Raw genomic sequence first — 84,391 nt, forward strand, 5'->3', positions numbered from 1 at the left:
GGGGGCGTCGGGGCTGCCGGTGCGCGGGCCGCCGGGTGCGTCGGGGCTGCCGGTGCGGGGGCGGCCGGGGGCGTCGGGGGTGTGGGCGCCGGGGCTGCCGGGGGTGCCCGTCCAGCCGGGGCCGCCGCCGGTGCGCGGGGAGCCGCCGCCGACCCCACCGGGAGATCCACCGCCGGGCGGCATGCCGCCACCCATCATCGGCGCACCACCCTGCGGCGGAACACCGGCCGCGGAGCCATCCCCACCCCGAGGGGACGGGAAGGTGCTCGGCTCACCGGTCCGCGGAGCGGCGGGCGCGGTCCCACTGGCGGAGGTGGTCCCGTCAGCCCGCGACGGCGCGGCACTGCTGGGGGTATCGCCCCCATGCGAGCCGAGACCATCGGACCGCGCGGCCGGCGAGGAATGCGTTGGAGCACCACCGGAATCGCCGGCTCGAGTGGGAGAGCCCCCACTGTGCGGGGCTGAGCTGTCGCCGGCGCGGGAGGGCGAGTTGTCGCCAGCATGCGAGGGCGAACTGTCTGCCGCTCGCGACGGCGAGTTGTCGCTCGCGTGTGAAGGCGAGTTGTCTGCGGCGCGGGAGGGGGAGTTGTCGCCGGCGCGCGTGGGGCTGGAGTCCCCGGTGTGCGAGGGCGAGTTGTCTGCGGCGCGGGAGGGCGAGCTGTCGCTCGCGTGCGAGGGTGAGTTGTCTGCGGCGCGGGAGGGCGAGCTGTCGCTCGCGTGCGAGGGCGAGTTGTCTGCCGCGCGGGAGGGCGAGCTGTCGCTCGCGTGTGAAGGTGAGTTGTCCGCGGCGCGCGAAGGTGAGCTATCGCCCGCGTGTGAAGGCGAACTGTCTGCTGCTCGCGAGGGCGAGTTGTCGCCGGCACGTGTGGGGCTGGAATCCCCGGCGTGCGAAGGCGAATTGTCCGCAGCACGGGAGGGCGAGTTGTCACCCGCGTGCGAAGGAGAGTTGTCTGCCGCGCGGGAGGGTGAGTTGTCTCCAGCGTGCGAAGGTGAACCGTCCGCAGTCGAAGAGGAGCTTTCGCCCGCGTGTGAAGGCGAGTTGTCCCCGCCACCCGAAGGCGACCCATCGCCACCACCCGCTGGCGAGCTGTCCCCCTCGCCAGCGTGCGAAGACGAACTGTCGCCACCCGAGCCATCGCGGCCGGAACCCCGGCGCGAGCCCGAGTCCGGCGACGAGTCGGCGGTCGCCGGATCCGCACTCGGCGAATCCCCGTCCGCGGAATGCGAGCCGTCCCCGCCGGAAGAGTCACCGGAAGAACCGTCCCCGGAAGAACCCTCGCCGGAATGCGAACCCTCCCCGGCAGAACCTTCCCCACCGGACGAGCCCTCCCCATGGGCACGGGCGTGAACCCCGCCCCCCTCACCCTTGGGGATCTTGTGGACGAACCCACCCTCCTTGATCTTCAACCCGTCGAGACCGCTGACCTTGCCCAGCACCTTGCCGAACACCTTGGCGATCTTCTCGAAGATGTCGACCAGCTTCGACAGCAGCGGCGACACCTTGCGGATCGTGTCGGTCAGCTTCTTGAGGAGCTCGCCGATCTTCTTGCCCCACTTGGCGATCGCCGCCGAGGCCTGGGCCACCACCACCGGGGTGCCGAAGCCGAGGGAGAAGACCTCCTCCATCACCCACGCGATCAGCTTGCCGACCAGGTCGGCGATCAGCTGCCGCACCGTCTCGCGGACGAACGACACCACCTGGCCCATGATCATGGTGACCGTGCTGATCGCGCCGGCCACCGTCGCCGCGCCCGACAACGCCTCGCTGTGCTCCGTCGCGAACTTCCGGTAGGCGTCGGCACCCGAACCCTGCCAGCCGGACGTGCCGTTCTTGACCGCGTTGTCGAAGTCGGTCTTGCGCTCGCCCAGCGCCTTCGAGACGTTGCCCCAGGTGTCGGCGTACGACTGGATCACCGGCGGGTTGCCCGCCACCGAGTCCAGCATGTCCTTCAGCGGCTGCACGTGCTCCATCAGGAACGACGCCACCGACGACATCAGGTACCCGAACGGGTCGACCGCCGCCCCGGCGATCTCGCCCGCCAGCGACAGCATGCCCAGGCCGCCGGAAACCCAGTCGCCGTCCTTGATGCCGTTGAACGCGTCCATCGACGACTCGGCGATGCCGATGCCGCCCGCCCAGCCGTAGTCGCCGTTGCCCGCGGTGAACGCGCCGGGCCCGTCCGGGTCCTGCTTCGACTCCGCGACGAGCGGGTTCCCCTCCGGCATCACGCACCGCCCGCGGACTTGTCGAGGTCGTCGGCGACACCGGTTTCGTACGTGTGGTACGCCGCGGCGGCTTCGCGGACCTTGCCCGACACCGCCGTCATCGCCTGCACGGCGTCCTTCAACGCGTCGATCCCGTACTGCTCCACCGGGTCGAGCAGCATCCGGAACGGCTGGCAGAGAATGCCGTACGCGTCGGTCGGCATGCTGACCTGGTTCGCCGCGTCGACGGCCTGCTGCAGCCCGTCACCGATGGCGTCGAGCTGCTTCGCGTGCGCCGTGAGGTCGGTGCTGAGTTCCACGTCCGTCATCGGTTTCCCCCTCAGGAAAGAATCGGCCCGCCGAAGTCGTCGTCATCGTCGTTGTCCACCGGACGCCGTCGCCGCGGCGGCTGCGGTGGCGCAGGTGGTGCGGGCGGCGCGGGTGGCGGGGTGCGCTGGTCGTCGCTGTCCTCCGGCAGGAACCGGCGGACGCGGTCGGGCTCCGGGAACGCGGGTTCGGGCTCCGGCGGCGGCTGCGGGAAGGTGCTCTGCGCCTCGCGGACGATCTCCACCGCCGCCTGGTCGCCGGTGCCGGTGGTCTCGGTCATGGCCTGCTGCAGCAGTTCCGGGATCCGCGCCTGCGCGCGCTGCACCAGCTGCATCACCTGCGCCGACACCTCGGCCATCCGCTTCCCCGAAGCGGCCTCGGCGATGACGAGGTTCTTCAGCAGCCCACGCGAATCGACGGTCACCTGGACCGTGCCGTCCTTCGACCGCTCGGTGACCGACTGGTCCTGCATGCGATCGGCCAGCGCCTGGTACCGGGCGGCGTTCTCCTCGAGCCGCTTGGTCCAGTTGTCGATCATCGCGTCGCTGGCGTCGATGCTGTCCGGCATCCCGGCCCCTTCTCTCTGCTCCACCCCACAGACGGATCCGGGAAGCCGTCGGTTCCCTGAATACGCCAAAGGCCACCATAGGGGACCTGGCGGTTCCCGATGGTGGCCTTCGCCGAGATGTGTCAGAGGTTGCCGCGGCGCTCCTGCTCCCGCTCGATCGCCTCGAACAGCGCCTTGAAGTTGCCCTTGCCGAAGCCGAGCGAGCCGTGGCGCTCGATCAGCTCGTAGAACACGGTCGGGCGGTCGCCGATCGGCTTGGTGAAGATCTGCAGCAGGTAGCCGTCCTCGTCGCGGTCGACCAGGATGCTGTGCTCCTTCAGCGTCTCGATCGACACGCGGACCTCGCCGATCCGGGCGCGCAGCTCCGGGTCCTCGTAGTACGAGGCCGGGGTGTCGAGGAACTCGACGCCGGCGGCACGCATCGCGGTGACCGTCGCGATGATGTCGTTGGTGGCCAGCGCGATGTGCTGGCAGCCCGCGCCGCCGTAGAACTCGAGGTACTCGTCGATCTGCGACTTCTTCTTCGCGACCGCGGGCTCGTTCAGCGGGAACTTGACCCGGTGGTTGCCGTTCGAGACGACCTTGCTCATCAGCGCCGAGTACTCGGTCGCGATGTCGTCGCCGACGAACTCCGCCATGTTCACGAAGCCCATGACGCGGTGGTACCAGTCGACCCAGTAGTCCATCTTGCCGAGCTCGACGTTGCCGACGCAGTGGTCGACGGCCTGGAACAGCCGCTTCGGCGCGCCCTCGGGCCGCTTGATGCCGCTCTCGCGCGGCTCGTAGCCGGGCAGGTAGACACCGGTGTAGCGCGACCGGTCGACCAGGGAGTGGCGGGTCTCGCCGTAGGTCGCGATCGCGGCGACGCGCACGGTGCCGTGGTCGTCGGAGACGTCGTGCGGCTCCTCGAGGATGGTCGCGCCCTGCGCGCGGGCGTGCTCGACGCACTTGTCGACGTCGGTGGTCTCGAGCGCCAGGTCGATGACGCCGTCGCCGTGCTTGCGGTGGTGGTCGAGCAGCGGCGAGTCCGGCTTCACGCCACCGGTGATGACGAACCGGGCCGAGCCGGACTTGAGGACGTAGGACTTGCGCTCGAAGTCGCCGGTCTCCGGTCCGGAGTACGCGACGAGCTGCATCCCGAACGCGATCTGGTAGTACCAGGCGGTCTGGGTGGCGTTGCCGGCGATGAACACGACCGCGTCCATGGCCTTGACCGGGAACGGGTCCGTCGAAGCGTCGTGGTCGACGAGGCCGACGAGCTGACGCAGCTGGTCGTAGCTGACGTCGTCGAGGGCGCCCTGGGGTTCGGCAGTCTGGGTCATACCTCGAAGGATCATCCCTGCGAGGCAAGATGCGCAATGGACTGAATTTTCACTGGACAAGATGACCGGTGTTGGCCGGACATCGGCTGTCATCGTGGACAATCTGCGTATGCCGGAGAACCTCGACGCGCTGGACGCGCGGCTGCTGCTGTTGCTCACCGACTCCCCGCGCCTGGGGGTGCTCGAGTGCGCCCGCCGGCTCGGCGTCGCCCGCGGCACGGTCCAGGCGCGGCTGGACCGGCTGACCGAGCGCGGCATCCTCGGCGGCTTCCCGCCGGAGCTCGACCTGGCGGCGATGGGCTACGGCCTGACGGCGTTCGCGGTGCTCGAGATCGCCCAGGGCCGCCGCGCGGAGGTGGCGGAGGCGCTGTCGGCGATCGACGAGGTGTGCGAGGTCCACGCGACGACCGGCCAGGGCGACCTGTTCGTCCGCATGGTCGCGCGTGGCAACGACGACCTGCAGCGGGTGATCGACGAGGTGGTCGGGGTGCCGGACGTGCTGCGGACGTCGACGTCGATCGCGTTGTCGACGCCGGTGCCACCGCGGGTCCGCCCCCTGCTGGAGCGGACCGCGCGGGCCTGACCTGTGGACAACCGCCGCTTTCACGTGAAAGCGGCGCTCTCAGCCTTCGTCGAGGACGTGGGCCAGGTAGCGCTGGGCCGAGCGCTGGACGACCTCGAAGCCGTCGGTGCGCACGATCGCGTCCCACCAGGCCCCGTAGATCGCCTCGAAGCGGTACCCGGCCAGCAGCTCGGCCGCGCGCCGGACGATGTGCGGCCGCTCCGGGACCAGGTTCGGGTAGCTGTACATGAAGCCCACGTGCGTCCGGTCCGGGATGACCTGCACGATGTCGCCGGACAGCAGCGCGCCCTGGCCTTCTTCGCCGTCCGGCCAGTGCAGGACCGTGCCGCCGGTGAAGTGCACGCCGAGGTTGATCAGGCGCAGGTCTTCGGCGACGTCCAGGGTGGTGCCGGACCACAGCTTCACCGCCGGGTCGGGCCGGCCGATCCACTCCTGGTCGCCCTCGTGCAGGTAGATGGGGACGTCGAACGCGTGCGCCCACTCCACCATCGTCGTGTAGTAGTGCGGGTGGCTGATCGCGATGCCGGTGATGCCGCCGAGGTCGCGGACCTGCTGGACCAGGGCGTCGTCGAGGTAGGCGGCGCAGTCCCAGAGGAAGTTGCCGGACCGCGCCTGCACCAGCAACGCGCGTTCGCCGATCGCGAACCCGGGGTTCGAGCCGACGCCGATGATGCCCGGGCCCTGCGCTTCGATCCGCGGTGTGTAGGTGCCGCTCTCGCGGAGCGACGCGAGGTTCGTCCACTGCTGCCCGGACTGCGGGACGTACTGGCGTTCGTCTTCGCAGACCGGGCAGTCGTCGCGGGCCACGGCGTACTGCATGCCGCAGGCCTGGCAGATCGGTTCGGTGCTCACGACTGTGTCCTCCCAGAGTGTGGATCCTGGGAGGACACGCTAGCCGCGGCTACTTGGCGTCGGTGTAGGGAACCGCCTTGACGAGGGTCACCTTCTGGAGCTTGCCGTTGGGCAGCTCGTACTCGCGCGACTCGCCCTCCTTGGCGCCGAGCAGGGCCTTGCCCAGCGGCGACTCCGGGGAGTACACGTCGAGTTCGCCTTCGGCGCCCTCTTCGCGGGTGGCGAGCAGGAACTTCTCGTCCTCGTCGTCGCCCTCGTAGCGGACCGTGAGGACCTTGCCGGGGCCGGCGGTGCCGTCGTTCGCGGGCGCTTCGCCGACCTTGGCCGAGCGCAGCAGCTCCTGCAGGTGCCGGATGCGCGCCTCGGCCTGGCCCTGTTCTTCACGGGCGGCGTGGTAGCCCCCGTTCTCCTTGAGGTCGCCCTCTTCGCGGCTGTCGTTGATGCGCGCGGCGATGACCGGCCGATTCTCGATCATTTCGTCGAGCTCGTGCTTGAGCCGGTCGTAGGCATCCTGGGTGAGCCAGGTCACCTTGGTGTCGCTCACGGTCACCATCTCCTCGTCGGGCCTGCCAGGCTTGCGTGTTCAAGCCGGCCCACGCGGGCGTAGGTGCCCGCGTGGCTGAGATAAAGGAAAAACACGGCCCGTCGCGGGCCGTGCTGAAGGGTCAGACTATCACGGCGCGACAGGCCGACGCCCGTTATTTCCGCACGCCGTGGGCGTTGGGCGCGCGGTTCACCCCGTTGGCCGCTATGGGGTTGACAGATAGTCTGGTATGTCGTACGAGCAGCCGTAGACGTCGGCCGTCACCGGTTCCCCGATGCTGCGGATCGTCGTGGTCATCCTGCTGTACTTCGCGCCGGCGGGGATCAGGAGCTCTTTGCGGCCGCTCTCGGCGCCGGTCTTGTCCCGGACGCGGACGACGCACACGCCCGGCCGGTCGTTGTCGTCCCGCGTGACGTTCAGGGTGATTTCCATCGCGTTGCCCGGTTTCTTGGCGAACGCGACGCGCTCGGCGTCGATCGGCGCGGACCCGAGGTTGACGTAGGCGACCCACGCGATCACGCCGCTGACCAGCAGGGCGATGGCCAGGAAGAGCCACCGGCGCCAGCGCCGGGGCGCCTTGGCCCGGGTGCTGCCGTACCGGCCCTCGGGCAGCACGGGTGCTGCCGTTTTCGCCGGTCCGCCTGCCAACGCGGGGCCTCCTGCTCGTTCTTGTCGTACCCCTGGGGACAATGGTGGGGCGGGTACGACACCGAGTATCCGCCCGCTGGGTGGGCGGCCCGCAGGTGGGTCGCGGAATACGGGTAGTGAAGGAGTCGTTCGCAGCATGGTGGACCAGCTGACGAAGCCGCGCTTGCGCATGATGGCCGTACACGCACATCCGGACGACGAGTCGAGCAAGGGCGCCGCCTCGATGGCGCGCTACGCCGCCGAGGGGCACGAGGTGCTCGTCGTCACGTGCACCGGGGGCGAAGCCGGCAGCATTCTCAACCCGGCCATGGACCGGCCCGAAGTCCTGGCGAACATGACCGAGATCCGCCGGGAGGAGATGGCCCGCGCGGCCAAGATCCTCGGCGTCAGCCAGCGCTGGCTCGGGTTCGTCGACTCCGGCCTGCCGGAGGGCGACCCGCTGCCGCCGGTGCCCGAGGGCTCGTTCGCGGTCGTCCCGCTCGAGGAGTCCACCGAGGCGCTGGTGCGCGTGATCCGGGAGTTCCGCCCGCACGTCATCACGACCTACGACGAGAACGGCGGCTACCCGCACCCCGACCACATCCGCACGCACGAGGTGTCGATGGCGGCGTGGGACGCGGCGGGCGACCCCGACCGCTTCCCCGAGGCGGGCGAGCCGTGGCAGCCGCTGAAGCTGTACTACATGCACGGCTTCTCGAAGGCCCGGATGGTGGCGTTCGACGCCGCGCTGAAGGAGGCCGGGCTCGAGTCGCCGTACACCGAGTGGCTGGCCAAGTGGGACCCGGATCGCGCCGATGTGATGGAGCGGGTGACGACCCGCGTCGAGTGCGGTGAATACTTCGAGGTGCGGGACGAGGCGCTGAAGGCGCACGCCACGCAGATCGACCCGAACAGCCGCTGGTTCTTCGTCCCGTTGGAGATCCAGCGCGAGACTTGGCCGACCGAGGAGTACGAGCTGGTCAAGTCGCAGGTCGACAGCACGTTGCCGGAGGACGACCTGTTCGCCGGCATCTAGGAGAAGGTGAACTATGAGTCTGACGCTGCCGGCCGGCGTGGCGCTTCCGGTGACCTCGGCGGCCCTGGTCCTGACGCAGCAGCCGGGCAACGGCGACAACGGCGGGCAGGGGGAGGACTTCGGCAAGTCGTCCCCGGTCGGCTTCCTGGTGCTGATCCTCTTCCTCATCGCGGTGGCCTTCCTGGTCCGGTCGATGACGAAGCACCTCAAGCGCGTCCCGGCCAGCTTCGACGAGCCGCCCGCGGAGGAGAAGCCGGCGGAACCGGCCCCGGCCGACCCGCCCGCCGACCCCGCCACCGAGAAGCCCGCGAAGGACTCTTCGCCGACGAAGGCAGACAGCTAGCTCCAGTCCCAAGCGCCCCAATGTGGCGTTCGGTGCGTCAGACGCACCGAACGCCACATTGGGTGCGTTGAACGCACCCAACGCCACATTGGGGCGCTGTGGGCTAGAGCCGCGGGTCCACCGGGTCCGACTCCAGCGCGAGCACCGCGAACACGCACTCGTGCACGCGCCACAGCGGCTCGCCGCGGGCCAGCCGCTCCAGTGCCTCCAGCCCCAGCGCGTACTCGCGCAGCGCGAGCATCCGCTTGCGGTTGAGCCCGCGCTTGCGCAGCCGGTCCAGGTTCGCCGGCAGCGTGTAGTCCGGGCCGTAGATGATCCGCAGGTACTCGCGCCCGCGGACCTTCACCCCGGGCTGCACCAGCCCGCGCGCACCCCGCGTCAGGTTCGCCGCCGGCTTGACGACCATGCCTTCGCCGCCGTCGGCCGTCAACGACTCCCACCACGAGACGCCCTCGGCGACCGACGCCGCGTCAAGCAGGTCCACCGTCCGCGTCCGGGTCCGCTGGAAGCGCGGCCCGGCCAGCCGGTCCAGCAGCGACAGGTGCCACGAGTGCGGCCGGTCGTGGTAGGCCGCACCGTCGGAGGCCAGCAGCTGGAACGGCGCCAGCCGGACGCCGTCCAGGCCCGACGTCGGCCAGCAGTAACGCCGGTACGCCGTCCGGTAGGCGTCCACTGTGGACTCCCGGAGCGCCGTTCGCTTCAGCAGGTCCGTGACGTCGATGCCGCGCGCGGCCGCCGTCGAGAGCGTCGAGACCGCCGCCGGCAGCACGGCCTGCGCGGCCGCGCCCACCGACGCGTACTGGTCCGCGATCAGCGAACCCGCCTTCGCGCTCCACGGCAGCAGCTCGGCGTCGAGCAGCAGCCAGCCCGAGTTCAGCTCCTCGAACAGCCCGGCCGCCGCCGTGCGCACCTCGGCGAGCAGCGCAGCGTTCTGCGCCGCCGAGAAGAACGGCCGCCCGGTGCGCGTGTACACCGCCCCGCCGCCGTGGATGCCGAAGCGCTGCGAAGCGACGTCGTCGTCTCGGCACACCAGCACGACCGCCCGCGAGCCCATGTGCTTCTCTTCGCACACCACGGACTCCACCCCGGCCGCCCGGTACTCGGCGAACGCCTCCTCCGGGTGTTCCAGGTAGTCGTCGCGCGACGACGTCGAGCACGGCGCCATCGTCGGCGGCAGGTAGGGCAGCCACCGCGGGTCGACCGCGAACCGGCTCATCACCTCCAGCGCCGCCGCCGACTGCTCCGCCGAGACGCCGACCCGGCCGTGGTGCGCGGTCTGCACGATCCGCTTCCCGGTGACGTCGGCCAGCTCCAGCACGGCCGGCTCACGCCCGCCGAGCGGCCGCGAGGAGTCCAGCGGCCGGGCCGGCTCGTACCAGACGCGCTGCGCCTTCACGGAGACGACTTCGCGCTCCGGGTAGCGCAACGCGGTCAGCTTGCCGCCGAACACGACGCCGGTGTCGAGGCACATCGTGTTGTTGACCCACTCCGGCTCGAGCGTCGGCGTGTGCCCGTAGAGCACCATCGCGGACCCGCGGTAGTCGCGCGCCCACGGCAGCCGCACCGGCAGCCCGTACTCGTCGGTCTCGCCGGTCGTGTCGCCGTAGAGCGCCATGCTCCGCACCCGCCCGGACGCGCGCCCGTGGTACCGCTCGGGCAGCCCGGCGTGCGCGACGACGAGGTCGCCGCCGTCGAGGACGTAGTGCGCGATCAGCCCGTCGCAGAATTCGTGCGCCTGCCGCCGGAACTCTTCGCTTTCCGCGGCGAGCTGCTCGAGCGACTCGGCCAGCCCGTGCGCGACGTTGACCTTCCGCCCGTGCAGCGCGCGCACCAGCTTCTGCTCGTGGTTGCCGCAGACGACCAGCGCGTTCCCGGTCGAGGCCATGCCCATGACGCGCCGCAGCACGCCCGGGGTGTCCGGGCCGCGGTCGACGAGGTCGCCGACGAACACCGCGGTCCGCCCGGCCGGGTGGACGCCGTCGGCGTACCCCAGCTCGGCCAGCAGCTCTTCGAGCTCGGCCGCGCAGCCGTGGACGTCGCCGATCACGTCGAAGGGCCCGGTCAGCTCGCGCTTGTCGTTGCGCAACGGCTCGGTGATGATCTCCGCCGCGGCGACCTCGGCCTCGCCGCGCAGCACGTGCACCCGCCGGAAACCCTCGCGCTCCAGCGACTTCAGCGAGCGCATCAGCTCACCGCGCTGGCGCCGGATCACGTGGTCGCCGAAGTCGCGGTCGGGCCGCGAGGCGTTCCGCGCGACGCACACGCCGAGCGGCAGGTCGAGCACGATCGCCGTCGGCAGCACGTCGTGCTCCTTCGCGAGCTTCACCAGGCTCGCCCGCGAAGCGCGCTGGACGTTCGTCGCGTCGATGACGGTCATCCGCCCGGCCGCGAGCCGCTTGCCCGCGACGTAGTGCAGCGCGTCGAAGGCGTCGCCGGACGCGGACTGGTCGTTCTCGTCGTCGGCGACGAGCCCGCGGAAGAAGTCGCTGGAGAGCACCTGCGTCGGCGCGAAGTGCGTGCGTGCGAACGTCGACTTGCCGGAGCCGGAAGCGCCGACGAGCACGACGAGCGACATGTCGGGAACGGTCAGCTTCACGCGGCCACCTCCTCGTTGCTCGTGAAGACCGCCAGTTGGGTCGGCGGTCCCGAAACCTGGTCCTCCGGTCCCACCGGGAGGAACCGCACGGCGTAGCCGTACCGGGCGGCGACGCCGTCGGACCACGCGCGGAATTCCGCCCGCGTCCATTCGAACCGGTGGTCGGCGTGCCGGAAATGCCCCATCGGCAGGAACTCGAACAGCCGGTTGTACTCCGCGTTCGGCGTCGTGACGAGCACCGTGCGCGGCGCCGCGACCCCGAACACCGCGTGCTCCAGGGCCGGCAGGCGCTCTTCGTCGATGTGTTCGACGACCTCCATCAGCACCGCGGCGTCGTAGCCGGCCAGCGCCGGGTCGGCGTAGGTCAGCGCGGACTGCCGCAGCGTGACGCGGGTGCCGTCCTTCATCCGCTTTTCGGCGATGTTCAGCGCGCTCGAGGAGACGTCGACGCCGACGATCTCGGTGAACGACCGGTCCTTCTCGAGCACGCGCAGCAGCGCGCCGCCCCCGCAGCCGAGGTCGAGCACGCGCCGGGCGCCCGCGGCCCGCAACGCGGCGAGCACACTGCCGTGGCGCTGCGAGGCGAGGCTCTCCGGCTTGTCCGGCACCTCGGTGACGAGTGCCTCGGCCTCGGCCGGGACGTCGTCCGCCTCGGCCAGCCGCGAGAGCGCATACGCGACGACCGGGCGGCGCCGCTCGAGGTAGCGGTTCGTGATGAGCGTCCGCTCGGGGTGGTCGCCGAGCCAGCCTTCGCCGGCGCGCAGCAGCTTGTCGGCCTCGTCCTGGCCGACCCAGTAGTGCTTGTCGCCGTCGAGGGCGGGCAGCAGGACGTAGAGGTGACGGAGTGCGTCGGCCACCCGGTGCGTGCCGGTGAGCCGCAGGTCGACGTAGCGGCTGTCGCCCCACTGCGGGAACTCGGGGTCGAGCGGGATCGGCGTGGCGGTGATCTGCCAGCCGAGCGGCGCGAACAGCTTGTGCACGACCTCGGCGCCGCCGCGCGCGGACAGCGCCGGCACCTGGATCTCCAGGTCGAACGCCTCGTCGACGAGCTCCGGCCGCGCGGCACAGCGCCCGGCGAGCGCGGTGGTGAACGCGGCCCGCAGCGCGACCCCGAGGTACGAGCCGCCGGCGTAGGGCCGGTCGTTGACGTACTGGGTCAGCGACGTCCCGCCACCCCGCACGAGCGCGACGGGGTCGATCTCGACGAACAACGCGACGGTGCACCGCTCCGGCTCCGCTTCGGGGTAGAAGACGTGCGCGGTGCCGGCGGAAAGCGCGACCGACTGGGCCTTCTCCGGGTGTTTGTGCAGGAGGAAGCCCAGTTCGGTGGCGGGGTTGCGGGTCGTCGTGATCGTCAGCAGCACCGGCTCAGTGTGGCGGAGTGCCGGTGAGGCGCGCGCCCGGTTTTCCGGGGTGCGACCCTGGAGGCATGAACCGCCTCGCCAGCGCGACCAGCCCGTACCTGCTCCAGCACGCGGACAACCCGGTCGAATGGTGGCAGTGGGGTCCCGAGGCGCTGGCCGAGGCGCGGCTGCGGAACGTGCCGATCCTGCTTTCGGTCGGCTACGCCGCGTGCCACTGGTGCCACGTCATGGCGCACGAGTCCTTCGAGGACGCCGAAACCGCCGCCGTCATGAACGCGGGCTTCGTCAACATCAAGGTCGACCGCGAGGAGCGGCCGGACATCGACGCCGTGTACATGGCCGCCACCCAGGCGATGACCGGGCAAGGCGGCTGGCCGATGACGTGCTTCCTGACCCCGGACGGCGAGCCGTTCCACTGCGGCACCTACTACCCGCCGTCGCCGCGGCCCGGCATGCCGTCGTTCCGGCAGCTGCTCGCCGCCGTCACCGAGGCGTGGCGGGAGCGGCCGGCCGAGCTGCTCGACGGCGCGAAGCAGATCGTCGCGCACATCGCCGAGCAGACCGGCCCGCTCAAGGAGTCCGTTGTGGACGAAGCCGTGCTCGCGGGCGCGGTCGAGAAGCTGGCGCAGGAAGCGGATCCGGTCAACGGCGGGTTCGGCCGCGCGCCGAAGTTCCCGCCGTCGATGGTCCTGGAGTTCCTCCTGCGCCACCACGAGCGCACCGGGTCGGACGTCGCGCTGTCCCTTGTGGACAAGACGGCCGAGGCGATGGCCCGCGGTGGCCTCTACGACCAGCTCGCGGGTGGCTTCGCGCGGTACTCCGTCGACGCCGAGTGGATCGTGCCGCACTTCGAGAAGATGTTGTACGACAACGCGTTGCTGCTCAGGTTCTACGCGCACCTGTGGCGGCGCACCGGCTCGGCGACGGGCTTGCGGGTCGCGTCGGGCACCGCCGAGTTCCTTTTCGATGGGCTGCGAACGCCGGAAGGTGGGTTCGCCTCCTCGCTGGACGCGGACACCGACGGCGTCGAAGGCCTGACGTACGTCTGGACGCCGGCGCAGCTGCGCGAGGTGCTCGGCGACGACTCCGCGGCGGCGCTGTTCGGCGTCACGGAAGAGGGCACGTTCGAGGAGGGTGCGTCGACGTTGCGCCTGTTCGGCGACCTGCCGGAAGCGACGCGCGTCAAGCTCCTGGAGGCCCGCGCGAAGCGGCCGCAGCCGGGCCGGGACGACAAGATCATCGCGTCCTGGAACGGCTTGGCGATCACCGCCCTGGCCGAGGCGGGCGTCGCGCTGGACCGTCCACAGTGGATCGAGTGGGCGGTCGACGCGGCCGAGCTGCTGCTGCGGGTGCACGTCGTCGACGGACGGCTCCGGCGCAGCTCGCGTGACGGCGTCGTCGGCGACTCGGCGGGCGTCCTGGAGGACTACGCCTGCGTTGCCGACGGGTTCCTGGCCCTGCACCAGGCGACCGGTGACGCGAAGTGGCTCGCCGAGGCGACCCGGCTGCTGGACCTCGCGTTGACGCACTTCGCGTCCCCGGACGTCCCGGGCGCGTACTTCGACACCGCCGACGACGCCGAGACGCTGGTCCAGCGCCCGGCCGACCCGGGGGACAACGCGAGCCCGGCGGGGGCGTCGGCGCTGGCCGGCGCGTTGCTGACGGCGTCCGCGCTGGCGGGCCACGAGAGCGCGGCGCGCTATCGCGAGGCGGCCGAGCTGGCGGTTCGCCGGGTCGGGGTGCTCGCCGGGCGGGTGCCGCGGTTCGCCGGGCACTGGCTGTCGGTCGCCGAAGCCCTGCAGGCCGGTCCGGTGCAGGTGGCGGTGGTCGGCGGCGATCCTTCGCTCCGGCTGGCCACGGCGCGCGGGGTGCACGGCGGCGGCATCGTGCTGGCGGGCGAGCCGGACGCGCCGGGTGTCCCGCTGCTGGCGGAGCGCCCGCTGGTCGACGGCGCGGCGGCGGCGTACGTCTGCCGCGGTTACGTCTGCGACCGCCCGGTCACGTCCGCGGAGGCGCTCGCCGCTCAGCTCTGAGCGGCACTTTTACGTGAAAGTGCCGCATTGCGCTCTGGGTGAACGGCATGCCCAAGGCGCTGCTTTCGGCGTAGCGTCAGTAGCGTTGTAATCATGTAATCGCGGAGGTGGCGAACATGGGACGAGGCTGGAAGGGCGGCCGCGGCTGGCAGCAGGCGGAGGTGCCGTCGGCCGACGATGCGGCGGCCTGGTTCGGCGGGCGCCTGCCCGACGGCTGGTTCACCGGCGCGCCGGAGGTCACGGTCGACCGCGAGGAGATCATCGTCGTCGGCGAGCTGCCGGCGCTGACCGAGGAGCACGCCGACGACGCGGCCCGCGCGGCCGCCGAAGAGGGCCGGATCAGCCGGTACCGCGAGGAGACGCGCGACGAGCGCATCGAGATCGCGCGCCAGGCCGAGCACCGCTACCAGCGCAAGGTGTCGTGGGGCGCGCGGCTGGGTGGCACCAAGGCGCTGTTCACGACGCATTCGGCCCCGGTGATGACCCGGCTGCGGCAGCCGGAGCGCCTGATCCTGGACACGCTGGTGGACGCGGGCGTGGCCCGCTCCCGGTCGGACGCGCTGGCCTGGGCGGTCCGCCTGGTGGGCGAGCATGCGGACAGCTGGCTCGGCGAGCTGCGGGAAGCGATGAGCAAGGTCGACGACTTGCGCTCGAAGGGCCCGGACCTGGCTTGACCCACGGGGTGCCGCCCCCTCGACGGCACCCCGCGAGCCCTCCCTGCCGCAGTTGTCGTGAGTGTTCAGGGCGGGTAGAACCGCCCGGGACACACAACCCGGCGCCGGCCGCCCCCCCCCCCGCGGGTTGTTTGTGTGGGTGGGGGGGGGCCCCCCCCCCCCCCCCACCCCCCCCCACGGCTCAGTCCGCGACCAGGATCGGCTTCCGGAAGCCCGCACCCAGCTCACGCTGCCGCCGCACGCACCAGGCGCCCGGCGCGATGCCGGTCGCCCCGTGTTCCGGGTGGATGAGGTACGCCGGCGCGGTGTTCTCGAACGCCGCGATCGCCAGGCGTTCCGGGTCGCCCACCCAGGTCGTCAGGCGGCACGTGCCGCGGTCCGCGACCAGCGTGTGCGGGTTGTTGCCCGCTTCGCCGCGGACGAGTTCACGTCCTTCCGCGGGCAGTTCCCAGAAATCGCGCCGCGTGTGCGACGGCGCGACCAGGGCGAGCGGCAGCACGAGCAGGTCACCCTGGGCCTGCAGGCCGTCGATCACCGGGACGGTGACCTGGCGGTCCAGGTGGTCGAGGACGTCGAGCCCGGTCCGGTCGAGCAGTTCGGCAAGGTACACAGGAATCACCTCGGGAGTCAGGTCCGGCGCAGCAGGCCGGCGTACTGGGCTCCGGTGAGCCCGTACGACCAGCCGGCCGCGTCCAGGGGATGGTCGAATTCGGCGGGCACGCGCAGCCCGTAGCGGCGGCGAGTGCCGTCACGCTCCACCGAGCCGTTCACGGCCAGCAGCAGCCGCGTGGGCGCGTGCCACTTCTGCGGTGGCAGGTTGTAGAGCTGGAGTTCGCAGCCGGGGTTGCCGGGATCGGGTGCCTGGCTCAGGAGTTTCAGCCCGGACTGGTCGATGTAGGCGGGCCAGCCGAGGTGCTCGACCGCGCACCGCCGCACCTCGACGTTGAACTCCTTGTTGATCCGTTCCGCGGTCGGGTCCTCGATCACCCAGGACGGCACCCGCGTGCCGTGCCACACGTGCACGGTCCAGCCGTCGGGGTAGACCACTGCGGGCCCGGTCGCGCAGTGCAGCCGGCGGCCGTCGCCGGCGGGCTCGGTGCGGAGGGCGAGGGGCCGTTCGGCGACGACGCAGTAGCCGTCGCGCGGCCACCACCAGCCGCACGAGCGCACGAGGGTCGCCCACAGCTCCGTTTCCGGCTCGCCCGTGTCCGGCTCCACCCAGTAGACGTCCTGCTGGCCGTACCAGTGCAGACCGAGGTGCTGCGGGATCGCGGCCCTGATCAGGCCGGCGATGGCGTCTTTGGCGGTCTGCCGCAGTCCGGGACGTTCGCGGCGACGGGCCCGCAGCGCGGTCACCCGGTTCGCCAACCGCCCTTCCACTGCTTGCCGACCGGCCAGGGAAAGCGCTTGCGGCGGCGGTAATTCGGCCACCGCGGCGTTCGGCGACGGCACCCAGACGAACTCGGGCGGTGGCTCGCCCAGCAGGGCGTACAAGCGGGTGATGGCGTCCTCGGCCGCCGCGCGATCAGCGGGATCGGTGCGGAAGGCGTGCTTCACCCATGCGGAATAGTCGGGAATCCGGCGGTCCGGCCGCCGCGAGGCGCTCAACGCGCGAGGGCGCGCACGCCCTTTCGAATCGACATGTCCCGATCATGACAGCACGTTCGCCGATCGCGCAAGCCTGGACCTGGCGCGGCCTTCGCGCCTAGAGTTCGTCTTGTCCACGGTCCGTGCCGTGGTTCCGCCGTCGCACCGCACTTTCCGTGAAGGAAGGCGTCCATGGACGGCAGGTTCACCCGGCGGCAGCTGATCAAGGGCACGCTGGCGGTTTCTCTGGTCCCCGGCATCCCGGTGGCGCCCGCGCGCCGGTATCGCCTCGACGTGCCCACGCTCCCGTGGCCGGCGGCGAACGACATCGTCGCGAACACCACGATCCCGGCGTTTCCCGAGCGCAGTTTCCCGATCACCGGCTACGGCGCGAAGAACGACGGCAAGACCGACAGCACCGCGGCGATCAGGAAGGCGATCGAAGCCTGCGCCGCGGCGGGCGGCGGGCACGTGATCGTGCCGTCCGGCGGCAGTTTCCTCACCGGCGCCATTCAGCTGAAGAGCAACGTCGACCTGCACCTGGAACCGGGCGCGGTGCTGAAGTTCAGCGGTGACGCGGCGAAGTTCCCGAACGTCCTCACGCGCTACGAAGGCATCGAATGCGTCAACCGTTCGCCGATGATCTACGCGTACGGGGAAAAGAACATCGGCCTCACCGGAAGCGGCACCCTCGACGCCGCGGCGACGTCGTCGTGGAACAAGGGCAGCGACCGCGCGTACCTGGAAACGCTGGTGGCCAAGGGAACCCCGCCGGAGAAGCGCGTCGTGCCCGGCTCCGGGCACACCATGCGGTCGGCGTTCGTCGAGCCGTACGCGTGCGAGAACGTGCTGATCCAAGGCATCACCCTGAAGAACTCCATGTTCTGGCAGCTGCACCCGACGCTGTGCCGCAACGTGACGGTCGACGGCGTCAGCACCGACCCCAGCACCGCGCACTCCAACACCGACGGCTGCGACCCGGAGTCGTGCGACCACGTCGTCATCGCGAACTGCGCGCTCGGCGCGCACGACGACAACATCGCGATCAAGGCCGGCCGCGACGCCGACGGTCGCCGCGTCAACGTCCCGTGCCAGAACCTGGTCGTCGTCGACTGCGTGATGAACGGCAACTGGGGCGCGATCACCTGCGGCAGCGAGCAGACCGGCGGGATCCGCAACGTCTACGCGTACCGGCTCACCGTGAAGGGTGACACGAAGTTCGCGCTGTACGTGAAGTCCAACACGCTGCGTGGCGGGTTCTCGGAGAACATCAACCTCGACAGCGTGACCGGCACCTTCGCGCGCAACTACGTGTTCGTGACGTCGACGTACAACAACCAGACGGGGACGACACCGCCCTCGTTCGGGCCGTTCACGATCAGCAACTGCGCGAGCACGAAGATCGCGGGCAAGACCTTCGACGTCAGCGGGCTTTCCGCCGCCCACGTGCACGGCTTCAGCGTGGCGAACTCCACGTTTGAGGGCGTGTCCGATCCGTCGAACACGCTGAAGTACGTGGACAACGCGAAGTTCACGAACGTGACGGTGAACGGCAAGCCGATCTGAGACCTGCGGAATCGGCGCGGCTGCGGCAGGCTTACTACCAACAAGTAGCAAGCCTGCCGTCAGTCCTTTCCGGAGGTAGCCGTGGACGTCCCCGAAGTGCCCTCGAAGGTGGATCCGGGCGCGGTGACCGCTGTGCTCGACGGCCGCTGGGCGGAGCTGCGGCGCGCGGTGCGCGCGCAGATGAGCGAGGCGGAGTTCCGGGACCCGGTGGCCCTCGACGTCGAAGCGCACCGCGCCCAGGTGCTCGACCAGCTGCGCGCGCTCGCCGAGACCGACCGCCCCGGCCTGGGCTTCGACCCCGCGTACGGCGGCGGGGGCGACGTCGGCGGCTCGGTGGTGTCGTTCGAGCTGCTGGGCTACGGCGACCTGTCGCTGATGGTGAAGGCCGGTGTCCAATGGGGACTGTTCGGGGGCGCCGTCCAGCTGCTCGGCACCGAGCGGCACCACGAGCGGCACCTCCGTGACATCATGAATCTGGACCTGCTGGGCTGCTTCGCGATGACCGAGCACGGCCACGGCTCCGACGTCCAGCACCTGCGGACCACGGCGACCTTCGTGGACGGTGGCTTCGTCGTGCACACCCCGGACACGATGGCCACCAAGGAGTACATCGGGAACGCGGCCCGCGACGGCCGGATGGCGGTCGTCTTCGCCCAGCTGGTCACGGGTTCCGAAGAGCGTGGCGTGCACGCGTTCCTCGTGCCGATCCGGGACGAGAACGGCAATCCGATGCCCGGGGTGTCCATCGAGGACTGCGGCCCGAAGGCCGGCCTGAACGGTGTCGACAATGGACGGTTGAGCTTCGACCACGTCGAGATCCCGCGTGAGGCCCTGCTGAACCGCTTCGGCGACGTCGACGCGGACGGCGCTTACTCGAGCCCGATCGAAAGCGACAGCCGCCGGTTCTTCACGATGCTGGGCACGCTGATCCGCGGCCGGGTGAGCGTCGGCGGCAGCGCGGGCAGCGCGACGAAACGCGCGCTGGCGCTGGCGATCCGCTACGGCGAGCACCGGCGCCAGTTCATGACACCCGGCGGCGACGAGGTCGTCATCCTCGACTACCTCGGCCACCAGCGGAAGCTGCTGCCGGCGCTGGCGAAGACGTACGCGCTGCACTTCGCGCAGGAAGAGCTGGTGTCGAAGCTGAACGACATCGACTCGTCGGCGCCCGAGGAGGAGCAGCGCGAGCTGGAGTCGCGCGCGGCCGGGCTGAAGGCGCTCAACACGTGGCACGCCACGGCGACGATCCAGGCGGCGCGCGAGGCGTGCGGCGGCTCGGGCTACCTGTCGGAGAACCTGCTGCCCGGGCTGAAGGCGGACACCGACGTCTTCACGACGTTCGAAGGCGACAACACGGTGTTGCTGCAACTGGTCGCGAAGGGCCTGCTGACCAGCTACAAGCACGACTTCGAGGACCTCTCACCGCTGGCCACGGCCCGGTTCTTCACCGACCAGGTGGTCAACGCGATCCTGGAGCGGACGTCCGTGCGCAAGGCGCTCGACGCGCTCACCGAGGGTTCGGACGCCGACGTCTTCTTCAGCCGGGAATGGCAGCTGAAGCTGTTCGAGGACCGCGAACAGCACGTGGTGGAGGGCGTGGTGAAGCGCCTGCGCAAGGCCGGCGACGACCCGTTCGGGGTGTTCAACGCGGCGCAGGACCACGTGCTGCGTGCCGGTCGGGTGCACGTCGAGCGGCTGGTCCTGGAGGCGTTCGCGGCGGCCGTCGAGCGGTGTGAAGACCCGGACGCGCGCACGCTGCTCGAGCGCGTCTGCGATCTGTACGCACTTTCGGCGATCGAAGAGGACCTGGCCTGGTTCCTGGGCCACGGCCGCCTGACGGCCTCACGCGCGAAGGCCGTCACCAACGCGGTGAACGGCCTGTGCGCGGAGCTGCGCCCGCACGCGCGGGCGCTGGTCGACGCGTTCGCGATCCCGGAGCAGTTCCTGGCGGCGCCGATGCTGCGGTCCTGAGTGTTTCGTTCCGGAGGGAGAACCCGGGGGCGGCCGGGGTCGGGGCCCGGCCGCCCGCTCCGGGCGGTCACGACTTGCGGTGCTTGGCCTCGTCGTCGGTGACCTCGAACTGCTCCTTGCGCACCTTGCCGGACACAGTCTCCTCGTCGGTGACCGTCTCGGTCCGCAGGCGCGCCCGCTCGACCGGCACGGTTTCCTTGCTCACCACGGGCTTCTCGGCGTGGAGGACGACGTCCTGCTCGGCCTCGCCGATTTCCGCCTTGCCGTCGGCCTCGGTGATCGGCTCCCGTTCGATGCGCACCTCTTCGTGCCGCACCGGGACGGTGACCTGCTGCTCCTCGGTGACGACGTACTTGCGCAGCCGGACGTGCCCGGTCTCGACCTGCTCGGTGCCGACCTTCAGCCGCTCCTCGGACCGCGTCATGCTCTTGCCGTCCGCTTCGGACCGCTCGCGGCCCTTTTCCCGGCCGGCCATCGCCTGGCCGGTGCCACCCATGGCCGGGTCGTGGCCCTGGCTCCGGTCACCCCGGCCGGTGCGATCGCCCATCTTTCCGTCGGCGGAGGTCCGCGGCATCGGCAGGCCGTAGTGCTGGTACAGCTGGGTGCTCTCCTCGGGGGAGAGGTGCCCGTCGGCGTCGATGCGCGGCGCGTCGGAGACGGCGTCCTTGTCGACCTTGACGTGCACGCCGTCCTTGTCGGTGTGGGCGCCGGAGAGCGGGACGAAGCTCTCCTTGGTGCCGAAGAGGCCGGTTTTGACGGTGATCCACTCCGGCTGGTGCGTGGCGTCGGCGAGGTAGACGTTGCCGACCTTTCCGAGCTTGTTCCCGGCCGGGTCGACGACGGCACTGTCGATGAGCTCCTGGGGCTGCATGGTCTTGGCCATCGCGGTGCTGCTCCTTTCACAGGTGTGAGCTTGTAGAGGCCACCGTCGACCGTGCTGTTGATCACGGCAACCGCCGTGGTGTTCTCGTGAGTGACCCCTGAACGTGGTGGTTTGAAGCCCGGCCCGCTGGCGAGGACGGGGGTGTAGCCGCAGGTGGAGCGGGGTGCCGCGGCCGTGATCGAGGGCGTGGGTGATGGCGCGAAGGTGTGTATGTGACGGGCGCCACTTACCGGGCTGTCACATCCCCGCGGGCTACGGCGTCAAGGCTGTAGCACCGACCGACGGAGAAGGGAAAGCACGATGGAAGCGCGACTCAACATGTTCGAGAATGAGGTCACCGGCAAGTTCTTCAAGCGCCTGGTCGCGGCTTCGCGCCCGATCGAGGAGTCGACGCTGCCGAAGGAGACGCAGGAGCTGGTGAAGATCCGCGCGAGCCAGATCAACGGCTGCGGCTTCTGCCTGGACATGCACACGAAGGACGCGGCAGCGGCGGGCGAGACGGCGGTCCGCCTGGCAATGGTGGCGGCGTGGCGCGAAGCGGTGGTGTTCACCGAGGCGGAGCGCGCGGCACTGGCGCTGGCGGAGGAGGGAACCCGCTTGGCGGACGCCCACGAAGGTGTTTCGGACGAAACGTGGGCAGCGGTCCGCAAGAACTTCGACGACGAGCAGATCGGCGCGCTGGTCTGCCTGGTGGCGGAGATCAACGCGTGGAACAGGTTGAACGTGATCGTCCGCAACCCGGCGGGCGAGTACCAGCCGGGCATGTTCGGCTGAGGCCGGCTCCTCACCACGCTCCCGGTGTGGCAGGCTGGGGGCGTGGAAAACGGGGGAGAGCCGCAGGCCGAGGGCTCAAGAGGCTGGGCACTGGCCTGCACGATAGCGGGCTCGATCGGCGTAGTGGTGTTCGTCTTCGTGGGCTTGGTCGCGTACAGCTGGATAAACTGGCTATGGGTGGCCCTGCTGGTCCCCTATACGGCGATCAACTGGGCGAAATATCGACGCTTGAAAGGCAGCTAGGCGTACATGGCCAGCCAGATCGCGATGTAGTGCGAAACAGCGGCCAGCACAGTGCAAGCGTGGAAGTATTCGTGATACCCAAAGGTATCAGGCCAATGATTAGGCCACTTGAACCCGTAAAAAGCCGCTCCCAGCGTGTAGAACAACCCACCCACGCAGAGCAGAACCAACGCGGCAACCCCAGCGTGCGCAAGAAGCTCAGGGAAGACGAACACCGCAACCCACCCGAGAGCGATGTAGATCGGCACCCCCAGCCACCGCGGCGCATGCGGCCAGAGCATCTTCAAAGCCACCCCGAGAACAGCCCCACCCCAAACGATGGAAAGGATCACGTACCCGGTCGGCTTCGACATCGCCAACAGCGTGAACGGCGTGTAAGTCCCGGCGATGAACAAGAAGATCATCGAGTGGTCGGCGCGTTTCATCCACTTGTACGCGCGCGGCTGCCACAAACGCCGGTGGTACAGCGCGCTGACCCCGAACAAACCGAGCACGGTCAGGCCGTACACGGAAGTGGCCAGCGCGGCGACCGGCGACACGGTGGACGCCGCCAGGCTGATCAGCGCCGCCGCCGCGGCGAGGGCGCCGAAGAACGTCCAGAAGTGGATGTGCCCGCGCAGCCGGGGGCGGAGATCCACTACGGGCTCGGGTGGTTCCGTCGTCAGGCTCACCCATCCAGGTTACGGGACCGTAGGTTGCCCGGCAGCGGTCGAGTCACGCGCCTCACATCGGGTGCGTAGTCTTCCTCGACGTGAGTGTTCGCTCGTTCTTGTCCGACGTCGTGTACAGCGCCTACGGCCGGCGCCTCATCCAACAGGCCGCCGGCCGGCATCCCCGGCACATCGCCATCATGCTCGACGGCAACCGCCGCTGGGCCCGAGAAGCGGGCTTCGCGGACGTTTCGGACGGGCACCGGGCCGGGGCGAAGAAGATCGCCGACTTCCTGAGCTGGTGCCAGGAGGCCGAGGTCGAGGTCGTCACCATGTGGCTGCTCTCGACCGACAACCTCAACCGCGACCCGGACGAGCTCACGCCGCTGCTGAAGATCATCACCGGCGTCACCGACGAGCTCGCCGCGCCCGGCAAGAGCTGGCAGCTGCGGATCGTCGGCGCCCTCGACCTGCTACCCGCCGAAGTCGCCAAGCGACTCAGCGAAGCCGCCGCGCGTACCGAGGGGCGGACCGGGATGGAGGTCAACGTCGCGGTCGGTTACGGCGGGCGCCAGGAAATCGCGGACGCCGTGCGCAAGCTGCTGCTCCACCACGCCGACGAGGGCACGACCATTCACGAGCTCGCGAAAATCCTCGACGTCGACCACATCTCCGAGCACCTCTACACCTCGGGGCAGCCGGATCCGGACCTCATCATCCGCACCTCCGGCGAACAACGGCTTTCCGGATTCCTGCTCTGGCAGTCCGCGCATTCGGAATTCTGGTTCACCGAAGCGTATTGGCCGGCATTCCGCCGCGTCGACTTCCTGCGCGCCATCCGCGACTACGCGTGGCGGCACCGCCGGTTCGGTTCCTGAACAACGCGAAAGGCCCCGGAGCGCGCTCCGGGGCCTTTCGCGTGACCTGACTCAGTGGTGGTGGTGCTCCAGCGAGTGCAGGATCAGCGCCGGGGTGGTGGCGATGCCCGTGTAGGCACCGGCGACCAGGGAGGCCGCACCGTAACCCAGGGCGCCGCCGCCCTCGATGAACGTGGCGTAGGCGTCGCCGAACGTCGGGTCCGGGGTGCCCGTCGTGTCGCCCGTCGCGGCGAACGCGGTGCTGCCGATCATCATGAGACCCGCAGCGGTGGCGGCGACGAAACCAGCCTTCTTCAGCACTTCGCACACTCCTAGGTAGAACTGTTGGGATCCGGGGCACCGGGGGTCCGGTGGTGTGTCCCGCAGTGAGAAAATTACCCGTCTATCAGGCATCTCGTACGGCTTGTACGCCCATTGTGTGAGCCTGACGCAGGCGCTTTCACTCGGACCGGTTCTCTTTCGGCGGCGTAAAATGCGGGGACAAACCCGGCGTGGTAGAACCCCGTCAATCGATCTTGTGAATACCGCGGGTCAGCAATTCGGCCAAGATCATTCCGACGGGTGTGCATCGATCGAGAGGCCGGCGACGGAGCGTGACCGTCACGGGGCGTTGATGTCGGCGGACCGACAGTGCGGTGACGATCTGGCGAATCACCGTGTTGGCTCCCTGCGCGATCCCGGATTCGTAGGTACCTTCCGAGGTGAGGGCACGCGTTCCGTGCGGGTCCTCGCGGGAGGCCCTGGTCGTGACGGTGATCGAGGGGGCGGCGCAGCCGCCCACGAGACGCACGAGGGGGCCGGCACCCGGCCCTCGTGGCCGCGCCACCTGACCCACCGGTCAGGGGGAGTGGTCCAGCCAGGGAGGTGCCCGGCCCAGCGAGTGCGGGCGTGAGGTGCACACGCCCTCGAGGGAGATGCCGTCGTGACTGCGCAGCGTTTGCCCCGTAAGGCCTCTGGCCGTTCTTCGACCGGTGCCGTTCCTGGCCCGGAGAAAGCCTCGACCTCGCCCGAATCCCAGCAGCACATGTACGTGCTCGACACGTCGGTCCTCCTTTCGGACCCGTGGGCGGTCACCCGCTTCGCCGAGCATGCCGTCGTGCTTCCGCTGGTCGTCATCAGTGAACTGGAGGCGAAGCGCCACCACCCGGAGCTCGGCTGGTTCGCCCGGGAGTCCCTGCGCATGCTCGACGACCTGCGCCGGCAGTACGGCAGGCTCGACGCGCCGCTCCCGATCGGGGACCACGGCGGCACGCTGCAGGTGGAGCTGAACCACTCGGACCCGTCGGTGCTCCCGTCCGGGTTCCGCACCGACTCCAACGACCACCGCATCCTCGCCTGCGCGCTCAACCTCGCAGCCGAGAACCAGGCGGTCACGCTGGTGACGAAGGACATCCCCCTGCGGGTCAAGGCCGGGGCCGTCGGGCTCGAGGCGGACGAATACCGCGCGCAGGAAGTCACGCCGTCCGGCTGGACGGGCATGGCGGACGTCGACGTCCAGCAGGAGGTGCTGGACGCGCTCTTCGGCGGCAGCACCGTCGACCCGGTCGAATGGGGCATGGACGAGCTCGCCGAGCTGCCCTGCCACACCGGGCTGCGGCTGCTCGCGGGCAGCTCCAGCGCGCTGGGCCGGATCACCGCGGACAAGCGCATCCGGCTGGTCCGCGGCGACCGCGAGGCGTTCGGCCTGCACGGCCGCAGCGCCGAGCAGCGCGTCGCGCTCGACCTGCTGCTCGACTCCGACGTCGGCATCGTGTCGCTGGGTGGCCGCGCCGGCACCGGCAAGTCGGCGCTCGCGCTGTGCGCCGGGCTCGAGGCGGTGATGGAACGCCGTCAGCACCGCAAGGTCGTGGTGTTCCGCCCGGTCTACGCGGTCGGCGGCCAGGACCTCGGCTACCTGCCCGGGTCCGAGAGCGAGAAGATGCAGCCGTGGGCGCAGGCGGTGTTCGACACGCTCGGCGCGCTGGTCAGCCAGGACGTCCTCGACGAGGTCTTCGACCGCGGCATGCTCGAGGTGCTCCCGCTGACGCACATCCGCGGCCGCTCGCTGCACGACACGTTCGTCATCGTGGACGAGGCGCAGTCACTGGAGCGCAACGTGCTCCTGACGGTGCTTTCGCGCCTCGGCACGGCGTCCCGGGTGGTGCTCACGCACGACGTCGCCCAGCGCGACAACCTGCGCGTCGGCCGCCACGACGGCGTCTCGGCGGTGATCGAGAAGCTGAAGGGCCACCCGCTGTTCGCGCACGTCACGCTGACGCGCTCGGAGCGGTCGCCGATCGCGGCGCTGGTCACGGAGATGCTGGAGGACCACGGCTGACGGACTCCGGGAGCGGCGCACCCGCGCCGCTCCCGGCACGTCACCAGCCCGAGGGGAGGGGGCGGCCCTCCGCGAAACCGGCCGCAGACTGGACGCCCAGCAGCGCGCGCTCGTGGAACTCCTCCAGCGTGCGCGCGCCCGCGTACGTGCACGAAGACCGGACACCGGAGCCGATCGAGTCCAGCAGATCTTCGACACCGGGGCGCTGCGGGTCGAGCGACATCCGCGACGACGAGATGCCCTCCTCGAACAGCGCCTTGCGGGCGCGCTCGAAGACGTTGTCCGTTCGCGTCCGCGCGCCGACAGCACGCTTCGACGCCATGCCGAACGACTCCTTGTACGGCCGGCCCTGCTCGTCGAACCGCAGGTCACCAGGGGATTCGTAGGTGCCGGCGAACCACGAGCCGACCATCGCCGCGGACGCGCCCGCGGCCAGCGCCAGCGCGACGTCGCGGGGGTGGCGGACACCGCCGTCGGCCCAGACGTGCTTGCCCAGCTCGCGTGCCGCGGCCGCGCAGTCGGCCACCGCCGAGAACTGCGGGCGGCCCACGCCGGTCATCATCCGCGTCGTGCACATCGCGCCCGGCCCGACGCCGACCTTGACGACGTCCGCGCCGGCCTGGATCAGGTCGCGCGTGCCCTCGGCGGTGACCACGTTCCCGGCCACCACCGGGACCTGCGGCGACACCGACCGGACGGCCTTCAGCGCGGCGATCATCTTCTCCTGGTGCCCGTGCGCGGTGTCGACGACGAGCACGTCGACACCGGAGCCGAGCACGGCTTCGGCCTTCGCCGCGACATCGCCGTTGACGCCGACCGCGGCGGCGACGCGCAGCCGGCCCGCGCTGTCGACCGCCGGGGTGTAGATGTCCGCGCGCAGCGCGCCGACGGCGGTGAGCACACCGGCGAGCCGGCCGTCGGCGTCCAAGCCGAGCGCGAGGGTGGCGCCGTGGCTGTGCAGCAGCTCGAAGACCTCTCGCGGCGGCGTGGTCAGCGGGACCGCGACGCTCGCCGGCTGCGCGACGTCGGCGAGCCGCGCGAAGCGGTCGACACCCGCGCAGCTCGCTTCGTCGACGATGCCGACCGGGCGGCCTTCGCCGTCGACGACCACGACGGCGCCGTGGGCGCGCTTGTGCACCAGGTTGAGGGCGTCGGCGACCGCGTCACCGCCGGTCAGGACCAGCGGGGTGTCCCACACGGTGTTACGGCTCTTGACCCAGCCGACGATCTCGGCGACGGCGGCGGTGTCCACGTCCTGGGGCAGCACCACCAGCCCACCGCGGCGGGCGACGGTCTCGGCCATCCGGCGGCCGGCGACCGCGGTCATGTTGGCGACGACGATCGGGATGGTCGCGCCGGTGCCGTCCGCGGTGGAGAGGTCGACGTCGAAGCGGGACTCCACGTCCGAACGGTTCGGCAGCAGGAACACGTCGTCGTAGGTCAGGTCGTGAGCGGGCCGGTGGCCGTCGAGGAAACGCACGAGTCCCCAGGCTACGTGGCCGGGGCGCGGACCGCGAACGTGGGAGTATCGGGGCATGAGCCGCCGCGACCGGGACGCCGAGGGACGGGCACGCAACGCACGGCCGCGGGACGGCTTGGGCCGCCCGCTGCCGTACGGCGCCGACGGCGTCGAGCGCCAGCCGGAGGGCATCGCGAGGACGCCGGCGCAAACGCTTGCGGAAGCGCAGCGGCTGCTGGACGACGGCAAGCCGTTCCACGCCCACGAGGTCTTCGAGGACGCGTGGAAGACCACGGACGGCCCCGACCGCGGGCTGTGGCGAGGGCTGGCGCAGCTGGCGGTGGGCCTGACGCACGCGGCCCGCGGCAACGCGGTGGGCGCGGCATCCCTGCTGGAGCGCGGCGCGGCGAACATCGAGCCGTTCCGGGCGGACCCGCCGCACGGCATCGACGTCGCCGGGTTGCAGGGGTGGGCGTTGAACCTGGCGGAAGAGGCGAAGCGGCGGGTGCGGGTGTCCCCGAGCGTGCCGCGGTTGACGTGCTGACGGCGGTCGCCTCGTTTCATCGAAGCCACCGCCCGGGCTCGCCAGCACCTCGTCAGCCTCAACGTCACCTTCCGCCAGCGGCAACACGACAAAACCACCGAGGCGGGAAGCTACGAAGACGACTGCTACCAGGCGCGTGCGGAAATGCGCTCCCCACTCGGGCTCCTGGTGATGAGCGGGCCGGACGCACTGGTCGACGCGGCCAACGAGGTGCGGGGCAAGGACATGCAGCTGCACCACGTGCGACACGAGCTGGACGAAGGCGGCGAGTTCGCCATCGTCGCCCGGAAGCACACCTCCTAGGGCTGGTCCCAGCCGCTCGAGGCTGCCTTCTCCGCGCCCAGCGTCGTGCCTTCGCCGTGGCCGGTGTGCACCTTGGTCGTGTCCGGGAGGTTGAACAGCTTCTCGCGGATGGACTTCACGATCGTCGGGTAGTCCGAATAGGACCGGCCGGTGGCGCCCGGGCCGCCGTGGAACAGCGTGTCTCCGGTGAACAGGACGCCGAGGTCCTCGGCGTACAGGCACACCGCGCCCGGTGCGTGACCCGGCGTGTGGATGACCCGCAGCCCGGTGCCGGCGATCGTGATCGTCTGGCCGTCCGTCAGCTCGGCGTCCGGCGCGCGGTCCGGGTGCGTCAGGTCCCAGAGGACGCGGTCGTCGGCGTGCAGCAGGATCGGCGCGCCGGTCGCGGCGGCGAGCGCGGGCGCCGCGTTGACGTGGTCGTTGTGCGCGTGGGTGCAGACGATCGCCGCCAGCTTCCGGTCGCCGACCACGTTCTCGATGGCCTTCGCGTCGTGGGCCGCGTCGATCACGATCACCTCGGTGTCGTCGCCGACGATCCACACGTTGTTGTCGACGTCCCAGGTGCCCCCGTCGAGCTGGAAGGTGCCGGAAGTGACCAGGTTCTGCACGATCGCCGTCATGGGCCCGACCTTAACGCGGCGGGCCGGGTCCTTGCGGGCTGACCGGCGAGATCAGGCGAGCTCGGCCGCCTCGGCGGCCTGCGTCGCGCGGCGGTGCGACGCGCGGTCGTACAGGAAGGCGATCGCGGCCAGGGCGACGAAGAACAGGCCGATCCCGACGCAGTTGAGCGTCACCTGGCCGTAGCCGAGCGCCGCCGCGTCGACGAACGGGTACGGGTAGAACCCGGTGATCGCGCCGCGGGGGAGCGTGAACGCGAGCCACGCGAGGGGGTAGACCAGCGACCACCACACCGTGCGCCAGGCCGGGGCGTGCCGCGGGCCGGCGACGACCCAGCCCGCCACGAACAGCAGCGGTGTCACCTTGTGCAGCATCGTGTCGGAGAACAGTGACAGCCCGTGCAGCTCGTACAGCCCCTCGAGCGCCACCTGGTAGACGATGCCGGTCACGATGATGCCGACCAGCGCGTCGAGCCACAGGACGCGGAACAGCCCGCCCCGGGCCAGGCCCAGTGCCACCAGCGCCGAGGTCACCGTGACCAGCAGGTTCGAGTCGATCGTGAAGTAGCAGAACAGGTTCGCGATCCGGCCCGCGGCCGTCCGGAACTGGCCGGTGGTGTCGCCCGCCGTGGCGATCACCTGGGTGACCAGGCCGGTCAGCGCGACCAGCGTCGTGACCCCGAACCAGACGCGCGTGAGCTTCGAACCGTGCATCCCCGGAGGATACCGGCCGGTAGATCCACTGTGGACCACTCGATCGAGTCGTCGGGGTGAGGCGCCCCGGTGTGGTGCACCGGGGCGCTTCGGTCGTCAGGCCGTGGTGAGGGCGTCCCGGAGGGTGGTGAACGCCTCGTACTCGGCCTTCTGCTCGACCGGCAGCTGGTAACTGGCGGCGAGCAGCTTCGGCACGGACGGGATGATGCTGAGCTTGAAGGACTGCCCGTCGGTCGTCTTGATGACGAACCGGCCCTGCAGATCGCGCTTCTTCACCGACGCCCGGTTCGCGTCCGTGATCGTCAGCGGGGTGCCCGCCGTGATCGTCCCGCTCTTTTCGGCGAGCGGGACGATCACGAGATCGGTCGATCCCGGCCGGAAACCGATGGCGAAATTGCTGACGGTGGTGGTGCGGAAAACGATGAAGTTCTTCTGCTTGATTTCCGCGCCGTACACCTTGGTGTATCCGCGGCCGTCGGCGACGGCCCCGTCGAAGGCGGCGTGGATCGCCGCTTTCATCTCTTCCTTGCTGGCCACTTCTGCTCCTCCATGACCGCTCGGGGACTGAGCGGGTCTTCAGGGAGCAGGATCGTAGCGGTGACCCGACATTGTTCTGTGGGTAAAAATCTCGACATGATCATGCGTCGAACAAACCGAACTCCACCGTTTCCGGTGAATTGTCAGCGCAGTGCTTTCACCAGTGCGGGAACGAAGACCGAAGCGTCGACCGTGCCCCAGCCACTGGCGATGTCGAAGCCCTTCGCGGCGGTGAAGCCGACGACGCCGTCCTGGCTGTTGTCGCCTTCGGTCACGTCGACGATGCCCGCCTTCGCGCCGGCCGGGCCCAGCTTCGTGTACAGCGCCGGGTTGATCTGGCCGAGCTTGCCGTGCTTGGCCTGCACCGCGAGCGCGAGCACGCCGGCGAACAGCGGCGCGGACTGCGAAGTGCCGTGCACGCCTTCCATGCTGATGTCCGGGAACGAGCGCATCTTGCTGCCGGTGATCTTCTTGACGCCGTCCTGCCAGTTCGGCCGCGCGTACGCCTTGGACAGCCCGGCGCCCTCGGAGAACCCGTTGTCGGCGACGTTCACGACGTCGTCGGCCTTGGTGCGGTTGCCGTTCGCGTCGAGGTGCAGCTGCGTGCCGCCGAGCGTCGTGACGCGCGGGTCGGACGCCGGCCAGCTCGCGACGCGGTACGGGTAGTTGCCCGGGCCGTAGAGGTAACCGCCGGTCGGGCCGTCGTCGCCGGAGGAGGCGACCATGGTGATGCCCGCCTTGCTCGCGCGCTCCAACGCCGGGTCGAGCGTCTTGATCGAGTCGAACGACGGGAAGTTCTCTTCCGTGGTCCCGAAGCTCATCGAGATGACGTCGACCAGCTTGTGCTCGGTCATGTAGTCGACCGCGTGCATCATCTCGGGCAGGCCGGTGAAGCCCTGCGTCTCCGCGACCGGCGTCGCCGCGACGATGATCTTCGCGTTCGGCGCCATCGCGTGCATCATCGTGACGTCGAGGTCGGTCTCGCCGCCCCAGCCCTGGCAGGTGGCGGTGTCGACCCCCGGGTCGGTGCACGCGGGCACGGGCCCGGACGGCTGGATGACCTCGACGTTCGCCGGCGGCAGGCCGTGGCTCTTCGAGTACGTGTCGAGCACCTGCTTGACCTGGTCGTCGCCGAAGGACACCAGCGTCGCCACGGTGCTGCCCGCGCCGGTGATGCCGGCGTTCCACAGCTTCGTCGCGTTGTACGCCGTGCTCTCCTTCGGCAGCGACGCCATCGCCGCCTCCAGCTTCGCGACGCGCTTCTGCACGGTGTCCGCGCCGACGAACGACCGCGCGGCCGCCGAGAAGTGGTGCTTCGACGGCTGGTGCCCGGCGTTCGGCGTGCTCGGCGCCGGCGTGGCCGAAGCCGGTGCGGTGAACACGGTCACGAGCAACGTGGTGCTCGCGAGCAAGCCGGACACAGCGCGCAATCTCATGCTTTCTCCCTGGCTGAAGGAAACTCCGCCCGCCACTCTGCTCAGGGCGAGGAGAAGGCAACATCGACTTTCGTCTTTCCTTTTACGAGGAAAGCACCCGGAAGACGCGCGATGTCGTGATCGAGACTTTCGTCGTCAGCCCCCTTCCGACCGGTCGCCGTGCAGGAGGCCGCGGACGGTGTCGATCGTGTCGGCGTCCGCCGCCTCCTTGTCCGGGCGGTAGCGGACGACCCGGGCGAACCGCAGCGCCAGGCCACCGGGGTACCGCGTCGAAACCTGAGCGCTGTCCAGCTCGATTTCGACCACGACCTCCGGGCGGACGTACACCGTCCAGTCGTCGCGGTGGGTCTCGATCTCCTGGAACGTCCTCGTCTGCCACGCGAGGATCTCGTCGGTCATGCCCTTGAACGTCTTGCCGACCATGATCGGCGGGCCGCCGTCCGGGTCGCGTGCGCCCAGGTGCAGGTTCGACAGCGTGCCGGTGCGCCGGCCGTGGCCCCACTCCGCCGCGAGGACCACCAGGTCGATCGTGTGCACCGGCTTGACCTTGAGCCACGCGCGCCCGCGCCGCCCCGCCGCGTACGGCGACGCCAGGTCCTTGACCATCACGCCCTCGTGGCCGGCCTCCATCGCCGCCTCCAGGACCGCGGCCGCACCCGCCACGCCGACCTCACCGGGGATCACGTGCGCCCCGGCGACCTTGCGCAGCGCCGCGTTGCGCTCGGACAGCGGCGCGTCCAGCAGGTCGACGCCGTCGAGGTGCAGGCAGTCGAAGAAGTACGGCCGCAGCAGCAGCGCCTTCACCTGCTCCTCGCGGGTGCTGCCGAACCGGCTCATCGTGTCCTGGAACGGCCGCGGCCGCCCGGCGTCGGTGAGCGCGAGCGTTTCGCCGTCGAGCACCACCGACTCGCACGGCAGCGTCCGCACCAGCTCGACCAGCTCCTGCACGCTCGAGGTGATCTCGCGCAGCGTGCGGGTCCACACGTGCACCTCGTCGCCCTGGCGGTGCACCTGGATGCGCGCACCGTCCATCTTGTACTCGACGATCGCCTCGGCGTGCTCGGCGACCGCCTCGTCGAGCGACTCCGCCGGGGACGCCAGCATCGGCTTGACCGGCGTGCCGAGCGTCAGCCGGAACTCCGCCAGCGCCGCCTGCCCGCCGGTGAGCGCCGCGACGCCGGTGACGCCGAGCTTCCCGGAGAGCATGAAGGCCCGCCGCACGTCGACGGCCGGCACCTCGGCCGCCGCCGCGATCGCGTCGACCATCACGCCTTCCAGCGCGCCCTGCCGCAGCTCGCCGGTGACCAGCCGGAACAGGAACTGCTGCTCGTTCTCGGTCAGCCGGACGAACAACGCCCGCAGCACCTCTTGCCGCCGCGTCGAAGAGCCCGTACCCGCGGCTACGCCGGCGGCCTCCGTCAAGGCCGCGTCCACCTCCAGCACCGTGATCACCGGCTCCGAAGCGGGCGAAGCGCCGAGCCCGGCCAGGGTGCGCCAGCCCGCACCCAGCCTGTCCTGCGCCGTCTGCCCGGTCAGGTACGCGATCACCATGGCCAGCTCGGTGAAGTCCGCCGCGCGCAGCAGCGCGGCCAGGACGGCGATCTTCGCCTTCCTGGACCTCGTCGCCGCCAGCTCGGCGGACGCCCGGACTATCTCGCTCAGCAACACCCGGACATCATGACCCGGACCACCGACAATTTCCGGCCGGTCAGATGTCCGGCCTGGTGCAGAGGGGGTCGAGCAGGCCGTCCTTGGCCACGCAGGGCGTGTACCCGGCGTCCTGCAGCTCGGCCCGCGCGGTCGGGCTGGCCAGGTAGTCGAGGAACCGCTTCAGCACGCTGTCGTTCGACGGCACGCCCTTCGTGTAGAGGTACTCGACGGTCCAGAAGCGGTACCCGGCGTCGACGGTCGTGACGTCGGGGTAGTGCCCGTCGAGCTGCACGACGCCGAGCTGGTCGCGGGCGGCCGCGGTTTTGGCCGCCCGGACGTCGGCGTACCCGATCGCGCCCGGCACGTTCGCGACCTCGGTCAGCACCTCGGCGGTCGTGCCGCGCTCGCAGCGCGTGGTTGCCGCCGCCGGGTCGCGCTCGGGCTTGCGGCACGAATCCGACGTCAGCCGGTCTTCCGCGCCGCCCAGGACCTTCTGCTCGAACGTCTTGCGCGTGCCCGACTCCTGCCCGCGCCCGACGATCCCGATCGGCACCGACGGGCCCGGCCGCAGCTGGTCCCAGTTGCGCACCCGGCCGCTGAAGATGTCCTTGACCTGCTGGGTCGTCAGTTTGTCGACACCGGCCGCGCGGTTGACGACCAGGCTGTACACGACCACCGCGACGGCCTTGGCCGCCAGGTCGGGGCCGGCCTCGTTCGACCGGCCGTCCGAAAGCACCGCCAGCCCGTCCTTGCCCGCGGCGTCGACCGGGGCGAGCGCGCGGACACCGGTGACACTGCCGGTCGCGCGGGTCGTGATGGCCGCGCCGTCGCACTGGCCGTGGTACTCGGCGGCGATGCTGTCGATGATCGGGACGAACGCGCTCGACCCTTCGACCGACAGCTTCCCGGTGGCGCACTGCGCGGAGTCGCTCGGCCGGGACCACGAGACGAGCAGCGTCGCCAGCAGTGCGCCGGTCAGCAGCACCCCGACCGCCGTCGTGATGACCGGCCAGCCGAACCGGCGCTGCTTGCGGTCGTCCTTGATCCGGCCGGCGGCGAGCCGCGCGTGGTGGTCGATCTCCTTGCTGATCTCGCCGTCGTGCCCTTCGGACTCCCGCAGCACGACGACCAGCTTGAACTTCTCCTTGCGCTTCAACGAAAGCCGAGCGAAGCGGACGCCGTGCCACTCGGGTGCCTCGGCCGGGGCTTCGGCCGCGAGCCCGGCGAACCGCTTCGGCAGCAGCGCGCGCACGCGAGAGAGCTTCACGCCTTCGACCGGCTTTTGCGGGGTCTCGCGCGTGAAGAACTCCAGGCCGTCGCGGACGTGCTGGCGCAGGCCGTCGTCGGTCGCGTCGGACACGCGTGCGTCCCAGACGATCCGGCTGCCGAAGGTGAACGACAGCGGGATTTCGAAGTCGTCCGGCGCGATGTCGAACCCGCCGGTGTTGTGCACGCGGATGACGACGATGCTCATCCGGTCGAGCAGCCGCGCGACCTGTTCGAGCTGCGGGGCCGCCTGCGCCGAACCGTTTTCGCCGTCGTGCAGGTCGAACGGGGACAGCCCGATCTTGGAGTTGTAGAGGACGCGGAAGGTCAGCCGGCGCCGCCGGATGAAGTAGCGGTCGATGAACGGCGCGGCGATCGCGACCAGCGCGGCGAGCCCGAGGACCAGGCTGCCGGAGTCGGAGCTCAGGATTTCGGCGAGGGACTGCATCGTCGCGCCGACGCCCACCGTGCTGCTCCTCTACCCCCGGCTCCCCAGGTGAAGCAGCCTAGGCAGCCGTTACGCCGGGTGGGTGCGCGCCGACCGAGTGTTCACCGGCCGTTCATCGGCGGCGATCCAGCTGGCCAGCAGGCCCAGCGCGCGTTCGGTCTCCGACCCCGGTTCGGCGTGGTAGACGACCATGCCCTGGTCGGGGTCCTGGGGCAGCCGCAGCGTCTCGTAGCGCAGCCGCAGCTCGCCGACGACCGGGTTGTTCAGCACCTTCCACCCTTGGGCCTTCTCCTGGACGGCGTGCTCGGCCCACAGTTTCCCGAACTGCTCGCTGGCCAGCGAAAGCTCGCCGATGAGCTGCGCGAACCGCGGGTCGCCGGGGTGCCGTCCGCTTTCCGCACGCAGGTTCGCGACGAGCTCGCGGCACACGGCGTCGTACTCGGGGTGCAGGTCCTTCGCGCGTTCGTCGGTGAAGATCAGCTTCGGCATGTTGCGTTCTTCGAGGTCGGCGAAGGCGAACGCGACCGCGCCGCCGAGGGCGTTCCAGGCGAGGACGTCCAGGTACCGGCCGAAGACGAACGCCGGTGCCTGGATGGCGTCGAGCAGCTGCTGCAGCTCGGGCCGGACCCGCTGCGGCGCGTGCTCGTCGCGGCGCTTCGGCGCGGCGAGGTTGCGCAGGTAGGACTCTTCGCCGGGGTTGAGGCGCAGCGCGCGGGCCAGCGCGTCGAGGACCGCGTCCGACACGTTCTTGGCGCGGCCCTGTTCCAGGCGCGTGTAGTAGTCGACGCTGATCCCGGACAGCTGCGCCAGCTCCTCGCGGCGCAGGCCCTTGACCCGCCGCTGCGTGATCCCGGGCGGCAGACCCAGGTCGGCGGGGTCCAGTGCGGCTCGGCGTGCCTTCAGGAAGGCGCCCAGCTCGGCTGCGTCACTCATGCCCCCAGTATCCCCGGCTCCGGGTTTGCCGCCTGGTACTGGCAGACCCAGGTTGAGCGTGACCTGGTCCGGTGCTTTTCCCGCCAGCAGGGTGGAGCCCATGGAACGACGAATTCTGGGTGGTACGGGCATCTCGGTCAGCGAGTACGCGTTCGGCGCGATGATGCTGGGCAAGTGGGGCAACCCCGACCACGAAGAGGGCGTCCGGATGCTGCACACGGCGCTCGACGCCGGCGTGAACTTCTGGGACACCGCGGACATGTACTCCGACGGCGAGAACGAGGAGATCGTCGGCAAGGCGCTGAAGGGGCGTCGCGACGAGGTCGTGCTGGCCACCAAAGGCTTCTTCCGGATGGGTGCCGACCCCAACCAGGGCGGGCTTTCCCGGCGGTGGCTGACTCGGGCGTTGGACGACAGCCTGCGCCGTCTCGACACCGACTACGTCGACCTCTACCAGGTCCACCGGCCGGACCCGACGACCGACATCGAGGAAACGCTTTCGGTGCTGACGGACTTCGTGCGGGCCGGCAAGGTCCGCGCGATCGGCTCGTCGGACTTCCCGGCCGAGCAGATCGTGGAAGCCCAGTGGGTGGCGGAAAAGCGCGGCCTGGCCCGGTTCCGCGCCGAGCAGCCGCCGTACTCGATCTTCAACCGGGCGATCGAGGCGGCCGTGCTGCCGACCGCGCGCAAGTACGGCATGGGCGTGCTGACGTGGAGCCCGCTGGCCAGCGGCTGGCTGTCCGGCAAGTACCTGAAGCCGTCCGATGTGGACCTTTCCGAAGGCCGCCGGACGTTGCAGGCGCACAAGTTCGACCCTGCGCTGCCGGAGAACGCGGTCAAGTTCGAGGCGATCGCGCAGCTGAAGAAGATCGCCGACGACCTGGGCCGCCCGCTCACCCACCTGGCGACGGCGTTCGTCCGCGCCCACCCGGGCGTGACGTCGGCGATCATCGGCCCGCGGACACCGCAGCAGCTCGACGACCTGCTCGCCGGCGCGGACCTGGTGCTCGACGACGACGTGCTGGACCGGATCGACGAGATCGTCCCGCCGGGCGCGGACCTGAACCCGGCCGAGAAGGACTACACCCCGCCGGCGCTGGCGGACAAGCGCCTGCGCCGGCGGTAGCGCCTCACTTGCCGCCGCGGGCCATGCGGAGGACGTCGAGCGCCTCGTCGAGCTGCTCTTCGGTGAGCTTGCCGTCCTTCACGTAGCCGCGCTCGATCACGACCTCGCGGATCGTCTTCAGCTCCTTCAACGCCTGCTTCGCGACCGCGGCGGCCTCTTCGTAGCCGATGTACTTGTTCAGCGGCGTCACGATCGACGGCGAGCCCTCGGCGTAGGTGCGCGTGCGCTCGGTGTTCGCGGTGACGCCCGCGAAGACCTTGTCCGCCAGCAGCCGCGACACGGCCGCGAGCAGGCGCGCCGACTCGAGGACGTTGCGGGCGATCACCGGCAGGTTGACGTTCAGCTGGAAGTTGCCCGCGGCGCCGGCGAACGCGACGGCCGCGTCGTTGCCGATCACCTGCGCGACGACCTGCAGCGTCGCCTCCGGGATCACCGGGTTCACCTTGCCCGGCATGATCGACGAGCCCGGCTGCAGGTCCGGCAGCGCCAGCTCGGCCAGGCCGGTGCGCGGGCCGGAACCCAGCCAGCGCAGGTCGTTCGCGATCTTGTTGAGCGACACGGCGATCGTGCGCAGGTGCCCGGACGTCTCGACGACGCTGTCCTGCGTCGCCTGCGCCTCGAAGTGGTCGCGGGCCTCGGTCAGCGGCAGCCCGGTGACGGTGGCGAGCTCGGCGGCCACGCTGGAGCCGAAGCCGTCCGGCGCGTTGAGGCCGGAGCCGACGGCGGTGCCGCCGATCGGCAGCTCACCGAGGCGCGGCAGGCCGGACTTCAGCCGTTCGACGCCGAACCGGACCTGCGACGCCCACGCGCCGGCCTCCTGGCCGAGGGTGATCGGGACGGCGTCCATGAGGTGCGTGCGACCGGACTTCACGACGTCGGCCCACTCCGCGGCGCGGACCTCGATCGCGCCGGCGAGGTACTCGAGCGCCGGGATGACGTCCTTGACGACGGCTTCGGTCGCGGCGACGTGGATGGTCGTCGGGAAGGTGTCGTTCGACGACTGCGACGCGTTGACGTGGTCGTTCGGGTGCACGTCCCGGCCCAGGGCCCGGGTGGCGAGCGTCGCGATGACCTCGTTGGCGTTCATGTTCGACGACGTCCCGGAGCCGGTCTGGAAGACGTCGATCGGGAAGTGCGCGTCGTGGGCGCCCTCGGCGACCTCGTCGGCGGCCTTCGCGATGGCCTCCGCGACGTCGGCGTCGAGCACGCCCAGTTTCAGGTTGACGCGCGCGGCCGCGGCCTTGAGCAGGCCGAGCGCGCGGATCTGGGCCCGCTCCAGGCCCCGGCCGGAGATGGGGAAGTTCTCGACGGCCCGCTGCGTCTGCGCGCGGTAGAGCGCGTCGGCCGGCACGCGGACCTCGCCCATGGTGTCGTGTTCGATCCGGAATTCCTGGTCAGCCATGCTCTCGATTCTGGACCTGTTCCGGCTCGGTCGCGTGGTGGCGTTGCGCACCCCGCGCGACGGCCGCGATGCGCTCCAGCGCGGCCGCGTGGCGCCGGAACGCTTCGCGTCCGCTCGGGGTGAGCGCCACCTGCGTGCGTCGCGCGCCCTGGCCGCGGGACTTCGTCACGTCGACGTGGCCGGCCTCGGCGAGCGCGGAGATCTGCTTGGAGAGCGCGGAGTCGCTGGTGCCGATCGTGTCCCGCAGGAAGCCGAAGTCCACCCGGTCCGCCGGGGCCAGCAGGGCGAGCACCGCCAGCCGGGCCGGGACGTGCAGGAACTCGTCGAAGTCGGGGTCCATCAGCGGCGCACGACGGCGCGGAACGTCCGGCGCCCCGGGCCGGCCAGCGCCGCGGTGGCCAGCGCGGTCGCGGCCGCCGCGATCGTGTGTTGCGCGGGCAGGTCCACGCTCAGCGCGAGCACCGCGGCGGCGATCTGGAAGGCCACGCAGAGCACCAGCAGCACGGCGCCTGCCGCGAAGTACCACAGCAGCTCGGGGCCGGTGGGCTTCCGGTGCACCCGGGCCTGGCGCTGCCACCGGAGCGCCGACAGCAGGAGGACGCCCAGGCCGAGTGCCGCGGTGATCCGGTCCCACGGTCCGGGCAGGTCGAACGACGCGAACACGACGAACACGCCCAACGCCGAGACCAGCACGTACGGCCGGGCGAACCCGTGGTCGACGTACTAGTCGACGGTGCGCTGCTCGAGCCGGCGGATGGTGTCGAGCGAGGTCTGCGCGTCCGGCATCGGTGCTCCTGTCCTCGTACTTTCCTGACAGGAAAGTATCGGGGTTCTTTCCTCTGGGGAAAGTGACGCGACTTGGGATACTTTGTATACATTGGATACGGAGGTGCTCGGTGAACTCGGTATACGAAGACGTGCGCGGCCTGATCGTGCACGGGACCTACCCGGCGGGGCAGGCGGTGACGGAGCAGGAGCTGTGCGATCGGCTCGGCGTCAGCCGCACGCCGGTGCGCGAGGCGCTGCGGCGGCTGGAGGGCGACGGCCTGGTCGAGCCGGCGCGTCGCGGGGTGACGGTCGTCGAGCTGGACTCGAAAGCCCTGCGGGACGACTACCTCGTCCGCGCCGCGCTCGAGGGGCTGACCGCCGAGCTGGCGGCGGCCCGGCAACGGTCAGGCGAACTCGCTCCGGCGGAGCTCACGCGGCTCGAGAAGCTCGCGGCCGAAGCGGACCAGGCTACCCGGAAGGGTGACTTCGCCGCGGGTGTCCGGCACAACCGGGCCTTCCACGGGTACATCGCGGCGCTCGCCGAAAATCCGCCCGCGGTCGAGGTCCTGGACCGGATCTGGGACCGGATCATCGTCTCCACCCGGGCGTCGCTGACCGCGCCCGTCCGGACCGGCCAGGTCGGCGAAGAGCACAAGCACCTGGTCGCGGCCATCGCCGGCGGGCGGGCCGAAGACGCCGCTTTCCTCGCCCGCCAGCACGTCTTGTCCACGATGTACGCACTGGAAGGGGCCGGGAAATGAGCCGGGAACACCACTACGAGGTCACGGTGCGCTGGACCGGCGACACCGGCACCACGAGCTACCGCGGCTACGCCCGCGACCACGACGTCGAGGCGGCGGGCAAGCCGACGCTGGCGGCGACCGCCGACCCCGCGTTCCTCGGCGCCGCCGACCGCTGGAACCCGGAGGACCTGCTGGTCGCGTCGCTGTCCCAGTGCCACATGCTCACGTACCTGTCGGTGTGCGCCCGCTCCGGCGTCGTGGTGACCGGGTACGTCGACAACGCGAGCGGCGTCATGCAGGAGGACGGCGGCCACGGCGGCCGCTTCCGCGAAGTGGTCCTGCGTCCCGAGGTGACGGTGGCGGAGGAAGGCATGCGCGAGAAGGCGACCGCGCTGCACCGCGACGCCCACGAGCAGTGCTTCATCGCGAACTCGGTGCACTTCCCGGTGCGGCACGTGCCCGTCGTGCGGTAGCCGCCGATCGTGTACGCGGCTGTACACCACACCTACTCGCTGGTAGGTTACGGCGATCCGCGTGATCCACTTCATGATTCAAAGGGGAGTCATGATCCGTAGCCACGTCCGCTCAGCCGCGCTCGCCGCCGCACTCGCGCTCACCCTCGCCGCCGCGCCGGCGAGCCCCGCGGCCGCGTCAGCCGATTCCTTCTACTCCTACGACGGCAGCGCGCCGCTGTCGTCCTACGCGCCCGGGACGGTCCTCAAGACCCGGACGCTGAACTACCACGTCGTCGGTCTCCCGACGCCGGTGAAGGCCGTCCAGCTGCTCTACCGCACCACCGACGCGCAGGGCCGGCCGACCGCCAACGTCACCTCGGTCGTCCGCAGCATCACCGGCGACCGCGCGAAAGCAGTGTCGTACCAGTCGGCCTACGACTCGCTCGACCCCGCCGACGCGCCGTCGCGGGCGATCGCCGGGGACGTCACCCTCGGCGGGCTCCTGCCCAACGGCGAGTCGCTGCTGCTGCTCCCGTCGCTCCTGCTGGGGTACAACGTCGTCGTCCCGGACACGGAAGGGCAGACCGCGGACTTCGCGGCGGGCCCGGAGTACGGCGCCACGACCCTGGACTCGATCCGCGCGGTGACCAGCTCGGCCGCCACGGGCATGACCGGCGACACGAAGTTCGGGCTCCTCGGGTATTCGGGCGGCGCGATCGCGACCGGCTGGGCGGCGGCCCTCGCGCCGAGCTACGCCCCGGAGGTCAACGCGAACCTCGTCGGCTTCACCGAGGGCGGCGTGCTCGTCGACCCCGCGCACAACCTGAAGTACGTCGACGGCAGCCCGGTGTGGTCCGGCGTGGTCCCGATGGCGCTGATCGGCGTCTCGCGGGCGTACGGGATCGACCTGAAGCCGTACGCGAGCGAGTACGGGCTGAAGGTCCTCGACGAGCTGGACCACGCGTCGATCATCGCGGCGCTGGGCCGGTACCCGGGGCTGACGTGGCAGAAGCTCGTCAAGCCGGAGTACGCGAACCCGAACTCGGTGCCGCCGTTCGTCGCCGCGGTGAACAAGGTCAACATCGGCTCCGCGCCGACCCCGTCGGTGCCCGGGTTCATCGCCCAGGGCAACGCCGGCTTCCTCGAGGGGACAACGAGCAACCGCCCCGGAATCGGCACGGGCGACGGCGTGATGGTGGCCGGCGACGTGCGGGCACTGGCCCGCCAGTACTGCGCCACGGGCAACGGGGCGATCAAGTACACGCAGTACGACGCACTGAGCCACGTGGGCGGCGCGGCGGCCTGGGCCCCGGCGGCGATCGCCTGGCTGGCTGATCGTTTTGCGGGCAAAGCGGCGCCGTCGAGCTGTGGGCACATCCCGGCGGGGAATTCGCTGGAGCCGGAGCAGCCGGCCTGACAGCGGACGCGCCCGGCGGTTCCAGCCGCCGGGCGCGCTCTCGGGGCTGGAGCGGTGCGGCCAGTTCGGCGTAGCCGACCGGCGGCGTGGCTCGGCCCCCGGCGCGGCCCAGGCCCCGGTGTTGCCGGACCAGCGGCATGGCCGGATCGCTGCGGCCGAATTGGCGGGGCCGACCGCCGCCGCCCTGACACCAGCCTGACCAAGGCCACCGCGCCCAGCGGACCGGCCACCGGGACCGGTCCGCCGGGTACGGTGCCGCGGATGAAGACCCAGGACCGCCGCCTCCCCAAGGGGCCGCACAGCCTCAGCCGGGAAGAAGTAGCCGGGGCGCAGCGGGCGCGGCTGGTCGATGCCGTGCTCGCCAACGTCGGTGAGCGCGGCTATGCCGCCACCACCGTCGGCCACATCACGGCGTCCGCCGGGGTCTCCCGCACCTCCTTCTACGAACAGTTCACCGGCAAGCAGGCCGCCTTCCTGGCCGCCTACCGGGACGTCACCGAGGCGTTCCTCGCCCAAGGCGTCGCGGTCGCCGCCGAAGCGCCCGGCCCGCTCGCCGCCGTCACTGCTTGCGGCGACTTCGTCGTCGGCTACGTGCGTCGCCGGCCGGTGGTCGCGCGGGCCGTGCTCCTCGAGATCTACGCCCTCGGCGATCCTGGCCTCGAAGCACGCGAAGAGGTGCTGCGCGCGAGTGAAGCGGTGTTCGACCGAACGGCGGCGTGGTTGCATACAACGGATCCAATGGTGCCATTGCCGCCACCGTTCACGGGGCGCACCGTCGTCGCCGCGACGATCGAACTGCTCACCCAAGCCATCTGGCTCGCCACCGACGAGGGCTACGACCGGGCCCGCGAAGCCATCCGGCACACCTGGCTGCTCGGCCTGTTCGGGCACCGGAACATCCCCGGCTCCGGCTAGGATCGACTGTGTTCTCGATCACCGCCATCCACCACTGGCTGGAGCGAGCATGACTGAAGTTCCTGGGGACTCCTACGACCTCGTGATCATCGGCGCGGGCCCGACCGGCCTGTTCGCCGCCTACTACGCCGGGTTCCGCGGCCTCTCGATGGCGGTGGTCGACTCGCTGCCCGAGCCCGGCGGCCAGGTGACGGCCATGTACCCCGAGAAGATGATCTACGACGTCGGCGGGTTCGCCGAGGTCCGCGGCCGCGATCTCGTCGAGGGCCTGGTGAAGCAGGCCGCGCCGTGGAACCCGAAGTACCTGCTGGGGCGCAAGGCCGAGAAGCTCGAGACGGTCGGGGACAAGGTCGAACTCACCCTCGACGGCGGCGAGACGCTCAAAGCCGGCGCCGTCCTCATCACCGCGGGCATCGGCGAGTTCACCCCGCGCCCGCTACCCGCCGGCGACGGCTGGCTCGGCCGCGGCATGGTCCACTTCGTCCCGGCGCTGGCCGCGCACGCGGGGCAGCACGTGGTCGTCGTCGGCGGCGGCGACTCGGCGTTCGACTGGATCCTCGCGCTGCACCCGGTCGCGGCGAGCGTCACGCTCGTGCACCGCCGCGCCAAGTTCCGCGCCGCCGAGTCGATCGTCCGGCAGGCGCGCGAACTCGGCGTCCGGATCATCACCGACGCCGAGGTCACGCAATTCATCGAAGCCGAAGACGGCGCGCTCGAAGCCGTCACCGTCGCGATGAAGGGCGCCGAAGACGAGCGACTGCCGGCCAACGCGGTCGTCGCGGCACTCGGGTTCACCGCCGACCTCGGGCCGATCGAGAGCTGGGGGCTGGAGATCGACCACCGCGCCATCGCGGTCGACTCGACGATGGCGACCGCGCGCGAACGCGTCTACGCCGCGGGCGACGTCGCCGCATACCCGGGGAAGGTCAAGCTGATCGCGACGGGCTTCGGCGAGGCCGCGACGGCCGTCAACAACATCGCCGTCGCGCTCGACCCGGACGCCCACCTGTTCCCGGGCCACTCCAGCAACGCCGAGTAGCTCAGGCTTTCGTCTTCTCCGCGATCCACGGCGCGTACGCGACCACGGACGTGTAGATCGACGGCGCCGACGCACACACCGGGTCGTTGTTGCCCGGCCGGCTGGTCACGCCGACGAGCAGCCAGTGGTCGCCGTCGCGGACGATCTCGGGCCCGCCCGAGTCGCCGAAGCACGCACCGGCTGTGCCGCCCGGGTTGTCCGTGCACAGCTCGGCCGTGCCGTCGAACACGGAAGTGCACTTCGCGCCTTCGACGATGTGCGTGTCGAGCTGCTGCAACGTCGTGGGGATCTGTCCGCAGTTGACCTTCGGGCAGGTCTGGCCCCAGCCGAGGATCCGGGTCGCGGTGCCGGGCGCCGCGGCCGTCGACAAGGCGATCGGCGCCGCCTTGGCCGGCGTCGCCAGCTTCAGCAGCGCGATGTCGCCCGCCGGGCTCTGCGTGTTGAACGCCGGGTTCACGATGACGCCGGCGACCTGGAGAACCTCGCCGCCCTGGCCGACGTCGGCCGTGCCCGCCCGCACCGAGATCCCGGCCGGGGTCTTGTCGAACGCGCAGTGCGCGGCCGTGACCACCCAGCCCGGGGCGATCAGCGCGCCGGCGCAGAACAGCTTGCCCGTCGAGGAGTGCAGCGACACCGCGAAGGGGTACGGCTGATCCGCGTCACCGCCCCCGACGATGCCGGGTTCGGCCGACGCGGTGGCGGCGGGGACCGAGGCGAACAGCAGGACCAGCAGGGCGAGCGTTCGCCTGAGCACGGAACTCCTTACGGCAGCGGGGGCACGACGTCGTCGTCGGGCGCGTCCAGGTGGCCGTCGAAGTTGACCGAGGAGTACGCCCGCAGCTTGGTGAGCCGGTGGTAGCCGTCGATCATTCTGACGGTCCCGGACTTGGACCGCATCACGATGGACTGCGTCGTCGCCCCGCCCTCGCGGTAGTGAACGCCGCGCAGCAGGTCGCCGTCGGTGACGCCGGTGGCGCAGAAGAAGACGTTGTCGCCGCGCACGAGGTCGTCGTTGAGCAGGACGCGGTCGAGGTCGTGGCCGGCGGCGAGGGCCTTCTCGCGCTCGGCGTCGTCCTTCGGCCACAGGCGGCCCTGCAGCTCGCCGCCCAGGCACTTCATCGCGCAGGCCGCGATGATGCCCTCGGGCGTGCCGCCGATGCCGATCAGCATGTCGACGCCGGTGGTCGGGCGGGCCGCGGCGATCGCGCCCGCGACGTCGCCGTCGGAGATGAACCGGATCCGCGCGCCGGCGTCGCGGACCTCCTTGATGATCTGCTCGTGGCGCGGGCGGTCCAGAATGCACACGGTGACGTCGCCGACGCTGCTGTTCTTCGCCTTGGCGACCCGGCGGATGTTCTCCGCGATCGGCGCGCCGAGCTCCACCTTGCCCGCCGCCTCGGGCCCGACGGCCAGCTTCTCCATGTAGAACACCGCGGACGGGTCGAACATCGCGCCGCGCTCGGCGACCGCGAGCACCGCCAGGGCGTTGGGCATGCCCTTGGCCATCAGCGTCGTGCCGTCGACCGGGTCGACCGCGACGTCGCAGTCCGGGCCGTCGCCGTTGCCGACCTCTTCGCCGTTGAACAGCATGGGCGCTTCGTCCTTCTCGCCCTCGCCGATCACCACGACCCCGCGCATCGACACCGTCGAGACGAGCTGGCGCATCGCGTCGACGGCCGCGCCGTCGCCGCCGATCTTGTCGCCGCGGCCGACCCAGCGGCCGGCCGCCATCGCGGCGGCTTCGGTCACCCGGACGAGTTCCATCGCGAGGTTGCGGTCGGGCGCTTCACGACGACTCTCTGCGGCGGACATCAGGCCTCCCGGATCGTGGAACTGGCGGGTGAACAGTCTGTCAGATACCCGCGGACTTTCCCGATGCCGAAGGCATGGCGAAGGTCACTGACCGTTGCCGGTTTCGTCTTCGACAGACGCCAGAGCAGCTTCGATGCGCTCGCGGGCGCCTTCGAGATGGCGCTCACAGACCTTCGCGAGCTTCTCGCCCTTCTCCCACAACGCGAGCGACTGCTCGAGGGACAGGCCACCGGCTTCGAGCTCGCGGACGACCTCGACGAGACGGTCCCGGGCCTGCTCGTAGCCGAGTTCCTCGCTGGCTGCTTCACTCACGCTGGGCGTTCTCCGACCTTCCGGCTTGGGCTGTGCGCGCACACTACCGCGCTGGCCATGGCGTGGTCGTACCCGACGAACGCGAGGGCGAACTCCTGGCCGTCACCGTCCGCGATCGCCTCTTCGAGGTTCTCCTGCGCCCCGGCGACGCGCTTGCGGTGCCCGGCGCCGTCGGCGAACCACCAGCGCGAGCCGACCTGCGTCGACGTCGCCTCGGACAGCCGGCGCAGCTGCGGACCCAGTTCGCGGCGGGCCGCGGTGCCGCAGCCGGCGAGCAGCGCCGTCCAGCACTCGGCGGCCGCGCGGTCGGTGCGCATCGCCTGGTCCAGCAGCGGCCACGCGCCCATGCGACGAGCCGCGTCCATCGTCAGCGGGAGGAACGTCACCCCTGCTCTCCTTCCGCCACCGCGCCGATCGCGCCGTCACCCACCCGCACGCGCAGCTGGGCACCGGCCTCGACTTCGGAGACGGAGCGGAGTACCTGGAGGTTGCCTTCGGCGTCGACGAACTGCACGACCGCGTACCCGCGGGACAGCGTCGCGGCCGGGCCGAGCGCGGTGAGGCGCGCCCGCGAGCTCGCGAGCTCGGCCTGGTCCTTGGCGAGCAGCGTCAGCATGGCGCGGCGCCCGCGTTCGCGGTGCACCTCGACGTCGTCCTGGCGGCGCTGGACCGGGCCGAGCGGGTCGGCCAGCGACGGGCGGCTGCGGAGCTGGGTGAGCAGGCGCGTCTGGGTGTCGACCCAGCCGTGCAGGGCGCGACGCCCGCGGTCGCGCATCTGCCGGACGCGCTCGGTCTCCTCGACGAGGTCGGGCACGATCCGCTTGCCGGCGTCGGTCGGCGTCGAACAGCGCAGGTCGGCGACGTAGTCGAGCAGCGGGGTGTCCGGCTCGTGCCCGATCGCGCTGACCACCGGCGTGCCGGCGGCCGAGACCGCGCGGCAGAGCGCCTCGTCGGAGAACGGCAGCAGGTCCTCGACGCTGCCGCCGCCGCGGGCGATGACGATGACGTCGATCTCGGGGTCGGCGTCGAAGATCCGCAGCGCGCGCATGACCTGCGGCACCGCCTGCGAACCCTGCACGGCCGTGTTGAGCACCTTGATCCGGACGTGCGGCCACCGCCCCTGGGCGTTGGCCAGCACGTCCCGCTCGGCGGCCGACGCGCGGCCGGTGATCAGCCCGACGCCCTTCGGCAGGAACGGGATCGGCCGCTTGCGCTGGGCCGAGAAGAGACCTTCCGCCGTCAGGAGCTTCTTGAGGCGTTCGATCCGGGCCAGCAGCTCGCCGATGCCGACGGCGCGGATCTGGTCGGCACGCAGGCTGAGCGTGCCGCGGCCGAAGAAGAACGACGGCTTCGCGTGCACGACGACGCTCGCGCCCTCGCGCAGCGGCGGCTCCATCTCGCGGATCAGCCAGTTCGGGCAGGTCACCGACATCGAGACGTCGGCCGACGGGTCACGCAGCGTCAGGAACGCGGTCTGCGTGTTCGGGCGTGAGCTGACCTGCGTGACCTGGCCTTCGACCCAGACGCTGCCGAGCCGGTGGACCCAGTCGCCGATCTTGCGCGCGACCGTGCGGACCGGCCAGGGCTTTTCGGCGGTGCTCGCTTCGGTTTCGGTCACTGCCCGTTCTCTTGGCCGTCTTCCTCGGCCTGTTCGGCCTTGCGGGCGTTGGCGATCCGGCGCGAGAGCATCCCGGTGAACGACGAGCGGTCGGCGTGCGCGCGCTCGTATTCGAGGATCGTCTCGAGCTGGGAGATCGAGAGCTGACGCAGGCGCGCCCGCAGCTGCGGGAGGGTGAGCTGGTCGTAACCGGTCAGCCCGGCCGGGCCGTCGTACCCGCCGGCGCTGGTCCGGGGCGTCTCGTCCTTGACCTTCTTGTCGATCTTGGGCGTGCCGGGCCGCGGCTTGTTCTCGTCGGTCTCCGGAGCGTCGTTTTCGCCGTCGGCGTGGTCCTGGGCGAGCGCGCGCTCCTCTTCGGCCCACGGGTCGCCCAGTTCCGCCTCGAGCTCGGCCGCTGACGGAACGTGACCGTTGATCTCCGAACGGGGCTCGGGCACGTCGGCGACCGGCGTGAGGTTCGGCCGCACGGGCGGAACGTCGAGGTCTTCGTCGAAGGTTGCCCAGCTGGGCGCGTCCTCGACCGGGCGGAGGCTCGACAGGGCGTTGTCGCCCTTGATGGCCAGCTCGGTGACGTGCTGCTGGACGCGCATGGAGGCCTGCAGCACCTGGCTGACCACGGTCACCGGGAGGCCGGCGAGCTGCCGGGGAAGCTCACGAACCCGCTCTGCGGTGGAGACGGCGAGGCCCGCGGCGACCCGGAGGGGGAGCGGGAATGGCTTCATGCGTCCAGCCTGCCGCATCTAGGCCGAACTGCCCAACCGAACGAGTGGACTTGGGCGCGTTGCGTGACCCCGGGCACAGCTCGGTAGAGGGACGAAGCTCACCCGAAAGGGACTTCGAGTTCGGCTCGGGACAGCCCGTACCCTGGGTGCCATGAGTTCAGCGAGTCCCGGAATCGAGCCCGCGGGTACCCCGACGATCACCGGAACCGCCTCCGGCAAGCGGGTGCTGCTCGCCAAACCCCGTGGTTACTGCGCGGGTGTCGACCGCGCGGTGATCGCCGTCGAAAAGGCCCTCGAGGTCTACGGCGCCCCGGTGTACGTCCGCAAGGAGATCGTGCACAACAAGCACGTGGTCGAGACGCTGCGCGAGCGCGGCGCGATCTTCGTCGACGAGACCTCCGAGGTGCCCGAAGGCGCGCTCGTGGTGTTCTCCGCCCACGGCGTCTCGCCGATGGTGCACCAGGAGGCCGCGGACCGGAACCTGCGCACGATCGACGCGACCTGCCCCCTGGTGACGAAGGTGCACAAGGAGGTCAACCGGTTCGCGAAGGACGACTACGACATCCTGCTGATCGGTCACGAAGGCCACGAAGAGGTCGAGGGCACGGCCGGTGAGGCGCCGGACAAGGTCCAGCTGGTCGACAAGGCCGAGGACGTCGACAAGGTCGAGGTGCGCGACCCGTCGAAGGTGATCTGGCTGTCCCAGACGACGTTGTCGGTCGACGAGACGATGGAGCGCGTCGACCAGCTGCGCGAGCGCTTCCCGGGCTTGGCCGACCCGCCGAGCGACGACATCTGCTACGCGACGACGAACCGCCAGGTCGCGGTCAAGGCGATGGCCGCGGAGTGCGACCTGGTGCTGGTGGTCGGCTCGACGAACTCGTCCAACTCGAAGCGCCTGGTCGAGGTGGCGCTGAAGGCCGGCGCCCGCGCGTCGTACCTGGTCGACTTCGCGCACGAGGTGGACGAGGCCTGGCTGTCCGGCGTCACGACGGTGGGTGTCACCTCGGGCGCGTCGGTGCCGGACGAGCTGGTGATGGACCTGCTGGCCTGGCTGGCCGAGCGCGGCTACGGCGACGTGAACGAGGTGACGACGGCGAACGAGAAGATCACCTTCGCGCCGCCGAAGGAGCTTCGCAAGGTCTGAGTCTCGCTACGCGAAACGGCGGTCACCTCCAGCTGGAGGTGACCGCCGTTTCGTGGGTCAGCGTTCTTCGTCGTCCCAGGGACGGCTCCGGCGCGGCGGAGCACCCCGGCCGCCTGAGGGCCGGCGGGGCGGCGGGGCGTCCCGGCCGTCTTCGGCGGGCGGGCGCGGACGTCGTCGCGGGGCGTCACCGCGAGGCTCGCGCCGACGCGGGTCGCCCTCTTCCGGACGCGGCGCGCGACGGCCGGCCGGCGGCGGCTTGCGCGCACCACGGTCCCGTTCGGCGGGCGCGCCTCGCGGCGTCCGGCGTTCGCCCTCGGCGGGCGGACGCGGGCGTCGCTGCGGCTCACCCCGCCGGGCGCCCTGCGGCAGGGGCGTCTGGCCGGTGCGGTTCGACCCCGGCGGCCGCGGCCGGGCACGCGGCTTTTCGTCGTCTTCGTCCGGCCGGCGGCGTTCGGGCTTGCCCTTCTTGGGGGCGTCCGGGTCGCGCTCGCGGAAGATCCGGACGATCCCGATCAGCAGCGTGAGGCCGGTGGTGATGGCCATGATCGGGAAGCTGTTGATGAGCGGGCTGCCGATGCTCAGGGCCTTCGACAGCATGTCATCGCCCTCGGAGCCCGAGGTCAGCAGGATGACGCTCGGCACGGTGACGGCCAGCACCAGCGGCGGCATGACCATCGGCCCGAAGACGCCTCGGCGCCGCACCGCGCAGACCGCGATCAGGGCACCGGCGATGTAGAGGACGGTGAAGATCAGCGGAATGCTGGTCTGGGTCGGCTTGCCGATGAGGGCGCCCACGACCGCCAGGCCGAGGCCGACCAGGACCGCCGCCCACCAGGGCAGTCCGCGCCTCGAACCGACGACAGGACGCTCATCCCACGGTACGGAGATGTCGTCGGCATCTGGATCGCTCTGGCGATCGCGAATCGCGGTCACGAGACAACACCGTATCTCGTGGTTGTGAAGATCTTGCCAGCACCGCCGCCGACGTGGGTTTACCGCCACCCGGCGGCGTGACTCCGGTGGCCGCGCCGGGTGCTGCTGTGCTGTGGTCCAGTCCGCTGCCGTCGCTGTCTCGTGTGCTCCTTTCCGGGGTGGGTTGTCGCAGGTGGGAGGTTCGGGGGCGGGTTGGCGGTGGGGGCGGACCGCCGGTTGGCGGGTGTGGGGTGACCGTCGCTGACGCGGTGGTCCGGGGGTGTCGTGTGGTCAGGTGGTCGCCGGGTTGGCGGTCAGCCGTTGACGAGACGGCCAAACGTGCCCGTCTTGCTGCGCGGTCCTGCTGCCTGCGGTCGGGCTGGTGTCCGGTTTGTCGGCGAAGTCCCGCGCGGTGCGCCAGCGCTTGCGGGGGATGAGCCCGCGTGTGCTCGCCGCGAGTGGGCGCGGAGTCGCTTGGACACCCGCGAGCCCGGGGCGACCGAGCGAGATGGCTGCCCGCGGCATCGGGGCTGACGCCTGCGCGGTCCGGTCGCGCCGGCGACCGCCCCGGGGATCAGGTCCAGGCCGCCGGCACCGCCACTCGCACTCGTCCGCCATCCGGCCCCGGCCCAACCCCACCACCCGGCCCAGGCGCAACCCCCCTCAGCTCGCCGCCAGCTCGTCCCCCTTCCGCACCGGGGGCACGGCCGTCGGGCTGCCGGCCGCGTCCGTCAGCGGTGCCACCGACGCCCGGAACGCCTCCAACGCCTCCAGCTCCCGCCTCCTGGCCGACAGGAACCGCTGGAGGTGCGTGCTCGACAGGTTCAGCGCCTCCACCGCGCCGCCCGCTGCCCGGTGGGCCGCCGCCGCTCCCGTGCGCACCTGTTCCACGTCCGCCTCCAGCGTGCGGTCGCTCGCCGCGAACAGGGCCGCCGAGGCCAGTACTCCGAAGCCCGTCGGGCCGCACAGGAACACCCGGCGGTCGATCAGCCAGCGCAGCAGCTCCGGGTCCGTGTCCAGCGCCGCCACCACCGCCGCGTCGGAAGGGACGAACATGATCGTGCCGTAGATCGCGTCCGCCCAGCGCTGATAACCCTTGCCGGCCAGCTCGGCCGCCCGGGAACGGATCTGCCGGACGTGCGCGCGCAACGCGTCGATCCGCTCCTCCGGGTCGTTGGTCTCCACCGCCTCGGCCCAGATCGCCATGCTCGCCTTCGCGTCGACCGGCACCGTGCGGTCGCCGCCCACCCGCAGCACCATGTCCGGCTTCGCCGAGCCGCCGCCCGCCACGTCCGTCTGGAGCGTGAAGTGCAGGTTCTCGCGCAACCCCAGTGCCCGCGCCGTTTCGACCAGCACCTGCTCGCCCAGCTCGCCGCGCCCGCTGATCGAGGCGAACGCGACCTCGTACCGCCGCAACGCGAGCTGCTGCTGATCGGTCTTGGCCCGCTCGGCCGCCACCTGCTTCGCCGCCGCGTCGGCCCGCCGCATCCCGTCGTTGTACAGCCGCCACAGCACCGCGACGGCGAACAGCAGCAGGACCGCGAGCACGATCGCCGCGGTGGTCAGCACTGTCGCCACTTCGCTCCTCCCTCCGGGCCGCCTGGATCGGACCGCGGGGACATCATGGCGGACCGCACCGACAAAAACCGCGCCCGATCCGTCGCTCTGGGTAGCTGACCTGCGAACAAATCGAATCCACGCAGGGCGTGTCCGATTCGGCACGCTCGGGTTAGTACACACGTTCGAGTGAGGTGGCGGCGAGCCTCCGGGATTTCGTCGGACCCGGGTCGTACCTTGGCCACCGTGAGATTCCTGCACACCTCCGACTGGCACGTCGGCCGCACGTTCCACGGCGCCGACCTGCTCGCGGAACAGGAAGCGGTGCTCGGGCACCTCGCCGACCTCGTGGCCGGCGAGGCGATCGACGTCGTCCTGGTGGCAGGCGACATCTACGACCGCGCGGTGCCTTCGGCCGAGGCCGTCCGCGTGGCCACCGCGGCGGTCGCGCGGATCCGCGCGGCGGGCGCCCAGCTCGTCGTCACACCCGGGAACCACGACTCGGCGCCCCGCCTCGGCGCCTTCGCGGAGTTCGCCGCGGCGGGCGGCCTGCACCTGCGCACCACGGTCGGCGGGCTGGCCGAACCGGTGCTGTTCGAAGACACCCACGGCCCGGTCGCGGTCTACGGAATCCCTTACCTGGAGCCGGAACCGTCCCGGCACGCCCTGGGCGTACCGGAGGCGCGCGGTCACACCGGCGTGCTCACCGAGGCCATGCGCCGGATCCGCGCGGACCTCGAAACCCGGCCCGGCGTCCGGTCGGCCGTGCTCGCGCACGCGTTCGTCACCGGCGGCGAGCCCACCGACTCGGAGCGCACGATCGCGGTCGGCGGGGTCGAGCAGGTGCCCGGCTCGGTCTTCGACGGCGTCGGCTACGTGGCGCTGGGCCACCTCCACGGACCGCAGACGCTCGCCGAGCACCTGCGCTACTCCGGCAGCCCGCTGGCCTACTCGTTTTCCGAGGCGCGGCAACGCAAATCGGTCTGGCTGGTCGACTTCGACGAACACGGCCTCGGCGAAGTCCGCCGGCACGAGCTGCCCGTGCCACGGCAGCTGGCGACGCTTCGCGGCGAGCTCGAAGACCTCATGGTGGCGCCGGAGCACGATGCGGTCCTCGACCACTTCCTGTCGGTCACGGTCACCGACCGCGTGCGCCCGGTCGACGCGATGCGGCGCTTGAAGCAACGGTTCCCCCACGCGGTCCACCTGGAGTGGGAGCCCGAAGGCGGTTATGCGGGCGCCCCGCTGCGGTACTCCGACGCCGTGCGCGGCCGGTCCGACATCGAGATCTCGCGCAGCTTCCTCGACGACTGCCGCGGCGCCGCGCCGACCGAGAGCGAAGAACAGCTCCTCTTCAAGGCCCTCGAAGCGGCCGACCGGGGGGCCCTCGCGAAATGAGGCTGCACAGGCTGGAGGTCGAAGCCTTCGGGCCGTACTGCGCACGCGAAGTGGTCGACTTCGACGTGCTCGGCGCCGATGGCCTCTTCCTCCTGCACGGCGAAACCGGCGCGGGCAAGACGACGCTGCTCGACGCGATCGCGTTCGCGCTGTTCGGCGTCGTCCCCGGCGCCCGCAACGAAGCCAAGCGGCTGCGCTGCGACCTGTCCGAGCTCGACCAGGTCACCGAGGTCGCGCTGGAGCTCACCGTGCAGGGCCACCGGCTGAAGATCGTGCGCAACCCGGAGTACCAGCGGCCGAAGCGGCGCGGCGAGGGCACGACAACGCAGCAGGCGCGGGTCTCGCTGAGCTGGGTCGGCGCGGCGCCCGCCGGGCTCGCGCCGGAGGGCCTGATCCGGATCGAGGAGGTCGCGCGCACCGTCGAACGGCTCCTCGGCATGACCGCGGCCCAGTTCTTCCAGGTGGTGCTGCTGCCGCAGGGCGAGTTCGCCCGGTTCCTGCGGTCCGACACCGCCGAGCGCGAGAAGCTCCTCGAGCGGCTCTTCGGCACCGAGCGCTTCGCCGACGTCGAACGCTGGTTCGCCGACCTGCGCGCCGAGCGGGGCCGGGAACTCGAGCAGCAGCAAGGAAAAGTGCGCGAGCTGCTGGCGAGGTACGCGCAGGAAGCCCAGCAGGACCCGCCGGAGACCGAAGCGGCAGAGTGGGTCGGCGCCGTGCTCGCGACGGCGGTCGAGCGGCTCGCGCAGGTCACCGCCGAAGAGGAACGGGAGCGTTCGAAAGCGCAGCGCGCCGACGTCTACCTCCAGGAAGAGCGCGCGGGCGCGGAAAAGATCCGGCGGGTCCGCACCGCACACCTGCGGCTCCTGGAAATCACCGAGCAGGCGCCGCAGCGCGCCGAGTGGGCGCGGGAGGTCGCGGCCGCGCGGCGGGCGGCCGGTGTCGCGGTCGAAGCCGACCTGCTCGACCGCCGGGCCGCCGAACTGGCCGACGCTGAAAAGGCGGAGAAAGCGCGTGGGGCGGAGCTGCGCGAGTTCGGCACGAACGCGACCGGTGACCTGAAGGCGCGGGCAGCCACCGCGCGCGAAGAGGCGGGCGCGGTCGCGGAACTGGTCGCGGAGGCCGAAGCGCAGCAGCTCGACGTGATGCGACGGGACGACCGGAAGCTGGCCGCGGTCACCGCCCGGCAGCAGGTCGAGGAGCTGACCGCCGAGCTGGCGGCCATCCCGGGCCAGCTGGCCAAGCTGCGGGCGGACGCCCTCGAAGCGGCCGAAGCCGAAGCCAAGCTCGACGGCGCGCGGGCGAAAGTCGAAGAGTTGCGGACCGCGGCGCGTGACGCGGCTGAACTTCCTGAGGCACAGGCGAAGGTCGGTCGGGGCGAAGCGAAGCTGCGTGAGGTGGTCGACGCGCACCAGGCCGCTCGGCAACGACGGCTCGACCTGCGGGAGCGGCGGCTCGACGGGATGGCGGCCGAGCTGGCGGCCGCGCTCCCCGAGGGCGCGCCGTGCCCGGTGTGCGGATCGGCCGAGCACCCGGCGCCCGCGAACCGGGACGTCGAGCTGGTCGACCCGGCGGAGGAGCGCGCCGCCGAAGAAGCCGAACAGGCGGCGGACGCCGTGCGCCAACGGGTCGTCGTCGCCCTCGAAGAAGCGAAGGCGCGGGTGGCCGGGCTGATCGAACGGCTGGCCGGGCGCACCGCCGAGTCGATCACCGCCGAACTGGCCGAAGCGCGTTCGGCGGTCGTCGCGCTGAACGAGCGGGCAGCCGCGAAGGCGAAGCTCGGTCAGCAAGTGGTGCTGCTGGAGCGTGACCTCGAAGCGCGCACCGAACGTCGCCGCCAGGCCGAACAGGCCGCCACCGAAGCCACGGCCGACGTGCGAGGCCTGGACGAGCGGCTGGCCGAGCGCGAACGCCGGCTCGTCGCCGGGCGAGGCGAGTTCGCGGACGTCGGCGCCCGGCGGGCGCACCTCGTCGGGCTGGCCGAGACCCTGGAAGCGGTCGCCGAGGCCCGGACGGCGGTCGCCGGCGCCCGGGAGCGGGTCACGCAGCAGCGCGCGCTCGTCGAGACCGCGGTGAAGGCGAAGGGGTTCACGTCGCTGAAGAAGGCGCGGGCCGCGATGCTGCCGGACGAGCAGATCGAGAAGCTGGAGCAGGGCATCGCCGAGGCCGAGGCGGCCGCGGCGGGAGCGCGGGCGCTGCTGTCCGAACCGGACCTCTTCGGCATCTCGCCCGAAGACGTCGCGGACGTCGACCGTGCGGCCGACGCGGCACAGCTGGCGCGGGCGCGAGCGGACTCGGCGTACGCGGCGCTGCGGGTGGCTGCGGCCCAGCACGACGAGCTGACCCGGCTGGCCGGCCTGCTGCGCACGGCCCTCGCCGGACTCGCGCCGGCCGAAGCGGCGTATGCGGAGCTTCGCGCGCTGGCGGAGGTCGTCAACGGGCGCGGACAGAACAGCCGGAAGATGTCGTTGCGGTCGTACGTGCTGGCGGCGCGGCTCGAGGAGGTGGCGGTCGCCGCCACGCACCGCCTGCGCACCATGAGCCAGGGGCGGTACTCGTTCGTGCACTCCGACGCGGCCGGGGCGCGCGGCACCCGCGGCGGCCTCGGCATCGACGTGCTGGACGACTACTCGGGCACGATCCGCCCGGCGAAGACGCTGTCCGGCGGCGAGTCGTTCCTGGCGTCACTGGCCCTGGCGCTGGGGCTGGCCGACGTGGTCGCCGGCGAGACCGGGGGCGCGCTGCTGGACACGCTGTTCGTCGACGAAGGCTTCGGCACGCTGGACGCCGAGACCCTGGACGTGGTCATGAACATCCTCGACGAGCTGCGTGCGGGTGGCCGCGTGGTCGGCCTGGTGTCGCACGTCGAGGAGCTGCGGCAGCGCATCCCGACGCGGTTGCGGGTCCGCAAGTCCCGCACGGGCTCGACCGTGGAGGTGCGCGCGGGCTGACACCTCGGCCAAGATGAAGTCATGATGGACCAGCCGCCGAACGGCCTGCCGCGCTACCGCCTGCTCACCGGCCCGGACGACGCGAAGTTCTGCCAGCGGGTCAGCGAGGCGATCGAGCTCGGCTACCACCTCCACGGCTCCCCGGCGGCGACCTTCGACGGCAACCAGGTCATCGTGGCCCAGGCCCTGCTCTGGCACGGCGAGCAAGGCTGACACGGGATCAGGCCGAGCGCCGGAGGTACATCCCGGCGTAGGAACACCACGGCGTCCACGCGCGGGCTCGTTCGCCGAGGGAATCCGGCGGGATGCCCAGCACCTCGGCGCCGCGGCGGACGGCGGGGTCGTCGGCGAGCAGCACGTCCGGGGCGCCGAGGATCCGCATCACCACGTAGTCCGCGGTCGACGGGTCGACGCACGCCAGCAGCTCCGCCCGCAGGTCCGCCGCGTCCCGGCCGACGTGCACGTCCAGCCGGCCTTCCGCCAGCGCGGCGATCCCGGCGTGGCCCGGCACGGCCTCGGCGACCTGGGCCGCCGTCGGGAACAGCCGCGTCACGCCCCACTCGCCCGGCACCACTTCGCCGACCGGCACCTCGTGCAGCAACGCGCGCAGCAGCAGCTCTTCGCCGTCCACCGCGCCCGGGACCCGGATCCCCGGGACCGCCGCCACCAGCGGCGCCAGCGCCGGGTCCGCGCCGAGCACCCGGGTGACCGCCGCCGGGTCGGCGTCGAGATCCAGCAGGCGGCGCACCCGGCTGACCGCGCTGCCGAGGTCGCGCAGGTCGGTCAGCAGCAGCTCGCACCGCACGTGGTCCGGTTCCGGCGTCAGCCGGACGAGGCCGGAGCCATGGGCGAGCCGCAACGTCCGCGCGTAGGACCTCGAAGTCACCTCTTCCACGCCCGGAACCGCGTGGGCCGCGAAGTAGCGAAGCAACCCGGCCGCGTCGAACGGCGGCCGGAACGGCAACCGCAGGCTGAGCCGCGTGCCGCTCACTTCGCCGTCGCGTCGACGTCGGGAAGCCGCGAAGGCGCGAAGCTGCGAAGGCGTTGTCGCGAACACCTCGCGGATCGTCTCGTTGAACTGCCGCACGCTGGAGAAGCCCGCCGCGAACGCCACGTCCGTCAGCGGCAGCCCGGACATCTCGATCAGCAGCCGCGCCGAGTGCGCGCGGTGGGCGCGCGCCAAGGCCAGCGGGCCGGCGCCCAGCTCGGCGGTGAGGACCCGGCCGAGCTGACGCTCCGAGTAGCCGAGCCGTCGCGCGAGGCCGGGGACGCCTTCGCGCTCCACCGTGCCGTCGGAGATCAGGCGCATCGCCCGCGCGGCGAGGTCGGCGCGCACGTCCCAGTCCGGCGAGCCCGGCACGGCGTCGGGCAGGCAGCGGCGGCAGGCGCGGAAGCCGTTGGCCTGCGCGGCCGCCGACGTCGGGAAGAAGCGGACGTTCCGCTCCTTCGGCGTCGACGCCGGGCACGACGGGCGGCAGTAGATGCCGGTGGTGCGGACCGCCATGATGAACTGGCCGTCGAAGCGCGAGTCGCGGGCGGTGACCACGCGGTAGCAGCGCTCGGCGTCGCGCCAGAGCGCCGGCGCCGCCGTTGAGGTGACCATGCGTCCGAGCATGTCAGCAGGTCGGCGTGCCCGCTGGCGGAAATCCGACGCCGCGTTGGCCGCGTGGGGCCCGGCCACGGCCGACACGTAGACTGCGGGATCGTGAGTCTCACCCTCGGTATCGTCGGCCTGCCCAACGTCGGCAAGTCCACCCTGTTCAACGCGCTGACCCGCAACGACGTGCTCGCCGCGAACTACCCGTTCGCGACGATCGAGCCGAACGTCGGGGTCGTGCCGCTGCCGGACCCCCGGCTGGACAAGCTGGCCGAGCTGCACAAGTCGGAGAAGATCGTGCCGGCTGTGGTGTCCTTTGTGGACATCGCGGGCATCGTGAAGGGCGCTTCCGAGGGCGCCGGGCTGGGCAACAAGTTCCTCGCGAACATCCGTGAGGCCAACGCGATCTGCCAGGTCATCCGCGTGTTCGACGACCCGGACGTGGTGCACGTCGACGGCCGGATCGACCCGTCGAGCGACATCGAGACGATCAACACCGAGCTGATCCTCGCCGACCTGCAGACGCTCGACAAGGCGCTGCCGCGGCTGGAGAAGGAAGCGCGGACGAAGAAGGAGAACAAGCCCGCGCTGGACAACGCGCAGAAGGCGAAGGAGATCCTCGACGCCGGGCGCACCCTCTTCCAGGCGCAGAAGGAGGTCGACTTCGACGCGCTGCGCGAGCTGAGCCTCCTGACGACGAAGCCGTTCCTCTACGTCTTCAACGCCGACGAGCCGGTCCTGACCGACGAGGCCCGCCGCGAGGAGCTGACCAAGCTGGTCGCCCCGGCGGACGCGGTGTTCCTCGACGCGAAGGTCGAGGCGGAGCTGCTGGAGCTGGACGACGAGGAGTCGGTGCGCGAGCTGCTCGAGTCGGTCGGCCAGCCGGAGCCGGGCCTGTACTCGCTGGCCCGCGCGGGCTTCCACACGCTCGGCCTGCAGACGTACCTGACGGCGGGCCCGAAGGAGTCCCGCGCCTGGACGATCCCCCAGGGCGCAACGGCCCCCCAGGCGGCGGGCGTGATCCACACGGACTTCGAGCGCGGCTTCATCAAGGCGGAAATCGTCTCCTACGAAGACCTGATGGAAGCCGGCTCGATGGCGGCGGCCCGCGCGGCGGGCAAGGTCCGCATGGAGGGCAAGGACTACGTCATGGCCGACGGCGACGTGGTCGAGTTCCGCTTCAACGTGTGAGCCGTGAGCTGAAGCCCCCATGACACGTGTCGTGGGGGCTTTGCCATCTGGTCGCGGAGGAGTGTCGCGGTCCTGTTCGGCGTTCGGTATTGACCGAACACCGAACCAGGGGGATCATTTGATTCGTGAGGTCCCGCTTGGATGAACGTGACGCCTTCGACGCGCTCTCCTTCGCTGTGCGCTCCCTGGGGCTCGATGTTCGCCTCGAGCGCGGATCCGGCGACGATCCGGCGCATGCCATCCACGTTGCATTGCCGGACGGCAAGACTGTTGCCGTAGTGGTCAAAACGGCTTCGTTGGTGAATGCCGACAGCGCGGTGGGACAGCTCCGCAGATGGTTCGAGACGATCGGTGCCGATGCCGCGCCGATGGTCGTCGCCGGCCGGATCACGGCGGACGGGCGTGACCGGCTGAATCAGGCCGGTTGGAGCTGGCTGGACCTGCGCGGTCATCTGAGGTTGACCGGGCCTGGTCTGTTCGTTGACGCGGACGTCCCCGCCCTGTCAGAGCCGCGGTCCGTTCGTCAGGGGATCAACGGGCGGGTCGGCATCGAGCTCGCAGCACTGCTGTTGTCAGATCCGAGACCGCGGCTCGGAGTTCGGGATGCCGCGGCTGAGCTGGGGCGAGCCGCTAGTTCGGTTTCGGAAGCCTTCGCCGCGCTGCGCGCAGCAGGCCTGGTCGACGCGAAACGCACGCCGGCCACGCCGGAGCTGTTCTGGGAACTCGCTGAACATTGGAAGCCGGTCAGTGTGGATCTCGCGAGCATTCCGAAACCGGGTGGCGGGCGAGAAAATTCGGTCCTGAGTTTGGGCTTCGACGACGTCGAGTCGACTGTGGGTTGGGCACTGACCGATACGGTGGCGGCAGTTCGCTACGGTGCTCCGATTTCGGCACGAGCTGACCATCCACCGGATTTCTACGTCCCCGACCAGAGCGTGCTGCGCCGCGCCACCCGGCTACTGGGGACCGCCGCCGAAGGGCCGGCCAGGGCGGCCCGCATCCGTGTCGCGCCGACCCCCCTCGTGTGTGCCCGGCGCGTGGATGCGACGGCATGGGCCAACGAACCGTGGCCCTTGGCGGGCCCGTTGTTCGTGGCGCTCGATCTCGCGCAGGATCCCGGGCGTGGCCGGGAGGTCCTGGACATGTGGACGCCGGAAGAACCGTGGCACCGTGTCTGGTGAGACTCCGGGCGTCGTGCTGGCCGGTGGTTCGATGACCCGGCTCGTGAGCGCGATACCGATCATCGCCGAACGGACGGGACGCCCGGTCGTTCTCGTCGGGGGCCTCGCGGTCATGTGCAGGCTGACCAACCCTTACCGGGCAACGACCGACCTCGATACCGTTGACCGCCGGACGGCAAGTGAACGCTCACAGCTCGAACTGCTCGTGTCGACGGGAGCTACGCCGAGCGGGCCGTCCGGTGTTCTGGTTCGGACTGCTCACGGTGAGGTGCAGGTCGATGTCCTGGAAGTGACGGACGCCGAAGTCGATGACCTTCCTGATGATCCGACTGATCGCTTGCACGTCCAGGCTCACGCTTGGGCCGCATCGACCGCGTCCGGGCTGGTATTGAAGGCGGAGGGGCTTCCACCGTTGACAGTGCGGGTGTCCGAGCCTGGTCCGATCATCGCGATGAAGCTGCAGTCGATCATGAATCGTGGATCGGTGAAGGAAGGTACCGATCTTCTCGACATTGTCCGGATCACCTTGGATCGCAATTGCGGACCTGTGTCCCGGGACCAACTCGAGAAGGCCGGCGATCAACTGCGTGCCGACACGCTGCTCCATGCCGTGCGGTGGTTCGATCAGGCGGTGGATCGTTCACTGAGAAAGATTCAGGCGGTCCCCGAGAGCGGCGATATCGAGCTGGAAGACCTCCAGCTGGTCGGCGAGCTGCTCGTCACCGCACTCGAAGGGTAGAAGGGTGAGCCGTGAGCTGACGCCGCGCGAGCGGGAGGTGCTGACCTTCCTGCTCGCCGGCGACTTCCCGGGTGCCGCGCAGCTGCGGGCCCAGGCGGAGACGGCGCGGGTCACCGGCCAGTGTGGCTGTGGGTGCCCGACCATCGACCTCGAAGTGGACGCGACCCTGCCCGCGGCGGACCTCGAAGAGCCGGTCGAAGCCGACGCTCCCGGCGGCGGGCTCATCCTCTTCGCCGACGAAGGCCGGCTGTCCGGCCTCGAGTACTGGACCACGAGCGACGACGTCCCAAGCGAGCTGCCGCCGGTGGATCGGCTCCGCTGAAAAACAACGCCGCCGCCTCGAGCGGGCGGCGGCGCGAGCGGAATCAGCCGAGGAGACCCATCAGGGCGATCGTGATCAGCACCACCGCGGGGGCGAGGGCGTTGATCCAGGCGCGCTGGGCGGAGGTGAGGGTGGCGGTGCTGTTCATGGCGCTTCCTAAGGCCGAAATCCGATGCTTCCGCCCTGCTCAGCGCGCTGATCATGCCCTTCGTTAGCGGCTGTGATCGAACTCACCGGCATCCGGGTGACGGCGGCCCCGGACGGTGAACCAGAGCACACCGCCGGCCGCCGCCACCATCGTTGCGAATGCCGCTGTGCCGACCACGATCGCCTGCGTCATGTTCCGTCTCTCCTAGCAAAAGTCGTTTACCGAGAGACGTCGAAAGCGCGAAAAAGTGCACTCAGCGTAACCGAGGTCACAAAGAAGACAGCACCGAGTCGATCTCGGCGGCCAGGGAGAAGTCCTTCTGCGTGAGACCGCCCGCGGAGTGCGTCGAGAGGCGGAACGTCAGCGTGCGCCAGCGGATGTCGATGTCGGGGTGGTGGTCGGCCGCTTCGGCCAGCACCGCGACGCGGTCCACCACCTCGATTGCCTGCGGGAAGCTCGCCAGCTCCACCTCGCGGGAGATGACCTTGTCCGTCCTGGTCCAGCCGGCCGGCAGCGCGGAATCGGCCTCGGAGTCGCTCAAGATTTCCGTCATGTCTCCATCGTCCTGCGTCCTGCACTAGGCTGCACGGTTGCCACGGGAGTCCGGTCGAGCCGGGCTGAGAGGCGGGGTCACCCGCGACCGTTAGCACCTGAGACGGATCATGCCGGCGAAGGGAGGGCTTTCCCTCCTCGTCCGGCGAAGTGCAGGAGGGTAGATGAAACGCAGGGCTGTGCGCGCCGCGACGGCCGTCGCCGCCGTCAGCGTCGTCGCCGCGGGGTGCTCGCTGTCCGAGAGCGACGGCGGCACGCAGCAGACGCCCACCGTCACCCTCGTGACGCACGACTCCTTCCTCGCGCCGCAGGAAGTGCTCGACGCCTTCTCGAAGCAGTCGGGCATCAAGATCTCCGTGCTCAAGCAGGGCGACGCCGGCTCGCTGACCAACAAGCTCGTGCTGACGAAGGCCAACCCGGTCGGTGACGTCGCGTACGGCGTCGACTCGACCTTCGCCTCGCGCGCGCTCAAAGAAGGCGTCTTCGAGCCCTACACCAGCCCGGAGGCCGACCGCGGGCCGCAGCGCTACGCCGTCGACCCCGAGCACCGGCTCTCGGCGGTCGACGTCGGCGACGTCTGCGTCAACGTCGACACGAGCTACTTCACGAGCAAGGGCATCCCGGCGCCGGCGAGCTACGACGACCTCGCCGACCCGAAGTACAAGGACCTCCTGGTCGCCGAGGACCCGGCCACCGCTTCGCCCGGGCTGGCGTTCCTCCTCGGCACCATCGCGAAGTACGGCGAGGCCGGCTGGCAGGACTACTGGAGCAAGCTGAAGGCCAACGGCCTCAAGGTGGTCAGCGGCTGGGAGGAGGCCTACACCAAGGACTTCTCCGGCTCGTCCGGCAAGGGGCCGCGTCCGATCGTCGTCTCGTACGCGTCTTCGCCGGCCGCCGAGATCGGCGACGACGGCAAGCCGCGCACCAAGGCACTGCTCGACACCTGCTACCGGCAGGTCGAGTACGCCGGCGTGCTCGCGAACGGCAAGCAGACCGAGAACGCGCGCAAGGTCGTCGACTTCCTGCTGTCGCAACAGTTCCAGACGACCGTCGCGGCCAACATGTACGTCTACCCGGCGCGGCAGGACGTCGAGCTGCCCGCGGGCTGGGCGCAGGTCGCGCCGCTGCCGCAGAAGCCGCAGACGCTGACGGCGGACCAGGTCCAGGCCGGACGCGAGAAGTGGATCGGCGAATGGCGCACGCTCGTGCAGTCCTAGCTCCGCCCCGCACCGCGCGCGGCTTCGGCTTGGCGCTGCTCGGCTTGGCCCCGATCGGCTTCCTGGTCGTGTTCTTCGCCTGGCCGGTGCTGGCGATCGTCGGCCGCGGGTTCGCCGCGGGCGGCCTAGACGTCGTGCTCGGTGACGCCCGGACGTGGCAGCTGGCCGGGTTCACCGTGGCGACCGCCGCCGCGTCGACGGTCGTCGCCGTGCTGGCCGGGCTGCCGGTGGCGTTCCTGCTGGCGCGCGTCGAGCTGCCCGGCGTCGGCCTCGCGCGGACGCTCGTGCTCGTGCCGTTCGTGCTGCCGACCGTGGTGGTCGGCCTCGCGTTCCGCGCGTTGTGGCCCGACGGCGGGGTGCTGCCGATCGTGCTGGCCAACGCCTTCTTCAACGTCGCCGTCGTCGCGCGGACCGTCGCCGGGCTGTGGGCGCGGCTGGACTCGCGGACCACCGACGCGGCCCGCGCGCTGGGCGCCTCGCCGTGGCGGGCGTTCCGCTCGGTGACGCTGCCCGCGCTGGCCCCGGCCATCGCGTCCGCCGCGGCCGTGGTGTTCCTGTTCTGCGCCACCAGCTTCGGCGTCGTGCTGATCCTCGGCGGCGCGAAGTACCGGACCCTCGAAACCGAGATCTACCTGCGGACCGTCGACCTCCTGGACCTCTCGGGCGCCGCGGCGCTTTCGCTGATCCAGTTCGCGGCCGTCGTCGCCGCGCTCGTGCTCGGCGGGCTCGCGCGGCGGCGCAAGGACGGCGCCCGGATCGGAGCCGGCGGCGCGCGGCGCCCGCGTGGCGGCGAATGGGCGGTGGCCGGCGCCGCGGGTGTCGTGCTGGCCCTGCTGCTGACGCCGATCGTCGCGCTGCTCGCCGAGTCGGTGTCCACTTCGGACGACTGGAGCCTCGCCGGGTACCGGGCCCTCACGAGCACCGGCGAGAAGGGCGCGCTGCAGGTGTCCGGCTGGGACGCCGCGGTGAACTCGCTGAAGGTGGCCGTCGACGCGACGCTGCTGGCGATGGTCGTCGGGGTGCTCGCGTCCGTCGTCCTGGTGGCACTGCGCCGATCGCCCGCGAAGGCCGCGCGGGGGCTCGGCGAAACGATGGACGCCGTGCTGATGCTGCCGCTCGGGGTGTCCGCGGTGACCGTCGGGTTCGGCTACCTCGTGACGCTCGACGCGCTGCCCGGCGACCTCCGGACGTCGCCCTACCTGGTGCCGCTGGCCCAGGCGCTGGTGATCATCCCGCTGATCGTCCGGATGGTGCTGCCGGTGCTGCGCTCGGTCGACGTCCGGTTGCGGCAGGCCGCCTCGACGCTCGGCGCGAGCCCGCTGCGCGTGTGGCGGGAGATCGACCTGCCGCTGACGCTGCGCCCGCTGGTCGCGGCGGCCGGGTTCGGGTTCGTGGTGGCGCTGGGCGAGTTCGGCGCGACGAGCTTCCTCGCGCGGCCGACGTCGCCGACGCTGCCGGTCGCGATCGCGTCGCTGATGGCGCGGCCGGGGGAGCTGAACAACCAGATGGCGTACGCGGCGTGCGCGCTGCTGATGCTCGTGACGGTGCTGGCGGTCGCGCTGATCGACCGGCTGGGACACGAACGGCCGGGGCGCGGCGGGGTGGGAGAGTTCTGATGGCGTTGTCGGTGCGGGACCTGACTGTCCACTACGGAACGTTCGCGGCGGTCCGCGACGTCCGCCTGGACATCGCCGACGGGGAAGTGCTGGCGCTGCTCGGCCCGTCGGGCTCGGGGAAGTCGACGCTGCTGCGCGCGATCACGGGCCTGGAGCCCTCGGCACGCGGCGCGGTCAGCTGGGACGGCGAGGACCTGGGCGCGGTGCCGGTGCACCGGCGCGGCTTCGGCCTGGTGTTCCAGGACGGCCAGCTGTTCGGCCACCGCGACGTCGCCGCGAACATCGCGTTCGGCCTGCGGATGCACGGTGTGCCGCGGTCTTCGTGGGGTTCGCGGGTCGCCGAGCTGCTGGCGCTGGTCGGCCTGTCGGGCTTCGAGAAGCGGCGCGTGACGGAGCTGTCCGGCGGGCAGGCGCAGCGGGTCGCGCTGGCGCGGGCGTTGGCGCCGAAGCCGCGCCTGCTGCTGCTCGACGAGCCACTGTCCGGTTTGGACGCCGGGTTGCGCGAGCAGCTGGCGATCGACCTGGCGGACCTGTTGCGGCGCAGCAAGATCACGGCGTTGCTGGTGACGCACGACCAGGAGGAGGCGTTCACGCTCGCGGACCGGGTGGCGGTGCTGGACGCGGGCGAGGTCCGGCAGGAGGGCGCGGTCCGGCGCGTCTGGCGCAACCCGGCCGACGACGACGTGGCCCGGTTCCTCGGCGTGACGACCTTTGTGGACGGTGTCGTCGCCGGCGGAGTGGCGCACACGGCGCTGGGTGACGTCGCGCTCCCGGACGTCGACGACGGCCCGGTGCGGCTCGGCCTGCGCCCGCACGCGCTGCGGGTCGCGGCTTCCGGAGCGGAAGGCGAGGTCGTCGCGGCGGTGCACCGGCGCGAGCACGTGCGGCTCGTGGTGAAGCTGAAGGAGTCCACAGTGGACGCCGTCGCCCCGGCAGCGTCGGACCTGCGCGCGGGCGACTCGGTGCAGCTGGAGTTCGACCCGGACGGCGTCGCGCTGGTGGGCTGACGCCGTCCGGAAGAACCCTCAGCCGTCGCGAGTGGACAACCGGGCGTAGGCCAACGACAGGCCGATCACGATGTAGCAAGCCGCGCGCAACGCGCCTTCGCCCAGCATCTGCGTGCCCATCGGGTCCTGCAGCACCTCCGCCGGGGCCAGCGACCAGTTCTGCGTCAGCAGGAACGGGTGCAGCCAGTCCAGCGACGTCAGGAACCCGAGGATGGTGAACACGATGTCGGCCGCCAGGACCGAGGCCACCACCAGCATCGGGTGTTCCGTCCAGCTGGAGATCGCCAGCGCCACCGCGCCGACGGCCCACAGCTGCAGCACCACCCAGCCCGCCACCAGCAGGATCCTGGCCAGCGCGCCACCCAGGGACAACGTCGTGCCCGAGAGCGTGAACAGCGAGTCCGTGCCGTTGATGATCAGGCCCGTCACCACGCCCGTCACGCACATCGCCAGCACCGAGACCACCGACACCGTCGCGACGCCGAACGCCTTGACCGCCAGCAGCCGGCCCCGGCCCACCGGGGCGATCAACCAGCCGCGCAGGGTGCCGTGGGCCGTTTCGCCCGCGATCGCGTCCGCGCCCGCCATCGCCGACGCCAGTGGCAGCAGCAACGCCAGTGACATCACGATCGCCGCGATCGGCAGGACGAACGCGTTGTTCACCGCCGAGGCCAGCAGCGCGCCGCCGCCGTCGTCGGGACCACCGCCGCTCTGCGCGTCCTCGCTGACCAGCGTCAGGCCGATGCCGATCACGATCGGGATCAGCGCCAGCAGGCCCAGCACCGCGAGCGTGCGCGGCCGCCGGAAGATCCAGCGCAGCTCCGCGGCCAGCAGCCGCGGCAAGGGCACCGAGTCGTGGCCCGTGCGGGCCGCCGGCGCGTCCAGTACGGCCGTCATTCCGCCCCCTCCGTCAGCCTCGCGAACAGGTCTTCCAGCCCGGTGCGGGCCCGCGTCGCCTCGTGGACCGCGACCCCCGCGCCCACCAGGACCTGCAGCACCCGCGGGGCTTCGGCCGCGGTGAGGTCGGCCCGGACGCCGTCCGGCGTGAGCCGGGCGCCGATCCGGTGCTCCCGCAGCACTTCCACCGCCTGCTCGGCGTCCGGCGTGCGGACCAGCAGGGCCGCGTTCCCGGACTCGAGCAGCTCCGCCAGCTCGCCCTGCGCGACGACGTTGCCCGCCTGCAGCACGGCGACGTGCGTGCACGTCGCCTCCACCTCGGCCAGCAGGTGCGACGACACCAGCACGGTGACGCCCTCGGCGTGCAGCTCGGCCACGATCCTGCGGATCTCCCTGGTACCAGCAGGGTCGAGGCCGTTGGTCGGCTCGTCGAGCACGACCATCTTGCGCGGCACCAGCAACGCCGAAGCGAGCCCGAGCCGCTGCTTCATGCCGAGCGAATAACCCTTGTACCGCCGACGCGCGGCGACGGTCAGCCCGACGCGCTCCAGCGCCGCGTCCACGGCGGCGGGAATCCCCGACGACGCCAGCCGCGGTTCCGCCGCGGCGAAGCGCAGCAGGTTGTCGCGCCCGGACAGGAACGGGTGGAAGCCCGGCCCTTCGACCAGCGCGCCGACGTCCGGCAGCGCGTGCGCCGCGGCTTCGGGCATCGGCCGGCCGAGCAGCTCGACCTCGCCCTCGGTCGGCCGGACCAGGCCGAGCAGCATCCGGATCGTGGTCGTCTTGCCCGAGCCGTTCGGCCCGAGCATGCCCACGACCGCGCCTTCGGGGATGTCGAGGTCGACGTGGTCCACCGCGACCGTGCCGCGGTAGACCTTGCGCAGTCCCCGGGTGCGCGCGGCCAGGGGAACCGCCGGGGCGGACGCCTCCGAAGAGACGTCCGCCCCGGACTCCACAGCAGTGCTGGTCACTTCTGGCCCAGCGCTTCGTAGAGGACCTGCTCCGGCACCGCGCCGGCCGCGAACCGGCCGTCGTCGGTCAGCACCGCGCTGCCCACCTTCGTGGTGACGAGGTAGCCGCTGCCCCAAGCGCCGTTGACCTTCTTCGCGAAGCGCTCGAGCAGCGCCTTCGGGTCGGCGTTGCCGCGACCCTCACGGCCGGACTGCTGCTTGGGCGCCGCGTTCAGCAGGTCCGCCGGGACCTTGCCGGTGACGACGGTGTCCCAGCCGTCGCCGACGACCTTGACGTCCTGCTTCGCCTGCTCGGCCCGGTCCTTGTCCTGCTGGTCGATCGTGGCCGTCTTCTCCTGCACCTTGGCGCCCTTCGGCGGGGTGAAGGCGAAGAGGTCGGCCGGCTGCTGGGTGAACTCGATCTCGCTGAAGGCGACCTCGAGCGCCGGCGTCGACGTCCCGTTGCTCAGCACCGACATCCGCAGCGGCATCCGCGTCTGCGAGTCGACCGCGACGCGGATCTCGCGCAGCAGCGTCCGCTCGGTCGGCTTCGGCGTCAGGACCAGCTCGTAGGCCGGGCGGCCGGCGACGGTCGCGGTGCCGTCGACCGACACCGTGCTGCTCTCGCGGACCTTCGCCAGCAGTTCGGTCGACGCCGCCAGCGGGTCGGCCGTCTTCTCGCTGCCCGCGCCCTTCTGCTTCGCGACGTCGGCGGGGATGGTCACCTTGGTCGCCGTGTTGTTCTTGGAGCTGTAGTCCCAGACGGTGGTGCCGTCGTGGACGACGGTCTCCTGGCTCGCCCCCTGCGTGACGGCCAGCCGGCTCTTGCCCGCGCCATCGCTGAAGATGTGCGCCGAATCCATGTTCAGCGCCTGCGCCCCCGGCACCGCGTTCCCCACCGCGGGCAGGCCCAGGTCGTTGCTCACCTTCACCGTGCCGTCGAACGCGCCCGGCTTCGCCTTCACCACGGACTGCACCAGGTCCTCGGCGCTCACCTGCGGCAGCGCCGGCTTGTCGTCGGCGCTGGCCGGCATCGCGACGAACGCGAGCCCGCCGGCGCCGAGCGCGGTGCCGACGACCGCGGCGGTGATGCCCTTCGTCTTCGGTTTCATGCGTCTCTCCCTGTGGTGGTCCCGGGCTCGAGTGTGCCCGGCTCCCTGGCTCCGACGCTTCCCTCTCGAGACTGAGATACCCCTGAAGGTTCTCCCTCGCACGCTGAGATCGTGCTGAGAGCTGACGCGGGACCTGCGCGAACCGGCCATGATGAGTCTCGTGAAACCTCGGGTGCTGGTGGTCGACGACGAACCGGGCGTGCGGAAGGCCCTGCAACGCGGGCTGCGTGCGGAGGACATGGACGTGGTCACCGCCGCGGACGGCCCCACCGGGCTGCAGCTGGCGAGCACGGGCTCGTTCGACGTCATCCTGCTCGACATCATGCTGCCCGGTCTGTCCGGTTACCGCGTGCTGGAGCGGCTGCGCAAGGACGGCGTCGCGACGCCGGTGCTGCTCGTCTCGGCCAAGGACGGCGAGATCGACCAGGCCGACGGCCTCGACCTGGGCGCCGACGGCTACCTCGTCAAGCCGTTCTCCTTCGTCGTGCTGGTCGCGCAGGTCCGGGCGGTGCTGCGCCGGGCCGGGCCGGAAGCCGGCCGCGGCACGCTGCGGCTCGGCGCGCTGGAAGTCGACCGCGGGCTGCGGCAGGTGCACTGGAACGGCGCGGAGGTCGGGCTGAGCCCCCGTGAGTTCGCCCTGCTCGAGGTGCTCGTCGGCCGGGCCGGCACGGTCGTCACGAAGGACGAGCTGCTGCGTGCGGTCTGGGGTGAGGAGCAGGCCGTCACGCGCAACCTCGTCGAGGTGTATGTCGGCTACGTCCGGCGCAAGCTCGACGCGGTCGGCGCCGGCGCGCTGCTGCGGACCGTGCGCGGCCACGGCTACCTGGCCTCCGACGCCCAGCTCGACGAGGTCATCACCCCGTGAGCTCGTGGTGGCGGGGCCGGTCCCTGCAGGTCAGGATCACCTTGCTGGCCGCGATGATCACCCTGGCCTGCCTGCTCGGGCTGGCCGCGCTGGCCGCGTCGAACCTCTCGCCGCTGCTCATCGGCTCGGTCGACCGCGACCTGTCGGCCGCCCTCGGCCCGGCGAGCGCCGAGGTGGGCGCCGGCCGGCCGCTGTCCGGCGCGGCGCCGGTGACGCTGCGCGTCCTCGACATCGCGGGTGGGCCGGTCGACGGCGGCACACCGACCGGGCTCTCACCCGCGGACGTCTCGACGCTGAAGGCGGGCCAGCCGGTGCAACGCGACGGCGCGCGGTACCTCGGCACGGTCGTCAGCGCACCCGACGGGGCGCAACGGCTGGTCGTCGCCGGCGCGGGCCTGGTCGGGTTCTCCGCCGCGGTGCACTACGGCGGGGTGTGGCTGGTGGTCGTCGCGTCGATCGGGGCGCTGGTCGCGGGCCTCGCGACGTGGCTGGTGGTGCGGCTGTCGCTGCGGCCGGTGGCGCGGATGCGGGGTTCGGTGCGGTCGCTGCCGCCGGGCGCGCGGCTGGCGCTGCCGGACTCGCACGACGAGCTGCGGGCGCTCGCGGAGGAGTTCAACGCGCTGCTGGAGCGGCAGGAGCAGGCGAGCGACCGGCTCCGGCGCTTCACCGGCGACGCCGCGCACGAGCTGCGGTCGCCGGTCGCGTCGATCCGGGTGCAGGCCGAGGTCGCCGTCACCAACCCTGATCCGGAGCTGTCCCAGGAGACGCTGTCGGACATCCTCACCGAGGCCGAGCGGCTGTCGTCGCTGCTGGACGGGCTGCTGTCGCTGGCCCGGTCGGACGCGGGGGAGGTGCCCGCGTCGGAGCCGGTCGAGCTGGTGAGCGAGGTGCGTTCGGCGGTGGCGCGGCTGCCGGCGGGAGCGCCGGAGACGCGGGTGAGCAACGCGGTGGCGCAGGCCTGGGCGTCGGCCGCGCACGGCGAGGTCGAGCTGGTGCTGGACAACCTGCTGCGCAACGCCTGCCGGTACGTGCGGGGCGAGATCGTGGTGTCGGTGCTGGCGTCGCGGTCGTCGGTCCGGGTGGTCGTCGACGACGACGGGCCGGGCATCCCGCCGGAGCACCGCGAGAAGGTGTTCGACCGGTTCTACCGCATCGCGGACGACCGGGCCCGCTCGTCCGGCGGGACGGGGCTGGGGCTGGCGATGGTGGCGGAGACCGTGCGGCGGCGCGGTGGGCGGGTCCAGGTGGGCGAGTCCCCGGATGGCGGGGCGCGGTTCGTCGTCGTCTGGCGGGTGGCCGGCCGGGAATGAGCCGGCGGCCGATCAGCCGTTCAGGAACCGCTCGGCGTGGCTGTAGCCGACCCGCGGCCCGGACGCGGGCCGGGCGGGCCGGTTCGGCGGCTGGTAGTAGTAGCCGAGGCCGCGTGCGCTGACGATCGCGTCGGCGCCGAGCCCGTTCTCGCGCAGCTTCGTGCGCAGGACGGCCACGAGCACCGCCAGGGTCCGCTTCCGGGCGGCGGCCGTCCCCGGGGGGTCACCCCAGACGTGGGCGATGATCCGGTCGGCGGACTGGATGGTGCCGGCCCCTCGGACGAGTAGCTCGAGCAGCGCGAACTCACGACGGGGGAGGACCACTTCCGCATCGCCGACGTGAACCTCGGGCGGTGCGAAGCCCACGCGGAGCACGCCGTCGTCATAGCCCTGCTCCGGCGGCCGGGTCCGCTGCCGCACGGCCTTCCGCATGCGCGCGAGGAGCTCCTCGATGGCGTACGGCTTGACGAGGTAGTCGTCGGCGCCGACGTCGAGGCCCCGCGTGATGTCCTCGATCTCGCCGCGCGCGGTCACGACGATCACCGGGACGTCACTGGTCTTCCGGATTTCGCGCAGCAGCGTCAGGCCGTCGATGTCCGGCAGGCCGAGGTCGAGGAGGACGACGTCCGGCTGCGCGGTCATTCCCTGGTACAGCCCGGTCTTGCCGTCGGCGGCCGTCGTGACGTGCCAGCCCCGGCGCTCGAGGCACGGCCTCAGCGCCTGGGAGACGCGGTCGTCGTCCTCGATGAGCAGCACCTTCCCGGTCCCGGAGACCCCGGTGGCGACGCGGGCGGGTTCGGTCTCCGGGACGTCGAGGCGCCGGATCTCCACCGCCGCCGCGGACTCGCCCTGATCGACGAGGAAGGCCATTGCCAGCTTCTGGCAGGCGGGGCAGACGCGCATTTCCTGCCCGTCCACCGACAGTGCGAAGGTCGCGGTCAGCTTGCACGCCCGCCCGCCGATCCGGACCTCGCACACGCGGGAGAGACGCTCCCGGCTTCGTTCGTCCTCGGTCCGGCGGACCCGGTGGGCGCGCGAGCGGCACTTGTCCGAGCAGAACTTGCGCGGGCGTCCCGTCTCGGTCGACGCCGGGAGGGCTTCGCCGCAGACCTGGCAGGTGTCGGTCGCCACGCGTGGCCCTCCTCCCGATTCGCCGGAACGAAACCGCTTTCGTGTCGTTCTCACGTTAGCGGCGCGAAGGTGGTCCTTGGCTCGCGCCGGCCGGTGTTGTTGCATGAAGGGGACGGCCCGGCCGCCTCGCGGCGACCGGACCCGGTGTCACGATCGCCTGGGCCTGCCAGCGTCGACGATCAGGTCACCGACCACGAGGACGGCCCTCGCCACGACGGCGAGGGCCTCGTCCCGCTTCAGCGGTGCCACGACGTCCTCGAGAAGCACGAGGACCACGCGCAGTCCCGGCCAGAGCCGGGGTGCCCGTTCGCGCCACCACCTGGCGACGCGGCGAAGCCGGACCGGCGGTTTCGACCGAGCCGCCCGGCGCGGAGTGATGGCCACTTCGACGACCTCCTCTCGACAGCGGACGCGACCATCGCGGGCTGTCGCGACGAGCCCCGCGGCAGCGCTGCAGCGGGAGGAGTTCGTCGGGTGCGGCCACTTCCCCGGCACCGGGGGTGTGGTGGTCCCACCGTCGCGTGCCCGGCCGGGGCACGCAAGATCGCGCAATCAACATAACGAGCCGCCGGCGCCCCTCCCGGGTATCGGCGGGATCGCGCGGACGCACTAGATTCCGGGGTTGTGAACGGTGTGATCGTGGGTGCCGCCCTGGTGCGCGACGGCAAGCTGCTCGCCCAGCAGCGAGCCTGGCCGCCGGGGCACGCGGGGCAGTGGGAGCTGCCCGGTGGCCGGGTCGAGGAGGGGGAGTCCGAGGCCTTCGCGCTGGCCCGCGAGTGCAGCGAGGAGCTCGACGTCGTCATCGAGGTCGGCGCGCGCGTCGGCGAGGACGTGCCGCTGCCCGGGGAGAAGGTCCTGAGGATCTACGCCGCGAAGCTCGTGTCGCCCGGCGAGGAGCCGCGCGCGGTCGAACACCTGGCCGTCCGGTGGCTCGGACCCGACGACCTCGACGAGGTCGACTGGCTGCCCGCCGACCGGATCCTGCTGCCGGCCTTCCGTGAGCTGCTGGGCTGAAGCCGAGATCGGGCGGCGAAGAGCAGCGGCTCACCACCTGGACCCCGGCGTGGGCTTGGAGGTGGCGGCGAGAGCTGCTCGTCCTGGCCCTGCCGCCACCCACCGCCGCTCTTCAATTGGCGCCGATCATCCGCAACGCCGCGTCGACCCGGTGCGAGCCGCGCTCCCGCGCGCGTTCGGCGCCCGCCTTGCGCACCCGGTCCAGCTCCGCGACGTCGTCGAGCAGGGACAACGCGCGCTCGCGCAGCGGGCGGAGCTCCTCGATCACGGCGTCGGCGACGGCGTCCTTCACCGCGCCGTACGACGAGAACTCCCCGGCCAGCTCCGCCGGCGAGCCGCCGCGGCAGGCCGCGAGGATCTCCAGCAGGTTCGCCATCCCCGGCCGTGTGTCCGGCTCGTGCGCCGGCACCGTCTCGCCGTCGGTGACCGCCTTGCGGATCTTGCGGCGGATCTGGTCGGGCTCGTCGAGCGCGAACACCACGCCCGCCGCGTCGCGCGTCGACTTCGACATCTTGCGCGTCGGGTCGGCGAGGTCCTTCACCCGCGCGCCGGCCGGTGGCAGCACCGCGCGCGGGATGGTGAACACCTCGCCGTAGGTGCTGTTGAACCGCTTGGCGAGCGTCCGCGTCAGCTCGACGTGCTGGCGCTGGTCCTCGCCGACCGGCACCTCCTCCGCACCCTGCAGCAGGATGTCCGCGGCCATCAGCGCCGGGTAGGTCAGCAGCGACAGCCGCACCCCCGCCTGACCCTTGGACTTCTCCTTGAACTGGATCATCCGCGCGGCCTCGCCGTAGTTGCAGGTGCACTCCAGGACCCAGGTCAGCGCGCCCAGCTCGCGGGCCAGGTCGGACTGGACGAACACGCGCTCGGGGTCGATCCCGGCGGCGATGAGCACGGCGAGCTGTTCCCTCGCCAGGGATCGGAGTTTGGCCGGGTTGTGCTGGTTGGTCATGCCGTGCAGGTCGGCGACGAAGTACAGGTCGTCCGCGCCGCCCTCGAGCGCCCAGCGGCGCACGGCCCCGAGGTAGTTGCCGAGGTGGACGTGGCCGGACGGGGTGATCCCGGAGAGCTTGCTCATGTGTCTTCCTTCCGCGGGGGGACCACCCCGGAGAAGGCACGAAAAAGGCCGCCCGTCCGGGGCGGCCGCTGGCTTGGTGCGCAGGGTTCAGTGGGCCGCCGAGGGCGGCCACCAGCTGGAGGTCTGCGCGTGCACGCCCTGACTATAGCCGGGCCTGTCACCACTTCGCATCGTCCGCACGCGGGATCGCACTCGCGGGTCTACCGTCTTAACCATGTATGTCGTCCTGCTGAACTACACAGCTCCGATCGAGGAAATCGACTACGCGCTCCCGGACCACGCGGAATGGCTGAACAAGCAGTACGAACACGGCCACTTCCTCGCGTCCGGGCGGCGGAACCCGCGCGTCGGCGGCGTCATCATCACGCGCCCGATGGCCCGCGGGAAGCTCGACGCCATCCTGGCGTCGGACCCGTTCTCGGTGAAGCACCTCGCGCAGTACGAGGTCATCGAGTTCTCGCCGACGAAGACGGCGCCGGAACTGCGGCAGATCAACGAAGCGGTGGCCCACTGACCAGCTAGGCGGCGAGGTCCAGCTTCGCCTTCTTCAGCGCCAGCACCGGGCACTTCTTGCAGCGCGGCTTCGACCGGCAGCACTTCTTCTTCACCTTGCCGGCCTTCATCAGCTTGCGCACGACCTTGCGCGGGTCGTCCGCTTTCTTGCCCACGTGCGCTCCTCGGGTCGGTGGCAGTCACCGGTTCTCCACGTTAGGTGAGGCTAACCGACTGGGGGGCGTGGGGCTGCTCACACAAAGGTGGAAGGTATCCTTGGTGAGGTCCGCGTGTGACCAAAGCCGGTCACGGGATGCCGATGGGCTTACGCGGCCACCCAACCCTTGAAGTTCAGGAGTTCTCGCGTGCCCGCAGCCAGCGCTACCGTCGAAACCGGCCGAGCGACCGGTAAGACCCGGCCCGACCTGCGCAACGTCGCGATCGTCGCCCACGTCGACCACGGCAAGACGACGCTCGTCGACGCGATGCTGCGGCAGTCCGGCGCCTTCGCCGAACGTGCCGAGGTCGTCGACCGGGTCATGGACTCGGGTGAGCTCGAGCGCGAAAAGGGCATCACGATCCTCGCGAAGAACACCTCGATCCACCGCCAGACGCCCGAGGGCCAGGTGACGATCAACGTCATCGACACCCCCGGCCACGCCGACTTCGGCGGCGAGGTCGAGCGCGGCCTGGCCATGGTCGACGGCGTCGTGCTGCTGGTCGACGCGTCCGAGGGCCCGCTGCCGCAGACCCGGTTCGTGCTGCGCAAGACCCTCGAAGCCGGCCTGCCGGTGATCCTGCTGGTCAACAAGACCGACCGGCCGGACGCCCGGATCGCCGAGGTCGTCGAGGAGACCCACGACCTGCTGCTCGAGCTGGCCAGCGACATCGAGGACGCCGACCACGACGCGATCCTCGACCTCCCGGTCGTCTACGCCTCCGCGCGCGCCGGCAAGGCGAGCCTGGAGCAGCCCGCCGACGGTGAGATCCCCGAGAGCGAGAACCTCGACCCGCTGTTCGACACGCTGCTCCGGCACGTGCCGCCGCCGGCCGCCGACCTCGACGCGCCGCTGCAGGCGCTGGTCACCAACCTCGACGCGTCCAACTTCCTCGGCCGCATCGCGCTGATCCGCATCCACGCCGGCAAGCTCCGCAAGGGCCAGACCGTCGCCTGGATGCGCGAAGACGGCACCACGCAGAACGTCCGCATCTCCGAGCTGCTCGTCACCGAGGCGCTCACCCGCGTCCCGGCGACCGAAGCCAGCGCGGGCGAGCTCGTCGCCATCGCCGGCATCCCGGACATCACGATCGGCGACACCCTCGCCGACTCCGAGAACCCGGTTTCGCTGCCCCGGATCACCGTCGACGAGCCCGCGATCTCGATGACCATCGGCGTCAACACCTCGCCGCTGGCGGGGCGCAACGGCGGCGACAAGGTCACCGCGCGGCTGGTCAAGGCCCGCCTCGACCAGGAGCTGATCGGCAACGTCTCGATCCGCGTGCTGCCGACCGAGCGCCCCGACACCTGGGAGGTCCAGGGCCGTGGCGAGCTGGCGCTGGCCATCCTGGTCGAGCAGATGCGCCGCGAGGGCTTCGAGCTGACCGTCGGCAAGCCGCAGGTGGTGCTGCGCACGATCGACGGCAAGCTGCACGAGCCGTTCGAGCGCCTCTACATCGACTCGCCGGAAGAGCACCTCGGCGCGATCACCCAGCTCCTGGCCGCCCGCAAGGGCCGCATGGAGGACATGAGCGGCAACGGCACCGGCCGGATCAAGCTGGAGTACGTGCTCCCGTCGCGCGGCCTGATCAGCTTCCGCACCGACTTCCTCACCGAGACCCGCGGCACCGGCATCGCGAACCACGTGTTCGAGGGCTACTTCCCGTGGGCGGGTGAGATCCGCACCCGGCACAGCGGCTCCTTGGTCGCCGACCGCACCGGCCCGGTCACCGCGTACGCGATGATCCAGCTGGCCGACCGCGGCACGTTCTTCGTCGAGCCGGGCGCCGAGGTCTACGAGGGCATGGTCGTGGGCGAGAACCCGCGGTTCGAGGACCTCGACATCAACATCACCAAGGAGAAGAAGCTGACGAACATGCGTCAGTCCTCCGCCGACGTGATGGAGACGCTGGCCCGCCCGCGCAAGATGGGCCTGGAAGAGGCGCTGGAGTTCTGCTCGGTCGACGAGTGCGTCGAGGTCGCGCCGGAGGTCGTCCGGGTCCGCAAGGTCACCCTGGACGTCAACACCCGGGCGAAGGAGCGCTCGCGCGCGAAGAGCCGCGACAACGCCTGATCTTCGAGAAAGCCTCCCGGTGTGCTGGTCGCCGGGAGGCTTTTTCGTGCCCTGGATCCGCTACGCTGGGTGCAACACTGGCGAACCCGCCGTCACGAGTTCGCGAGTTCTTCTCCTTATATCTTTATAGGGGCTTTCGTGTCCGGGCCGTGTTCGTTCCGCCGTTCCGGAACGGTCCGGGAACCCGGACGGTCCCTCGCGCGTCCTTCCAGGGGCGCCCACCTTGGGGGGCCGTACCCGGCCGATCCGGGTATGGGAATCTCGGTTCCGGTCGCGTCGGCGGCCGTGGGAGCATGGCTGACCCGATCGGGCGACTCTGGGAGGAACTGGGCGTGCGGGTGAATCGCAAAGCGGGGCCGGTGCTGGCGCTCGCGGCCGTGCTGCTCACCGCCTGTTCCAACACCCCGCCACCGCCGGTCGTGTCGTCGTCGGTCGCGCCCGTGTCGACCACCGGCAAGACGCCGTCGCAGATCGTCGCCGGCGTCGACGACGTGCTCGGCGGGTACAACCCGCACAACCTCGCGGACGCCTCGCAGGTGACCTCCGCGCTCTCGCAGCTGCTGCTGCCGTCGGTGTTCCGGCAGAAGGACGACGGCACCACCCAGCTCGACAAGAACCTGATGAAGTCCGCCGAGGTGATCTCGCAGCAGCCGTTCGTGGTCGCCTACACGATCCGGCCGGACGCGTCCTGGTCCGACGGCGCGCCCATCGCCGCCGAGGACTTCGACTACCTGCGCACCCAGATGCGCGACCAGCCCGGCGTGATCGGCCCGGCCGGCTACCGGCAGATCACCGACCTGCAGTCGCGCGAGGGCGGCAAGCGTGTCGAGGTCACCTTCGCCAAGCCCTACCCCGGCTGGCAGACGCTGTTCTCCGATCTGCTGCCCGCCCACCTGCTCAAGGACGCCCCCGACGGCTGGCGCGGGGCCCTCGCGTCGAACTTCCCGGCCGTGGCCGGCCCGTTCTCGATCAAGAGCCTCGACACCGCCCGCGGCGAGGTGATCCTCGAGCGCAACGAGCGCTACTGGGAGAAGCCGGCCGCGATCGACCGGATCGTGCTGCGCCGCTCGGACCGGCAGACGCTGCTGGCCGCGCTGCAGAGCGGCAACGACCAGTTCGCGCTGGCCAGGACCGACGGCGACGGGCTCAAGCGGCTCGGCGACCTCGGCCCGGCCGTCAAGCTGCACACCGTGGCCCGGCCGCTGGTCGCCGACGTGCTGCTGCGCCCGGTCAGCGCCACGCTGCAGGACGCGCAGGTCCGCGCCGGGATCGCCGCGCTCATCGACCGGAACAAGCTGATCACCGAGGGCGTCAACGGCGGTCCGTCGGCGCAGCTGCACGCCGACGCGCAGGTCAAGCCGCCGTCGGTGGCCGGGTACGCGGCGACCATCCCGCCCGGCCCGCCCACCGCGCCCGACGTCGCCAAGGCGGAGGAGTCGCTGAAGGCGGCGGGCTACGCGAAGACCGCGGGCACCTGGCGCAAGAACGGCAAGGCGCTGTCGCTGGTGATCGCCTCGCCGGGCACCCAGGAGCCGTACGCGACGATCGCGAAGGAGCTCACCAGCGAGCTCGCCGCGCAGGGCGTCGAGGTCAACGCGATCACGCCGCAGCCGCGTGACCTGTTCAGCGGCCTGCTCGCGATGCCGGTCGTCGGCGGGGTCCAGCAGCCGACCGGCGACTCGGCCGGCAACGTCGGGATCGACATCGCCGTCGTGCCGCAGGCCGTCGGCGGCGACACGGCCTCGGTGCTCGCCTCGACCTTCGGCTGCCGGCCGGAGCAGACGGCGACCGGGACGGACACCACCAAACCCGTCGTTCCGGGCAATTCGGCCGGTTTCTGCGACCGGGCTCTGCAGCCGTCGATCGACGCCGCGCTGTCCGGGTCGACCCCGATCGCCGAAGCGCTCACCACCCTTGAGCCTGAACTTTGGCGTCAGAACGTGGTGATCCCGTTGTTCCAATTGGCTGACACCCTGGCGATTGGTTCGGGCATCTCGGGCGTGACTCCAGGTCCCCCGATGGTGGGCCCGTTCGGGTCCGCGGTGAACTGGACTCGCGGCCCGAAGTAATCGCTTGGCTACGCATTCAGTACCACCGGGTGATCTTGGCGAACGCCTTCGAGTGGGACCCGGTGAATCCGTGAGGTAACCGTCGTATTTCTGGATGTCCACTGGAAGTCACCCTTTGGTCACGATCGACCCTGAACTGGTGACTGTCGGTGCTTTTCCTTTCTAGCGTGCTCCCGCAGTGCGCCAGTTGAGTGTCGCTTGGCGTGTCGTAGGCTCCGGCCCATCCAACCGGAGCGGTGTGGGCCCTTGTCCCGATATTCAGGGGCCCAGTGCTAGGAGGGCACACTTCATGAGGAGATCCAAAGCAGTCTCCGCTTTGTCGCTCGTCGCCGGCGCTTCGCTGCTGTTGAGCGCCTGCAGCGGCGGCGATTCGGGTTCGGGAAGCACCGACACCAACGGATCGTCGACCGACGTCAAGGCGATGGCTGTCGGCAAGGCCGAAACCGGTGACCTGTTCAAGCTCGCGGACACCCCGGGGTACGACGGCACCGTCACGATCGGCATTGACGACGGGTACTCGGGGTACAACAACCAGTCCCCGGACACCAACAGCTCGTACAACAACTACGTCCTGACCGCTGTGCTCTCCGGTACGTTGAAGCTCGACGGCAACAACAAGGTGCTGCTGAACAGCGACATCTTCGAGTCCTGGGACGTCACGTCGAAGGACCCGCAGCAGGTCACGTACAAGATCAAGCCGAACATCAAGTGGTCGGACGGCCAGCCGTACGACTGCAAGGACATGTACCTGGCCTGGCTGTCGCAGAGCGGCCTGGCGAAGGGCCCGGACGGCAAGACTCCGTTCAACTCGGCTTCGACCACCGGGTACTCGCTGATCAAGCAGGCGACCTGCAAGGACAACCTGACCTTCGTCACCGACTACAGCGAGCCCTACCTCGACTACAAGGGCCTGTTCAACGCACCGGCGATCATGCCCGCGCACGTCCTCGAGGCCAAGACCGGCATCGCGGACATCACCAAGCTGGCCCCGACCGGCGATCCGGCCCAGCTCAAGAAGGCCGGTGACTTCTGGTCGAACGAGTGGAAGGGCTTCAAGGCGGACATCATGCCGTCGTCGGGCCCGTACAAGATCACCGCGTTCGACGCCAACCAGAAGGCCGTCACGCTGGAGAAGAACCCGAACTGGCCGGGCGGCAAGGGCGGCCCGTCGAAGGTCGTCGTCCGCGCCATGGAAGACACCAAGGCCATGGCCACCGCGCTGCAGAACGGCGAGATCGACGTCGCGGCGTCGACCCAGCCGGACGCCACCGCGGCCCAGACCATGAAGGGCCTCGCGGCGCAGGGTGTCACCTACGGTTCGGCTCCGCAGCTGACCTACGAGCACCTCGACCTGAACTTCAAGCGCATGTTCGCCGACAAGGACCTGCGCAAGGCGTTCTTCGAGTCGGTCAACCGCAAGGAGATCACCGACAAGCTGCTCAAGGAGGTCCAGGCGGACGCGCAGCCGCTGGGCAGCCTGGTGTTCTTCCAGGGTGAAGAGGGCTACACCGACCTCTACAGCAGCAAGGCCGGGCTGGGCGCCGACGCGGCGGCCAAGACCCTGACCGACGCCGGCTGGGTCAAGGGCGGCGACGGCATCTTCGCCAAGAACGGTGTGCGTGCCTCCTTCAAGATCACGCACAACCAGAACGCTCGCCGCAGCCAGACCGTCGAGATCATCATCTCGCAGGCCAAGGCGGCCGGTATCGAGGTCAAGGACGAGACCGACGCCAACTTCCTCAAGGGTGGCCGCGTCTCGACCGGTGACTACGACGTCGCGCTGTTCGGCTGGTCGGCCCAGCCGTTCAAGGCGGAGTCCCGCTCGATCTACGTCTGCCCGGACAAGGGTGGCGAGCAGAACTACCAGTCGCTGTGCGACCCGAAGATCGACGACCCGTACACCGCTGCGGTGAAGGCGACCGACGAGCAGACGAAGCTGCAGAAGTACCAGGAGGCCGACAAGGCCATCGCGGACGACTACGCCTCGCTGCCGCTGTTCCAGACGCCGTCCATGTGGGCGTTCAAGGGCATCGACCGCGTCTACATGCAGTCGTACGACGGTGTGCTGTGGAACGTCGGCGAGTGGGAGCAGAAGAAGTAGGGCTCGTCCCGCCTCTTCTTTCCCCTCGCTCCAGATGACCTGGGAGGTACCGGGGTCCGGCCACAAGCCGGGCCCCGGTACCCACCGGAAGTAGCTGTTGACCGTAGGGTTACCGCCACTACGGTAGACAACCGGGTAGCGGTCCAGCGCACTTCTGACGACCAGGCCCGGATGAGGAGCAGTTCGTTGAACCTGGTGATCTACATCCTTCGCCGTCTGGCGATATCGATTCCCGTCCTGCTGGTCGGGACTTTCCTGTGTTTCGTCATGGTCGCCGGCACCGGCGACCCGCTGGGCGAGCTGCGCCAGAACCCGCAGATCAGCAAGGAAGCGCTGGCCGCCACGGCCGCCAAGCTCGGTCTCGACCAGGGCATCATCCCCCGCTACTTCACGTGGCTCGGTGACTTCCTGAGCGGCAACTGGGGCATTTCGATCGCGCAGGGCAACGCCCTCGCGCCGGTCGCCCCGAAGGTGATGGCCGCGCTCGGCGTCACGTTCAAGCTGGTCGTCGGCGCGGAGATCCTCGCGCTGATCATCGGCATCATCGTCGGCGTGCTGGCGGCGGTGAAGCAGTACTCGATCATCGACTACATCGCGACCACCCTCGCCTTCCTGCTCTTCTCGATGCCGATCTTCTGCATCGCGATCGTGCTGAAGCGCTACGCGATCGAGATCAACGGCTGGGTGCGCGACCTCGGCCTGTCCGACGTGCTCGGCAACCCGTGGCTGCGGACCACCAGCCCGGAGCAGCTGAAGACCGACGGCGTCGGGGACTTCATAACCAGCACGATCGGCGCGTACCTGCTGCCGACGCTGTCGATCATGGCGATCAGCTTCGCCGCGTACAGCCGGTTCCAGCGCGCCTCGATGCTCGAGGTGATGGGCTCGGACTACGTGCGCACCGCGCGGGCCAAGGGCCTCGGGAACAGCCGGGTCATCTTCCGGCACGCGTTCCGCAACGCCCTGATCCCGGTGACGACGCTGTTCTCGGTGAACTTCGGCTCGGTACTGGCCGGCGCGATCATCACCGAAACCGTCTTCAACTGGCACGGTATGGGCACACTGCTGGTGGAAGCCGTCACCAAGAACGACACCCAGGTCATGATGGGGTGGCTCGTGGTGATCGCCTCCCTCGTGATCATCGCCAACCTGATCGCCGACCTGATGTACGGCATCCTGGACCCGAGGATTCGCGTTGGCTGACTTGAACTCTCTTCTCGCGACCGAAACCGCGGCGGCCGATGGCACGCTGCCGGCCGACGCGCTGCCGGAACCGCGGAGCCAGGGCAAGCTGGTCCTCCGGAAGTTCCTGCACCACAAGCTGGCGATGGCCTCGACGGCGGTGCTGATCCTGATCGTGCTGATCAGCGTCCTGATGCCGATCTTCTGGAAGCACAGCTACCAGGACAGCTCGTTCCCGTCGTTCGCCAAGCCGACCGGCGAGTTCCCGCTCGGCACGACCCAGGTCGGCAAGGACATGGTGTCGCAGGTGCTGCGCGGGACGCAGTACTCGCTGCTGATCGCGCTCACCGTGTCGATCCTCGCCACCGTGATCGGGGTCGTGTTCGGCGCGGTCGCCGGGTACCTGCGCGGGTTCACCGACTCGGCGATCTCGCGGGTGACGGACCTGTTCCTGATCATCCCGCAGATCGCCGCGGCGGCCATCCTCGCCAAGGTGTTCGGCGGCGGTACCTGGTACATCGTCGCGCTGGTGCTCTCGGCGTTCGCGTGGATGCCGATCGCCCGGATCACCCGGGCCGAAGCGATGTCGCTGTCGCAGCGCGAGTTCGTCGACGCGGCGCGCGCTTCGGGCGCCGGCGTCACCCGGATCATCTTCAAGCACCTGGTGCCGAACATGGTCGGCAGCATCACGGTCAACGCGACCCTCGCGGTCGCGCAGGCCGTGCTGGCGGAAGCCGCGCTGTCGTTCATCGGCCTCGGTGTCCAGCTGCCCGACACCTCGCTGGGCCGCGTCATCCTGGAGAACTACGCCCAGCTGCAGACGCGGCCGGCGCTGTTCTTCGGGCCGTTCATCGTGCTCGTGCTGATTTCACTGACGATCAACTTCATCGGTGACGGTCTTCGCGACGCCTTCGACCCGCGCCAGCGGAGAATGAAGGCCTGAACGCGCACGCGGGGGTGACCGGTTCCGGTCGCCCCCGCGTCCGTTTTCCCGCGGGGATCGCCGGACCTGGGGGTTTCGGATGAATCTCGTGCTCTACGTGCTCAGACGGCTGGTCATCTCGATCCCGGTCCTGCTGGTCGGCACGTTCCTCTGCTTCTTCATGGTGGCCAACACCGGCGACCCGCTGGGTGAGCTGCGGAGCAAACCCGGGATCAGCGCCCAGGCCATCGCCGACACCGAGCACAAGCTCGGCCTCGACCAGAGCGTCGTCGCCCGCTACTTCACCTGGCTCGGCCACTTCCTCAGCGGCGACTGGGGCATCTCCATCGCGCAGGGCAACGCGTTCACCCCGGTCCAGCCGAAGGTGATGGCGGCGTTCGGCGTGACGCTCGAGCTGGTGCTCGCGGCCTCGCTGCTGGCGCTGTTCTTCGGCGTGCTGGTGGGCGTGCTGGCGGCGGTCAAGCAGTACTCGATCTGGGACTACGCGGCGACCACGCTGGCGTTCCTGATGTTCTCGATGCCCATCTTCTGCGTCGCGATCGTCCTCAAGGGCTACGCGATCCGCGCCAACATCTGGGTCCGCGACCTGGGGCTGGCGGACGTCCTCGGCGACCCGTGGCTGCGCACGACGAGCCCGGAGAGCCTCTCGGCGACCGGGATCGGCGACGCGCTGGCGAAGTACGTGGGCGCGTTCCTCCTGCCGACGCTGTCGATCATGGCGATCACGTTCGCGGCGTACAGCCGGTTCCAGCGGGCGTCGATGCTGGAGGTCCTGGGCGCGGACTACGTCCGCACGGCACGCGCCAAGGGCGTGTCGAACTCCCGGGTGATCTGGCGGCACGCGTTCCGCAACGCGCTGATCCCGGTGATGACGCTGTTCTCGGTCAACTTCGGCGCGACGGTGACGGGCGCGATCATCACCGAGACGGTCTTCAACTGGCACGGCATGGGCACGCTGCTGGTGGAGGCGGTCAACAAGAACGACCCCCAGGTGCTGATGGGCTGGCTGGTGGTGATCGCGGCGAGCGTCGTGGTGGCGAACCTGATCGCGGACCTGATGTACGGCATCCTGGACCCCCGAATCCGCGTGGGCTGACGCCGGCTTTCAAGCGCCCCAATGAGGTTTTCTCAATAGGGCTGGTGGGTGTGCGTGTTGGCTTGAGATGAGGCGTGGGGCCGCTGGTAGGACTGAGTTTGCGAAGACCAAGTCCGAGAGTCCAGAGGCCCCACGTGATTTCTTATAGT

84 protein-coding genes and 1 riboswitch are annotated in these 84,391 nt (G+C 70.8%); of the genes, 40 read left to right on the forward strand and 44 right to left on the reverse strand.

The window, feature by feature from the left end:
- The 4 genes from M8542_RS44280 to hppD all read right to left on the reverse strand — a co-directional run.
- Positions 1 to 2,106: WXG100 family type VII secretion target (locus tag M8542_RS44280; protein ID WP_504970539.1), on the reverse strand; the 2,106-nt coding region annotated here is incomplete at its 3' end.
- Between the two features lie 119 nt (positions 2,107 to 2,225).
- Positions 2,226 to 2,534 (reverse strand): type VII secretion target, encoded by a 309-nt coding sequence (locus tag M8542_RS44285; RefSeq protein ID WP_257926412.1) that lies wholly within the window; start codon positions 2,532 to 2,534, stop codon positions 2,226 to 2,228.
- 11 nt (positions 2,535 to 2,545) lie between these two features.
- Positions 2,546 to 3,100: a YbaB/EbfC family nucleoid-associated protein gene (locus M8542_RS44290; RefSeq protein WP_257926413.1), complete on the reverse strand. Its 555-nt coding sequence runs from the start codon at positions 3,098 to 3,100 to the stop codon at positions 2,546 to 2,548.
- Positions 3,101 to 3,222: 122 nt separating this feature from the next.
- Positions 3,223 to 4,422, reverse strand: a complete 1,200-nt coding sequence (gene hppD, locus M8542_RS44295; RefSeq protein ID WP_257926414.1) for a 4-hydroxyphenylpyruvate dioxygenase — start codon at positions 4,420 to 4,422, stop codon at positions 3,223 to 3,225.
- A gap of 109 nt (positions 4,423 to 4,531) precedes the next feature.
- Between hppD and M8542_RS44300 the strand changes: the two genes are divergently transcribed.
- Positions 4,532 to 5,005 carry an Lrp/AsnC family transcriptional regulator gene (locus M8542_RS44300; protein WP_257926488.1) on the forward strand — a complete coding sequence of 158 codons (474 nt, stop codon included), beginning with the start codon at positions 4,532 to 4,534 and terminating at the stop codon, positions 5,003 to 5,005.
- A gap of 39 nt (positions 5,006 to 5,044) precedes the next feature.
- On the opposite strand, the gene M8542_RS44305 is transcribed toward M8542_RS44300, so the two are convergent.
- From M8542_RS44305 to M8542_RS44315, 3 genes are all read right to left on the reverse strand, one after another.
- Positions 5,045 to 5,857: an MBL fold metallo-hydrolase gene (locus M8542_RS44305; protein ID WP_257926415.1), complete on the reverse strand. Its 813-nt coding sequence runs from the start codon at positions 5,855 to 5,857 to the stop codon at positions 5,045 to 5,047.
- A gap of 49 nt (positions 5,858 to 5,906) precedes the next feature.
- A complete protein-coding gene (greA, locus tag M8542_RS44310) occupies positions 5,907 to 6,410 on the reverse strand; it encodes a transcription elongation factor GreA (protein ID WP_086857442.1) in 504 nt (167 codons plus the stop codon).
- A gap of 195 nt (positions 6,411 to 6,605) precedes the next feature.
- Positions 6,606 to 7,049, reverse strand: a complete 444-nt coding sequence (locus M8542_RS44315) for a DUF4307 domain-containing protein (RefSeq protein ID WP_257926416.1) — start codon at positions 7,047 to 7,049, stop codon at positions 6,606 to 6,608.
- A 136-nt stretch (positions 7,050 to 7,185) separates the two neighbouring features.
- Here M8542_RS44315 and mca point away from each other — a divergent pair, with 136 nt between their 5' ends.
- Positions 7,186 to 8,064 carry a mycothiol conjugate amidase Mca gene (gene mca, locus M8542_RS44320; RefSeq protein WP_257926417.1) on the forward strand — a complete coding sequence of 293 codons (879 nt, stop codon included), beginning with the start codon at positions 7,186 to 7,188 and terminating at the stop codon, positions 8,062 to 8,064.
- Between the two features lie 13 nt (positions 8,065 to 8,077).
- Positions 8,078 to 8,407 (forward strand): hypothetical protein, encoded by a 330-nt coding sequence (locus tag M8542_RS44325; protein WP_257926418.1) that lies wholly within the window; start codon positions 8,078 to 8,080, stop codon positions 8,405 to 8,407.
- A gap of 103 nt (positions 8,408 to 8,510) precedes the next feature.
- Here M8542_RS44325 and M8542_RS44330 read toward each other — a convergent pair whose 3' ends face one another.
- Both M8542_RS44330 and M8542_RS44335 read right to left on the reverse strand, forming a co-directional pair.
- Positions 8,511 to 11,003, reverse strand: coding sequence for a polynucleotide kinase-phosphatase (locus tag M8542_RS44330; RefSeq protein WP_257926419.1), 2,493 nt, complete (start codon positions 11,001 to 11,003; stop codon positions 8,511 to 8,513).
- Positions 11,000 to 12,367: a 3' terminal RNA ribose 2'-O-methyltransferase Hen1 gene (locus M8542_RS44335; RefSeq protein WP_257926420.1), complete on the reverse strand. Its 1,368-nt coding sequence runs from the start codon at positions 12,365 to 12,367 to the stop codon at positions 11,000 to 11,002. The genes M8542_RS44330 and M8542_RS44335 overlap by 4 nt, the downstream gene beginning before the upstream one ends.
- 65 nt (positions 12,368 to 12,432) lie before the next feature.
- Here M8542_RS44335 and M8542_RS44340 point away from each other — a divergent pair, with 65 nt between their 5' ends.
- Positions 12,433 to 14,400, forward strand: a complete 1,968-nt coding sequence (locus M8542_RS44340) for a thioredoxin domain-containing protein (RefSeq protein WP_257926421.1) — start codon at positions 12,433 to 12,435, stop codon at positions 14,398 to 14,400.
- A 116-nt stretch (positions 14,401 to 14,516) separates the two neighbouring features.
- Entirely contained in the window at positions 14,517 to 15,074 is a 558-nt protein-coding gene (gene abmR / locus M8542_RS44345) for an ATP-binding transcription factor AbmR (RefSeq protein WP_257926422.1), read from the forward strand.
- Positions 15,075 to 15,255: 181 nt separating this feature from the next.
- Here the strand turns inward: abmR and M8542_RS44350 are convergent, their stop codons facing one another.
- Entirely contained in the window at positions 15,256 to 15,684 is a 429-nt protein-coding gene (locus tag M8542_RS44350) for a DUF8820 family protein (protein ID WP_257926423.1), read from the reverse strand.
- Between the two features lie 17 nt (positions 15,685 to 15,701).
- Positions 15,702 to 16,631: a DUF6745 domain-containing protein gene (locus tag M8542_RS44355; RefSeq protein WP_257926424.1), complete on the reverse strand. Its 930-nt coding sequence runs from the start codon at positions 16,629 to 16,631 to the stop codon at positions 15,702 to 15,704.
- 222 nt (positions 16,632 to 16,853) lie between these two features.
- On the opposite strand from M8542_RS44355, the gene M8542_RS44360 reads away from it, so the two are divergent.
- On the forward strand, positions 16,854 to 18,227 hold the full coding sequence (locus M8542_RS44360) for a glycoside hydrolase family 28 protein (protein WP_257926425.1): 1,374 nt from the start codon (positions 16,854 to 16,856) through the stop codon (positions 18,225 to 18,227).
- An 81-nt stretch (positions 18,228 to 18,308) separates the two neighbouring features.
- Positions 18,309 to 20,198, forward strand: coding sequence for an acyl-CoA dehydrogenase family protein (locus M8542_RS44365; protein ID WP_257926426.1), 1,890 nt, complete (start codon positions 18,309 to 18,311; stop codon positions 20,196 to 20,198).
- A gap of 67 nt (positions 20,199 to 20,265) precedes the next feature.
- Here the strand turns inward: M8542_RS44365 and M8542_RS44370 are convergent, their stop codons facing one another.
- The gene (locus tag M8542_RS44370; RefSeq protein ID WP_257926427.1) at positions 20,266 to 21,081 is read right to left on the reverse strand and encodes a DUF2382 domain-containing protein; all 816 of its coding nucleotides are present in this window, start codon (positions 21,079 to 21,081) and stop codon (positions 20,266 to 20,268) included.
- A 300-nt stretch (positions 21,082 to 21,381) separates the two neighbouring features.
- Between M8542_RS44370 and M8542_RS44375 the strand changes: the two genes are divergently transcribed.
- Both M8542_RS44375 and M8542_RS44380 read left to right on the forward strand, forming a co-directional pair.
- The gene (locus tag M8542_RS44375; protein ID WP_257926428.1) at positions 21,382 to 21,855 is read left to right on the forward strand and encodes a carboxymuconolactone decarboxylase family protein; all 474 of its coding nucleotides are present in this window, start codon (positions 21,382 to 21,384) and stop codon (positions 21,853 to 21,855) included.
- Positions 21,856 to 21,897: 42 nt separating this feature from the next.
- On the forward strand, positions 21,898 to 22,098 hold the full coding sequence (locus M8542_RS44380) for a hypothetical protein (protein WP_257926429.1): 201 nt from the start codon (positions 21,898 to 21,900) through the stop codon (positions 22,096 to 22,098).
- Here M8542_RS44380 and trhA read toward each other — a convergent pair.
- Positions 22,095 to 22,736, reverse strand: a complete 642-nt coding sequence (gene trhA, locus M8542_RS44385; RefSeq protein ID WP_257926489.1) for a PAQR family membrane homeostasis protein TrhA — start codon at positions 22,734 to 22,736, stop codon at positions 22,095 to 22,097. The two genes, M8542_RS44380 and trhA, sit on opposite strands and share 4 nt — an antisense overlap.
- A 113-nt stretch (positions 22,737 to 22,849) precedes the next feature.
- Between trhA and M8542_RS44390 the strand changes: the two genes are divergently transcribed.
- Positions 22,850 to 23,626 carry an isoprenyl transferase gene (locus tag M8542_RS44390; RefSeq protein ID WP_257926430.1) on the forward strand — a complete coding sequence of 259 codons (777 nt, stop codon included), beginning with the start codon at positions 22,850 to 22,852 and terminating at the stop codon, positions 23,624 to 23,626.
- Positions 23,627 to 23,677: 51 nt separating this feature from the next.
- Here M8542_RS44390 and M8542_RS44395 read toward each other — a convergent pair whose 3' ends face one another.
- Positions 23,678 to 23,926 (reverse strand): hypothetical protein, encoded by a 249-nt coding sequence (locus M8542_RS44395; RefSeq protein ID WP_086683841.1) that lies wholly within the window; start codon positions 23,924 to 23,926, stop codon positions 23,678 to 23,680.
- Between the two features lie 205 nt (positions 23,927 to 24,131).
- Entirely contained in the window at positions 24,132 to 24,416 is a 285-nt protein-coding gene (locus M8542_RS44400) for a hypothetical protein (protein WP_257926431.1), read from the reverse strand.
- 234 nt (positions 24,417 to 24,650) lie between these two features.
- Here M8542_RS44400 and phoH2 point away from each other — a divergent pair, with 234 nt between their 5' ends.
- On the forward strand, positions 24,651 to 25,943 hold the full coding sequence (gene phoH2, locus M8542_RS44405) for an RNA 5'-3' helicase PhoH2 (RefSeq protein ID WP_003080241.1): 1,293 nt from the start codon (positions 24,651 to 24,653) through the stop codon (positions 25,941 to 25,943).
- A 40-nt stretch (positions 25,944 to 25,983) separates the two neighbouring features.
- On the opposite strand, the gene guaB1 is transcribed toward phoH2, so the two are convergent.
- On the reverse strand, positions 25,984 to 27,423 hold the full coding sequence (gene guaB1 / locus M8542_RS44410) for a GMP reductase (protein WP_257926433.1): 1,440 nt from the start codon (positions 27,421 to 27,423) through the stop codon (positions 25,984 to 25,986).
- 55 nt (positions 27,424 to 27,478) lie between these two features.
- Between guaB1 and M8542_RS44415 the strand changes: the two genes are divergently transcribed.
- Positions 27,479 to 27,946, forward strand: a complete 468-nt coding sequence (locus M8542_RS44415) for a DUF309 domain-containing protein (RefSeq protein ID WP_257926434.1) — start codon at positions 27,479 to 27,481, stop codon at positions 27,944 to 27,946.
- Positions 27,947 to 28,090: 144 nt separating this feature from the next.
- Positions 28,091 to 28,249, forward strand: coding sequence for a hypothetical protein (locus tag M8542_RS44420; protein WP_257926435.1), 159 nt, complete (start codon positions 28,091 to 28,093; stop codon positions 28,247 to 28,249).
- Here the strand turns inward: M8542_RS44420 and M8542_RS44425 are convergent.
- From M8542_RS44425 to M8542_RS44455, 7 genes are all read right to left on the reverse strand, one after another.
- The gene (locus M8542_RS44425) at positions 28,246 to 28,869 is read right to left on the reverse strand and encodes an MBL fold metallo-hydrolase (RefSeq protein WP_257926436.1); all 624 of its coding nucleotides are present in this window, start codon (positions 28,867 to 28,869) and stop codon (positions 28,246 to 28,248) included. The two genes, M8542_RS44420 and M8542_RS44425, sit on opposite strands and share 4 nt — an antisense overlap.
- 51 nt (positions 28,870 to 28,920) lie before the next feature.
- Positions 28,921 to 29,580, reverse strand: a complete 660-nt coding sequence (locus M8542_RS44430; protein ID WP_257926437.1) for a Pr6Pr family membrane protein — start codon at positions 29,578 to 29,580, stop codon at positions 28,921 to 28,923.
- A gap of 96 nt (positions 29,581 to 29,676) precedes the next feature.
- The gene (locus M8542_RS44435; RefSeq protein ID WP_257926438.1) at positions 29,677 to 30,117 is read right to left on the reverse strand and encodes a hypothetical protein; all 441 of its coding nucleotides are present in this window, start codon (positions 30,115 to 30,117) and stop codon (positions 29,677 to 29,679) included.
- A gap of 143 nt (positions 30,118 to 30,260) precedes the next feature.
- Positions 30,261 to 31,553: a S53 family peptidase gene (locus M8542_RS44440; RefSeq protein ID WP_257926439.1), complete on the reverse strand. Its 1,293-nt coding sequence runs from the start codon at positions 31,551 to 31,553 to the stop codon at positions 30,261 to 30,263.
- 135 nt (positions 31,554 to 31,688) lie between these two features.
- Positions 31,689 to 33,221 (reverse strand): ATP-dependent DNA ligase, encoded by a 1,533-nt coding sequence (locus tag M8542_RS44445; protein WP_257926440.1) that lies wholly within the window; start codon positions 33,219 to 33,221, stop codon positions 31,689 to 31,691.
- Between the two features lie 40 nt (positions 33,222 to 33,261).
- On the reverse strand, positions 33,262 to 34,935 hold the full coding sequence (locus M8542_RS44450; RefSeq protein WP_257926441.1) for a PstS family phosphate ABC transporter substrate-binding protein: 1,674 nt from the start codon (positions 34,933 to 34,935) through the stop codon (positions 33,262 to 33,264).
- 51 nt (positions 34,936 to 34,986) lie between these two features.
- Positions 34,987 to 35,850 (reverse strand): helix-turn-helix domain-containing protein, encoded by an 864-nt coding sequence (locus tag M8542_RS44455; protein WP_257926442.1) that lies wholly within the window; start codon positions 35,848 to 35,850, stop codon positions 34,987 to 34,989.
- 100 nt (positions 35,851 to 35,950) lie between these two features.
- Between M8542_RS44455 and M8542_RS44460 the strand changes: the two genes are divergently transcribed.
- Entirely contained in the window at positions 35,951 to 36,976 is a 1,026-nt protein-coding gene (locus M8542_RS44460; protein ID WP_257926443.1) for an aldo/keto reductase, read from the forward strand.
- Positions 36,977 to 36,980: 4 nt separating this feature from the next.
- On the opposite strand, the gene M8542_RS44465 is transcribed toward M8542_RS44460, so the two are convergent.
- Genes M8542_RS44465 through M8542_RS44475 form a run of 3 tightly spaced genes read right to left on the reverse strand, consistent with a single transcriptional unit; the run spans position 36,981 to position 39,071 of the window.
- Positions 36,981 to 38,378 (reverse strand): class II fumarate hydratase, encoded by a 1,398-nt coding sequence (locus tag M8542_RS44465; RefSeq protein ID WP_257926444.1) that lies wholly within the window; start codon positions 38,376 to 38,378, stop codon positions 36,981 to 36,983.
- The gene (locus M8542_RS44470) at positions 38,371 to 38,718 is read right to left on the reverse strand and encodes a transcriptional regulator (protein WP_257926445.1); all 348 of its coding nucleotides are present in this window, start codon (positions 38,716 to 38,718) and stop codon (positions 38,371 to 38,373) included. Before M8542_RS44470 ends, M8542_RS44465 begins: the two co-directional genes overlap by 8 nt.
- On the reverse strand, positions 38,718 to 39,071 hold the full coding sequence (locus M8542_RS44475; protein ID WP_257926446.1) for a hypothetical protein: 354 nt from the start codon (positions 39,069 to 39,071) through the stop codon (positions 38,718 to 38,720). Before M8542_RS44475 ends, M8542_RS44470 begins: the two co-directional genes overlap by 1 nt.
- A gap of 203 nt (positions 39,072 to 39,274) precedes the next feature.
- Here M8542_RS44475 and M8542_RS44480 point away from each other — a divergent pair, with 203 nt between their 5' ends.
- From M8542_RS44480 to M8542_RS44500, 5 genes are all read left to right on the forward strand, one after another.
- A complete protein-coding gene (locus M8542_RS44480; RefSeq protein WP_257926447.1) occupies positions 39,275 to 39,907 on the forward strand; it encodes a GntR family transcriptional regulator in 633 nt (210 codons plus the stop codon).
- Positions 39,904 to 40,362 carry an OsmC family protein gene (locus tag M8542_RS44485; protein WP_257926448.1) on the forward strand — a complete coding sequence of 153 codons (459 nt, stop codon included), beginning with the start codon at positions 39,904 to 39,906 and terminating at the stop codon, positions 40,360 to 40,362. The genes M8542_RS44480 and M8542_RS44485 overlap by 4 nt, the downstream gene beginning before the upstream one ends.
- A gap of 91 nt (positions 40,363 to 40,453) precedes the next feature.
- Complete coding sequence (locus tag M8542_RS44490) at positions 40,454 to 41,761, forward strand: lipase family protein (RefSeq protein WP_257926449.1); 1,308 nt, start codon at positions 40,454 to 40,456, stop codon at positions 41,759 to 41,761.
- Positions 41,762 to 42,022: 261 nt separating this feature from the next.
- Positions 42,023 to 42,676, forward strand: a complete 654-nt coding sequence (locus tag M8542_RS44495) for a TetR/AcrR family transcriptional regulator (protein WP_257926450.1) — start codon at positions 42,023 to 42,025, stop codon at positions 42,674 to 42,676.
- Between the two features lie 49 nt (positions 42,677 to 42,725).
- The gene (locus M8542_RS44500) at positions 42,726 to 43,715 is read left to right on the forward strand and encodes an NAD(P)/FAD-dependent oxidoreductase (RefSeq protein WP_257926451.1); all 990 of its coding nucleotides are present in this window, start codon (positions 42,726 to 42,728) and stop codon (positions 43,713 to 43,715) included.
- Position 43,716: 1 nt separating this feature from the next.
- On the opposite strand, the gene M8542_RS44505 is transcribed toward M8542_RS44500, so the two are convergent.
- From M8542_RS44505 to M8542_RS44530, 6 genes are all read right to left on the reverse strand, one after another.
- Positions 43,717 to 44,469: a S1 family peptidase gene (locus M8542_RS44505; RefSeq protein ID WP_257926452.1), complete on the reverse strand. Its 753-nt coding sequence runs from the start codon at positions 44,467 to 44,469 to the stop codon at positions 43,717 to 43,719.
- 8 nt (positions 44,470 to 44,477) lie between these two features.
- On the reverse strand, positions 44,478 to 45,527 hold the full coding sequence (gene glpX, locus M8542_RS44510; protein WP_257926453.1) for a class II fructose-bisphosphatase: 1,050 nt from the start codon (positions 45,525 to 45,527) through the stop codon (positions 44,478 to 44,480).
- 84 nt (positions 45,528 to 45,611) lie between these two features.
- Complete coding sequence (locus M8542_RS44515; protein WP_257926454.1) at positions 45,612 to 45,839, reverse strand: exodeoxyribonuclease VII small subunit; 228 nt, start codon at positions 45,837 to 45,839, stop codon at positions 45,612 to 45,614.
- The gene (locus tag M8542_RS44520; RefSeq protein WP_372508771.1) at positions 45,836 to 46,186 is read right to left on the reverse strand and encodes a hypothetical protein; all 351 of its coding nucleotides are present in this window, start codon (positions 46,184 to 46,186) and stop codon (positions 45,836 to 45,838) included. Before M8542_RS44520 ends, M8542_RS44515 begins: the two co-directional genes overlap by 4 nt.
- A 35-nt stretch (positions 46,187 to 46,221) precedes the next feature.
- Positions 46,222 to 47,457: an exodeoxyribonuclease VII large subunit gene (gene xseA / locus M8542_RS44525; RefSeq protein WP_257926455.1), complete on the reverse strand. Its 1,236-nt coding sequence runs from the start codon at positions 47,455 to 47,457 to the stop codon at positions 46,222 to 46,224.
- Positions 47,454 to 48,179, reverse strand: coding sequence for a lipid droplet-associated protein (locus tag M8542_RS44530; protein ID WP_257926456.1), 726 nt, complete (start codon positions 48,177 to 48,179; stop codon positions 47,454 to 47,456). The genes xseA and M8542_RS44530 overlap by 4 nt, the downstream gene beginning before the upstream one ends.
- 151 nt (positions 48,180 to 48,330) lie before the next feature.
- Here M8542_RS44530 and M8542_RS44535 point away from each other — a divergent pair, with 151 nt between their 5' ends.
- Positions 48,331 to 49,326: a 4-hydroxy-3-methylbut-2-enyl diphosphate reductase gene (locus M8542_RS44535; protein ID WP_257926457.1), complete on the forward strand. Its 996-nt coding sequence runs from the start codon at positions 48,331 to 48,333 to the stop codon at positions 49,324 to 49,326.
- A gap of 57 nt (positions 49,327 to 49,383) precedes the next feature.
- Here M8542_RS44535 and M8542_RS44540 read toward each other — a convergent pair whose 3' ends face one another.
- Together M8542_RS44540 and rmuC are read right to left on the reverse strand one after the other, a co-directional pair.
- A complete protein-coding gene (locus M8542_RS44540) occupies positions 49,384 to 50,259 on the reverse strand; it encodes a DUF6542 domain-containing protein (RefSeq protein WP_257926458.1) in 876 nt (291 codons plus the stop codon).
- A 642-nt stretch (positions 50,260 to 50,901) separates the two neighbouring features.
- Positions 50,902 to 51,816 carry a DNA recombination protein RmuC gene (gene rmuC, locus M8542_RS44545; RefSeq protein ID WP_257926459.1) on the reverse strand — a complete coding sequence of 305 codons (915 nt, stop codon included), beginning with the start codon at positions 51,814 to 51,816 and terminating at the stop codon, positions 50,902 to 50,904.
- A 225-nt stretch (positions 51,817 to 52,041) separates the two neighbouring features.
- Here rmuC and M8542_RS44550 point away from each other — a divergent pair, with 225 nt between their 5' ends.
- From M8542_RS44550 to M8542_RS44560, 3 genes are read left to right on the forward strand one after another with little or no spacing between them, the layout of a single operon-like run.
- Entirely contained in the window at positions 52,042 to 53,193 is a 1,152-nt protein-coding gene (locus tag M8542_RS44550) for an exonuclease SbcCD subunit D (protein WP_257926460.1), read from the forward strand.
- Positions 53,190 to 56,141, forward strand: a complete 2,952-nt coding sequence (locus M8542_RS44555) for an AAA family ATPase (protein ID WP_257926461.1) — start codon at positions 53,190 to 53,192, stop codon at positions 56,139 to 56,141. Before M8542_RS44550 ends, M8542_RS44555 begins: the two co-directional genes overlap by 4 nt.
- A gap of 21 nt (positions 56,142 to 56,162) precedes the next feature.
- Positions 56,163 to 56,354 (forward strand): DUF1737 domain-containing protein, encoded by a 192-nt coding sequence (locus M8542_RS44560; protein ID WP_257926462.1) that lies wholly within the window; start codon positions 56,163 to 56,165, stop codon positions 56,352 to 56,354.
- Positions 56,355 to 56,361: 7 nt separating this feature from the next.
- Here the strand turns inward: M8542_RS44560 and M8542_RS44565 are convergent, their stop codons facing one another.
- Positions 56,362 to 57,744 carry a DNA-3-methyladenine glycosylase 2 family protein gene (locus tag M8542_RS44565; protein ID WP_257926463.1) on the reverse strand — a complete coding sequence of 461 codons (1,383 nt, stop codon included), beginning with the start codon at positions 57,742 to 57,744 and terminating at the stop codon, positions 56,362 to 56,364.
- A gap of 102 nt (positions 57,745 to 57,846) precedes the next feature.
- On the opposite strand from M8542_RS44565, the gene ychF reads away from it, so the two are divergent.
- From ychF to M8542_RS44585, 4 genes are all read left to right on the forward strand, one after another.
- Complete coding sequence (ychF, locus tag M8542_RS44570; protein WP_257926464.1) at positions 57,847 to 58,929, forward strand: redox-regulated ATPase YchF; 1,083 nt, start codon at positions 57,847 to 57,849, stop codon at positions 58,927 to 58,929.
- Positions 58,930 to 59,066: 137 nt separating this feature from the next.
- Entirely contained in the window at positions 59,067 to 60,110 is a 1,044-nt protein-coding gene (locus M8542_RS44575; RefSeq protein ID WP_257926465.1) for a hypothetical protein, read from the forward strand.
- Positions 60,100 to 60,849, forward strand: a complete 750-nt coding sequence (locus M8542_RS44580; protein WP_257926466.1) for a hypothetical protein — start codon at positions 60,100 to 60,102, stop codon at positions 60,847 to 60,849. Before M8542_RS44575 ends, M8542_RS44580 begins: the two co-directional genes overlap by 11 nt.
- A 4-nt stretch (positions 60,850 to 60,853) precedes the next feature.
- Positions 60,854 to 61,171: a hypothetical protein gene (locus tag M8542_RS44585; protein ID WP_257926467.1), complete on the forward strand. Its 318-nt coding sequence runs from the start codon at positions 60,854 to 60,856 to the stop codon at positions 61,169 to 61,171.
- A 211-nt stretch (positions 61,172 to 61,382) separates the two neighbouring features.
- Here the strand turns inward: M8542_RS44585 and M8542_RS44590 are convergent, their stop codons facing one another.
- Both M8542_RS44590 and M8542_RS44595 read right to left on the reverse strand, forming a co-directional pair.
- Positions 61,383 to 61,511 carry a hypothetical protein gene (locus tag M8542_RS44590; RefSeq protein WP_257926468.1) on the reverse strand — a complete coding sequence of 43 codons (129 nt, stop codon included), beginning with the start codon at positions 61,509 to 61,511 and terminating at the stop codon, positions 61,383 to 61,385.
- Between the two features lie 76 nt (positions 61,512 to 61,587).
- Positions 61,588 to 61,872 (reverse strand): 4a-hydroxytetrahydrobiopterin dehydratase, encoded by a 285-nt coding sequence (locus tag M8542_RS44595; RefSeq protein WP_257926469.1) that lies wholly within the window; start codon positions 61,870 to 61,872, stop codon positions 61,588 to 61,590.
- A gap of 32 nt (positions 61,873 to 61,904) precedes the next feature.
- Positions 61,905 to 62,014: riboswitch (TPP riboswitch) on the forward strand.
- A gap of 21 nt (positions 62,015 to 62,035) precedes the next feature.
- Between M8542_RS44595 and M8542_RS44600 the strand changes: the two genes are divergently transcribed.
- From M8542_RS44600 to M8542_RS44610, 3 genes are read left to right on the forward strand one after another with little or no spacing between them, the layout of a single operon-like run.
- Entirely contained in the window at positions 62,036 to 63,088 is a 1,053-nt protein-coding gene (locus M8542_RS44600) for a thiamine ABC transporter substrate-binding protein (protein WP_257926470.1), read from the forward strand.
- The gene (locus M8542_RS44605) at positions 63,064 to 64,704 is read left to right on the forward strand and encodes an ABC transporter permease (RefSeq protein WP_372508768.1); all 1,641 of its coding nucleotides are present in this window, start codon (positions 63,064 to 63,066) and stop codon (positions 64,702 to 64,704) included. Before M8542_RS44600 ends, M8542_RS44605 begins: the two co-directional genes overlap by 25 nt.
- Positions 64,704 to 65,711, forward strand: a complete 1,008-nt coding sequence (locus M8542_RS44610) for an ABC transporter ATP-binding protein (RefSeq protein ID WP_257926471.1) — start codon at positions 64,704 to 64,706, stop codon at positions 65,709 to 65,711. Before M8542_RS44605 ends, M8542_RS44610 begins: the two co-directional genes overlap by 1 nt.
- An 18-nt stretch (positions 65,712 to 65,729) precedes the next feature.
- Here the strand turns inward: M8542_RS44610 and M8542_RS44615 are convergent, their stop codons facing one another.
- From M8542_RS44615 to M8542_RS44625, 3 genes are read right to left on the reverse strand one after another with little or no spacing between them, the layout of a single operon-like run.
- Entirely contained in the window at positions 65,730 to 66,608 is an 879-nt protein-coding gene (locus M8542_RS44615; protein ID WP_257926472.1) for an ABC transporter permease, read from the reverse strand.
- On the reverse strand, positions 66,605 to 67,579 hold the full coding sequence (locus tag M8542_RS44620; protein ID WP_257926473.1) for an ABC transporter ATP-binding protein: 975 nt from the start codon (positions 67,577 to 67,579) through the stop codon (positions 66,605 to 66,607). Before M8542_RS44620 ends, M8542_RS44615 begins: the two co-directional genes overlap by 4 nt.
- Positions 67,576 to 68,670 carry a LolA family protein gene (locus tag M8542_RS44625; protein WP_257926474.1) on the reverse strand — a complete coding sequence of 365 codons (1,095 nt, stop codon included), beginning with the start codon at positions 68,668 to 68,670 and terminating at the stop codon, positions 67,576 to 67,578. Before M8542_RS44625 ends, M8542_RS44620 begins: the two co-directional genes overlap by 4 nt.
- Before the next feature lie 148 nt (positions 68,671 to 68,818).
- Here M8542_RS44625 and M8542_RS44630 point away from each other — a divergent pair, with 148 nt between their 5' ends.
- Complete coding sequence (locus tag M8542_RS44630) at positions 68,819 to 69,535, forward strand: response regulator transcription factor (RefSeq protein WP_257926475.1); 717 nt, start codon at positions 68,819 to 68,821, stop codon at positions 69,533 to 69,535.
- Complete coding sequence (locus tag M8542_RS44635; RefSeq protein WP_257926476.1) at positions 69,532 to 70,845, forward strand: ATP-binding protein; 1,314 nt, start codon at positions 69,532 to 69,534, stop codon at positions 70,843 to 70,845. The genes M8542_RS44630 and M8542_RS44635 overlap by 4 nt, the downstream gene beginning before the upstream one ends.
- Positions 70,846 to 70,857: 12 nt before the next feature.
- Here M8542_RS44635 and M8542_RS44640 read toward each other — a convergent pair whose 3' ends face one another.
- Together M8542_RS44640 and M8542_RS44645 are read right to left on the reverse strand one after the other, a co-directional pair.
- A complete protein-coding gene (locus M8542_RS44640) occupies positions 70,858 to 71,976 on the reverse strand; it encodes a response regulator transcription factor (RefSeq protein ID WP_257926477.1) in 1,119 nt (372 codons plus the stop codon).
- Between the two features lie 147 nt (positions 71,977 to 72,123).
- Positions 72,124 to 72,252 (reverse strand): hypothetical protein, encoded by a 129-nt coding sequence (locus tag M8542_RS44645; protein ID WP_257926478.1) that lies wholly within the window; start codon positions 72,250 to 72,252, stop codon positions 72,124 to 72,126.
- Between the two features lie 348 nt (positions 72,253 to 72,600).
- Here M8542_RS44645 and M8542_RS44650 point away from each other — a divergent pair, with 348 nt between their 5' ends.
- A complete protein-coding gene (locus M8542_RS44650; RefSeq protein ID WP_257926479.1) occupies positions 72,601 to 72,990 on the forward strand; it encodes a (deoxy)nucleoside triphosphate pyrophosphohydrolase in 390 nt (129 codons plus the stop codon).
- Positions 72,991 to 73,102: 112 nt separating this feature from the next.
- Here the strand turns inward: M8542_RS44650 and trpS are convergent, their stop codons facing one another.
- Positions 73,103 to 74,068: a tryptophan--tRNA ligase gene (gene trpS, locus M8542_RS44655; RefSeq protein ID WP_257926480.1), complete on the reverse strand. Its 966-nt coding sequence runs from the start codon at positions 74,066 to 74,068 to the stop codon at positions 73,103 to 73,105.
- Between the two features lie 214 nt (positions 74,069 to 74,282).
- On the opposite strand from trpS, the gene M8542_RS44660 reads away from it, so the two are divergent.
- Positions 74,283 to 74,582: a YciI family protein gene (locus tag M8542_RS44660; RefSeq protein WP_257926481.1), complete on the forward strand. Its 300-nt coding sequence runs from the start codon at positions 74,283 to 74,285 to the stop codon at positions 74,580 to 74,582.
- Positions 74,583 to 74,586: 4 nt separating this feature from the next.
- Here M8542_RS44660 and M8542_RS44665 read toward each other — a convergent pair whose 3' ends face one another.
- Positions 74,587 to 74,736, reverse strand: a complete 150-nt coding sequence (locus M8542_RS44665) for a hypothetical protein (protein WP_257926482.1) — start codon at positions 74,734 to 74,736, stop codon at positions 74,587 to 74,589.
- Between the two features lie 189 nt (positions 74,737 to 74,925).
- Here M8542_RS44665 and typA point away from each other — a divergent pair, with 189 nt between their 5' ends.
- The 6 genes from typA to M8542_RS44695 all read left to right on the forward strand — a co-directional run bounded on the left by typA (position 74,926) and on the right by M8542_RS44695 (position 84,242).
- Complete coding sequence (gene typA, locus M8542_RS44670; RefSeq protein ID WP_257926483.1) at positions 74,926 to 76,851, forward strand: translational GTPase TypA; 1,926 nt, start codon at positions 74,926 to 74,928, stop codon at positions 76,849 to 76,851.
- Positions 76,852 to 77,183: 332 nt separating this feature from the next.
- Positions 77,184 to 78,920, forward strand: coding sequence for an ABC transporter family substrate-binding protein (locus M8542_RS44675; RefSeq protein WP_257926492.1), 1,737 nt, complete (start codon positions 77,184 to 77,186; stop codon positions 78,918 to 78,920).
- Positions 78,921 to 79,209: 289 nt separating this feature from the next.
- A complete protein-coding gene (locus tag M8542_RS44680; RefSeq protein ID WP_257926484.1) occupies positions 79,210 to 81,021 on the forward strand; it encodes an ABC transporter family substrate-binding protein in 1,812 nt (603 codons plus the stop codon).
- Between the two features lie 186 nt (positions 81,022 to 81,207).
- Positions 81,208 to 82,224, forward strand: a complete 1,017-nt coding sequence (locus M8542_RS44685; RefSeq protein ID WP_257926485.1) for an ABC transporter permease — start codon at positions 81,208 to 81,210, stop codon at positions 82,222 to 82,224.
- Positions 82,217 to 83,146: an ABC transporter permease gene (locus tag M8542_RS44690; protein ID WP_257926486.1), complete on the forward strand. Its 930-nt coding sequence runs from the start codon at positions 82,217 to 82,219 to the stop codon at positions 83,144 to 83,146. Before M8542_RS44685 ends, M8542_RS44690 begins: the two co-directional genes overlap by 8 nt.
- A gap of 79 nt (positions 83,147 to 83,225) precedes the next feature.
- On the forward strand, positions 83,226 to 84,242 hold the full coding sequence (locus M8542_RS44695; protein ID WP_257926487.1) for an ABC transporter permease: 1,017 nt from the start codon (positions 83,226 to 83,228) through the stop codon (positions 84,240 to 84,242).
- Positions 84,243 to 84,391: the final 149 nt, after the last annotated feature.

Source organism: Amycolatopsis iheyensis (assembly GCF_024703995.1).
In the GTDB taxonomy this organism is placed as follows: domain Bacteria; phylum Actinomycetota; class Actinomycetes; order Mycobacteriales; family Pseudonocardiaceae; genus Amycolatopsis; species Amycolatopsis iheyensis.

Bases quoted from the DNA above. Each gene is read 5' to 3' on its own strand.
- trpS (WP_257926480.1), bottom strand. From the start codon at position 74,068: ATGAGCAAGCTCTCCGGGATCACCCCGTCCGGCCACGTCCACCTCGGC.
- M8542_RS44660 (WP_257926481.1), top strand. From the start codon at position 74,283: ATGTATGTCGTCCTGCTGAACTACACAGCTCCGATCGAGGAAATCGAC.
- glpX (WP_257926453.1), bottom strand. From the start codon at position 45,527: ATGTCCGCCGCAGAGAGTCGTCGTGAAGCGCCCGACCGCAACCTCGCG.
- M8542_RS44375 (WP_257926428.1), top strand. From the start codon at position 21,382: ATGGAAGCGCGACTCAACATGTTCGAGAATGAGGTCACCGGCAAGTTC.
- M8542_RS44490 (WP_257926449.1), top strand. From the start codon at position 40,454: ATGATCCGTAGCCACGTCCGCTCAGCCGCGCTCGCCGCCGCACTCGCG.
- M8542_RS44420 (WP_257926435.1), top strand. From the start codon at position 28,091: ATGCGCTCCCCACTCGGGCTCCTGGTGATGAGCGGGCCGGACGCACTG.
- phoH2 (WP_003080241.1), top strand. From the start codon at position 24,651: ATGTACGTGCTCGACACGTCGGTCCTCCTTTCGGACCCGTGGGCGGTC.
- M8542_RS44555 (WP_257926461.1), top strand. From the start codon at position 53,190: ATGAGGCTGCACAGGCTGGAGGTCGAAGCCTTCGGGCCGTACTGCGCA.
- M8542_RS44340 (WP_257926421.1), top strand. From the start codon at position 12,433: ATGAACCGCCTCGCCAGCGCGACCAGCCCGTACCTGCTCCAGCACGCG.
- M8542_RS44630 (WP_257926475.1), top strand. From the start codon at position 68,819: ATGATGAGTCTCGTGAAACCTCGGGTGCTGGTGGTCGACGACGAACCG.
- M8542_RS44625 (WP_257926474.1), bottom strand. From the start codon at position 68,670: ATGAAACCGAAGACGAAGGGCATCACCGCCGCGGTCGTCGGCACCGCG.
- M8542_RS44565 (WP_257926463.1), bottom strand. From the start codon at position 57,744: ATGGTCACCTCAACGGCGGCGCCGGCGCTCTGGCGCGACGCCGAGCGC.
- M8542_RS44370 (WP_257926427.1), bottom strand. From the start codon at position 21,081: ATGGCCAAGACCATGCAGCCCCAGGAGCTCATCGACAGTGCCGTCGTC.
- abmR (WP_257926422.1), top strand. From the start codon at position 14,517: ATGGGACGAGGCTGGAAGGGCGGCCGCGGCTGGCAGCAGGCGGAGGTG.
- M8542_RS44610 (WP_257926471.1), top strand. From the start codon at position 64,704: ATGGCGTTGTCGGTGCGGGACCTGACTGTCCACTACGGAACGTTCGCG.
- M8542_RS44440 (WP_257926439.1), bottom strand. From the start codon at position 31,553: ATGAGATTGCGCGCTGTGTCCGGCTTGCTCGCGAGCACCACGTTGCTC.
- M8542_RS44425 (WP_257926436.1), bottom strand. From the start codon at position 28,869: ATGACGGCGATCGTGCAGAACCTGGTCACTTCCGGCACCTTCCAGCTC.
- M8542_RS44415 (WP_257926434.1), top strand. From the start codon at position 27,479: ATGAGCCGCCGCGACCGGGACGCCGAGGGACGGGCACGCAACGCACGG.
- M8542_RS44360 (WP_257926425.1), top strand. From the start codon at position 16,854: ATGGACGGCAGGTTCACCCGGCGGCAGCTGATCAAGGGCACGCTGGCG.
- M8542_RS44695 (WP_257926487.1), top strand. From the start codon at position 83,226: ATGAATCTCGTGCTCTACGTGCTCAGACGGCTGGTCATCTCGATCCCG.
- M8542_RS44290 (WP_257926413.1), bottom strand. From the start codon at position 3,100: ATGCCGGACAGCATCGACGCCAGCGACGCGATGATCGACAACTGGACC.
- M8542_RS44285 (WP_257926412.1), bottom strand. From the start codon at position 2,534: ATGACGGACGTGGAACTCAGCACCGACCTCACGGCGCACGCGAAGCAG.
- M8542_RS44325 (WP_257926418.1), top strand. From the start codon at position 8,078: ATGAGTCTGACGCTGCCGGCCGGCGTGGCGCTTCCGGTGACCTCGGCG.
- M8542_RS44495 (WP_257926450.1), top strand. From the start codon at position 42,023: ATGAAGACCCAGGACCGCCGCCTCCCCAAGGGGCCGCACAGCCTCAGC.
- M8542_RS44470 (WP_257926445.1), bottom strand. From the start codon at position 38,718: ATGGACCCCGACTTCGACGAGTTCCTGCACGTCCCGGCCCGGCTGGCG.
- hppD (WP_257926414.1), bottom strand. From the start codon at position 4,422: ATGACCCAGACTGCCGAACCCCAGGGCGCCCTCGACGACGTCAGCTAC.
- M8542_RS44300 (WP_257926488.1), top strand. From the start codon at position 4,532: ATGCCGGAGAACCTCGACGCGCTGGACGCGCGGCTGCTGCTGTTGCTC.
- mca (WP_257926417.1), top strand. From the start codon at position 7,186: ATGGTGGACCAGCTGACGAAGCCGCGCTTGCGCATGATGGCCGTACAC.
- M8542_RS44500 (WP_257926451.1), top strand. From the start codon at position 42,726: ATGACTGAAGTTCCTGGGGACTCCTACGACCTCGTGATCATCGGCGCG.
- M8542_RS44680 (WP_257926484.1), top strand. From the start codon at position 79,210: ATGAGGAGATCCAAAGCAGTCTCCGCTTTGTCGCTCGTCGCCGGCGCT.
- M8542_RS44535 (WP_257926457.1), top strand. From the start codon at position 48,331: ATGAGTTCAGCGAGTCCCGGAATCGAGCCCGCGGGTACCCCGACGATC.
- greA (WP_086857442.1), bottom strand. From the start codon at position 6,410: ATGGTGACCGTGAGCGACACCAAGGTGACCTGGCTCACCCAGGATGCC.
- M8542_RS44590 (WP_257926468.1), bottom strand. From the start codon at position 61,511: ATGACGCAGGCGATCGTGGTCGGCACAGCGGCATTCGCAACGATGGTG.
- M8542_RS44465 (WP_257926444.1), bottom strand. From the start codon at position 38,378: ATGGCTGACCAGGAATTCCGGATCGAACACGACACCATGGGCGAGGTC.
- M8542_RS44485 (WP_257926448.1), top strand. From the start codon at position 39,904: ATGAGCCGGGAACACCACTACGAGGTCACGGTGCGCTGGACCGGCGAC.
- M8542_RS44600 (WP_257926470.1), top strand. From the start codon at position 62,036: ATGAAACGCAGGGCTGTGCGCGCCGCGACGGCCGTCGCCGCCGTCAGC.
- M8542_RS44460 (WP_257926443.1), top strand. From the start codon at position 35,951: ATGGAACGACGAATTCTGGGTGGTACGGGCATCTCGGTCAGCGAGTAC.
- M8542_RS44430 (WP_257926437.1), bottom strand. From the start codon at position 29,580: ATGCACGGTTCGAAGCTCACGCGCGTCTGGTTCGGGGTCACGACGCTG.
- M8542_RS44615 (WP_257926472.1), bottom strand. From the start codon at position 66,608: ATGACGGCCGTACTGGACGCGCCGGCGGCCCGCACGGGCCACGACTCG.
- M8542_RS44520 (WP_372508771.1), bottom strand. From the start codon at position 46,186: ATGGGCGCGTGGCCGCTGCTGGACCAGGCGATGCGCACCGACCGCGCG.
- M8542_RS44455 (WP_257926442.1), bottom strand. From the start codon at position 35,850: ATGAGTGACGCAGCCGAGCTGGGCGCCTTCCTGAAGGCACGCCGAGCC.
- M8542_RS44530 (WP_257926456.1), bottom strand. From the start codon at position 48,179: ATGAAGCCATTCCCGCTCCCCCTCCGGGTCGCCGCGGGCCTCGCCGTC.
- M8542_RS44560 (WP_257926462.1), top strand. From the start codon at position 56,163: ATGATGGACCAGCCGCCGAACGGCCTGCCGCGCTACCGCCTGCTCACC.
- M8542_RS44595 (WP_257926469.1), bottom strand. From the start codon at position 61,872: ATGACGGAAATCTTGAGCGACTCCGAGGCCGATTCCGCGCTGCCGGCC.
- M8542_RS44605 (WP_372508768.1), top strand. From the start codon at position 63,064: ATGGCGCACGCTCGTGCAGTCCTAGCTCCGCCCCGCACCGCGCGCGGC.